The sequence below is a fragment of the Cupriavidus sp. CPT47-8839-RL05A genome, assembly GCF_058792255.1.
The window spans coordinates 1-112,769 of record NZ_JBYTEG010000015.1 but is presented as its reverse complement, the minus strand read 5'-3'; the positions used below and the strand labels follow the sequence as shown (position 1 = coordinate 112,769).

The following is a 112,769-nucleotide window of genomic DNA, read 5'->3' as shown; positions in this document are numbered from 1 at the left end:
TTCCGGCCGCGCCAGCAATGGTGCCGCCGGTGGCCAGTACGACGATGCGAGGCAATTGGGTCATGGAGCGTGCAAAGAAAGTGGAAAGGCAGGAATGCCGATTGTAACGGGCGCGCCCCGCCTCGCCGCGGCTCTCGCCGGTGATCCGCATTCCGTCCATGAGACACGCCCCAAAAATTCTGCTTGCGCTCAGGCCGATACTGTATAAAATCACAGCATACTGTTTAAACATACAGTGCCCGGCCAGACGGATGCAGGATAAAGGATCGACCGATCCTCTTACCCGAAACCCCGCGGCCCCGCACGGAACGGCGATCCCATGGCGACCCTGACACCCCGGCAGCAGCAGATTTTCGATCTGATCCGCAACACGATCCGCCGCACCGGCTTTCCGCCCACGCGCGCCGAAATCGCCGCAGAGTTTGGCTTCTCCTCGCCCAATGCCGCGGAAGAACACCTGAGGGCGCTGGCACGCAAGGGCGTGATCGAACTGACCCCGGGCGCTTCACGCGGCATCCGCCTGAAGGTGGCACGCAGCGATTCGGAAATGCCCGACCAGTTTTCGTTGCCGATGGCCGGCGTGATGCAGCTGACGCTGCCGCTGGTGGGCCGCGTTGCCGCCGGCAGCCCGATACTCGCCGCCGAGCATATCGACCGCCAGTACCAGGTCGACGCCTCGGTCTTCGACGAACGCCCCGATTACCTGCTGCGAGTGCGCGGCCTGAGCATGCGCGATGCCGGCATCCTCGACGGCGACCTGCTGGCCGTGCGCCGCGCCAGCGAAGCCGCCAACGGCAAGATCGTGGTGGCGCGCCTGGGTGATGACGTGACCGTCAAGCGCCTGCAGCGTCGCGGTGGCCATATCGAACTGATCGCAGAAAACCCGGACTTCACCAACATCATCGTGGAGCCTGGCGAGGAGTTCTCGCTGGAAGGCATCGCCGTCGGGCTGATCCGATCCTCCGGCTTCTAGCCGGGCACCGCAGGCCAACCGCCTGCGCGGGCCCACCCGCTTCCATTGCTTTGCAGACGCCGCCCGGCTTGCCGGGTGTTGACCCCGCTTTGCCTAAAAGAGGTGCCACCATGCCGCAAATCCACCAAGTCGCCGCCCGTCGCCCGGTCAAGCCTGTGCCGTTCCGCCAGAGCAAGGGCGTACGCGTCTACCAGGGTACGCAGCGCCGCACCATGGTCGGCAGCATGGCGGCGATCTGCCGCATGCTTGAACTCGAAACCGCCGAAAAGCTGGCCGCCTGAAATCTGCCGACTGTCTCCGAGCAGCTGCGGGCGCCGCCCTCAGCTACGCGGCGCACACGCCTTGGCTTCGGCTTCCAGCTCCGTCGGCGTCAGCTGCGGGAACCAAGTATCGCTCTTGCGCAGCTCCAGCGCCGTACCATCCTGCTTCGCCGTCAGCGAAATCAGATAGGCGTATTGGTATTCACCGCCAGACGTGGTCTGGCCGATGCGGATCTCGGTCTGGCTCTTCGCCGGATAGTTGACGACCGCGGCGTCATCGCCCAGATTGTTGCGCAGGCATTTCGCAACCTCACCCATCTTGGCGGGCGTGAACAAGCGCATCGGCGCACGCGCGCGAATGTCCTTTTCAGAAGTGCCGGTGGCACATCCTGCCACCATGGCTGCCATCGCTACGCCAACCGCTGCCGCTCGAACAGACATACCACCCCCGGGAAATGCAGAACGGCGCCCTCGCGAGGCGCCGTTCTGGGAAATGCTTTGGGGTGGCTGATGGGACTCGAACCCACGACAACAGGAATCTCAATCTTAGCCACCAAGCTAATAACGACGCGGGGTTCCGGGTAGTTCGTGGGAATACTGGAAGCCCGCATACGGCTCTAGGTCGGGGATTATATATCGAGTATTCCCACGGGCACACGGCTAATTTGTGTCGCATACCCCACCCGACAGAAATTACCTCTGGCTGCTTTCGCAGCGACCATACGAGTAGCTATACTGTATATCCATACAGTACTCATATATGCCCCGCCATGTCGCCCGAACCTGCAAACTGCCCCATCTGCGGCACTGCCGCCGAGCGCACTCGCGCCCCATCTCATGGCTACCTCTACCGTTGCCCAAGCTGCGGCACCTTCCGCATCACCAGCAGCGCCCTGGTGCGCAAGAAAGACATTCCGAGTTCCGCCCGGGAAAATGTCCGGCTGTTGCGGGCTTACGGCCACCAGCCTCAGATCGAGGTTTCTCGGGACGGCGTGCGCATCGTCCCCGGTCGGAGCTGAGCATGGGCAACAGCAAAAAACGCGCGGCAGGCTGCCATCTTCCGACCGCAACCGCCGAGCCGTTCCCGGCTCCCGGCGCAAACGGCATTCTCAGTCGAGTTCAGGGGCACTACATTGCCGCTGGCCTGCAGACGTTGCCTCGCGCCACGCACGACGGGCCAAGCCATCATGCGGTCCTGGTCGAGGCCGGGCACCTCGGCACCGTGCGACTTTTCATCGAGAAGAAGCTGGCCCGCCACAACCGACACAGCCACTACTACTGGTCGGCCTATCGGGCTGAGCCGGCTGAACGGCAATAGCGCAGCCAGGCAACTACACCCCCGGGAAGCTGGCTGCCGGTAGCGGCACTATATGCAGCATGCCAAAGATGTAGTTGGGCGCGGCCGATCAGGCTTGCTCGTTCATCCGACCGGACTCAGGATGCCTGACGGCCAACCGCTTTCACGCTCGGCGCCCCCTGGCGCCAATCTCAGGGCGTGACTCGAAGCCCACCTCAGTGCGGGCTCCTCTTGTCAGACGGCGCCTGATACCGGACGGCGAGTGGCATGCAGAAACTGGATCCAGCGACTTCAGGAGATGGTCATGCCAGGAAGAAACATACATGTCGTACGAGTCGAAGGTCTTCAATGGATAGTTGAAATTGAGGATGGGTCCACCGACCGTCAATTCTTCCCCTCCCGGGAGGCGGCCATTGATGCAGGTACAGCAATGGCTCGGCAGGAGAAGGCCGATTTGATCATCCATGGCCGTGACGGACTGATTCGCAGGCGAAAGTGCTTTGGCGACGCCGCATGCGGGAGGCGTGCCGTTGCCGGCCGGCTACCGCTTGCACCGACGCTGAGCTGAGTGGCAAGACCTGCCCGCGGAAACGGAGTCTCGCAGTCACTGAAATCAATCTCGTCTCGCCCCCCTGCGCCATGGATCATTAGAGCGGCATCGCGGTCCATTGCCAAATGAACGAGACGGATAGATTGCACGTGCGCGACTTGGATCATCGGTTTCTACGGCCCACTGCGATCCATCAGTCACTGGCACTTGGACAGTAGTGCTCGCCAAATCGTCAAGGTGAAGCGGCCGTAGCCAGCATGTGATTTACGCCAAGTGCATGCGAAATCTCTCGTTGCAATGCGACCCGCGCGACATTAAGGGGTGACGCTGTGGCCAGCCGGCAGCCGCCGGCTGCCTATGCGGCCGAGCGCGGTGACCGGAAAGCAAAACAGCGCCTGTATAAGGCGCTGTTTTGCAAGGATACTTTGGGGTGGCTGATGGGACTCGAACCCACGACGACAGGAATCACAATCCTGGACTCTACCAACTGAGCTACAGCCACCGTAGAGGTCATCAGCGCGTTACGTTGCTGATCGACGAAAACCAAGATTATACAAACAGTTTCCCGGGATGGCTAGTATCCCGCACAATTTTTTTGAGAGAAAAGCTCAGGTTCTGGACGGGCTCCACTTTGCCTCAAGCAGCACTGCCTGCTTGATGGCTTCGACGGCCTCCGCTTCGGTATCGAACTGCCCCAACAGGCGGCGCGACTTGCCGTTCAGCACGGCTTCCTGCAACGCCTTGCCAGCGGCTTCCGAAGTGCCGGGATGCCAGCAGTAGCGTGCCGTCCATTTGCCGTCCTGCAGTTGCTCGGCAACCCAGATCACCCTGAAGTCTTCATAGACAACGCCGAACGGCGCTTCGTTTTCCACGTTTTCTTTTTCCATGCTGCTCCCCCTGCCGGCATCGGTCCGCATGCCATGCCTTGTCTCGCCTGGGGCAATGCGAGGGATCGTATCACGGCCGCCGACCAGGGCGCCCGCCCGGCTGGCACCTTCGCGCCTGCCGCTGATTCGCTCGCGGAAATATGCTGTGCACAGCCCCTACCTCTGCAGGGTTCATGCCGCAAATGCGCGAAGCGATACTTGTGCCTGAGGGACATTGACCCCCCTCGACCTTCCCGTCAGGCGGCCCGCCCCATCGGGCCGCCTGCCTCTTTTTGGCCACCCTGCCTTCTCATTGTCGTGGCGCCAGCACCTGGCGAAGGAACCTCACGAGCATCTGAGAGCCCAATCGACGTCATCGACAAAATCGACACGTCTACGAACGGCAGGAAACGGGAATGCAAATCAAGTGTAGATGGCCTGCGCGGATTCTTGCGCTGACGGCATTGGCGGCCTTGCTCGGCGGATGCGCTGGCGGCGGGGTCGACGGCAGGGAATCGAGCATCACGACCTACGGCACGCTGGACGTAGGCATCAGTCATACGCGCTAGCCTGCTGGCGTGACCAATGGAACTCTTTACGAGGGCAACCGTCTAATCCCCTCGTCAGCGCATGCAAAGCGAGCGCGCAAAAAAAAGAGTCCGCAGCGCGGACTCTTAAATTTAGCGATCTCAAATGCCCTGAAGGCGGTTGCACTGTAACTGCCATCCCGGGAATGCACCATTCGGGTAAACGAAGAGCAACAAGCCTGGCGTAGCAACAAGAGAACGCCGACAAAAAAAAGCCCGCCGAAGCGGGCTAATAATCAGTTGAAGAAAGCCCTGTATTCGAGGGCAGGCACAGTGTATGAAAGTGCCCTGCCTCAGCGAATTAGGGGAATCCCTTTCCTGGCGCCGGTTTCCGGGCGATCAGGCATTGCAAGTGCGGCGCGCGGTACCCCCGTGCAGCCATGCACATTTTCACGATTCGGAGTTAGAGCGCGCCCTCGGCAGAGCGCGCGCAGCCCACGCTCGCTTACGCGGCCAGAGGCTCTTGTGCCTGCGGCTGCAAGTGCGCGCGCGCCTCTTCGAACAGTGCATCCACATCGGCTCGCGTGCGTGTCGCATTCATGCGCTTGGCATCCGACAGCACGCGGCGCCAGCCACGCCCGCCCGCGATGCCACGATGCAGGCCAAGCATGTGGCGCGTGACCGCGCCCATATAGCCACCCCGCTCCACCAGGTCGCCGATATAGCGCTGCATCGCCAGCTCGACATCGAGCCGCGACGGCGCCGGCGCACTCGCATCGCCATAGAAGCGCGCATCCATTTCGGCCAATACATAGGGCTGATGGTATGCCTCGCGACCGATCATCACGCCATCGACGTGCTCGAGGTGGGCCGCCATCTCGTCATAGCTGACGATGCCACCGTTGATCAGGATCTCCAGCTCAGGAAACTCCTGCTTCAGCTGGTACGCCACCTCATAGCGCAGCGGCGGAATCTCACGGTTTTCTTTCGGGCTCAGGCCCTTCAGGATCGCATTGCGCGCGTGGACGATAAACGTGCCGCAACCCGCCTCGGCCACCCGGCCGACGAAATCACGAACAAAATCGTAGTGCTCAATCTTGTCGATGCCGATGCGATGCTTGACGGTGACCGGGATATCCACCGCATCGCGCATCGCCTTGACGCAGTCGGCCACCAGTTGCGGCTCGGCCATCAGGCACGCGCCGAAGGCCCCGCGCTGCACGCGCTCGGACGGGCAGCCGCAGTTCAGGTTGACTTCCGCATAGCCCCATTGCTGGCCCAGCTTGGCCGCCATCGCAAGATCTGCCGGCTCGCTCCCGCCCAACTGCAGCGCGACCGGGTGTTCGGCCGCATCGAAATCCAGATGGCGCGGGACGTCGCCATGCAGCAGCGCGCCGGTGGTCACCATCTCGGTGTACAGCCAGGTGTGGCGGCTGAGCTGGCGGTGGAACATGCGGCAATGGCGGTCGGTCCAGTCCATCATCGGGGCCACGGACACCCGGCGCGGGCTTGCAGCAGCGATCTTCCCTTGATAATCAGTCATTTCACAACGATCCGCCTGGACCGATATTCCTACTATAGAAAAACTCAAAAACTGCCTCGTCAGCCTGCCGGGAAACGGCAAGTTCGCTGATGAGCGGAAGCGCTTGAGTTTACCATCGAGGGCAGATCGGGATCGATCGAAGCAACGCAGGTGCACTCGCGATGCTGAAACGCCCCCTTGGCATCATTCCGCGTGTACGGCTTAACTGGGGCTAGGTCAGCACGGCCATCCAATGTCACAAGAAATAGAAGACGTGCAGCACAGATAACATGCACATTCGGACTACGCTGATTGATTCCCGAAGCCCTCTGCGTGCAAATGGGAACGTGCGCGCCCGCCCCTGACAGGGGCCCCACACCACCGCGCGGCAGGATGATTTTCAACGCTGGGAAGTTACAAGCATCTTCAACAGAGCTGCCTGCATTCTCAGGCTCATCAACATCAAGGCCGGGCGATGGCCGGCTGTACGACAGCCTGGGGAACCCGGCGCATTGGGTTGCAGCCACGCCCGGGGACAAACGTGTTTGGCCGAGGCAATTTCACGATCCATGGCGGAAGCTACCCTGGCTCTGCAGGTTGCATCGACCTCACCAGTTCAATGAATTCCTTTGCCAAGGAGTTTTTGTACTATGCCAAAGACATGGAACTGGAAGTTCGCTATTAAGGCTGTCGGTTCCAGCATCCTCGGTCTCGTCGCCATGCTGATGCTGGTAGTGATATGGGGAGCCTGGACAGGCCCTGAGAACTATCCGTTCGGCGGCCAAGGACCATCTGCGGCGATGTTGGCATATCAATCACAGGCGAACTACCTGCTGTCGTGCTTCGCACTCCTGCTTGGTTGCTCACTTGCAATTTGGGCGTTGCTGGCAATGAACCGCAGCATTTGGCTGCGCTCGCTGGCCGGGATGCCGGTGCTTCTCCTCTGGGCATGGATGGCACTCGACGGTTCTCGACTCGACCTCTGACCGTTCGCTGACAGGAGCCGGGGCGGATGCGCACGCCTTCGTAACCTGACACGTCCCCCCAACCGCGGTTACAGGCTACCGCGTCGAGGTTCACAGCGCCCCGCCCCGGCAGTATCAGCGCGGCGCAGTCCGCTCGATCCAGCCTGCAAACGTCGTCAGAAATTTGCCGAGAAAGCCCTTGGTCGATTCGTTGGCGATCCCGCCCTGCTCATCAAGCAGCTTGTCGACCCCGCTGATATACGCCTCAGGCTGCTGCAGCATCGGGACATTGAGGAACACCATCGACTGGCGCAGGTGCTGGTTGGCACCGAAGCCACCGATGGCGCCGGGCGAAGCGCTGATGACGGCGCCAGGCTTGCCGTCCCAGACGCTGCTGCCATAGGGCCGCGAGCCCACGTCGATGGCGTTCTTCAGCGGCGCGGGCACGGAGCGGTTGTATTCCGGGGTCACGAACAACACGGCGTCGGCGCGGCGGACGCGGTCGCGGAACGTGGTCCAGGCCTGGGTAGGTTTGTCGTCCAGGTCCTGGTTGTACAGCTGCAGCTCGCCGATCTCGACAATCTCCAGCTTGAGTTGCTGCGGCGCCAGCGCGATCAGCGCCTTGGCCAGTTTGCGGTTGTATGACTCCTTGCGCAGGCTTCCCACCAGTACAACGACATCACGAGGATTACTCATTGCGGCTCCTTTGACTGTGTGGACGGAATGACGCGGACGGCGCACGCGGCCAGGGTTGGCCTGGCCGCGTGCGCCGGTCCAGCCGTCACTCTACCCCGAGTCGGCGCCGCCACGTCCTGCGCAGCGGATGTCAGGCAGTCTTGCCGAGCGACGCCAGCGGATGTTCCTCGGCGCGCCACGGGCTGTCGAAGAACGACAGCACCTTCTCGCGGCTGACATCATCAAGCCGCGCATGCTGCCAGCGCGGCTTGTGGTCCTTGTCGACAGCCAGTGCGCGGATGCCCTCGACACCGTCGCCGTTGCGGAACACGTAATGCATCATGTCCAGTTCCATGCGCAGTTCGTCTTCGAGCGACATGCTGCGCGCACGGCGGATCTGCTCCAGCGTCACGCACAGCATCAGCGGCGAGCGGCTGCGCAGCATGGCGGCGGTCTGCGCGGCCCAGTCGCCCGGGGCGTCGCTGACGGCGGCGAGGATGTCCGGCATGGTGTTGCCAGCGAACAGGCTGTCGATCTGTGCCGACAGCCCGGCCAGCGTGCTGTGCGCCGGCGCGCAGTCATCGCGGTGCGCAGCGGTAAAGCCTTCGATGTGCGCCAGCACGGCGTCGCCGCTGGCAAACTGCTGCGTGCGCAGCGAATCGACCAGCTCGGCCAGCCGGTTGCCCGGCAGATAGGCATCGGCCAGCCCGGCGTAGAGCGCGTCGGCGGCATGGATCACGGTGCCGGTCAGCCCCAGGTACTCGCCGATGCGGCCCGGCGTGCGCGCCAGGAACCATCCGCCGCCCACATCCGGGAACAGGCCGATATTGGTTTCCGGCATCGCCATCTTGGTGCGATCGGTGACCAGGCGCAGCCGCGCCCCTTGCGAGATGCCCATGCCGCCGCCCATCACCACGCCGTCCATCAGTGCGATATAGGGCTTGGCATAGCGGTGGATCAGGAAGTTCAGCGCGTATTCCTCGACAAAGAACTGGTCGAGCAGCGGGTTGCCTTCGTGCGCAGCCTTGTGGAAATAGCGGATATCGCCCCCGGCGCAGAAGGCCTTGCCGCCGGCACCGGCGACCACCACGGCCGCCACCTCGGGTGCGGCGGCCCAGGTCTGCAGCGCCTGGGTGATGGCGCGGATCATGTCGAGCGACAGGGCGTTGAGCGCCTGCGGGCGGTTCAGCGTCAGGTATCCGATGCCACCGCGGACCTCGGTCGTGACGAATTCAGTCATGTCGTACTCCTCCAATGCAACTCGCGATTTTACGCCAGTCGCATCGGCGAGCGCACCCCTGTGGGCAGCTTGCTGCGCATGTGCAGTCACTGCGCATGCGCCCGGCACCGTCAGGCCAGCCGGAACGTCGCCACCAGCGAGGTCAGGCGCTGCGCCTGGTCTTCGAGCGATGCCGCCGCGGCGGCCGCCTGCTCCACCAGCGCCGCATTCTGCTGCGTCATGCTGTCCATCTGCGACACCGCCACGTTGACCTGCTCGATGCCGTTGGACTGCTCGTCCGAGGCCGCGCTGATATCGCCGATGATGGCGCTGACACGCTGCACCGCGTCGACGATGTCCTGCATCGCCCGGCCGGCGTCATCGACCAGCTCCGAGCCCTCACGCACATTGGCCACCGAGGCGCCGATCAGCGCGCGGATCTCCTTCGATGCGCCGGCGCAGCGCTGCGCCAGGTCGCGCACATCGCCGGCCACCACGGCAAACCCCCGGCCGTGCTCGCCGGCACGCGCGGCTTCCACGGCCGCGTTCAGCGCCAGGATATTGGTCTGGAACGCAACCTTCTCGATCACGTCGATGATGTCGACGATCTTGCCCGAGCTGGCATCGATCGATTGCATGACGTTGACCACGCGCAGCACGGCCTCGCTGCCGCGCTCGGCCAGGGTCGCGGCATCCGTTGCGAGCCCGCGGGCCTCGCGCGCGCTGTCGGCATTCTGGCGCACGGTACTGGTCAGTTCCTCCATGCTGGAGGCGGTCTCTTCCAGCGAGGCCGCCTGCTGCTCGGTACGCTGCGACAGGTCGGCGTTGCCGCTGGCGATCTGCTTGCTGGCCGAGGCAATCGAGTCCGCGCCGCCACGCACGTCGCCCACCATGGCCACCAGGCTGGCCTGCATCCGGCCCAGCATGCCGAGCATGCGCGCGGTCTCGTTGCGCGCCGACTCATCGGCCAGCACCTCGCCGCCGGAAGCGGCGACGCTCAGGTCGCCACCCGCGATCTTCTCGAAACGCCCGATCGCAGTATCCAGCGGCTGCACGATCGAACGGCGCAGGCGCCATGCCACCACGGTGCTGAATGCCAGGCCCACTGCCAGCACGCATGCCGACAGCGCGAACAGGTTGCGATAGCGTTGCTGCGATGCCTCGTAGACCTGCTTGGCGCTGGCCACCTGCAGCTTGTTCAGTTCGGCATTGACGGCGGTGAAGGCGATGTCGAGCTGCGGGATGGTTTCGAGCACGGCCTTCATCACGCCATCGCGGTCGCCGGCATGCAGCGCAGTGATCATCGGCGCGACACCCTGCTTGAAGAGCGCATCGCGCTTGGCGGTGACATCCTCCACCGCCCTGGCTTCGTCAGCCGAGCGCGGCAAGGCGAGATATGCCTGCCAGGCCTTCTCTGAATCGCGCGCAAAGCCTTCCGCGGTCGCGGCGCGCGCCTTGGCATCGGCGGGGTCCGTGGCGAAGGTCGCCTGGTCCAGCAGTACGCGCACCAGCAGCTGGTTCGAACGCGCTTCGGCCAGGTTGACCGCGGCCGACAGCTGCTGCCCATAGATCTGGTGCGTCGCCTCGTTGCTGCGCGACATGCCGAGCCAACCCACTGCGCCGACAATCAACAACAACAAGTTTGTGACGATGGTGAGGAACCACAATCTGGCTCCGATGGTAGTGTTCTTGAACATGAAGGCTCCGGGGGAAGAGGAATCGGGGAAATCGGGAGCGCGAGCCGCGCCGCCGCCCTGTTCAACTACGGCACGCTGGCTGCGTCCTTTACCGGTATTCACCACCTTCACACGCGTGACAGAATTGCGTGGCAGTACAGCAATCCACCATGTGGCGGATGCGCCGCGAAACCCCGCGCGGCGCCGTTTGGAGGAACCCCTCGTGGCAATTCCGCGCGGAATATGCAAACTGGCGGCATGAACACTGAATCGCTCGATCCCGGACTGGTGCTGCTGGCCTTTGCGCCAGTGTTCCTGCTGACCATCGGCGCCGAGGCCTGGTACTGGGCCCGCCGCGACCCGACCGTCTACAGTCCGCGCGACACCGTATCCAACGCAGCGCTGGCGCTGATGCACCAGGCCTCGGATGCGTTCTTCCTCTGGCTGATGATCCGCACGGTCTATACCTGGTGCTACCAGCACGGCCTGCGCGCCATGCCCGAGACCCTGTGGTCATTCGCGCTGCTATTGCTGCTGCAGGACTTTCTCTATTACTGGTTCCACCGCGCCAGCCACCGCGTGCGCTGGCTGTGGGCTTCGCACGTGACGCACCATTCGTCGGAAGGCATGAATTTCTCGACGGCGTTCCGGCAGAGCCTGACGTATCCGCTCTCAGGCATGTGGCTGTTCTGGATTCCGCTGGCATGGATCGGCTTCACGCCAGACTGGGTGATCCTGGCGGTCGGCGTGAACCTGGCCTTCCAGTTCTTCGTGCATACGCGGCTGGGGCAACGCTGGCCGCTGATCGAGTCGCTACTGAATACGCCATCGGTCCATCGCGTCCACCATGCGAAGAACCCGCAGTACATCGACCGCAACTACGCCGGTGTGCTGACGACCTGGGATCGCCTGTTCGGCACCTTCGTCCCCGAGCATGAGGCCCCCGTGTACGGCATCACCCGCCAGGTGCGCACCCATAACCCGCTGACGCTGACCTTCCACGAATGGCGCGACATGTTCGCCGATACCTGGCGCGACCGCGACCTGCGCTACCTGTGGAAGCCGCCCGAGTGGCGCAGCCCGCGCGCACCGGCGCTGGAGGTCGTGCCTGGCACGCAACAGCCATCGCCTCCACAAGTTTCCGAAGGAACCAGACTGTTGAATTCTGCGCAGAAAATACGAAATTGACCGGCCGCCGGCACCGGCATTTACTTCCATCCGGTGCCCGTGCCGATGCAGCGCGTTGCTGCGCATCGTAGCGATCCTCGACAGGGGCAGGCAAAGCACCCGATGTGGAGATCGCGGCAATGGCGTGCGCATGGTCGAGATTCACCGCCGTAACGATGGGCGCGCTCGCGGTGGCTGCCGCCCAGTTGCTGCCCTGCCTACGCGCAGAAGGCCATCTCGGGTGACGGCATCACCCAGATCGACCTGCGGCAGCCGGCATCGTTCAGCACCTATACCGTCACCGGCGGCACGGCGCCCGGCACCACCGGCCTGCGCATTGTCAATGCCGGCGGCGCGGGCGCGCTGACCACGGCCAACGGCATAGTGGTGGTCGATACTGTCAACGCCGGCACCACCGCGCCCGCCGCGTTCGCGCTGGACGGCCGCGCCGTGGCCGGCGCTTACGAATACCGCCTGTTCCGCGGCGGCACGGACGGCAGCAATCCGCAGGCCTGGTACCTGCGTTCGGCAAAGCCGCCGCAACCGGCGTCACCGGGTCCCGGCCCCACGCCCTCGCCGCCCGAACCGCCTGCGCCACCTGCGCCGCCGCAGCCCCATACCGCCCTGAAGTCGCCGCCTACCTCGCCAACCAGCGGCTGGTCGGGCAGATGTTCGTGCATAGCCTGCATGACCGCGTCGGCGAGCCGCAATACGCCGAAGGCATGGCTGCCCGCAGCGTCCCTGACAGCGCCCGTGGCAGCATCCGTTCGGGCTGGCTGCGCGCGCTCGGCAATTGGGAAGGCAGCCGCAGCCGCGACGGCAATTTCAAGGTCGGCACTGAAGCATTCCTGCTGCAGGGCGGCGTCGAACTGGCGCGCTGGCGCGTGGCCACGGGCTCCGATCGCTTGCATGTGGGCGCAATGGGCAGCTACGACAACGCCGGCAGTGATGCCCACGCCGACGGCAATCCGGCGCGCGCCAAGGGCAGCGTGCAGGGTTGGAGCATCGGCGCCTACGGCACCTGGTACCAGAACGACGAGCACAAGCTCGGCGTCAATGCCGATATCGGCAAGCGCTGGAGCGGCTGGGCCAATGTGGCCGGCGCGTGGGGGGCGCAGAGTTTCTATCAGTACGCGCTGCGTGCCGGGGTGAAGTACGCATGGTAAGCAGGTGCCCCGTTGTCCCCCCGCCAACAAAAAACCGCGCTCACAGGCGCGGTTTCTTGTTGGCACAGCCAGCGCTTATGCGCCTTCGCGGGAAGCGCGCTTGCGCTCGTGCTCCTTCAGGTGGCGCTTGCGCAGGCGGATGCTCTTGGGCGTGAGTTCGACCAGCTCATCGTCGGCGATGAATTCCACCGCGTATTCGAGCGACATCTGGATCGGCGGCACCAGGCGCACGGCTTCGTCGGTACCCGAAGCACGCACGTTGGTCAGCTGCTTGCCCTTGATCGGGTTGACCACCAGGTCGTTGTCGCGGCTGTGGATGCCGATGATCATGCCTTCGTACAGCGCATCGCCCGGCTTGACGAACATGCGGCCGCGGTCCTGCAGCTTCCACAGCGCGTAGGCCACGGCGTCGCCATCGTCCTGCGAGATCAGCACGCCGTTGTGGCGCTCGCCCAGGCCGCCCTCGCGCACCGGTGCGTAGTCGTCGAAGATATGGCTGATCAGGCCGGTGCCGCGCGTCAGGGTCATGAACTCGCCCTGGAAACCGATCAGGCCACGGGCCGGGATGCGGTATTCCAGGCGGGTACGGCCCTTGCCGTCTGAAGCCATGTCGAGCAGTTCGCCCTTGCGGCGGCCCAGCTCTTCCATCACGCCGCCCTGGTGGCTGTCTTCGACGTCCACGGTCAGCAGTTCGTACGGCTCGCACTTGACGCCGTCGATTTCCTTGAACACCACGCGCGGACGCGACACGGCCAGCTCGTAGCCTTCGCGGCGCATGTTTTCCAGCAGGATGGTCAGGTGCAGTTCGCCGCGGCCAGACACTTCAAAGATGGTGTCGTCGCCGGTATCGGCCACGCGCAGCGCAACGTTGGACTTCAGTTCGCGGTCCAGGCGCTCGCGCAGCTGGCGGCTGGTCACGAACTTGCCTTCACGGCCGGCCAGTGGCGAGGTGTTGACGCAGAAGTTCATGGTCAGCGTCGGCTCGTCCACCTTCAGCATCGGCAGCGCGTCCTGGGCGTCCGGCGCGCACACGGTGCAGCCGATCCCCAGTTCTTCGATGCCGTTGATCAGCACGATGTCGCCGGCTTCGGCCTCGGACACGATCTCGCGCTCCAGGCCCTGGAACTTCAGCACCTGGTTGATGCGGCCCTTGATCGGGTTGCCTTCCGGGCCGAACTTGACCACCACGTCCTGCAGCGGACGGGCGCGGCCACGCGAAATGCGGCCCACGCCGATCTTGCCGACGTAGCTGGAGTAGTCCAGCGAGATGATCTGCAGCTGCAGCGGGCCGTCCCGATCGTCGTCACGCACCGGCACCTTGTCCAGCACGGTCTCGAACAGCGGCTTCATGTCGCCGTCGCGCACGTCTTCGGTCAGGCCGGCAAAGCCGTTCAGGCCCGAGGCGTAGATCACCGGGAAGTCCAGCTGCTCGTCGGTGGCGCCCAGCTTGTCGAACAGGTCGAAGGTCTGGTTGATGACCCAGTCCGGGCGCGCGCCCGGGCGGTCGATCTTGTTGACCACCACGATCGGCTTCAGGCCCAGCGCCAGCGCCTTGCGCGTGACGAAGCGGGTCTGGGGCATCGGGCCCTCGACTGCGTCGACCAGCAGCAGCACGCCGTCGACCATCGACAGCACGCGCTCAACTTCACCGCCGAAGTCGGCGTGGCCCGGGGTGTCGACGATATTGATATGGGTGCCGTTGTATTCGACAGCACAGTTCTTCGCGAGAATCGTGATCCCGCGTTCCTTTTCCAGGTCGTTCGAGTCCATCACCCGCTCGGCGACTTGCTGGTTGTCGCGGAAGGTGCCTGCCTGGCGCAGGAGCTGGTCGACCAGGGTGGTCTTGCCATGATCGACGTGGGCGATGATGGCGATATTTCGGATGGCGCGGGTCATTGCTGCGTCTCGCTTTGGAGAATCTGAGGTAACCCAATATTCTAGCATGTTGCAGCGCAAGACGCGTTGATCCGAACCGCCACTTACCGAATGAATATCATTGCGAAAAGTGGAATAACCAATTTCCGTTCTTGCTTATCATTAAACGTGAACATATATTTGCCTCAGCAAAGATTGCAAAGGCAAAGATGTCACGGCTCCCTTCCTCCGATCAACCAGCCGAATCCACGGCCGGCCAGTTCGATCCCACCCAGTACCAGATGTGCGACAGCGTCGGCTACCTGATGCAGCGCGCCAAGAACATGCTGGCGCACGGGGTCGAGCAGGAAGTCAGCAGCCTGGACATCACGCAGGCACAAGCCAGCTGCCTGATGATGCTGGCCACCGGCCGCGCCTCGACCGTCACCGACCTGGGCCGCGAACTGAATACCGACATGGGCTCGGTCACGCGCCTGCTCAGCCGCATGGAAAAACGCGGGCTGATCGAACGCCGGCGCCGCGACGCCGACCGCCGGGTGGTCGACCTGTCGGTCACGCCACAGGGCCAGGAACTGGTGGAACGGCTGCCCGCCATCTTCTGCAAGGTACTTGCCCACCACTTCCGCGGTTTTTCCGAGGATGAGATCCAACTGCTGCGCAGCATGCTGCGACGGATCATCGAAAACAACAGCGGGTAGCGGGCGTACCTGCCGGCTTCCGGCAAGCCAGAACGTCCGGTCAACCGGACCCCGCAACAGCCCGTAGAAGAAACAGCATGGCTCCGGCAACGGAGCGTCATCATGAAACCAGCTCTCTCCCCCCAAGTCTCCCAGCCAGCCCGTACAAGCGCGCTCGTGCGCCGCGCCGGCACACTGGCGCTGACCGCCGTGGCCGCGGCGGTGCTGGCCGGCTGCGCGGCCCTTGGCAATTCGCACAGCACGCAGACCGTGGCCGACCCGGCCACGATGGCCACGTCGCAGACCTTGCCCGACGAGCATGGCCAGTGGCCCTCGCAGGACTGGGTCGCGCAGTTCAAGGACCCCCAGCTGAGCGCCCTGGTCGATGAGGCGATCAAGGACAACCCGAGCCTGCAGGCCGCGTTCGCCCGCGTGGAAGCCTCGCGCGCCATGGCCGATGTCACCCGCAGCGCGCTCTATCCGCACCTGGAGTTCGAAGGCAGCCTGATCCGCCAGCGCTTCTCCGAGAAAGACCTGTTCGAAGGCACCCCGCTGGCGGGATCGTGGCAAAACCAGTCGCGCCTGCAGGTGGGCCTGTCCTATGACTTCGATTTCTGGGGCAAGAACCGCGATGCGCTTGAAGCCGCGCTCTCCGACGACCGCGCCGCCGAAGCGGAAAGCCAGGCCTCGCGCCTGATCCTGGCCACCTCGATCGCCCGCAACTACGCCCGCCTGGCGGCGCTGTATGCCCAGCACGACGTGGCCGAGCGCGCCATCGCCCAGCGCAGCGACCTGACCGAGCTGTCGCGCCAGCGCCTGGCCGCCGGCCTCGACACCCAGGTCGAGACCACGCAGGCGCGCGGCACGGTGGCTGCTTCGCGCACCGACCTGCAGCGCGTGGACGAGGAAATCGCCCTGGCGCGCAACCAGCTTGCAGCGCTGCTGGGCAAGGGCCCGGACCGTGGCCTGCAGATCCAGCGCCCGGTGCTGCTGGCGCAGGCCACGCCGACGCTGCCCGACAACCTGACCATCGGCCTGCTGGGCCGCCGGCCGGACCTGGTGGCGGCACGCTGGCGCGTGGAGGCGGCGTCCAAGGACATCAATGTCGCCAAGAAAGAGTTCCTGCCTGACGTCAGCCTGACCGCCTTTGCCGGCCTGGCCGCGCTGGATCCGTCCAACCTGCTGATGGGCGTCAGCCGCACCTTCGGCATCGGCCCGACCATCCGCCTGCCGATCTTCGAAGGCGGCAAGCTGCGCGCCAACCTGAAGGGCAAGTACGCCGGCTACGACATCGCCGTGGCCAACTACAACCAGGCCCTGGTCGATGCGCTGCGCGAGACCGCCGACACCATGACCAGCATCCGCAGCGTCGACAAGCAGATCCAGACCCAGCGCGAAGCGCTGGACCTGGCCGAGCACGCCTATGCGCTGGCCACCACCCGCTACAAGGCCGGCCTGGGCACGCAGCTGACCGTGCTGAACGCCGAAAGCAATGTGTTGCAGCAGCGCCGCCTGGCGACCGACCTGCAGGCGCGCCGGCTGGACCTGCAGATGGGCCTGATGAAGGCGCTCGGCGGCGGCTACGAGGAGCCTGCGGAAGGCCACGAGAGCGCGGGCCACGGACCGGCGCAGCAACAGCACAACACCCAGGCGGGCGCCCGCGGCTGATCCGCGCACCCAGTGATCGAAGACAAGATTATTCAGAAGACATCATGAGCAACAACCAGCAAGCGGCCGGCACCAACACCCCCCAGCACCCTGCCCAGCAAGCGCCAGCTACCACCAACAACAACGGCAAGCGCAAGCGCATGCTGCTGTCGCTGACCGCGGCAATTGTGGTCGCTGGCATCGGCTATGGCGTTTACTGGGGCATGTACGCCCGCCACTTTGAAAACACCGACGACGCCTATGTCGCCGGCAACGTGGTCCAGGTCACGCCGCTGGTGGGCGGCACCGTGGTGTCGATCTCCGCCGACGACACGCAACTGGTCACCGCCGGCCAGCCGCTGATCCAGCTTGACCGCGCCGATTCGCAGGTGGCGCTGGAACAGGCCGAGGCCCAGCTGGCACAGGCCGTGCGCGAAGTGCGCACGCTGTATGTCAACAACGGCTCGCTCGCCGCCAACGTGGCGCTGCGCGAAGCCGACGTGGCCAAGGCCCGCGACGACCTGCGCCGCCGCCAGGCCATCGCCGGCTCGGGCGCGGTCTCGAATGAAGAGATCTCGCACGCGCAGTCCGCGCTCAAGGGTGCGGAGTCGGCGCTGCTGGCCGCGCGCGAGCAGCTGGCGTCGAACAAGGTGCTGACCGACCAGACCACGGTGGAGAAGCACCCCAACGTGCAGCGCGCCGCCGCCAGCCTGCGCTCGGCCTACCTGTCGTTCGCGCGCTCGGCCATGCCGGCGCCGGTCACCGGCTATGTTGCCAAGCGCTCGGTGCAGGTCGGCCAGCGCGTGGCCGCCGGCGCGCCCCTGATGGCCGTGGTGCCGCTGGATCAGGTCTGGGTCGACGCCAATTTCAAGGAAGTGCAGATCACGCATATGCGCATCGGCCAGCCGGTGACGCTGGAAGCCGACGTGTACGGCTCCAAGGTGGAATACCAGGGCAAGGTCGCCGGCTTCTCGGCCGGCACCGGCTCGGCCTTCTCGCTGCTGCCGGCGCAGAACGCCACCGGCAACTGGATCAAGGTGGTACAGCGCCTGCCGGTGCGCATCGCGCTTGACCCGCAGCAGCTCAAGGACCACCCGCTGCGCGTGGGCCTGTCGATGACCGTCAAGGTCGACGTGCGCCGCGAGGAAGGCGCCGCCATGGCCGCCGCCGCGCCGGCCAAGCCGATGCAGACCGATGTCTACGACAAGGTTGCGCAGGACGCCGACCAGCTGATCGCGCGCATCATCGCCGCCAACAACGGCGGCCGCAGCACCGGCCTACCCTCGGCCAGCGCCGCCAACGCCAAGCCCGCCAACACCTGACCATGGCCATCTCCCCCTCCGCCGCGCAGTCCGGCGGCAGCCAGGCGCCGGCGCGGCCCGTCCGGCCGCTGGCGCAGCCGCAGCCGCAGCCGCTGACCGGCGGCAAGCTGGTGGTCGGCACCATCGCGCTGTCGCTGGCCACGTTCATGAACGTGCTGGACTCGTCGATCGCCAACGTATCGATCCCGGCGATTTCAGGCGACCTGGGCGTGGCGCCCAACCAGGGCACATGGGTCATCACCTCGTTTGCGGTGGCCAATGCGATCTCGGTGCCGCTGACCGGCTGGCTGACCACGCGCTTCGGCGCGGTGCGGCTGTTCATCACCTCGATCCTGCTGTTCGTGCTGGCATCGTGGCTGTGCGGCGTCGCGCCCAACCTCGAGACGCTGCTGGCCGCGCGGGTCCTGCAGGGCGCAGTGGCCGGGCCGATGATCCCGCTGTCGCAGTCGCTGCTGCTGTCGAGCTATCCGCCGCAGAAGAGCACCATGGCGCTGGCACTGTGGGGCATGACCACGCTGGTGGCGCCGATCATGGGCCCGCTGCTGGGCGGCTGGATCTCGGACAACATGACCTGGCCGTGGATCTTCTACATCAACGTGCCGGTGGGCATCGTCACGGCCTATGTCACCTGGGCCATCTACAAGGACCGCGAAACCCCGACCAAGGTGCTGCCAATCGACCGCATCGGCCTGGCGCTGCTGGTGATCTGGGTGGGCTCGATGCAGCTGATGCTCGACAAGGGCAAGGAACTGGACTGGTTCCACTCGACCGAGATCGTGGTGCTGACGCTGGTGGCGATTGTCGGCTTCCTGTTCTTCCTGATCTGGGAGAGCCATGAGAAGCACCCGATCGTCGATATCAGCCTGTTCAAGGGCCGCAACTTCAGCGCCGGCGTGGTGGCCATCTCCGTGGCATATGGGCTGTTCTTCGGCAACCTGGTGATCCTGCCGCTGTGGCTGCAGACAATTGTCGGCTATACGGCCACGGACGCGGGCATCGTGATGGCGCCGGTGGGGATCTTTGCGATCCTGCTGTCGCCGCTGATTGGCAAGAACCTGCCGAAAATGGATGCCCGCTGGGTGGCCACGGCCGCGTTCATCACCTTCGGCATCGTCAGCCTGATGCGCGCCGGCTTCACGACGCAGGTGGACACCCGCACGCTGATGATCCCGACCCTGATCCAGGGCGCGGCCATGGCAATGTTCTTCATCCCGTTGACCTCGATCATCCTGTCGGGCCAGCCGCCGGAAAGGATTCCGGCGGCGTCAGGACTGTCCAACTTCGTCCGGATCACGTTCGGGGCCATCGGCGCGTCGATCTCGACCACGCTCTGGGAAAACCGGACAGCGCTGCACCACGCGCAGCTGGTGGAACAGGTGAACCCGTACAACCCGGCCTACCACGACCAGCTCAACCACCTGATGCAGATGGGCATGAGCCAGGCCCAGGCGATCGGCGTGATCGAGCGCAATATCACCCAGCAGGCGGCCATGCTCGGCGCCAACGATATCTTCTGGATCTCGGGGATGCTGTTCTTCGTGCTGATCGGCTTTGTCTGGCTGACGCGGCCGGCCAAGGGCGGCGGCGGGTCGGCGGATGCGATGGCGGCGCACTGACCCCCACCTCGCCGGTTTTCAAGACTTGGCCCCTGACCGGGGCCATTTTTTTTGCTTCGCCGCCGGATTGCCGCGCCAGGAATGCCCCCCTTGTGTTCCTGTCCTTGTGCCTCTATTATTTGCAAACCGATTTACGGAACATTGGTTCCAAAAAACGGAACCTGAGCGGGTAAGAGAGATGTGGAGCGTGGAGCGGCGGAGTGAGCATTCTTGAAGGCGTGGAAAGCGTGCTGGACATGTTCGGACATCACCGGCACGAGATCACTTTTAACGATGTCCTGGACGAACTTGGCCTTGCCAAGAGTTCGGCCTCGCGCCTGCTCGCCCAGATGGTGCGCTACCGCCTGCTGGAACTGCAGCCGTCCACGCGGCGCTACCGCCCTGGCGCGCTGCTGATCCGCGCAGCGCAGGCTGCTGCGCAGGCGCATCCGTTCGACGAGCAATGCCGCGAGATCCTGGCCACGTTGTCCGATGCCACCGGCTTCACCGCCTACCTGTCGATGCTGGACGGCACCGACACCGTCGTGCTGCAACGCCTGAACGGCAGCAATCCGGTGCAGGTGCTGTCGCCGCCCGGCGCACGCCGGCCGGCATTCACCACGGCGATGGGCCGGGTACTGCTGTCGCGCCTGCCCGAGCCTGACTTCAACTCGCGCTATGGCGCCATCGGCACCCGCAAGCTGCCGGATGCACCCGCAGGCTGTCCCGCCACGGTTGCCGAGCTGCGCGAACGCGTGGCGACGGCCCGCGCCGAGCGCAGCGCCATCGCCGTGAATGAAGGCATGCCCGGCATCGGCGCCGTGGCCGCGACGCTGGCAGACCCGCTCTCAGGCGACGTGCGCGGACTGTGCCTGTCTTTCACCGCGATGCAGGTCAGCCAGGCCCAGGCCCAGGCGCTGCGCGCGACGCTGGTGCAGGCCGTGGCACCCGTGGGACAGCGCATCGGCGACCCACTGTGGCTCGACGCCGCCCCACTTATCTAGACTTCGCCGCAACGACTTATGGAACTCCTGTTACTCAGCAACTCCAGCAGCGACGCCGGCTACCTGGTACACGCCCAGGCGGCAATCCGGGACCTGGCCACCGGCCGCAAGACTGCCTGCTTCATCCCGTTCGCCGGCGTCACGCGCGACTGGGACACCTACGAGACGCTGGTCCGCGACGCTTTCGCGCCGGTCGGCATCGCGGTGCAATCGCTGCACCGGCTGGCCGAGCCGGCGGCAGCCGTGCGCGCCATCGAAGCGGCTGAACTGATCGTCGTTGGCGGCGGCAACACGTTCCGCTTGCTGCAATGCCTGCGCGAGCGTGGCCTGCTGGCGGCGATCTCGGCGCGGGTGCGATCCGGTGCCGCGCGCTATATCGGCTGGAGCGCCGGCGCCAACCTGGCCTGCCCGACCATCCGCACCACCAACGACATGCCGGTGGCCGACCCGGGCGGCCTGGACGCGCTGGCGCTGGTCCCCTTCCAGATCAACCCGCACTACTTCAACCTGGTCGTGCCCGGCTTCCGCGGCGAAACGCGCGACCAGCGCCTGGCCGAATTCACCGTGCTGCAGCCCGACATGCCGGTGCTGGGCCTGCCCGAGGGCAACTGGGTGCGGGTCTCGGACGATCGCCTCGAAATGGGCGGCGCCCATGCCGCGCGCTGGTTCAGGGGCGCGGACATTGCCGACGTGCAGCCCGGCGCGCTGTCGCTGCCGCGCTGAATTTGCCGGCCTGAGTGCCCAGCGTACAGAACCCACCCCAGCCCCAGGAAGTCAAGCAAGATGTCTATCAAGCAGGTTATTGAATCGATCGAGCTGCTGTCGGCAGCGAATGTCGACGGCGCAGCCGTCGCCTCACTGCTGCGCTCGCGCGGCCTGGACGATGTCACCGTCACGCGCGTGGAAGAGAACGGCCTCTACACCGATTTCCTCGCCTGCACGGTACCCGGACAGAACCCGGACGCGCCCGCACTTGGCGTGGTGGGCCGGCTGGGCGGCGTCGGCGCACGCCCGGCCGTGACGGGACTGGTGTCCGATGCCGACGGCGCCATCGTGGCCGTCGCCAGCGCGCTGAAGCTGGCCGACATGGCCGCCACCGGCGACGTGCTGGCCGGGCCGGTGCGCATCCACACCCATATCTGCCCGCATGCCGCCACGCGGCCGCATCATCCGGTGCCGATGATGAAATCGCCCTTTGCGATGCGCACGATGATGTCGCATGAGGTGCACCCGCGCATGGCGGCGATCCTGTCGGTCGACACCACGCGCGGCAACCGCTTCGTCAACCGCCGCGGCGTGGCGCTGACGCCGGTGGCCAAGGAAGGCTGGCTGCTGCGCCTGCCGGAGCGGATGCTGGACCTGATGGGATGGGTCAGCGGCGAACTGCCGATGGTGTTGCCATTGACCACCCAGGACATCACGCCGTATGAGAACGGCCTGTGGCATGTCAACTCGATCATGCAGCCGGCCATCGTGACCCCTGCCCCGGTGGTGGGCGTGGCGCTGACCGCGCAGACCACTGTGCCAGGCTGCGCAACCGGCGTCACCAACGCCTTCGACATCGACGTGGCGACGCGCTTCTGCATCGAGGTGGCGAAGCAGTTCGGCCAGGGCCAGTGCGACTTCTATGACACGGCCGAGTGGGCCGAACTGCAGCGCCGCTATGGCTCGCTGGCCCATCTGCAGACCGTAGGAACCGAGGCATGAACACGCCTGCCGCACGCCAGCCACGCGTGGCCTTCGTCACCATCGGGCAGGCGCCCAGGACAGATGTGGTCCCGCAGATGATTGCCGACCTGGGCCTGCCGGCCACGGTGGAAGAATTCGGCATCCTGGACGCGCTGGGCCCGCAAGACATTGCCGCGCTGGCGCCCGCGCCCGGCGAGTACCGCTTTGCCAGCCGGCTGCGTGACGGCACGCAGGCGGTGATGGGCAAGCCGGTGGCCGAGGCCATGCTGGCCCGGCTGATGACCTCGCTGGACGACGGCCGCTTCGACGCCTTGGTGCCACTGTGCACCGGCACCGCCCTGCCGCCGATGCGGACCCTGGTCATCGAACCGCAGCAGATAGTGGACCACCTGACCGTGGCGCTGGCGCAGGGCTCCAAGCGGCTCGGCATCGTGTTGCCGCTGGAAGCCCAGGTAAGCAGCTTCCACCTGATCCAGCCGGCGCCCTGCGAACTGCGCGTCACCCATGCCTCGCCTTATACCGACGCCAGCACCGATCGCTTCGCGCAGGCGGGCGAGACGCTGCGCGGCTGCGACCTGGTGGTGATGCACTGCATGGGCTACACCGAAGCCATGCGGGCCGAGGTGGCGCGCCATGCTGGCGCGCCGGTGCTGCTCTCCAACCGCATGGTGGCAAGGCTGCTGGGACAGGTACTGGCTGGTGCCGCGGCCTGAATCCAGGCACGAAGCGAATCCATTTTCGGGTAAGGGCAAGCCCGCTGACAGATTGCCCATGACACTGCTGGAGTGGAAGTAACAATGAAACAGGTGGCGAAGTGGATGGGGCCGCTGGCACGCGGCATGATGTGGGTGAGCCTGGGCGCGGCGGTGATCCCGGGCGCGCAGGCGCAGGAGTGGAAGCCGGCCAAGCCGGTGCGCCTGCTGGTGGGCTTTGCGCCCGGCGGCTCGGCTGATCTGCTGGCGCGCCTGGTGCAGGCGCCGCTGTCGGAAAGCCTGGGGGTTCCGGTGGTGGTGGAGAACGTGCCGGGTGCGGGTGGCAATATCGCCGCCGACAAGCTGGCCAAGGCCCCGGCCGACGGCTACACCATCGGCATGGGCGCCGCCGGCGCGATGGCGGTGACCCACGTGCTCAACCCCAAGGGCACGCCATACAAGGCGGATGATTTCACGCCCATCGCCATGCTGGCCACCCAGCCGAATGTTGTGATCGTCAATCCGGCCCTGCCGGTCAAGACCATGGCCGACTTCGTCGCCTACGTTAAAAAGACGCCGCAGGTCACCTACGGCACCGCCGGCGTCGGCACGTCGAATCACCTGATTGCCGAAACCATGCTGCACCGTCTTGGCATCGACATGGTCCATGCGCCGTACAAGGGTGCCACCCCGGTGATCACCGACCTGATGGGCGGGCATATCGCCATGACGGTCGACAACATCACCACCGCGGCGACGCTGGCCAAGACCGGCAAGGTCAAGGCGCTGGCAGTCACCGGCAGCAAGCGCTCGCCCCTGTTGCCGGAGGTGCCGACGCTTGCCGAGAGCGGCCTGAAGGACTTCAACATGCCGACCTGGCAAGGCATCTTCGGGCCGAGGGACCTGCCGAAGGCAATCGTGGTCCGCTACAACCAGGCGCTGGTCAAGGCCTTGGCGAACCCGGAAGTCAGGAAGAAGATGGCTGAATTCGGCTCCGAGCCCGTGGGCGATACACCGGAGCATTTCGCCGGGTTCCTCGCCCAGGATCGCAAGATGTGGGCCGATGTCATCAAGACGGCCAAGATCACGCTCGAGTAATTGCTGACGGGGCGGCCACTTGCGCCCCTCGCGCAATTTACAGCTTGACCAGCCGCTCCGGCCGCAACGCGCCTTCGCGCATGCGTGCCACGCCCAGCAGCCGGGCTGGTTCGCCGGCATAGACGCGCGCCAGCGCATCCTCGGCCAGCCCGGTGGCGGCCGGCAGGTCGCGCTGGGCGATGCGCTGGCCCTGCAGGAAGCGCGCTGCGGCGGCGTCATCCAGATGCACCGGTGCACACTTCTGCAGCAAGGCGTCCACAGGTGCGAGCATGGCCGGGCGCTGTGCATCGTCGTGCTGTTCGATCTGCTCCAGCGTCACCGCGCCGTCCAACGTCAGGTCGCCCACGGCGATCCGGCGCAGTCCGGTCAGGTGCGCGCCGCAGCCCAGCGCTTCGCCGATGTCCTCGGCCAGCGTGCGGATATAGGTGCCCTTGCTGCACGTCACCCGCATCGTGAACGACAGGGCATCGGGCAAGGCACAATCCAGCAGCGCAATCGAACGGATGGTGACGCGGCGCGCCGCGCGCTCCACGGTCTGGCCGGCGCGCGCGTATTCATACAGCGGGCGGCCGTCCTTCTTCAGCGCCGAATGCATCGGCGGCACCTGTTCGATCTCGCCGAGGAAGCTTGCCAGCGCCTGCTCCACCGCGGCGCGGTCGCAGGTGACCTCGCGCACGTCGAGCAACTCGCCTTCGGCGTCGCCCGTGCTCGAGCGCGCGCCCAGCCGCACCACGGCGTCATAGGTCTTGTCCGCTTCCAGCAGGTCTTGCGAAAACTTGGTGGCTTCGCCGAAGCACAGCGGCAGCAGCCCCGTGGCAAGCGGATCCAGCGTGCCGGTATGGCCGGCCTTGGCCGCGCGCAAGAGGCGCTTGGCGCGCACCAGCGCGTCGTTGGACGACAGGCCCAGCGGCTTGTCGAGCAGCAACACACCATGGACCTCGCGGCGCGGCAGGCGCGGCGGACGGTTGGCGTTGGAATCGGTCATCTGGAGAAAGCGGGAGGCGGGACGGCGATGCCGCGCGGATGGCGGCAACGTGAACGTAGTGGCCGCGAAACCCATGCCAGCGCGGCATGGGCGCCGGCTTCAGTCGTCTTTCGAACGCGTGGCGTTCGCTTCGTTGATCAGCTTGGACATCTCGATCGCATGTTCGACCGAGGTATCGTGGAAGAAGCGCAGCGTCGGCACGGTATGGATGTGCAGGCGCTTGTACAGCAGCGAGTGCAGGTAGCCGGCCTTTTCGTTCAGGATGGCTTCCGCCTCGGCGGCTTCGGCGCCCAGCACGGTGAAGTACACCTTGGCGTGCGCATAGTCGGGCGTCAGCGCGACCGACTGCAGCGTGACCAGGCCGAGGCGCGGGTCGCGCAGTTCGCGCTGGATCATCTCGGCCAGGTCCTTCTGGATCTGGTCGGAGATGCGGAGATTGCGGGAGGAGATGCTGCCTTTCTTGGCCATTCAATACAGTCTGGTCGAGATGACAACGGCAGGCCGAAGCCTGCCGTTGCTTGCGACGCCTTACAGCGTACGCGCCACCTCTGTGATTTCGTACACCTCGAGCTGGTCGCCTTCCTGAACATCATTGAAGTTCTTGATCGACAGACCGCACTCGAAGCCTTGCTTGACTTCCTTGACGTCGTCCTTGAAGCGCTTGAGCGAATCCAGCTCGCCGTCGTGGATGACCACGTTGTTGCGCAGCACGCGCACCAGCGAGTTGCGCTTGACCAGGCCGTCGGTGACCATACAGCCGGCCACCGCACCGATCTTCGGCACGCGGAACACCTGGCGCACCTCGACCTGGCCGATGGTGGTCTCGCGCTTCTCCGGCGCCAGCATGCCCGACATCGCCGCCTTGATCTCGTCTACCGCATCGTAAATGATGTTGTAGTAGCGGATATCGATGCCGTTGTGCTCGGCCAGCTTGCGCGCACCAGCGTCGGCACGCACGTTGAAGCCGATGATGACCGCCTTCGAAGCCGTCGCCAGGTTGACGTCGGATTCGGAGATGCCACCCACGCCGCCATGCACGATCTGCACGCGCACTTCGGCGGTCGACAGCTTCTGCAGCGACTGCACCAGCGCTTCCTGCGAACCCTGCACGTCGGCCTTGACGATCAACGGCAGCGTCTGCACTTCGCCTTCGGCCATCTGCTCGAGCATGTTCTCCAGCTTGGCGGCCTGTTGCTTGGCCAGCTTCACGTCGCGGAACTTGCCCTGGCGGAACAGCGCGATTTCACGTGCCTTGCGCTCGTCCGGCAGCACCAGCACTTCTTCACCGGCGGCAGGCACTTCCGACAGACCCTGGATTTCCACCGGGATCGACGGGCCTGCTTCCTTGGTCGGCTTGCCGTTCTCGTCCAGCATGGCACGCACGCGGCCGTAGGCGCTGCCAGCCAGGACCACATCGCCACGCTTGAGCGTGCCGCTGCTGACCAGGATGGTTGCGATCGGGCCCTTGCCCTTGTCCAGCTGGGCTTCCACCACCAGGCCCTTGGCCGGGGCATCCACCGGAGCGGTCAGTTCCAGCACTTCGGCTTGCAGGAGCACTTGCTCGAGCAGCTCTTCCACACCGGTACCCATCTTGGCGGAAACCGGCACGAACGGCGAATCGCCGCCGTATTCTTCCGGCACCACCTGCTCCGCCACCAGTTCCTGCTTGACGCGGTCCGGGTTGGCATCGGGCTTGTCGATCTTGTTGATCGCCACCACGATCGGCACACCGGCAGCCTTGGCATGCGCAATGGCTTCCTTGGTCTGCGGCATCACGCCGTCGTCGGCGGCCACCACCAGGATCACGATGTCGGTCGCCTTGGCACCGCGGGCACGCATGGCCGTGAAGGCCTCGTGACCCGGGGTATCCAGGAACGTGATCACGCCGCGGTCGGTTTCCACATGGTAGGCACCGATGTGCTGCGTAATCCCGCCAGCTTCGCCCGCAGCCACCTTGGTGCGGCGGATGTAGTCCAGCAGCGAGGTCTTGCCGTGGTCGACGTGACCCATCACGGTCACCACCGGCGGACGCGGCAGCAGTTCGGCATCGGTGTGTTCCTCACCGCCCACCACCAGCAGCGCTTCCGGATCGTCCAGCTTGGCGGCATACGCCTTGTGGCCCATTTCTTCCACCACGATCATGGCGGTTTCCTGGTCCAGCACCTGGTTGATGGTCACCATCTGGCCGAGCTTCATCATCTGCTTGATGACCTCGGATGCCTTGACGGCCATCTTGTGCGCCAGGTCGGCCACCGAGACGGTTTCCGGCACGTGCACTTCACGCACCACCGGCTCGGTCGGCGCCTGGAAGCTGCTGCGGCTGTCGTCATGCTGTTGCTGCCTGCCGCCGCGGCCACGCGGGCCACCGCGCCAGCCGCCCACGCCACCCGAGGTATCGCCGCGGGTCTTCAGGCCGCTGCCCTTCTTGCGGCTGCTGTCGTCCTGCCAGCCCGCCTTCACGACCTTGCCCTTCTTGTCGGCAGTTGCCGTGGTCGTGGTCGTGGTGGCCGGCTTCTTGTCGTCCTTCTTCGCTTCCGTGGTCGCACCGGCCGGCTTCACCGGCTTGTGCAGCGTACCGGTCTGCTCGGCCTTCTTCTCTTCGGCCTTGCGCTCGGACGGCGCCTTCAGCACGCGGGGCGGCGCGTTCAGCATCTGCTGGATCGCACGGGCCTCGGCTTCGGCAGCCTCGCGGCGCTTGCGCGCAGCGACTTCCTGCTCGGCGCGGGCCTTGTCGGCGGCAGCCTTGGCCTCGTCGGCAGCCTTCTGCGCCTCGGCGCGTTCGGCGGTGACGCGTGCCTTCTCGTCCTCTGCCTTCTTGCGCGAGGAATCCTCGTTGGCCTCGGTCACGGCGCGCGACGCGGCAGCCTCTTCCTCCGCCTTGCGGGCGGCGAGTTCGGCCTGGCGGCGCTGTTCAGCCTCCAGCGCTTCCTGGCGGGCGCGGCGCTCGGCTTCCTCGCGCTCGGCTGCCTCGCGGGCGGCCTTGGCTTCAGCTTCCTGGCGCGCCAGCAGTTCGGCCTGCTGGCGTTCTTCCTCGTCGCGGCGAGCTTCCTCGACAGCATCGACGACAGGCGCCTGGGCTTCGACCGCGTCGGCCTGGGCATCGGGCGCAGCTTCGTCGCGCTTGATCAGCACGCGCTTCTTGCGCACTTCCACCTGGACCGTGCGGGTCTTGCCAGTGCCATCCGACTGGCGGATCTCGGAGGTTTCGCGCTTGGTCAGTGTGATCTTCTTGCGGGAGCTGTCGTCGGCCTGGCCGTGCGAACGCTTCAGATAGTCCAGCAGCCTGGTCTTATCCGATTCCGTGATGATGTCTTCTGGCGTCGCTTTGCCCACCCCAGCCGCCTGCAATTGTTCCAGCAGGGCAGCTGCGCTGCGACTCAGTTCTGCGGCCAGTTGGGCAACTGTTGTGCTTGCCATTCAAACCCTTTCAATGCTTGGTTTCTACGTCGGGACAAATCGTTGCGGAAAGCGCGCCCGGGCCAGGTGTAGGCTGGCCCGGCCGTGTCCCTCAGTTGAACCAATGTTCCCGTGCTTTCATGATCAGCGACTTGGCTTCTTCCTCGCTGACACCGGTCATCTCGACCAGCTCGTCCACGGCCAGTTCGGCCAGGTCGTCACGCGTATGGATATCGCCTTCGGCCAGCTTGCCGATCAGTTCCGGGTTGAGGCCGTCGAGCGAGCGCAGGTCCTGCGACACCTCTTCCACCTTTTCTTCCCGGGCCAGTTCCATCGTCAGGAGCGCATCACGCGCGCGATTGCGCAGCTCGTTGACGGTGTCTTCGTCAAAGGCCTCGATCTCCATCATTTCACTGATGGGGACATAAGCCACTTCTTCCAGCGTGGAGAAGCCTTCCTCGATCAGGATGTCGGCAACTTCCTCATCCACGTCCAGCTTGGACATGAACAGCTTGCGCACGACATCGCTCTCTTCGGCCTGCTTCTGCGCCGACTCTTCCTGCGTCATGATGTTGATCTGCCAGCCGGTCAGCTCGGTCGCCAGGCGCACGTTCTGACCACTGCGGCCGATCGAGACGGCGAGGTTTTCCTCGTCGACCACCACGTCCATGCTGTGCTTTTCTTCATCCACCACGATCGACTGCACCTGTGCCGGTGCCAGCGCGCCGATCACGAACTGCGCCGGGTCTTCCGACCACAGCACGATGTCCACGGCCTCGCCGCCGATCTCGTTGCGCACCGCGGTGACGCGGGTACCGCGCACGCCGACGCAGGTGCCGATCGGGTCGATGCGCTTGTCATGCGCGACCACGGCGATCTTGGCGCGCACGCCCGGATCACGGGCAGCCGCCTTGATCTCCAGCAGGCCTTGTTCCATTTCCGGCACTTCGTTCTCGAAGAGCTTGATCAGGAACTCGGGCGCGGTACGCGACAGTTCAATCTGCGGGCCGCGCGCGGCGCGGTCCACATTCAGGATATACGCACGCACGCGGTCACCGGTGCGCAGGTTTTCCTTGGGGATGATCTGGTCGCGGGCCAGCAGCGCTTCCACGCGGCCGGATTCGACGATCAGGCCCTTCTTGTCGGCGCGCTTGACCGTGCCGGTCATGATCTTCTCGCCGCGATCCAGGTAGTCGTTCAGGATCTGCTCGCGCTCGGCGTCGCGGATGCGCTGCAGGATCACCTGCTTGGCAGCCTGCGCACCGATGCGGCCGAACTCGACCGACTCGATCTGCTGCTCGATAAAGTCACCCAGCTCGATGCTGGGGTTTTCATCGCGGGCTTCGAACAGCAGGATCTGCTTGTCCGGCTCTTGCAGGCCCAGCTCGTCGGGAACGACCAGCCAGCGGCGGAAGGTTTCATGCTCGCCCGACTCGCGATCGATCGCGACACGGATATCCACGTCTTCCTCGAAACGCTTCTTGGTGGCCGAGGCGAGCGCCGCCTCCAGGGCACCGAATACCACATCCTTGTCGACGTTCTTCTCACGCGCAAGCGCATCGACGAGCAACAGAACTTCGCGGCTCATTGCTTGTTCCCTTTTCTTTGATTTCCTTTGAAGTCGATCACCGGCACCAGGCGTGCCTTGTCGACATCGGATACGGCAAATTCCAGCAGCGCCGGGCCATCTTTGCCTTCGAACTCCAGGCCAATCATCTCCTCGCCCGCCGCGCCGGTGGGCTCGCGCAGGATGCCTGTGAAGTTCTTCTGTCCGTTGACGGGCAGGCGCAGCGTCACGCGCACCTCCTCGCCGGCAAAGCGGACATAGTCCGCCAGCTTCTTCAGCGGCCGGTCCAGTCCGGGCGACGAGACCTCGAGGCGTTCATAGTCGACGTTCTCGACCGTGAACACGTGGGTGAGCTGGCGGCTCACCTTTTCACAATCCTCGATGGCAATGCCGGTTTCAGGCTGATCGATATAGACACGCAGCAATCCGGCCGGGGCACGCTCGAGCTCGACCAGCTCATATCCCATGCCGCTTAGGGTGGTTTCGATCAAATCTGCCAGATGCACTGTTATCCCGAGTAATGGCCATCAACACCGTGGCAGGCAAACCCGCCGGTGCCGTCCGGGACGACCCTGCTGCAGCCCTGCCTGTCCGCCATCCCCCGCTCCAGCGGAGAGAACCGAAAAACGGGCGAACCAAAAAAAAATGGGCGCAATGCCCATCATTCGCCCATCCTCGACGAGGATGGCTTTTTGAATAGACTTGAATTATACGCGGATTATGTCGAAAAGGCAAAAGCCAGACATTTCCGCGCACCGAATCCGGCGCCGGCAGGCGTTCAGCCCGCCATGCGCCGCAATCAGCGCTTATCGGTTGCCGCCGCGGTTGCCACCACGGTTGCCGCCGCCACTGCCACTACCGCCGCGCGGGGAACGGTTGCCGCCCGGTTTCGACGCCTTCGGCATCACATTGCCGTTGGCTTCGCCGCCGCCGCGACGCGGCTTGCCCTGACCCTGGCCGCCCAGGCCACCCTGACCGCGCATGCCACCCATGCCGCCCATGCCGGCGCCACCACGCCCCTGGCGTGCGCCAGTGCCGCGCCCGCCGCCCAGGTTGGCCGCGTGCGAGGTCAGCAAGGTGGGCCCGTGGGTGATATAGCCCATCGAGGTCTTCATCGGGTCCGGCTGGCTGCTGCGGCCGCCGCTACCGCCCCGGGCGCCGCCCTGGTCGAAGCGCGGCAGGCCGTCCATGCCCGTGGGCATCGGCATGCCGGCAATCGCGGCTTCGGTGCGCTGCTTGCGCCCGCCTACCTTGGTGGCGCCCTTGGGAGCCTGCTCGCCCTTGCCGGGCACCTTCAGGCCGACACCGGCCATCAGCGCCTTGACGTCATTCGGCTCGACTTCCTGCCAGCGGCCGCGCTTGAGGCCACGCGGCAGCAGGAACTGGCCGTAGCGGGTGCGGATCAGGCGCGACACGGTCAGCCCGACCGCCTCGAACATGCGGCGCACTTCACGGTTGCGGCCTTCGGTCAGGGCCACGTGATACCACTGGTTGACGCCTTCGCCGCCGCCGTCGGCAATACGCAGGAAGTTGGCCTCGCCGTCATCGAGCTTGATGCCATGCAGCAGGCGCTGGCGGTCGGCCTCGGCCAGCTCGCCCAGCGTGCGCACCGCGTACTCGCGCTCCACGCCATAGCGCGGATGCATGAAACGGTTGGCAATGTCACCCGAGGTGGTGAAGATCAGCAGGCCTTCGGTATTGAAGTCCAGGCGGCCCACTGCGACCCACTTGCCGGCCTTGATGCGCGGCAGGCTGTCGAACACGGTCGGACGGCCTTCCGGATCGGACTGGCTGACGATCTCGCCGGCGGGCTTGTGGTACAGCAGCACGCGCGGCGGCTTGGTCGACACCTTGCGGTGGATCAGCTTGCCGTTCACGCGGACCTGGTCCGCCGGCAGGATGCGCTGGCCGATATGGGCCGGCAGGCCGTTGACCGAAACGCGGCCCTGCAGGATCAGTTCTTCCATCTCGCGGCGCGAGCCCAGCCCGCCCTCGGCCAGCACCTTGTGCAGCTTGGGCGCGTCGTCGTCGGCCGACAGCTCGCGCACCGGCTTGGCCTTGGTGCGCGGAATGACGGTGTCTTCGTTGTCGTACTGCTCGGAGATCACGAAGCGGAACAGGTCTTCGCTGCTCGCCGCGGTCTTGTCCCCGCCGCCCTGGCCCTTGCGGGGCGCCTGCGGCTTGCCGCCATCCTTGCGGCGGCCCTGCTGCCGCGCGCCGGTGCCCTGCGCCTCGCCCGGCGCTGCCGCCTTGCCCGAGCGCTGGACCGGCTTGCGCTTGCGGCCGGGCTGCTCGGGCTTGTCGGTGCCTTCGGCCCTGGCCGCGCGGTCCACCTTGTCTGCCTTGCTGGTGCCCTGGCCGCCCTGGCTACCCTGGCCGCCCTCGCCCTGCCCCGTCTTGCGCTTGCCGCGGCCACGCTGGCCAGCGCGCGCACCGCCCGCCGCCTGTGCGGCGCCCGCTTCACCGGCATCGGCCTGGCCGCCGGCGCCTTCGGCGCCCTCGCCGCGGTCCTGTGCCTGGCGGCGCGATGCGACCAGGTTCCTCAGCCCGCGGCGCAGCCCCTTGCGGCGGGGCGCGGCTTCGCTGCCCGATCCGGGTTCTGCGGCGCCGGTGTCGGCGGGTGCGCCCGCATTGCGGGTGTCTTGCTCAACGGAATCAGACAAGATATTCACTATCGGATGTTGCATGTTGTTCAGTTCGGCACGCGCTCGTCGTGCTCGCTCGGGTGCGGCGGGGTGCCGTTGTCCGGCAAATCGCCCCGCGCCCCGTCCGGATTGGGTGCGGCTGGTTCGGTGGAAGCGGCCTCGGCGGCATCGTCGGCTGCAGCTTGCAGCGGTTGCGCGTCAAAGCCATTGGCGCCTTGGTCGACCGGGCCGGTCGTCTCGGCTTCGTTTGCGACGGATGCTTCAGCCACATCCGCTGCGTGCGCGGCGGGGTCGGCAAAAGCCTCTTCGTCGGCGCTGGCCGCCTTGTTTGCAGCCAGGTCTTCAAAATTGATGGCCTGCTGTTCCAGCAGGGTTGCCTGCGCCTGCGCCTGGGCATCTTCCAGCGGCGGCAGCTCATCCAGCGTACGCAGACCAAGATCGTCCAGGAACGCCTTGGTGGTCGCATACAGCGCCGGCCTGCCCGGCACGTCGCGGTGTCCGATCACCTCGATCCAGCTGCGGTCCTCAAGCTTCTTGATGACTTCCGTGCTGACCGTCACGCCGCGGATTTCCTCGATATCGCCGCGGGTCACCGGCTGCCGGTAGGCAATGATCGCCAGTGTTTCCATCACCGCGCGCGAATATTTTGGCGGCTTTTCAGGATTCAGCCGATCCAGGTATTCACGCATTTCCGGCCGGCTCTGGAAGCGCCAGCCGCTGGCCAGCGCCACCAGTTCCACGCCGCGCGGCCGCCAGTCCTGGCGCAGTTCATCAAGCAGCACGCGGATGGTGTCTGCGCCGACGTCGTCGTCAAACAGCCGCCGCAGATCATTGACGCGCAACGGTTCCTGCGCGCAGATCAGCGCCGTCTCGAGGACGATCTTCGCCTCTTGGGTATTCATGTTGATGGTGTGCAGCCTGTCTTTGCACCTGCTCCCGGACGGATCCGGGGCACCGGAGATTTTGGATACAGCGGTGCGAAAGCCACCGCCATCTCATTGCGCAGCTAGCCGGATACCTGCTGCATCCAAGCCGTGCACTTCCCTATCTTTGCATCGAGTTGCCGGGCGTTCCGGCAGGAGATCGTTCGCATGCCGTTATGGGCCAGCCAGCGAACCTCTTGCGTAGCGCGTCCGCACATATCGGACGTCGCTGTCAGCGAACTGAAGGCCTCGGACGCAAGAAAAACGGGTATCGGGAGCAAGGCCGGCATCGCCAACACCGCAGTGCCAGCCGGACTTTTGAACCAGATCTTTTGAACCGGATGGACTGTGGGGACGGGACGGGCATCGAAAACCTTCCGCTTCCCCTGCCCTGAACTCGCCTTCTGGTATGAAGGCCGCCTGGCGCTGCTCGTCCGCTGCTTACCGCGGCTCACAAGACGCCGCGCGATACCGCAATGTTGGCGATTGTATGGCATTCCCGCCCCCGCCTGCAACCATCATCCGTTGCCCGCGCGGCGCCGGCGCCTCAGAACACCAGGCAGAATCCATGCTCGGCCAGCGAATGTGGCAACAGCACCGCTCGCGCAATGCCAAGACCGCCGAACGCCATCACCGCCAGGCCGGCACCCAGGCGCACGCCGGGACGGCGCGACAGCGTACGCAAATAGCCCGACAGGCCGGAGAGCACCAGCAGGTTAGGCAGTGTGCCGAGCCCGAACACGCCCATCACGAGTGCGCCGGACGCCGCATTTCCCGCCAGCAGCGCCAGCGTGAGCGCCCCATAGACCATGCCGCACGGCACCAGTCCCCACGCCAGGCCCACGCCATATCGCCGCGCCAGGCCGCCGCGTGCGCGCACAAACGACGGCATGCCGCGTGCCACGCCAGCCAGCCGGCGCGCCACCGTTGCGCCGGCACGCGCCGCCAGCCGCTCCAGCCAGTCGACGGTAAAAGTGTTGCCGCGCAGCAACCGCCAGCCCGACCATAGCAGCATGACGCTGCCTGCGCCGAACAGCCAGCGCTGCACCGGCAGATAGTCCTGCTTCCACGCCGAAGCACCGACCGCGCCCAGCGCGGCCCCAAGCAGCATATAGGTCGAGATCCGGCCCAGGTGCATTATCAGCAACTCGCCCAGCCAGGCGGCACGGCTGGGCACAAGACTGATCGTGGCCGCCGCCCCGCGGCGTTGCTCCACGGCCAGCGCCACGCCGCCGCACATGGCAGCGCAGTGGACCCCGCCCAGCAAAGCCAGCAGAAAAACGCTGATCAGTACGCCAAATGTCAATTCTCACTCCCTACCACATCACATCGCACGGTAAAATGTCCTTATCGCGCCCTCGCTGCCATTTCTAGCAGGTTCCAATTGCTCACCTCCATTCCCATTACCGAGATGTCACCCCGCTGCTCCACCTGTGCGATGGGGCAGCTGTGCCTTCCGGTCGGCATGTCGCAGCAAGACCTTGCCAAGATGGACACGCTGGTTCAGGAACGCATCCGTGTGCACAAGGGTGAAACCCTGTATCGCATGGGCGATCCGCTCACCGCGGTCTATGCCGTGCGCTTTGGCACGCTCAAGACCCACGTCACCACTGAAGACGGCCGCTCGCAGATTACCGGCTTCCACCTGCCCGGCGAAATTGTCGGTCTCGACGGGCTGGGCGAGATGCAGCATGCCTCCGATGCCGCCGCGCTGGAGGACACCGAAGTCTGCGTGGTCCGCATGAGCGAGTTGCAATCGCTGTCGGCAGACCTGCCGTCGCTGCAGCAGCAGTTCCTGCGCCTGATGGGCAAGGAAATCACGCATGACCAACTGATGCTGGTCACGCTGGGCTCGATGCGCGCCGAGGAACGCCTTGCCGCCTTCCTGATCAACCTCTCTGAGCGCCTGTCGGCGCGCGGCTATTCGGCGTCCGAGTTCGTGATGCGCATGAGCCGCGAAGAGATCGGCAGCTACCTGGGCCTGAAGCTCGAAACCGTCAGCCGCCTGTTCTCTCGCTTTGCCGAAGCCGGCCTGATCCAGATTCGCCAGCGCCACGTCAAGCTCGTGGACATCGACGGCATCAAGCAACTCTACAGCCGCTCCTGCTAAGCGGCCAAGGCGCTGTCATGGCCGCATCCGGCCATGACAGCGCAGGCCTCACGGCAGCCCGCTTACTCCAGTTCGTCGGTATCGCTGAGCCGCGTCGGCATGGTGTAGAGCGTCAGTCCGCTGGACAACGCGCAGAACACCCAGGCCATCAGGAAGCCGATGGTGTAGACCGATTCGCGGGACGCTTCGATCGGCTGGCCGAAGAAGTTCAGGTCACCGGGATCCACCACCGAAAACACCGTCGCGGTCGCAAACCCAGCCATCAGGAACGCCGGCCAGAGTACCCACATCAGCCAGCGCAACCTCATGGCTGCCTCACAGCGGCAGCCTTGGGCGGCGCGGCGTCGACCTTCTCGACCACCAGGCCATGGCGCGTTGCACCCTGCACCGGCATGTCCGGATGCGTGGATGCCAGCCAGATTGTCACGCCGCACGCCACCATCGCCACCAGCGGGCCGCTCATCAACAGCCACGGCCACGGCTCCTTCCACCACGGATTGCCTTGCTGACTCATCTTGCCCCCTTCATCTTGACGACTAGCTTCACAAATCGCGCGGCACGATGAAACTGGTGGATTGCCGGATTTCGGCATGCCCCCGCTCCGTGCCTTCGCTCGTCACTGTCACGTTGATCTTGTGCGTGCCCTGCGCCGCGGCCTCGATCGGCACGCGGATCCGGATCGGCAGCAACCGGTTGGACGTCGGCGCCAGCGATTCGGCCTGCTTGTCGTATTCCACCGTCAGGTTCTTCAATTCGTCGCTGTCGGCGCGCACGCTGATCTGCATCGGCGCTTCGGTGGTGTTGATCAGCTGCAGGCGATAGACATTCTCGATCCAGCGGCCTTCCACTTCACGGCCGAGCGCACCACGGTCGCGGATGATGTCGACCTTCAGCGGCGTGCGCAGCGCGATCGAAGCCATGAACCCGGCCAGCAGTGCCACCCAGATCACGGAATAGATAACGACGCGCGGGCGCAGCAGGCGCTTGCGCGATGCCGCCGCGGACAAGCCCTTGCGCATCGCGTTTTCCGAGGTGTACCGGATCAGGCCGCGCGGATATGCCATCTTGTCCATGACCTGGTCGCAGGCGTCGATGCAGGCGCCGCAGCCGATGCACTCGTACTGCAGGCCGTCGCGGATATCGATGCCCGTCGGGCACACCTGCACGCAGATGCTGCAGTTGACGCAGTCGCCAAGCCCCGCCTTGTGGTGGTCGGTCTTGCGCGACCGGCTGCCGCGCGGCTCGCCGCGGCCGACGTCGTAGGTCACGACATAGGTATCGCGATCCACCATCACGCTCTGGAAGCGCGCATACGGGCACATGTACTTGCACACCTGCTCGCGCATGAAGCCCGCATTGCCCCAGGTGGCGAACGCGTAGAACAGCATCCAGAACGACTGCCACGGCCCCAGCGACAGGCTGAGCACCTCGCCGCCCAGTTCGCGGATCGGTGCGAAATAGCCGATGAAGGTAAAGCCGGTCCAGAGCGCAATCAGCACCCACAGGAAGTGCTTGGTCGCCTTGAGACGGAACTTGCGCAGGCTCCACGGATCGCCGTCGAGCCGGATGCGGGCGATGCGGTCGCCTTCGACCCGCCGCTCGATCCACATGAAGATCTCGGTGTAGACCGTCTGCGGACAGGCATAGCCGCAGAACAGCCGCCCCGCGATCGCCGTGAACAGGAACAGCGCCAGCGCCGAGATGACCAGCAGCACCGCCAGGTAGATGACGTCCTGCGGCCACAGCACCAGCCCGAAGATGTAGAACTTGCGCTCGCCAAGGTCAAACAGCACGGCCTGGCGGTCATTCCATTGGAGCCAGGGCGTGCCGTAGTAGATCAGCTGGGTCAGGATCACCAGCCAGACCCGCCAGCTGGAGAAGGCGCCCGTCACCGAGCGCGGGTAGATCTTGCGGCGGACCTCGTAGAGCGTTTCGTCAGAGGTCTCGCCCGGCGCAGCGGCCGACCGTTGCAGGTCGGCCGCCCGGGCCATTTCTTCGGTCCCGGGTGCGTTCATGGGCATGCTCTCCCGCGAGCTGCCAGCGCCCGCTCACATGAGTCGTCGGTCATTGCCCGGCTCCGCCCCCAGTGTTGGACAAACCCCAGACATAGGCCGTCAGCATCCGGATGCGTTCAGGCGTCAGGATCTCCTCATGCGCGGGCATGTGGTTGTTGTGGCCCTTCAGGATGGCGTCGACGATGCTGCCTTCCGAGCTGCCATACAGCCAGACGTTGTCCGCCAGGTTGGGCGCGCCGAGCGCCTGGTTGCCCTTGCCGCCGGCGCCGTGGCATGCCACGCAGGTCGTCTTGAAGGCGCCCTCGCCACGCGACGCACGGATCGGGTCCGACGACAGGCCCGACAGCGAGCGCACGTATTGCGCCACGTCGCCCGCCTGCTTGGCGTCGATGGCCGCGGCAAACGGCGGCATCACGCCATTGCGGCCCTTGGTGATGGTCTGCTGGATGATGTCGGGTTCGCCACCATAGAGCCAGTCGCTGTCCGTCAGGTTCGGGAAGCCGCGGCTGCCGCGCGCGTCCGAGCCGTGGCATTGTGCGCAGTAGTTCAGGAACAGGCGCTGGCCGATCTCGCGCGCCTGCGGATCCGCCGCTACCTGCTTGACGTCCATCTTCAGGTACTTGGCGTAGATCTCGTTCTGCATTTTCTCCTGCGCCGCGCGGTGCGCGGCAAGTTCGCCCTGCGTGGAGAACTTCAGCACGCCGGCATACGAACCCAGTCCCGGGTACAGCACCAGGTAGGCCAGGCTGAAGATGCAGGCCAGCAGGAACATCCACATCCACCAGCGCGGCAACGGGTTGTTCAGCTCGCGCAGGTCACCGTCCCAGACATGGCCGGTGTCTTCAGTGCCGCCGGCGGTCTTGGCGACCTTGCGTTGCGAGAACAGCAGCCACACGCACCAGACGATGCCGATGAGCGCGATAGCGGCAATGTAATAACTCCAGAATTCGGAAATGAAATCGCTCATGGCTAGGTGTTCCGGCTCGATGTTGTCGTGGTTTCGTCAGGCAGCGCGAACGGCAGCATGGCGGATTCCCGGTTGGCGGCCTGCCGGCCGGCGGACCAGGCCCACCAGCAGATCCCCAGGAAGACGACCATCGACACGACGGTCGCAATGGCAGTGATCATGGCCATGGCTTACTCCTTGGGTGCCGCGGCCGCGGCGGAATCCACGCGGACGTTGCGGCGGTTGGTGCCCAGGCCTTGCAGGTAGGCAACCAGCGCATCTTCTTCGGTCTTGCCCTTGAGCTCGTCCGGTGCCTTGGCGATCTCGGCATCCGTGTACGGCACGCCCAGGCGCACCAGCGCGCGCATGCGGGCCTGGATGTCGTTGGTGGGCAGCTCGGCCCTTTCCAGCCACGGGTACGATGGCATCACCGATTCCGGCACCACGTCGCGCGGATTGCGCAGGTGGATGCGCTGCCAGTCATCCGAGTAGCGCCCGCCCACGCGCGCCAGGTCGGGACCGGTGCGCTTGGAGCCCCACAGGAACGGGTGGTCGTAGACCGACTCGCCCGCCGTGGAAAAGTGGCCGTAGCGCTCGGTCTCGGCCTGCAGCGTGCGGACCTGCTGCGAGTGGCAGCCGACGCAGCCTTCACGGATATAGATATCGCGGCCCATCAGCCGCAGCGGCGAATACGGGGTGATGCCCGGATCCGGCTCGGTGGTGGAGTGCTGGAAGAACAGCGGCACGATCTGGACCAGACCCGCAATGCTGACCACGAGGATCGTGCAGATGATCAGCCAGCCGATGTTCTTCTCCAGCGTTTCGTGGGAAAAGAAGCGTTGTTTGTCGGACATCTTTCTATCCTGGATTGATCAGTGGGCAGAGGCAGTGATGCTGGCCGGAATCGGCGCATCCACTGCGGGCTTGCCGACGATGGTCTTGAGCACGTTGTAGGCCATCAGCAGCATGCCGGACAGGAAGCACAGGCCACCCAGCAAGCGAATCAGGTAGAACGGGTACTTGGCCTTGACCGCTTCGACGAAGGCATAGGTCAGCGTGCCGTCAGGCTGCGTGGCGCGCCACATCAGGCCTTCCATCACCCCGGCGATCCACATCGAGGCGATATACAGCACCACGCCGATGGTCGCGATCCAGAAGTGCCATTCGATCATCCTGACGCTGTACATCTGCTTCTCGCCGAACAGACGCGGGATCAGGTAGTAGAGCGAGCCGATCGAGATCATCGCGACCCAGCCCAGCGCGCCCGAGTGCACGTGACCGATGGTCCAGTCCGTGTAGTGCGAGAGCGCGTTGACGGTCTTGATCGACATCATCGAGCCTTCGAACGTGGCCATGCCGTAGAACGACAGCGCCACCACCAGGAACTTCAGGATGGGGTCGGTGCGCAGCTTGTGCCAGGCCCCCGACAAGGTCATGATGCCGTTGATCATGCCGCCCCACGACGGCGCCAGCAGGATCAGCGAGAACACCATGCCCAGCGACTGTGCCCAGTCCGGCAGCGCGGTGTACTGCAGGTGGTGCGGGCCGGCCCACATGTAGGTGAAGTTCAGCGCCCAGAAGTGGACGATGGACAGGCGGTAGGAGTAGATCGGGCGCTCGGCCTGCTTGGGAATGAAGTAGTACATCATCCCCAGGAAGCTGGTGGTCAGGAAGAAGCCCACGGCATTATGGCCGTACCACCATTGGATCATCGCGTCCTGCACGCCGGCATAGGCCGAGTAGGACTTCCACAGCGACACCGGTATCTCGATGTTGTTGACGATGTGCAGCAGCGCGATGGTCAGGATGTAGGCGCCGAAGAACCAGTTGGCGACGTAGATATGCCGGGTCTTGCGCTTGACGATGGTGCCGAAGAACACGATCGCGTAGGCCACCCAGACCGCGGTGATCAGCAGGTCGATCGGCCATTCCAGTTCCGCGTATTCCTTGGAGCTGGTGATCCCCAGCGGCAGCGTGATGGCGGCGGCGACGATGACCAGCTGCCAGCCCCAGAACGTGAACGCGGCCAGCGGGCCGCAAAACAGGCGGGCCTGGCAGGTGCGCTGAACCACGTAGTACGAGGTCGCGAACAGCGCGCTGCCGCCGAAGGCGAAGATCACCGCATTGGTATGCAGCGGCCGCAGCCGGCCAAACGACAGCCAGGGTGTGTTGAAATTGAGTTCGGGCCAGATCAGCTGTGCTGCCAGCAGCACGCCGACGGCCATGCCGACGATCCCCCAGACTACCGTCATGACAGCGAACTGTCTTACGACGCCGTAATTGAAGGTGTCGACGCGTGAAGACGCGGCAGTGACATCCATTCAGACCCCCAAAGCTTAGAGAAAAGAAAAAACCTACTGACAGTGTGACTTTAGAAAAACCATGCTGCGTGTGCGTTGATCTTTATCAAGTCGCTCAGGGCATGCATGGAACCTGCGTGCTGGACCCCGGTCGGAGGGCGCGCCGCGCGGCAGGTTCATGGCTTGTCGTTGTCCAGCAGGATCGATTCGGCGGGCCGGTCCAGGTCGTCGTACTGCCCGGCATAGAGGGCCCACCACAGCGCGCCCGCGATGACCACGACAAGCACCAGGCTCATCGGCACCAGCAGGTAAAGCGTTTCCATCAGTCAGACTCCCTTGTGGCGCGGCTTGCCGGCGCGCAGCAGGCGCCAGGCATTGGCCACCACCAGCAACGACGACAGCGACATGCCGATGCCGGCCATCCAGGCCGTGACCAGCCCCGTCGCTGCGAGCGGGATGGCCACCACGTTGTAGAAGAAGGCCCAGCCCAGGTTCTGGCGCACCACCCGGCGCGTCCGGCGCGACACCGCCAATGCGGTGGCGATCTCGGCCACGCCGCCGTGCGTCAGCACCGCGTCCGCACCGGCCTGGGCCAGCGGCGCGCCGCTGCCGATGGCGATCGACACCTGGGCCTGCGCCAGCACCGGCGCATCGTTGATGCCATCGCCCACGGCCAGCACCACCGCCCCACCCTGCTGGAGCCGCGCGACGTAGTTGCGCTTGCCTTCCGGGGTGACCGCGCCGGCCACGCAGGCTATGCCGAAGTGCGATGCCCACCAGTGGACCGCTTCGGCGTGATCGCCCGATACCAGGTGGCAGCGCACGCCCAGTTCGCGCAGCCGCGTGAGCAACTGCGGCGTCTGCGTCCGCTCCACATCGGCCAGGACGAAGCGCGCCAGCGGACCCGCTGGCGCGCCCAGCCACACCACGGTGGCGCCAGGATGGTCCGCGTCGCTGCGCCAGGTGTCCGGTGCCTGGCCGCTGTCGGGCGCCAGCGCCGCGACAAAGTCGGCGCGGCCGAGCCGCAGGCGTTGGCCATCGACGATCGCCTCCAGGCCCTGGCCCGGGACGTTGCGCATGTCGGACACCTGGAGCGGCATGCCGGCGTTACCCTGCGCCGCGGCCACCAGCGCACGCGCGATCGGATGTTCGCCACCGCGCTCCATCGCGGCGGCCAGCGCCAGGCATCGGGTCCGATCGGCGTCAGCCAGCGGCTCGACCGCGGCCACGGCAAAGCGCCCTTCGGTCAGCGTGCCGGTCTTGTCGAGGACCACGTCGGTGACGCGCGCCAGCGTCTCCAGCGCGTGGCCGCGTGTCAGCAGCACGCCGCGGCGCGACAGCGCCGCACCGGCCGCGGCCAGTGCGGCCGGCGTTGCCAGTGACAAGGCGCACGGGCAACTGACCACCAGCACCGCAATCGTCACCAGCAAGGCGCGCGACGGATCGATCCAGAGGCCCCATACCAGCCCGGTCAGCGCCGCCAGCCCCAGCAGCGTCGCCACGAACCAGCCCGCGACGCGGTCGGCCAGCGTGGCCAGGCGCGGCTTTTCAGCCAGCGCGCGGTCCAGCACCGCGACGATCTCGGCCAGGCGGGTGCCGGCGCCGACGCGTGTGATCCGCAGTTCGAGCGGGCTTGCCGTATTGAAGCTGCCGGCCAGCACGGTCTCGCCGGCGGCGCGGCGCACCGGGCGGCTCTCGCCGGTCAGCATGGATTCGTCGAGCTCGCTCGCGCCCGCCACCACGGCGCCATCGGCGGGAACGATCTCGCCGGCCTTGACGCGGATCAGATCGCCCGCACGCAGGCGCGCGACCGGCACACGCTCGCCGGCCGCACCCGTCGCGACCAGCCGTTCGCAGGTGGCCGGCAGCTGGCGCGCCAGCATCTCGGCGCCGCTGCGCGAGGCCTGGCGCACGCGCAGTTCCAGGTAGCGGGCCAGCAGCAGGAAGGCGACGAACATCGTCACCGAATCGAAATACACCTCGCCCACTCCGCGCACCGTGGCCAGCGCGCTGGCGGCAAAGCCGGCGCCGATGCCGATCGCCACCGGCACGTCCATGCCCATGTGGCGCTGGCGCAGGCTGCGCCAGGCACCGGCAAAGATCGGCGAGGCGGCATAGAACACCACCGGCAGCGTCAGGGCGAAACTGGCCCAGCGCATCAGCTGGAGCTGGCCAGGGTCGATGGTGGCCTCGTGCGTGTAGATCGGCCACGCATACATCATGACCTGCATCATGCCGAGCATGGCCACCGCCATGCGCATCAGCAGCCCGCGGCGCGCGCGGCGGTCCTGCTGGTCGGTGCGCGAGACTTCGAACGGCCAGGCCATGTAGCCGATGCCGGCCAGCGCGGCCAGCAGCCCCGCCACCGTCTGGGCGCCGTCGCGCCAGCGCACCACCACGCGCCGCGTGGCGACATTAGCGACCGCGGACTCAACGCCCGGCTGGCGGCTCAGGTGCTGTTCGATCAGCCACGCGCAGGCGGCACAGCGGATGCTCTCGGGCGCCAGCGTGATCTCGGCGCGGCCGCTGTCCAGCGGGCGGACAAACTGGGCGCGCAGCTCAGGGGTGTCGTAGGCGGCCCAGATCGGTTCGGCCTCGCGCCGGGCGCCGTCGTCGATGGGACGGGCGAAGCGGGCTTCATCCCCGTACAGGTGGGCGAAGCCGGCCGCATGGAGGGTCTGCGCCAATGCCTGGCAACCGCCGCAGCAGAACACCCGGCGGCTGCCGTCCAGCTCGGCGGCAAGCGGCTCGGCGTCCGTGACGGGCAGGCCGCAATGGAAGCAGGCCAGCCGCGCACCGGCGCCGGACGCAGCCGGGCCCACGGCATCACGGAGCGCGGACGGCGGGTACGGTGCCAGCAAGCTGGTTGAAGGACTGGTGACTGGGGGCGACGACATGGGAACCTTTTTCTACCCGATGGAGGGTATATGCGGGTCCCCGAATCGACCTTGATATAGGTCAATGCGGCCCGGCAATCGTCGCGCCGGGCCGGAAAACAACGCTCAGGTGAGCGTGGTATCCATGGTGCGGCGCTCGGATTCCAGGTATTCGCGCGATTGCATCTCGATGATGCGCGATACGGTCCGATGGAACTCGTTGGCCATCTGGCCTTCGGTGTAGAGTTCGTCCGCGGGCACTTCCGCCGACATCAGCAACTTGACCTTGTGGTCGTAGAAGACATCGATCAGCCAGGTGAAGCGGCGTGCCTCGGACGACATGCGTGGCGTCATGCGCGGCACGTCGGACAGGATCACGGTGTGGAACTGGGACGCCAGCTCCAGGTAGTCGTTCTGTGAGCGCGGGCCGCCGCACAGCGTGGCAAAGTCGAACCACACCACGCCGTTGGCCTTGCGCAGCGCACGCAACTCGCGGTGCTCGATATGCAGCAGCGGCGACTCGTCGGCCACGCCGGCGATCGAGGTGAAGGCGTCGCGCAGCGCGGAACTGGCCTTGGCGCCGAGCGGCGTGTGGTACGCCTGCACCTGCTCCAGCGCGCGCTTGCGATAGTCGATGCCCGCGTCGACGTTGAGCACATCGAGCTTCTGCTGCAGCAGCGCGATGGCCGGCAGCACGCGGTCGCGGTGCAGGCCATCCGGATACAGCAGGTCCGGGCGGTAGTTGGAGGTCATAACGAACTGCACGCCGTTCTCGAACATCTGCTGCAGCAGCCGATGCAGGATCATCGCGTCGGCGACGTCGCTGACGTGGAATTCATCGAAGCAGATCAGCCGGAAGCGGCGCGCGATGCGTTTGGCCAGCTCATCCAGCGGATCGGGACGCCCGCGCAGCTCTTCGAGCTGGCGATGGACCTCGCGCATGAACTCATGGAAATGCAGCCGCGTCTTGCGCACCACCGGCACGCAGGTATAGAAGCTGTCCATCAGGAAGGACTTGCCGCGCCCCACCCCACCCCACAGGTAGACGCCCTTGGGCACGTCGGGACGGACCAGCAGCTTCTTCAGCGCATTATTGCGGCGGCTCTTGTAGGCCACCCATTCGTCGTAGCACTGCTGCAGCCGGGCCACGGCGCGCAATTGCGCTTCGTCGGACTGGTAGCCGCGCTCCTTCAGTTCCTTCTCGTAGTACTCGGTGACGTTCATGCTGACGGGTTCCTGCGGCACGGGCCGCAAGTGAAAACGGCGCGCCGCGGATGCGGCGCGCCGGTACTCAGGCAATGCGAAGCATGCGCCTTACATATTAAGCTGACGCTTGTCGACGGCCAGCGCGGCTTCGCGCATGACTTCCGACATCGACGGGTGCGGGTGGCAGACGCGGCCGATATCCTCGCTGGCGGCCTTGAACTCCATCGCCACCACGGCTTCGGCGATCAGGTCAGAGGCGTTGGCGGCAACGATGTGCACGCCCAGGATTTCATCGGTCTTGGCGTCGGCCAGCATCTTGACGAAGCCGTCGGCGTGGCCCATGCCCAGTGCACGGCCGTTGGCCATGAACGGGAACTGGCCGGCCTTGTACTCGCGGCCTTCGGCCTTGAGCTGGGCTTCGGTCTTGCCTACCCATGCAATTTCAGGGAAGGTGTAGATCACCCACGGAACGCAGTTGTAGTCGATGTGCGGCTTCTGGCCGGCGATGCGCTCGGCCACGGCCACGCCTTCGTCCTCGGCCTTGTGCGCCAGCATCGGGCCGCGCACCACGTCGCCGATGGCCCACAGGCCCGGCACCTTGGTGGCGCAGTGGTCGTCCACCTCGATGAAGCCGCGCTGGTCCGCGGCCAGGCCGACGGCGTCGAGGCCCAGGTTGTCGGTATTGGGCACGCGGCCCACCGACACGATCAGGCGATCGACCTCCAGGGTCTGCGCCTTGCCGTCCTTGTCGGTGTACTTGACGGTCACGCCGTTCTTGCCGGTCGTCACTTCGTTGACGTTCACGCCGAGGCTGAACTTCAGGCCCTGCTTGGTCAGCTGCTTCTGCGCTTCCTTGGCCACGCCTTCGTCGGCGGCGCCCAGGAACGCGGGCAGTGCTTCCAGCACGGTCACTTCGGAACCCAGGCGGCGCCACACCGAGCCCAGCTCCAGGCCGATCACGCCGGCGCCGATCACGCCCAGCTTCTTCGGCACTGCGGGGAACTTGAGCGCGCCCTCGTTATCGCTGACCAGGTCGTTGTCGACCTTGATGCCCGGCAGGTGGCGAGCCTTCGAACCGGTGGCGATGATGACCTGCTTGGCGGTCACGACTTCACCGGCAACGTCGACCTGGAAGCCTTCGGCGCTCTTGCCGACGAACTTGCCGTAGCCCTTGAGCAGCGTCACCTTGTTCTTGCGGAACAGGAACTCGATGCCCTTGGTCATCTTGCCGACGATGTCGTCCTTGCGCTTGAGCATCTTGGCCACGTCGACCTTGACGTCGCCCACGGTGATGCCGTGGTCGCCCAGGTGGTGCTGGACGTTCTCGAACTCTTCCGAGGAAGCCAGCAGCGCCTTGGAGGGGATGCAGCCCACGTTCAGGCAGGTGCCGCCCAGGCGGGCTTCGCCCTTGGGATCGTCATACGGGTTGCCTTCGCAGCAGGCCACGTTCAGGCCCAGCTGGCCGGCACGGATGGCGGCGATGTAGCCGCCGGGGCCGGCGCCGATCACCAGCACGTCGAATTGTTTGCTCATGGAAATTCCTTTGTGGGCGCCGGCGACAGCTTGTGCCGACGCGCCTTCATCACGGGGGAAGCGCGCCCCGCGCACGGCAGACGTGCGCGGGGGGACCGTTGATTACAGGTCCAGCAGCAGGCGGGCCGGATCTTCCAGCGCGTCCTTCATGGCCACCAGGCCCAGCACAGCTTCACGGCCGTCGATGATACGGTGGTCATACGACATCGCCAGGTAGTTCATCGGGCGGATCACGATCTGGCCGTCTTCCACCACCGGGCGGTCCTTGGTGGCGTGCACGCCCAGGATGGCCGATTGCGGCGGGTTGATGATCGGGGTCGACAGCATCGAGCCGAACACGCCGCCGTTGGAGATCGAGAAGGTACCGCCGGTCAGTTCTTCCAGCGACAGCTTGCCGTCACGGGCCTTGACGCCGAACTCGGCAATCTTCTTCTCGATGTCGGCCAGGCTCATCTGGTCGGCATTGCGCAGGATGGGCACCACCAGGCCGCGCGGCGAGCCCACGGCGATGCCGATGTCGAAGTAGCCGTGGTAGACGATGTCGTTGCCGTCGATCGAGGCATTGATCAGCGGGAACTTCTTCAGCGCGTGCACCGCGGCCTTGACGAAGAAGGACATGAATCCCAGCTTGACGCCGTGTTCCTTCTCGAAGCGGTCCTTGTACTTGTTGCGCAGGTCCATCACCGGCTTCATGTTCACTTCATTGAAGGTGGTGAGGATGGCGTTGGTCGATTGCGATTGCAGCAGGCGCTCGGCGATACGGGCGCGCAGGCGGCTCATCGGCACGCGCTCTTCCGGGCGGTCGCCCAGCGCGGCGAAGTCGACCGGGGCCGAAACCTGCTGCAGCGCCGGCTTGGCGGCAGCCGGAGCCGGAGCAGCCTTGGCGGCCGGGGCGGCCGGAGCAGCAGCAGCGGCCAGCGCGTCACCCTTGGTGATGCGGCCGTCCTTGCCGGTGCCTGCAACCTGGCCAGCCGACAGGCCGGCTTCTGCCATCAGCTTGGCAGCCGACGGCATCGCCACACCACCTGCGGCGGCAGCAGCGGCCGGTGCCGGGGCAGCGGCGGCTGCTGCCGGAGCGGCAGCAGCCGGTGCGGCGGCGCCAGCGGTGGCTTCGGTGTCGATCTTGGCGATGATCTCATCGGCCACGACGGTGTCGCCGTCGTTCTTGACGATAATCGACAGGACACCAGCCGACGGGGCCGGCACTTCCAGCACGACCTTGTCGGTTTCGATCTCGATCAGGATTTCGTCCTGTGCAACAGCCTCGCCCGGCTTCTTCTTCCAGTTGAGCATGGTCGCTTCGGCGACCGATTCGGAGAGCTGCGGAACCTTGACGTCAACGATAGCCATGGTTGTGAATTCCTCGTGTTATGCGTGTTGTCTTTATGCTGGCTATGCCACGGCGGCCGTCTGCGCGCGCCGCCGTGGCTGCCGCTTGATTACTTGGTCAGAACAAAGCCCTTGAGCTTGGCGAAGGCAGCATCCAGCAGCGCCTTCTGTTGCTCGTTGTGCTTTGCGTAGTAGCCCACTGCCGGCGAAGCCGAAGCGGGACGACCGGCATAACCGAGCTTCTGGCCATCCGTCATGTTTTCCATGATGTAGTGCTGCACGAAGAACCAGGCACCCTGGTTCTGCGGCTCGTCCTGGCACCACACGATTTCGGTGGCGTTCGGATACTTCTTGAGTTCTGCTGCCACGGCCTTGTGCGGGAACGGATACAGCTGTTCCAGGCGGATCACCGCCGTATCGTTGGCCTCGCGCTCCTTGCGCGTGTTGACCAGGTCGTAATAGACCTTGCCCGAGCACATGATGACGCGCTTGACCTTGCTGGCGTTGAGTTCTTCGTGGTCAGGGATGACCGTCTCGAAGTGGCCCTTGGCCAGGTCCGACAGCGGCGACACGGCGTCCTTGTTACGCAGCAGCGACTTCGGCGTCATGATCACCAGCGGCTTGCGGAACAGACGGATCATCTGACGGCGCAGCAGGTGGAAGATCTGGGCCGGCGTGGTCGGCTGGCAGACCTGCATGTTGTGGTCCGCGCAAAGCTGCAGGAAGCGCTCGATACGGGCCGAGCTGTGTTCCGGGCCCTGGCCTTCGTAGCCGTGCGGCAGCATCAGCGTCAGGCCGGAGGCACGGCCCCACTTCACTTCACCCGACGAGATGAACTGGTCGATCACCACCTGGGCGCCGTTGACGAAGTCGCCGAACTGGGCTTCCCAGATCACCAGCGCATTCGGTTCGGCGGCCGAGTAGCCGTATTCGAAGCCGAGCACGGCTTCTTCGGACAGCACCGAGTCGATCACCGTGAACGGTGCCTGGTTTTCCGACACGTTCTGCAGCGGCACGTAGCTGCCGGCATCCCAGCGCTCGCGGGCCTGGTCGTGCAGCACGGCGTGGCGGTGGGTGAAGGTGCCGCGGCCGGCGTCCTGGCCGGTGATACGCACCGGGTAGCCCGACGACACCAGCGAGGCGAAGGCCAGGTGCTCACCCATGCCCCAGTCCAGCGGCTGGTCGCCGCGGCCCATGTTGGCGCGGTCCTTGACCACCTTCTCCACCAGCGGGTGCAGCTTCAGGGTCTCAGGCGTGGTGGTGATGCGTTCGGCCAGGCGCTTGAGCTCGGTCACCGGCACGGCGGTGTCGGCGGCGTCGGTCCACTTGCGGTTCAGGAACGGCATCCAGTCCACGGCGAACTTGTTCTTGAAGTTCGACAGGACGGGGTCGGCGGTGTGCTTGCCGGCGTCCATCGCGGCGCGGTATTCCTTGACCTTCTCGTCGCCGAACTCGGCCGGGACCAGGTTCTGCGCGGCCAGCTTGTCGGCGTACAGCTTGCGCGTGCCGGGGTGCTGGGCGATCTTCTTGTACATCAGCGGCTGCGTGACCGCCGGGGTGTCCTGCTCGTTGTGGCCCAGCTTGCGGAAGCAGATGATGTCGACCACGACATCCTTCTTGAACTCCATGCGGAAGTCCACGGCCAGCTGCATGGCGTACACCACCGCTTCGGGATCGTCGCCGTTCACGTGCAGCACCGGGGCCTCGATCATCTTGACCACGTCCGTGCAGTACAGCGTCGAACGCGCGTCGCGCGGGTCGGAGGTGGTGAAGCCGATCTGGTTGTTGATGACGATGTGCATCGAGCCGCCCGTGCCGTAGCCGCGGGTCTGCGCGAGGTTCAGCGTCTCCATCACCACGCCCTGGCCGGCAAAGGCCGCGTCGCCGTGCACCTGCACCGGCAGCACTTCCTTGTGGCCGACTTCGCCGCGGCGTTCCTGGCGGGCCTTGGCCGAGCCTTCGACCACCGGGTTGACGATTTCCAGGTGCGACGGGTTGAACGCCAGCGACAGGTGGACCGGGCCGCCTTCGGTCGAGACATCGCTCGAGAAGCCCTTGTGGTACTTGACGTCACCGGCCGGCAGGTCGTCGACGTGCTTGCCTTCGAATTCGGCGAACAGGTCGGCCGGCATCTTGCCCAGCGTGTTGACCAGCACGTTCAGACGGCCGCGGTGGGCCATGCCGATCACGATTTCCTGCACGCCCTTGCTGCCGGCGTGCTGGATCAGCTCGTCCATGGCGGCGATGAAGCTTTCGCCGCCTTCCAGCGAGAAGCGCTTCTGGCCGACGTACTTGGTGTGGAGGAAGCGCTCCAGGCCTTCAGCCGCGGTCAGGCGGTCCAGGATGTGCTTCTTCTTTTCCAGCGTGAACACGGGCTTGGAACGCGTGGTTTCCAGGCGCTCCTGCCACCAGCGCTTCTGCGCCTGATCGCTCACGTACATGAATTCGAAACCGATGGTGCCGCAGTAGGTTTCGCGCAGGTTGTTGAGCAGCTCGCGCAGGCTCATCGACTCCTTGCCAAAGTAGGTATTGCTGGCATTGAAGACGATGTCGAGGTCTGCTTCGGAGAAGCCGTAGAACGCCGGGTCCAGGTCCGGCAGGGGCGGACGCTCCTGGCGCTTGAGCGGGTCCAGGTCGGCCCAGTGCGAACCGATGTTGCGGTAGGCGGCGATCAGCTGGGTGGCAGCGACGCGCTTGCGGCCCATGTCGGAATCGGCCGAGGCAACGATGGTCTTGATGGGGCCTTGCTTGGCGCGCTCGGCGAACGAGGCAACGATGGGGGCGTGGGGGATATCCCGGCCGTTCGAGCCGTCGACCGCAGGAACGTTCTGCATGGCGTCGAAATACGCGCGCCAATTGTCGGGAACCGAGGCGGGGTTCTGGAGGTAGGCCTCGTACAGTTCTTCGACATACGGGGCGTTACCGCCGAAGAGGTACGAGTTGCTCTGATACTGCTGCATCATGGGACGCTCACTATTCTCCGGGAATGCCGGAGTTCAGCGGGTTATTCAACCTTCCGCGACACGGCTTGACCGGTTAGCGGATCGCAAACAACTCTTGGGAGCCCAACTGAGGCGCCTACACAAACGGCACCGCTTGGGTGCCGCGTGTGATGGCTTCCTCACAAGGCCCGAAAGGGCAAGTTGTGCGGGGAAGGACCTAAAGTCTTCACGGCGGTAAGAATAGCATGAATTGCCTTTGATCAATGTGGACTTTTCGCGATACGAAACACCTACCCACGACAATTCGGTTCGCAATCAGCGAACTAGCAACACCCGCACAACAATTTGAATCAAGGCGCGATCTGGTCGACGGCGTCTGTGATCAGCCCGTCCAGGCCCCAGGCCAGCAACTGCGCCGCCCGCGCCGGATCGTTCACGGTATAGCAGAGGACCCGGAAACCGGCCGCGTGCGCGGCGGCGATCACGCCGGCATCCAGTTCGCGGTGGTTGGCATCCAGCGCCACGCAGCCCAGCCGGCGCAGCCGCTCCAGCCAGTCCGCGGGCAGCTGGTCGAGCAGCAGCGCGCGCGGCAGGTCTGGCGCGACGCGCGCCGCGGCGGCCAGCGCCTCCTCAGAAAACGATGACAGCAGCGGCGGCACCGCGGCACCCGCCCACAGCGACTGCGCGTCCAGCGCCACCGCCGCACCGGTGCGCGCCTCGGTGCCGGGCACTGGCTTGATCTCGATATTGACCATCAAGCTGTTGGCCCGGGTATAGCGTGCGATGGCCGCCAGCGTCGGCACGGGCTCGCCGGCGAAGGCGGGGCTGTGCCACGTGCCGGCGTCCAGCTGCGCGAGTTCGCCCAGTGTCAGCGCATCCACCCTGCCCTGGCCGCTGGTGGTGCGGTCCAGCGTGGCGTCGTGCATCAGCACCGGCTTGCCGTCGGCCGACAGCTTTACGTCGAACTCGAACATCCGGTAGCCAAAGCCGGCGCCGTGGCGAAGCGCTGCCAGCGTATTCTCCGGCGCCAGCTTGCCGGCGCCGCGGTGCGCGATATGGCTCGGGTACCGCCAGGCAGTGTCGGTTACGCTGGTCATGTCAGGCCTCGATGCGCTTGCCCGTATCGGGCGCAAAGAAATGCAGGTGCTCCGCCGACGACGTCACCGGCAGGCGGTCGCCGGCGCGCACGTGCGCATGGCTGTCCAGCCGCACCACCACCGCCTGTCCGCCGAGCGACCCATAGGCGAAGGAATCCGCGCCGAGGGCCTCGACCACGCGCACATCGACTTCGGCGATGGCCTCATGCGCGGCGCACGGCTCGATATGCTCCGGGCGCAGCCCCAGCAGTGCCTGCTCCGGCAGGTGCAGCCCCATCGGCAGGTGCCCCAGCGTGGCGTTGGCAGCCTCGCCCTCCTTCGCCACCACGCGCATCTGCGCGCCCGTGTCGCCGCCGGCGTTGCGCGCCACCGGGATCAGGTTCATCGGCGGCGAGCCGATAAAGCCGGCCACGAAGGTGCTGGCCGGACGCGAATAGACTTCCAGCGGCGTGCCGATCTGCTCGACGCGTCCGGCGTTGAGCACCATCATGCGGTCGGCCAGCGTCATCGCCTCGACCTGGTCGTGCGTGACGTACAGGCTGGTGGTGCCCAGGCGCCGGTGCAGCTCCTTCAGTTCCAGCCGCATCTGCACGCGCAGCTTGGCGTCCAGGTTGGACAGCGGCTCGTCGAACAGGAACACCGCCGGCTCGCGCACGATGGCGCGGCCCATGGCCACGCGCTGGCGCTGCCCGCCCGACAACTGGCGCGGCTTGCGGTCCAGCAGCGGCGCCAGCTCCAGGATGCCGGCGGCATGGTTCACCCGCTGCGCGATCTCGGCCTTGGCCATGCCGCGGATCTTCAGGCCGTAGGCCATGTTGTCGTACACGCTCATATGCGGATAGAGCGCGTAGTTCTGGAACACCATGGCGATGTCCCGCTCGGCCGGCTCCAGGTTATTGACGACTTTGTCGCCGATATGGATTTCTCCGCCGGTAATGGTTTCCAGCCCCGCCACCATGCGCAGCAGCGTGGACTTGCCGCAGCCCGAGGGGCCGACGATGACGATGAATTCGCCGTCGGCGATCTCCATGTCGATGCCGTGCACCACCTGGACGCTGCCGGCGTAGGTTTTCTGAACGTTGCGTAGCGACAGTTTTGCCATTGCTGTTGTCCTGCGCGTGGCTCGTGGCCACCGCGCCTTATTTTTCCGTTTCGACCAGGCCCTTGACGAACCACTTCTGCATCAGCACCACCACCACCGCCGGCGGGATCATCGCCAGCATCACGGTGGCCATCACCAGGTTCCAGTCGGTGGCCGCGTCACCCGAGCGCGAGATCATCTGCGTCACGCCCACCACCACCGGCGTCATCGACTTCTGCGTGGTGATCAGCAGCGGCCACAGGTACTGGTTCCAGCCGTAGATGAACTGGATCACGAAAAGCGCGGCGATGCTGGTGCGCGACAGCGGCAGCACCACGTCCCAGAAGAATCGCAGCGGCCCGGCGCCGTCGATGCGCGCGGCCTCGGCCAGTTCGTCCGGAATGGTCAGGAAGAACTGGCGGAACAGGAAGGTGGCGGTGGCCGACGCGATGATCGGGACCGTCAGGCCAAAGTAGCTGTCGAGCATGCCGAGGTCCGACACCACCTTGTAGGTCGGCAGAATGCGCACTTCGACCGGCAGCATCAGCGTGATGAAGATCAGCCAGAAGAAGGTCTTGCGCAGCGGGAACTTGAAATAGACGATGGCAAAGGCCGAGATGATCGAGATCGCGATCTTGCCCAGCGCAATGCCCAGCGCCATGATCAGGCTGTTCTTCATCATGGTCGAGACCGGCGATGCGGCCTCGCCCACGCCCTGGAACAGCACGGTGCGATAGTTCTCGATCAGGTGGCTGCCTGGGATCAGCGTCATCGGCGCGTCCAGCACCTCTTCGGCGGTCAGCGTGGACGCGACGAAGGTCAGGTACACCGGGAACACCACGATCACGATGCCCAGGATCAGCACCGCGTGGCTCAGGAAATCAAGGAAGGGGCGACGTTCTACCATGTGCTGTCTCCGTCAGTACTGGACCTTGCGTTCAACATAGCGGAACTGCACCACGGTCAGCGCGATCACGATCACCATCAGCACCACCGACTGCGCGGCCGAGCCCCCGATGTCCATGCCGCGGAAGCCATCATGGAAGACCTTGTAGACCAGCGTGTTGGTCGAATTGAACGGGCCGCCGTGGGTGACCGCGTCGATGATCGCGAAGGTATCGAAGAACGCGTAGACCACGTTGATCACCATCAGGAAGAAGGTGGTCGGCGACAGTAGCGGGAACATGATCGACCAGAAGCGGCGCCATGGGCCGGCGCCGTCGATCGCGGCGGCCTCGATCAGCGAGCGCGGGATGCTCTGCAGACCCGCCAGGAAGAACAGGAAGTTGTAGCTGATCTGCTTCCAGGCGGCGGCCAGCACCACCAGCAGCAATGCCTGGTCGCCATTGAGCAGGAAGTTCCATTCCACGCCGAGCTTGCGCAGCGCATAGGACACCACGCCCAGCGTCGGGTTGAACATGAACATCCACAGCACGCCGGCCACGGCCGGCGCCACCGCATACGGCCAGATCAGCAGCGTCTTGTAGCCGACGGCGCCGCGGATGATGCGGTCGGCAAAATAGGCCAGCAGCAGCGCGGTAGTCAGGCCCACCACGGTCACGCCCACCGCAAAGATGGCGGTGGTCTGGAACGACTCCACGTACAGCGGGTCGTTCCACAGCATGCGGAAGTTGTCCAGGCCGACAAACTCCAGGTTGATGCCGAAGGCATCCTGCTGCAGCATCGACTGGTACAGCGCCTGCCCGGCGGGCAGGAAAAAGAAGATCAGCGTGATCGCGATCTGCGGCAAGACCAGCAGATACGGCAGCCACGGCGAACGGAAAACGACGCGTTTTTCCATGAACGGATTCCGGCGAATGCCGCGGGTCGCGGCATCGGACTAGGTACGGATGCGGACAGTCCCGATCGGTCCGAAGGGGCCGTCCACAATGCAAGCGGGCGGAGGTTTCGCCACCGCCCGCTTGTCACATCAGCTTGCTGGCTATGCCGGCTTACTCGCGGGCAGTCTTCTGGAAGCGCTCCAGCAGATCATTGCCGCGGGCCACGGCCGAGTCCAGCGCCGCCTTGGGCTCCTTCTTGCCGGCCCAGACGGCTTCCAGTTCCTCGTCCACCACGGTGCGGATCTGCACCATGTTGCCCAGGCGCACGCCGCGCGACTTGTCGGTGGTCTTGACCACCATCTGCTGCACCGACACATCGGCACCCGGGTTCTTGTCGTAGTAGCCCGATTTCTTCGTCATCTCGTAGGCGGCCATCGTCACCGGCAGGTAGCCGGTGGCCTGGTGCCAGTCAGACTGGATCTCGGGGCGCGACAGGAAATTGAAGAACTTGGCCACGCCCTTGTACTCGTCGGGCTTCTTGCCGCCCATCACCCACAGCGAAGCGCCGCCGATGATGGTGTTCTGCGGGGCGCCCTGCACCTCCGGGTAGTGCGGCAGCTGTGCCACCGCGAACGCGAACTTGGCGTTCTTGCGGATATTGGCCAGCGATGCCGACGAGCCGGTGAACATCGCGCACTCGCCGTTGTAGAACTTGGCCTGCGACTCGGCCTTGCGCCCGCCGTAGCTGAAATAGCCCTTCTTCACCATGTCCTGCAGGTTGGTGATGTGCTTGACGTGCAGCGGGCTGTTGAAGACCAGGCGCGTGTCGGTGCCGCCGAAGCCGTTGTTCTTGGTCGCATACAGCGTGTTGTGCCAGGCCGAGAAGCTCTCCAGGTGGACCCAGCCCTGCCAGTCGGTGGTGTAGGCGCAGTTGGTGCCCGAGGCCTTGAGCTTGGCCGAGTACTGCATCACCTCGGGCCAGGTCTTGGGCGGTTTTTCCGGATCCAGGCCGGCCTTCTTGAAGGCGTCCTTGTTGTAGTAGAACACCGTGGTCGAGCTGTTGAACGGGAACGACAGCATCTCGCCCTTGGACGAGGTGTAGTAGCCCGCCACCGCCGGGATATAGGCCTTCTGGTCGAACTTCTCGCCGGCGTCCTTCATCACCGCCGACACCGGCTTGATCGCGCCCTTGGCGCTCATCATGGTGGCGGTGCCCACTTCAAACACCTGCAGGATGGCGGGCGAGCCGCCGGCGCGGAAGGCCGCAATGCCCGCGGCCATGGTTTCGTCGTAGTTGCCCTTGTTGACCGGCACCACCTTGTATTCGGACTGGCTGGCGTTGAACTTGTTGGCGATCTCGTTCACCTTGTCGTTCAGGGCCCCCTGCATGGCGTGCCACCACTGGATTTCAACGGCGGCGTGGGCGCTGCCGGCCCCGGTCAGGGCTGCCAGCGCTGCGAGTTTGAGCACGGTACGGGAAAAGGACATCGGTGGCTCTCCTTTGGTCTGTCTGTTCCGGCGAAAATCCGACAGTATGTGATTTTTTTGTGACAGCGGCATGTTACGCCTGTCGCACCTGCGCTAGCAAATCAGCAGATTCACCAGTATGGCCAGTACGATGCCTTTTGCAGTGCAATAAGGGAAATTGCCGCCAGATCCGCGGTTACAATGGCCCGCCATGCAATCCCTGAATAAGCTCTCTAATTCCGTGCTGCAGCGCGTGCGCGGCGTGCTGACCGACATCGACGGCACCCTGACCACCGACGGGCGGCTGCCGGCCTCGACCTACCTGGCGCTCGACGGGTTGCGCCGCGCGGGCCTGCACGTGATCCCGGTCACCGGGCGCTGCATCGCCTGGGCCGAGATCCTGACCCGGCTGTGGCCGGTCGACGCCATCATCGGCGAGAACGGTGCGTTCTACTCGCACCTGCACAACGGCCGCCTGCAGACCCGCTTCCTGGACGATGCCGCCACACGCGCGCGCAACCTGGCGCGCATCGAAGCGCTGGGCCAGCACATCGTGCGCGAAGTGCCGGGCTGCGCGCTGGCCTCGGACCAGGCCTGGCATGCCGCCGACCTGGCCATCGACCATGCCGAGGACGTCGCGCCGTTGCCTGCAGACGCCGTGGCCCGCATCGCCGCCATCATGCGCGAGGCCGGCATGACCGCCACGGTCAGCTCGATCCATGTCAACGGCTGGTTCGGCCTGCACGACAAGCTGTCGATGAGCAGGCTGTGCGTGGCCGAACTGCTGGGCGAAGACGTGGACGCGCGCCGCGACGAATGGCTGTTTATCGGCGATTCGGCCAACGATGCCAGCATGTTCGCCCACTTTCCGCTGTCGGTTGGCGTGGCCAATGTGCGCGACATCCTGCCGCAGCTGCCGGTGCCGCCGGCCTATATCACCGCAGCGGCCGGTGGCGAGGGCTTTGCCGAGATGGCGCAGCGGCTGGTCGAAGCGCACGGCTGAATACCCCACGCATAACAAAAAAACCGGCCGGGAAAGTCCCGGCCGGTTTTTCTTGTCACCCGCCCTGCCCTGGCTCAGTCGAACCCAAGCTCCTGCAGCTTGCGCGTGATGGTATTGCGCCCGATCCCGAGCCGGGTCGCCGCCTCGACGCGGCGCCCGCGCGTGACACCCAGCGCGGCCTCCAGCACCGCCTTCTCGAAGCGGCGCGTCAGCACATCCATGACCTCCGGCTGGCCGGCTTCGAGCATTGCCCGTGCCTCGCCGGCGAGCAGGCTTTCCCAGCCGGCCGGGGCCAGGGCCGGGACCACCGTCGCCACGGACGCGGGCCGGACTGCGGTGGCCGTGTCGGCCTCTGCCACCGGCGTCGCATACCCGCCGTAGTCGGCCAGGTCAGGCGCGCTTTCATACTCGGGCGCACGCGCTTCGGCAACGCGCTCGGGCCGCGGCGCATTGACCGGCTCGCTGGTGCCGGCTTCCAGCATCTCGCGTGGCAGGTCCTTGACCTCGATGGTCTGGGCCGGAGCCATCACGGTCAGCCAGTTGCACAGGTTCTCCAGCTGGCGCACGTTGCCGGGGAACGGCAGCGTGCTGACATAGGCCAGCGCTTCGTCGGACATGCGCTTGGGCTCGACGCCCAGTTCCTTGGCGCTCTTCTGCAGGAAATGACGCGCCAGCAGCGTGATGTCCTCCGGGCGTTCGCGCAGCGGCGGCAGGCGCAGCCGGATCACGTTCAGGCGGTGGAACAAGTCCTCGCGGAACAGCCCTTCCTTGACGCGCAGCTCCAGGTTCTGGTGGGTGGCGGCAATCACGCGCACATTGGCGCGCAAGGGGTTGTGGCCGCCGACACGATAGAAGTTGCCATCGGACAGCACGCGCAGCAGGCGCGTCTGCAGGTCGAACGGCATGTCGCCGATTTCGTCGAGGAACAGCGTGCCGCCCTCGGCCTGCTCGAAGCGGCCGCGCCGCATGGTCTGCGCACCGGTGAAGGCGCCGCGCTCATGGCCGAACAGTTCGGATTCGAGCAGGTCCTTGGGGATGGCTGCGGTATTGAGCGCGATAAAGGGCCCGTTGGCGCGCGGGCTGTGCTTGTGCAGCGCGCGTGCGACCAGCTCCTTGCCGGTGCCGGACTCGCCGGTGATCATCACCGTCACGTTGGACTGCGAGAGCCGGCCGATGGCACGGAACACGTCCTGCATCGCCGGCGCCTGGCCGAGGATCTCGGGCGCATCGACGAGGCGGTCGTCCAGCTCTTCCTCACGCAGGCTTTCTTCGAGCGCGCGGCGGATCAGCTCGACCGCCTTGTCGACATCGAAGGGCTTGGCCAGGTATTCGAAGGCGCCGCCCTGGAACGCGGCCACGGCGCTGTCCAGGTCCGAGTAGGCCGTCATCACGATGACCGGCAGGCCCGGATGCCGGGCCTTGATGGCCTGCAGCAGGTCCAGGCCCGATCCGCCGGGCATGCGGATATCCGATATCAGCACCTGGGGCTGGTCTTCTTCCAGCGCGGCCAGCGCATCCCGCACATTGGTGAAGCTGCGCGAGAGCAGGCTTTCACGGGCCAGGGCCTTTTCCAGGACCCAGCGGATTGATTGATCGTCGTCGACTATCCAGATCGGCTTCATGTGCGTCGCTTGTCTGCTCGGTGTCATTTGGTCTTCCGCATGCCCGGCCACGGCGGATGCACCATCGCTCGCGGACGCCGGCAAAAGCTAGTGCAGCGGCAGCAGGATGCGGAAGTCGGTACAGCCCGGCCTGCTCTCGCATTCGATCAAGCCCTCGTGCTGCTGCACGAAGGTTTGAGCGAGTGTGAGACCGAGTCCGCTGCCGCCATCCCTGCCCGATACCAGCGGATAGAAGATGCGTTCGCGGATGTCTTCGGGAATTCCCGGGCCGTTGTCGATGACATGCAAGTCCAATGCCAGCTTGAACAAGCGCTTGGCAATCGTGACCTGGCGCGCCACGCGCGTGCGCAGCACGATCTGCGCATCGCCGCGCGCCATGCGGTCGGCCAGCGCCTGCGCGGCGTTGTGCACGATGTTGAGCACGGCCTGGATCAGTTGCTCCATGTCGCCCTGCAGCTCGGGCAGGCTGGCGTCGTAGTCGCGCACGATCTCCAGCCCGTTGGGAAACTCCGCCAGCACCACCGAGCGCACGCGCTCCAGCACTTCATGGATATTCAGGCTGGACACGATATGCGGATGCCGGTGCGGCTCCAGCAGCCGGTCCACCAGCGTCTGCAGCCGGTCCGATTCCTTGATGATGACCTGCGTGTATTCGCGCAGCGAGCGCTCCGGCAGCTCGAACTCCAGCAGCTGCGCCGCGCCGCGGATGCCGCCCAGCGGGTTCTTGATCTCGTGGGCCAGGTTGCGGATCAGTTCCTTGTTGGCCGAGGTCAGGTCCAGGATGCGCTCTTCGCGTTCGCTGCGCACCTTCTGTTCGTTGGGCAGGATTTCCACCACCACGGTGTCGCCCACCGCTTCCAGCGCAGAGATCACCACGTGCACATGGGCCGGCTCCTGCAGCGGCGGGTGCAGGATCAGGTCCTGCCGGCGCACGTCGAACTGCCGCGTGACCACGGTGTCGATCATGCTGTGCAGCTCGTCGGAACGCCCGAACAGGTCAGGCAGCGTCAGCTCCACCATGCCCTTGCGCGACACGCCGAAGGTGGCTTCAGCCGCCGGGTTCGCAAAGACCACGCGCAGCCCCGGCTGCTGCACCAGCAGCACCGGGTTGGCCACTACGTCCAGGCCTGCATGGAACGCCACGGCGCCCATGGTCAGCACCTGGGCGCTGCCTTCGGCCGGCGCCGCGTCAGCCGCCGGCGATTCGCCACGGGCGCCGTCGGCACCGCCGGCCTTGCGCGACACTCCGCGAATCAGGCGACGCATAAGACTAGTCCTTCAAATTGCCAAGCTCGCGCCGCAGCGACGCCGCATTGGCCTCGCTGCGGGCGATGTCGTCGCGCAGCGCTGCGGTGCGGTCGAGGTATTTCTGATAGTTGCGCTCATTGCCCTGGCGCTCCGGCTGGCCGTTGTTGTACTCGGCGCGCAGCGCCTGCAGCTTGGCCTCTTCGGCCTGCAGCTCCTGCGCGAGCACCGCGCGGCGCTCGCCGTCGCGGCTCTTTTGCGTGGCGCTGTCCACGCGCGGGAAGCTGGTGCCTCCAGCCGCCGCGCCGGCGGTGCTGCCAGCGCCCTTGGCCGGCGCAGCGATGCGTCCGCCCGGAACCGTCACCACCTCCGGCAGTTTCAGCTTCTTGCAGCCCTTGCCGGCGTTGCCATTGCGATACTCGGGCACGCCATTGGGCCCGGTGCAGACATAGACGTCCGAGGACTGCGCGGCAGACTGCCCGGCCCATGCGCCCAGCGTCAGCGCCACGGCACTCACCAGAACAGGGAATCCGAGACGAAATTGGTGCAGAGAGCGGGGCAAGGTCAGGGTCCGGCAGGCCGTGCGTGAAGAGGCGTCCATGAACATGGCGTTAGGTTTGAACGGGGTGGGAACACGATTCCCCATTCTAGCGAGCAAAGCAAAAAGGGACAGCCGAAGCCGCCCCTTTCTGGTGCAACTGTTGCCCGGTCACAACCTGTGTCATTCCCGGGCAAGGGCCGCTTACAGCGAGTAGTACATTTCGAACTCGACCGGGTGCGTGGTCATGCGGAAACGCGTGACTTCTTCCATCTTCAGTTCGATGTAGGCATCGATCATCGAGTTCGAGAACACGCCGCCGCGGGTCAGGAACTCGCGGTCGTTGTCCAGGTACTCCAGCGCCTGGTCCAGGCTCGAGCACACGGTCGGGATCTTTGCATCCTCTTCCGGCGGCAGGTCGTACAGGTTCTTGTCGGCAGCTTCGCCCGGGTGGATCTTGTTCATCACGCCGTCCAGGCCGGCCATCAGCAGCGCCGAGAAGCCCAGGTACGGGTTCATCAGCGGATCCGGGAAGCGGGTCTCGATGCGGCGGCCCTTCGGGTTGGCCACGTACGGGATGCGGATCGAAGCCGAGCGGTTGCGGGCCGAGTAGGCCAGCTTCACCGGAGCTTCGAAGCCCGGCACCAGGCGCTTGTACGAGTTCGTGCCCGGGTTGGTGATGGCGTTCAGGGCGCGGGCGTGCTTGATGATGCCGCCGATGTAGTACAGCGCGAATTCCGACAGGCCGGCGTAGCCGTTGCCCGCGAACAGGTTCTGGCCGTCCTTCCACACGGACTGGTGCACGTGCATGCCCGAACCGTTGTCGCCGACGATCGGCTTCGGCATGAAGGTGGCGGTCTTGCCGTAGGTGTGGGCGACGTTCTGGATCACGTACTTCTGCATCTGGGTCCAGTCGGCGCGCTGCACCAGCGTGCTGAAACGGGTGCCGATTTCGTTCTGGCCCTGGCCAGCCACTTCGTGGTGGTGGACTTCAACGGGGATGCCCAGCGATTCCAGGATCAGGCACATTTCCGAACGCATGTCCTGGAAGGTGTCGATCGGGGCGACCGGGAAGTAGCCGCCCTTCTTGCCCGGACGGTGGCCGCTGTTGCCGTGTTCGAATTCCTTGGCCGACGACCACGGGGCTTCTTCGGAGTGGATCTTCACGAAGCAGCCTTGCATGTCGACGTTCCAGGTCACGCCGTCGAAGATGAAGAACTCGGGCTCCGGGCCAAAGAAGGCGGTGTCGCCCAGGCCGGTGCTCTTCAGGTAGGCTTCGGCGCGCTTGGCGATGGAACGCGGGTCGCGGTCATAGCCCTTGCCGTCCGACGGCTCGACCACGTCGCAGGACAGCACCAGCGTCGGTTCTTCGTAGAACGGGTCGATGTGGGCGGTGTTCGAATCCGGCATCAGCAGCATGTCCGAAGCTTCGATACCCTTCCAGCCGGCGATCGACGAACCGTCGAAGGCGTGGCCGCTTTCGAACTTGTCTTCATCGAAGTGCGACACGGGCACGGACACGTGTTGCTCCTTGCCTTTGGTATCGGTGAAACGGAAATCGACGAACTTGACGTCGTTTTCCTTCACCAGCTTCATCACGTCTGCAACGCTGTGGGCCATGCCAATCTCCTGGATATTCGGCGGAAGTCTGAGAAAGCCAATTCTTGGGCCTGTCGTCACCGGCGCCGATGCATGCTCTGCCGCGCCGTCCCGACCAGCCACGAAAGGACGAGGAATGTTAGCAGAAAGCGTGCCATGCAAACGCCCCACCGCCACCGGCAGCCCGAAAAATGTGCAACGTCGGCGAACCGCGCACCGCGGCGGCGTAAGGAAAGCAGCGGCTCCACTGCCGAGTGGCGCACCGGTTACACGCATTCCGACGTAGCGCCCCCTAATGAAACACCACAATGGTGCATCCAGCAAGGTACCGCACTGAAGCAGTGCATTTGCACCAAAAATAGTCATCAGACGCCCCGGCAGCCGGCAATGAGGTTTCGAATCGGCCCGGCGCTATAGAATAGTGTGTTGCGGCTTTGCCGCCCCCAATTCCATTCCTCAAATTTGTCACGCAGATGACCACCCGAGACGATCTCCTCCAGGCCGCCCGCCAGCGCCAACAACAGAACCAGCTCCCGTATTTCGGCGCGCTGTCGCCGCAGGAAGCCTTTGCGCTGCTGCAGAACGATCCTTCCGCCGTGCTGGTCGATGTGCGCACCCAGGCCGAGCTGGACTGGGTCGGCGGCGTTGACGTGCCGGACGCGCAGTTCGCCCATGTCGAATGGATGTCCTATCCGGGCGGTGCGCAGAATGCCCGCTTCGTCGAAGAGCTGAGGGCACGCGTGCCGGCCGACGTGCCGGTGCTGTTCCTGTGCCGCAGCGCGGCGCGCTCCAAGCACGCCGCGCGCGTGGCCACCGAAGCCGGCTACCACTTCGCCATGGATGTGCTGGAAGGCTTCGAGGGCAACCGCGACGACCACCACCACCGCAAGACTGTTGAAGGCTGGTGCGTGCGCGGACTGCCGTGGCACGGCGCCTGATCGCGGTCGGGCCAGGATGAGAGAAGGGGCAGCCAAGGCTGCCCCTTCTTCTTTTTGCGACCCGTGCCGCCTTAAGCCTGCGCCGCTTCGCGCGGCGGCTGCTCCACGGTCTCGAACCCCATCGCCTGCACGCCTGCGAGCAGCATCGCATAGGCCGGCGCCAGCAGGTCGGCCGGGCCCTTGACCCCCAGGTCGATATGGCGGCGCGCGAAGCGGTCGCCGCGCTGCACGTCGCCGACCGACGGCAGGCTGAACACACGGATGCCCGGATGCGCCGCTTCGACCGTCTCCATCAGCGGCGTCAGCGTGGACTCTGGCGCCTCGAACACGTAGAAGGCCCGCTCCTGCTGCTGCACCTGGTGGAACAGGTGCGCATAGTCGTGGTCCAGCACCCATTCCATCATCGGCCATGCCATCACCGGGAAACCCGGCATGAAGTGGTGGTGACCGACCGAAAAGCCCGGGATGCGGTTGTAGCTGTTGGGGATGATGCGCGCGCCCTCGGGGAACTCACCCATTTTGAAGCGGTGCTGGTTTTCCGGCTGGTTCAGGTCGGCTTTGACCGGGTCGCCGCCGGCGGTCTCGGCAATACGCAGCGCAATCAGCTCGCGCGCGTCGGGATGCAGCACCAGCGGCACGCCCAGCGCGGCGGCCGCGCACTGGCGGGTGTGATCGTCCGGCGTGGCGCCGATGCCGCCGGTGCAGAACACCACGTCCGGGCCGGCCAGCGTGCGCCGCAGCGTGGCGGTGATGCGGGCGCGGTCATCGCCGACGTATTCGGCCCAGTCCAGCGCCAGGCCGCGCGCGCCCAGCAGTTCGATGGTGCGGCGCAGATGCTTGTCTTCACGCCGCCCCGACAGGATCTCGTCGCCAATGACGATCAGGCCAAAACCCATATTGCCCTCGCTTCAGGAGTTTTCGATGCGGCGCACGTCGCTCGGCGCCAGGTCGATGACGTCGCCGTCAAGCGCCGGCTGGTCCGGCTGAGGCACCGGCGGCTGGGCCGGCACCGCCGCGCGCTCGGCCCGCAACTGCGCCAGAGCGCGCAGGCAGAAGTGGCCGAACCACAGCGCCGAGAAAATAAAGATCAGCACATACAGCCACAGCGTGCCGGCCAGCACGAACGGAAACAGGAAGATCACCGCCGCCGACGACACCCACAGCAGCGTCGGCGCCGAGCCCAGCAGCCCCACCGCCACCCCGATCACCAGCAGCGGCGTGCGGTGGCGGCGCACCAGCGTCTTGCGCTCTTCGGCGCTGGCGTGGTCGGCGAGCGCGTCATACGTCATCACGCGGTAGGTCAGCCAGCCCCACAGCACCGGCGGGATCAGCGCAAAGAACGGCGGGATCAGCCATAGCGGCAGCGTCACCAGCACCAGCACCAGGAACACCAGCGTGCTGCCCAGCGCCTGGAGCACGCTGCCCAGGATGCTGCCGCCATGGGCCTTGGCCAGGTCCGGGTAGCTGCGCTCCAGGTGGCGCACCACCGCCGGCACCGAGAACACGCCGATAAACATCAGCATCGAGGCAATCACCAGCGGGATCGCCAGCGCCGCCACGAACAGCGGCGCCACGATGGTGCGCATCGATTGCAGGCCGAACCAGTCGAGCGCACTGTAGATCCAGCTGGTCAGGATGGAGGTTTCCAGGAAGCTGCGCGTGGCGCCCATGATGGGGTCCCAGCCCCACCAGAGCAGACCGCCCCACAGCAGCGTGGCCAGGACGAAAGGCAGCACGGTCAGCATCAGCATGCGGGGATGCAGCTGGCTGACCAGCGCGCGGCCAAACGAGCGGAAGATATCGTTCATGCAGTCGAAGGCAAACAGGAGGAAAGGCGCCGGGCGCGGCAGAAGTCCGACTGGGCCGGACCGGCGGCAACCCGGAACACTAGCATACGCCGCTTGCCGCCGCGGCGCGCCGTGTTGCGCCGCGGGTGGAGGACTGCCTCCAGACCCGCCGTTTCAGCGCAGCCGCAGCAGCCGCTTGATGCCGTACCACTGGTGCGCCAGGAAGCCCGCGCCGTAGTCGTGGCCCTTGCCCAGCGGCGGCGGCAGCTGGTCGCGGATGCCGGTCGGATGGTAGGTCTCGGTGAAGACCGCGGTGCCGAGCAGCATGTCCCACCACGGGAAGATCACGCCGTAGTTGCAGCCGCCCAGCTTGGCCGGTGCGCCGTCGGCCTCATGGCCGATGCCCACGGCGTGGTGGGTGCGGTGAAAGCGCGGCGAGATCAGCAGCCGCTCGCCGATGGCGCCGAAGTGCAGCCGCACGTTGGCATGCTGCAGGCTCTGCAGCAACTGCGACAACGCCACCAGCAGCACGTACTGCGACGGCTCCACGCCCACGCCCAGCGCCACCAGCGCGAACACCAGATCGCGCAGCATGTCGTCCAGCAGGTGGTTGCGGTTGTCGCTCCACAGCGTCATCTGGCGCTGGCTGTGGTGCACCGCATGCAGATGCCACCACCAGCGGAACGAATGCGACAGCCGGTGGTACCAGTAGTCGAGGAAGTCGAACAGCAGCAGGTAGACAAAGAAGCTGACCAGCGGCACCGAGGTCACGCCCGGCCACCAGTCTTCCACATTGATGCGGTGCCAGCCCATCAGCCGCAGGTCGCCTTCCAGGGCGTCGGTCAGCGGCGCGAGCAGGAAGAACATGGCCAGCCGGAACAGCCCGAGCCGGTGGATCACCGTGTAGAAGATATCGGTGCGGATGCCGGCGCGGTCGGATACCGGCTCGACCGGGCGCCATTTCTCCAGCGGCCCCAGGATCAATGCCATCACCACGATCTGCACCAGGCCCACCAGCAGCCACTCGGTGCCGGTGAAGGCTTCCTCGGCATAGCGGCCAAACCCGAGGTCGTAGACCACGGGCAGCACCACGTCCTGGAACAGCGTGCCCTCGACCTGGCCGATCCAGCCGTTCAGCGTCTCCCACATCAGCGCCTGCCCTCCTTTTGCCCGACTGGCTGCGGCCTGGCGATCCAGTCGCGGTAGGCCGGGTGCTCGCGCAGCGTCGCGAAACAGAATCCCTTGCGCTCAAGGCCGGCGAGCAGCGGCTCCAGCACGCCGGGCGCCCACGGATCCTTGCGCGACCAGATGCCCAGGTGCGCCATGGTGATATCGCCGTCGCGCAGGTTGGCCAGCGCGCGTTCCAGCAGTGCCGCGTTGGGATAGCGGTCGGACGACAGCTCGTCGCCCAGGAACCCGGCCGGCGCCCAGCCGACGTGGCGGAAGCCGCACTGCTCGGCCCATTGCACCGTCTGCGGCGCGGTGCGCCCGCCCGGAGCGCGCCACAGCGGCACCATGGCGGCGCCGGTCATGCCGTGGAAGGCGTCGGCGCTGCGCCGCAGCTCCTGGCAGAATCCGGCCGCATCCATGGCCATGTCCTTGCCCGCCTGCGCGCCGAACTGCGGCCGCATGGTCACATGCCCGGCGCGCACGCTGCGCAGGTAGACATGGTCGAAGGTATGCGTGCCAAAGGCGTGGCCGTCGGCCACCAGCGACTTCCAGTACGGCGCCCAGGATGGGTCCAGCGAACTGTCCTGGCGCACGGTCGGCTCATTGGCCAGGAAGAACGTGGCGCGGATATGGTGGCGGCGCAGCGTATCGGCGATCAGCTGCGCCTGGCTCATGCTGCCTGTGTCGAAGGTCAGGTAAAGCGTGCCGGCCGGGCACGCCTTGGCGGCAGGCTTGGGCGCGTCAGCCGCCTGCAGCGCAGATGGCAGGCCGCAGGCAAGCGCCAGCGCAGCCAGCAGCCTGCCCAGCCGTCCGGATCGCGATGCCCTGGTGTCATCCATGGTCCCTGCCCTGCCCGGTCAATACAGCGGCGCGCGCGTGCGGAAATAGATGCCGTGCGGCGAGCGCCCGACGCGCACGGTCTTGACCAGCTTGCGGCTGGCCACGTCGACCAGGCCGACCGAGCGCGCCCAGCGGAAGGTGACCCACAGCGTCTTGCCGTCGGCGGTCAGCTCCATGTCGTCCGGGCCCGGCGGCAGGCCGGTGATGTCGCCGACCTTGGTCAGCGTCTGCTGGTCGATGATGCTGATGCTGCTCGTGACCCGGTTGCTGAGGAACAGGTGGCGCTTGTCGCCGACCGCGCGGAAGTTGTGCGCGCCCTTGCCGGTCTGGATCTGCTTGACCACCGTGCGCGTGCGCCAGTCGATCACGGCCACGTAATCAGCCCCGGTCATGCCGACCAGCAGGTATTTCTGGTCCGGCGTGACCCAGATGCCCGCCGGCGCCGAGCCGGTTTCCATGCGCCACATCACGTTCTGCGTGACCAGGTCGATAGCCGCCACCTCATTGGAGTCCTGCAGCGTGATGAAGGCGATGCGGCTGTCGGCGGTAAAGGCGATATGGCTGGGGGTCTTGGCCAGCGGGAACTGCTTGGCCAGCTTCAGCGCCTTGCCGTCCCAGCGGTAGAGGTCGACACGGTCGAGCCGGTTGCCGGTGGCGACAAACCACTTCTGGTCCGGCGAGAAGCCGATCTGGTACGGGTCGTCGACATTGGGCACGCGCTGCTGGACCTTGCCCGAGACCGGGTCCAGGAACACCAGGTCGTTGCCGACCGCGTTGGCAACGATCAGCGACTTGTCGTCCGGCGTTGCGATCAGGTGGTGCGGTTCCTTGCCGATCGGGAAGGTCTCCAGCACCTTCTGCGTATCCTTGTCGATCAGCGTGACGGTTGCATCACCTGAATTCAGTATCACCACCACTTCTGCCGATGCCGGTGCGGCCAGCAGGCCCAGCGCCAGGGCGCCCACCGTGAAACCACCAGCTACAACACGACGCAATGCGAACCGCAGCGCAAACATAAGACCCGCCAGAAGAAGACTGAACCGGCGATTCTAACGGTTGAGCACGAAAATCCGCTGACGCCGCGGCCGATCCCGATCAAGATTTTGGCAGATTGTTGCGCCGGAGCGACCATTTGCGGTTCGCCCCGGCATTGCGCCCCGCGCCGGCGCTCAGCGCTGCATCGATTCCCACACTTTCTGCAGCCGCTTGACCGACATCGGCACCGGTGTGCGCAGCTCCTGGGCGAACAGCGCGATGCGCAGCTCCTCCAGCATCCAGCGGAATTCCTCCAGCCGCGCGTCCTCGCCGCCGCGGCCCTGGGTGCGCAGCTGCTTTTCGGCCCGCTGCCACTGCTGCACCAGCGGCGCCATCTCCTGCGTGCGCTGGGTGTCGCGCGCCGGGTCGCCCTTGAGCTTGTCCACGCGCATGGCGATGCCCTTCAGGTAGCGCGGGAAATGGACCAGCTGCGTGTACGGGGTCTCGCCGACAAAGCGCTTGCCCATCAGCCGCCCGAGCTGCGCTTCCATGTCCGCATGAGGCCCGGCGAACGGCTTGGCCTGCAGCAGCTTGCGCGGCAGCCCGGCGTATTCGGCCAGGATGGTCCCCACCAGCCGCGCGATCTCCTGCGCCAGCAGCGACAGCCGGGTGCGGCCCTCGTCCTTGCGCGCATTGAACTCGGCCTCGTTGCGCGGCAGCGGCGCCTGCATGCAGGCACGCTCCAGCGCCAGCATCACGATCTGTTCGCGCAGCATCTCCTGCGTGCCCAGCGTCATGTACTGCATCGCCATCTGCTGCAGGCCCGGGATGTTCTTCTCGATGAACTTGACCTGCTCGCGCAGCTGCAGCGCAAACAGCCGGCGCAAGCCCAGGTGGTGGACGCGGGCGGCTTCCTGCGGGTCGTCGAAGACTTCCACGTCGCAGTGCGTGCAGCGGTCGACCAGCGCGGGGTAGCCGAACAGGGTCTGGCTGCCCTTGCGGATCTCCAGCAGCTCGGGCAGCTCACCGAAGCTCCACCCGGTCAGGCCCTCGTACTTGCCGGGCTCGGCCGCGGCCAGCGGCGCCGCCTGCTCCGGGGACTGGGTTGCCGCCTGTGCCGCGGCTTGCGCGGCCACCCGCTGGAACGACTGCTGCGCCTGCCCGCCCAGCTCGGCACGCAACTGGGCCAGGTTGCGGCCCATCTCAAGCTGGCGGCCGTGCTCGTCGACCACCTTGAAGTTCATCGTATGGTGCGCGGGCAGCGTTTCCAGCTTGAAGTCGGCGCGCTTGACCATGGTGCCGGTCTGCTCGCGGATATCGGCGATCAGCATGTCCAGCAGCTCGCCCTCGCCAAGCGGCTGGCGCGCGACAAAGCCCGCGGCATATTCCGGCAGCGGCACGCAGTGGCGGCGCAGCTTCTGCGGCAGCGACTTGAGCAGCAGGTGCACCTTCTCCTTGATCATGCCCGGCACCAGCCAGTCGGCGCGCTCCTGGCGCACCTGGTTGAGTGCGTACAGCGGCACGGTCAGGGTCACGCCGTCGCGGTGGCTGCCTGGCTCGAAGTGGTAGGTCAGTCCCATGTCCACCCCGGCCACGTTCATGGCCTTGGGGAACAGGTCGGTGGTGATGCCGGCCGCCTCGTGCCGCATCAGCTCGTCGCGGTTCAGGTACAGCAGCTTGCGGTCCTTGCCGCTGTCTGCCTGGTACCACTGCTCGAAGCTGGCCTGCTGGCAGATGTCGGCGGGAATCGCGCGATCGTAGAAGGCGTAGATCAGTTCGTCGTCGACCAGCACGTCCTGGCGGCGAGACTTGTGCTCCAGGTTCTCGATCTCGCGCACCAGGCGCTGGTTGTGCGCATAGAACGGCAGGCGCGTGTCGAACTCGCCCTCGACCAGTGCACGGCGGATAAAGATCTCGCGCGCTTCCTGCCGGTTCATCGGGCCGTAGTGCACGCGCCGGTGCTGGTAGACCACCAGCCCGTACAGCGTGGCGCGCTCCAGCGCCAGCACCTGGCCCGCCTTCTTTTCCCAGTGCGGATCGCTCCAGCTGACCTTGAGCAGGTGACGGCCCACCTGCTCCAGCCATTCCGGCTCGATGCGCGCCAGCGTGCGCGCGAACAGCCGGCTGGTCTCGACCAGCTCGGCCGCGACAATCCAGCGCCCGACCTTGCGCGCGATCAGCGAGCCCGGCCACAGGTGGAACTTGATGCCGCGCGCGCCCAGGTATTCGCGGCCCTTGCCGTCGCCATCCTCGATGCGGCAGCCGACATTGCCCAGCAGGCCGGTCAGCAGCGCCTTGTGCACCTGCTCATAGGTGGGCTCGCTGTCGTTCAGGCGCCAGCCCTGCTCGGTCACCGTGGTCAGCAGTTGCGAATGCACGTCGCGCCACTCGCGCAGCCGCAGGTGCGACAGGAAGTGGGCGCGGCACTGGTCCTGCAGCTGGCGGTTGGACTTCTTGTGCGCGACCGCGTCCTCGAACCACTTCCACAGCTTGACCCAGCCCAGGAACTCGGACTTCTCGTCCATGAACTTGCGGTGGGCCTGGTCGGCGGCTTCCTGCGCCTCCTGCGGGCGGTCGCGCGGGTCCTGCACCGACAGCGCGCTGGCAATGACCAGCACCTCGCGCAGGCAGTGATGCTCGCGCGCGGCCAGGATCATGCGCGCTACGCGCGGGTCCAGCGGCAGCTTGGCCAGCTGGCGCCCGGTGCCGGTAAGCTGGTTGGCGTCGTCGACCGCGCCCAGTTCCTGCAGCAGCTGGTAGCCGTCGGCAACGGCGCGGCCCAGCGGCGGCTCGATAAACGGGAACGACTCGATCTCGGTCAGCCGCAGTGCCTTCATGCGCAGGATCACCGCGGCCAGCGACGAGCGCAGGATCTCTGGGTCGGTAAAGCGCGCCCGGCCGGCGAAATCGGACTCCTCATACAGCCGGATGCACACGCCGTTGGCAACCCGGCCGCAACGGCCGGCGCGCTGGTTGGCAGCGGCCTGCGAGATCGACTCGACCTGCAATTGCTCGACCTTGTTGCGGTACGAGTAGCGCTTGACCCGCGCCAGCCCGGTATCGACCACGTAGCGGATGCCCGGCACCGTCAGCGAGGTTTCGGCGACGTTGGTCGCCAGCACGATGCGCCGCGCGTTGGACGGCTTGAACACCCGCTCCTGCTCCTGCACCGACAGCCGCGCAAACAGCGGCAGGATCTCGGTATGCGGCGGGTGATGCTTGCGCAGCGCCTCGGCGGCTTCGCGGATCTCGCGCTCGCCGGGCAGGAACACCAGCACATCGCCGGGGCCGACGCGGCACAGCTCGTCGACCGCCTCGACAATGCCATCGTACAGGTCGCGCTCGCGCGCCTGCGGGCTGCGCGGCGCGCCCGCGGGCACGGCCTCGGTGATCGGGCGGTAGCGCACTTCCACCGGGTACAGGCGGCCGCTGACCTCGATCACCGGCGCCGGCTTGTCGCCCGAGGCGAAATGCTGGGCAAAGCGCTGGGCATCGATGGTGGCCGAGGTGATGATCACCTTCAGGTCCGGGCGCTTCGGCAGGATCTGGCGCAGGTAGCCGATCAGGAAGTCGATGTTCAGGCTGCGCTCGTGCGCCTCATCGATGATCAGCGTGTCGTAGGCGCGCAGCAGCGGATCGTTCTGAGTCTCGGCCAGCAGGATGCCGTCGGTCATCAGCTTGACCGACGCCCCCGACGACATGGTGTCGTTGAAACGCACCTGGTAGCCCACGTGCTCGCCCAGCGGCGTGCCGATCTCCTGCGCAATGCGCTTGGCGGTCGAGGTGGCGGCGATGCGCCGCGGCTGGGTGTGGCCGATCAGCCCCCCACCCTCGCGCCCCGGGCCGCGCCCGATCGACAGGCAGATCTTGGGCAGCTGGGTGGTCTTGCCCGAGCCGGTCTCGCCCGAGACGATCACCACCTGGTTGGCCAGCAGCGCCGCGGCGATCTCGTCGCGGCGGCCGGAGACCGGCAGGGCCTCCGGGAAGGTGATGGGCGGCAGCGGGTTGACCGGCCTTGGCGCACGCGGCGCACGCGCCTCGCGGGGACCGCGTGGCGGGCGCTGCCCGGCTTCACCGGCCGGCCGGGCAGCGGCTGGCTGCGCACGGACGTCCGGCTTCCTGGCCGGGCCTGGGGCCGGCCGGGGCTGAGTTGGGGAGGCTGGCTGAGCGGCACCGGCGCGCTGGCGCGGCGCGGCGGGTGGTTTAGGCTTGACGGGGCGTTGTTCTGACATTGGCCGGGATTATAATCCGCGGGATGAACGCCAGAACCGACGCGCCGCAGACGGCGCCTGCCTCCTCACCCGCCGCCCCCGTGCCGGCGGAGCCGCCCGCGGCTGAACTCCCCGCGCCTGCCCCGGCCTCTCCCGTGCCCGCCACCCCGGCGCCCACGGCGGCCGAGCCCGAGCGCAGCGGCCCCGACCACCAGCAGTTCGTCGACTGGCTGCGCATGGTGGCGCCGTATATCCATGCCTTCCGCGGCAAGACCTTTGTGATCGCCTTCGCCGGCGAACTGGTCAAGTCGGGCGTGCTCAATGCGCTGGTCAACGACGTCGCCCTGCTGCACGCCATGGGCATGCAGATCGTGCTGGTGCATGGCTCGCGCCCGCAGGTGGAAGAACAGCTGGCGCTGCGCCATGTCGAGTCACAGTTCGTCGATGGCGTGCGCGTCACCGACAACGCCGCGCTCGAATGCGCCAAGGAAGCCGCCGGCGAATTGCGCCTGGACATCGAGGCCGCCTTCAGCCAGGGCCTGCCCAATACGCCGATGGCCGGCGCCCAGCTGTCGGTGATCTCCGGCAACTTCGTGACTGCCCGCCCGGTCGGCATCGTCAATGGCACCGACTACCAGCACACCGGCCTGGTGCGCAAGATCGACGCCGAGTCCGTGCGCATGTCGCTGTCGCACGGCAAGGTGGTGCTGCTGTCGCCGCTGGGCTTCTCGCCCACCGGCCAGGCCTTCAACCTGTCGATGGAAGACGTGGCCAGCGCCACCGCGACGGCGCTCAAGGCCGACAAGCTGATCTTCATCACCGAGGTGCCGGGCGTGCCCGACCCGGTCGGCAAGATGATGCAGGAAATGTCGCTGCGCACGGCGGTGGAGCGCCTGCAGAACAACCACCTGCCGCCGGACGTGGCCAACTACCTGCAGCACCTGGTCAAGGCGCTCAAGGGCGGCGTGCCGCGTGCGCACCTGATCCCCTATTCGCTCGACGGCGCGGTGCTGCTGGAACTGTTCCTGCACGACGGCGTCGGCACCATGCTGTCAGACACCGACCTGGAAAGCCTGCGCGAAGCCACGCTCGACGATGTCGGCGGCATCGTCCAGCTGATCGCCCCGCTGGAGCAGGATGGCACGCTGGTGCCGCGCGGACGCCACCTGATCGAGCGCGATATCTCCAACTTCTCGGTGATCGAGCACGATGGCGTCCTGTTCGGCTGCGCGGCGCTCTACGACTACCCGCGCGAGAACATGGGCGAGATGGCCTGCCTGACGGTATCGCAGGAAGCCCAGGGCACCGGCGACGGCGAGCGCCTGCTCAAGCGCATCGAGCGCCGCGCCCGCGCGCTCGGCCTGGAGAAGCTGTTCGTGCTCACCACCCGGACCGAACACTGGTTCCTGAAGCGCGGTTTCGTCCACGCCAACGTCGACGACCTGCCCGAGGACAAGCGCAAGCTCTACAACTGGCAGCGCAAGTCCATGGTGCTGATGAAAAAGCTCTGAAGCCGTAGGGGCAATCGCCGCAGCGCCGCGGCCCGGTGCCCCGCTTGGCTACAATAGCGCCAGCGCCGAAGCTCTAACGAACATACCAAGGAGTCCCCATGGCCCGCATGGTCCAATGCATCAAGCTGAACAAGGAAGCCGAAGGCCTCGACTTCCCGCCGCTGCCCGGCGAACTGGGCAAGAAGATCTGGCAAAGCGTGTCGAAGGAAGCCTGGGCTGGCTGGCTCAAGCACCAGACCATGCTGATCAACGAAAACCGCCTGAACATGGCCGATGCGCGCGCGCGCCAGTACCTGCTCAAGCAGACCGAGAAGTACTTCTTCGGCGAAGGCGCCGACCAGGCCCAGGGCTACGTGCCGCCGCAGTCCTGAACCGGGACCGGCCAATGACAAAAGGGGTGCCTCAGGCACCCCTTTTTGCTTGGCCGCGGACGGCTTTGCTCAGTAGTCAGTGCGCTGCACGCCGTCGCCGGTGCCCAGCAGCAACACATCCGCGCCGCGCAGCGCGAACAGGCCCACCGTGACCACGCCCGGCACCTGGTTGACGGCCTGTTCCAGGCCGCGCGGATCGTCGATCTTCAGGCCGACCACGTCCAGGATCACATTGCCGTTGTCGGTCTTGTAGATGCCGCCTTCCTTGGCCATGCGCAGGCGCGGCTGGCCACCCAGGGCCTGCAGCTTGCGCGCCACCGCGGCACGTGCCATCGGAATCACCTCGACCGGCAGCGGGAAGGTGCCCATGGTCTGGACCAGCTTGCTGCCGTCGGCGATGCAGACAAAGCGCTTCGCGACCGAAGCCACGATCTTCTCGCGCGTGAGCGCCCCGCCGCCGCCCTTGATCATGGCGCCGCTGGCGTCGACCTCGTCGGCGCCGTCGACATACACCGGGATCTCGTCGACTTCGTTCAGGTCCAGCACCTTGAAGCCGTGCTGCTGCAGGCGGCGCGTGGAGGCCTCGGAGCTCGACACCGCACCGGCGAAGCGCTCCTTGAATGCCGCCACGGCGTCAATGAAGAGATTGGCGGTGGAGCCAGTGCCCACCCCGAGCACGGCCCCTTCGGGCACTTCCTGCTTCACGTAGTCGGCGGCAGCTTGCGCGACCAGCGTCTTGAGTTCATCCTGAGTCATGACAACAGCCAGATTGCGTTGGGGGAAACGCGTAGTGTAGCGGATTGCGGCGGCAGGTCACGCGGGCGACGGTACAATGGACCGGACCGGGTGCCGTACGCGCACCCCTGATGCCCGCGACCGATTTTGCAGACGCTCAAGCAGACGACCAAGCGACCATGAACCAGCTCGAACAACTCAGGCAATTCACCACGGTAGTGGCCGATACCGGCGACTTCCAGCTGATGAAGCAGTACACCCCGCAGGACGCGACCACCAATCCGTCGCTGATCCTGAAGGCCGTGCAAAAGCCCGAATACCGGCACCTGCTGGAGAAGGCGGTACAGGACCACCACGGCAACGGCGGCGTCGATGCGGTGATGGACGAAGTGCTGATCGCCTTCGGCTGCGAGATCCTGGCGATCGTGCCGGGCCGCGTCTCGACCGAAGTCGATGCGCGCCTGTCCTTCGACACCGAGGCCAGCGTGGCCAAGGCGCGCCACCTGATCCAGCTGTACGAGCAGCGCGGCATTGCGCGCGAGCGCGTGCTGATCAAGATTGCCTCCACCTGGGAAGGCATCCGCGCGGCCGAGATCCTGCAGCGCGATGGCATCCGCTGCAACATGACGCTGCTGTTCTCGCTGGTGCAGGCGGTGGCGTGCGCCGAGGCCGGCGCGCAGCTGATCTCGCCCTTCGTCGGCCGCATCTTCGACTGGTACAAGAAGCAGGCCGGCGAGCAATGGGACGCGGCCGCCAATGGCGGCGACAACGACCCCGGCGTGCGCTCGGTGCGCCAGATCTACGACTACTACAAGAAGTTCGGCTACCCGACCGAGGTGATGGGCGCCAGCTTCCGCAGCACCGCGCAGATCCTGTCGCTGGCCGGCTGCGACCTGCTCACCATCAGCCCCGAGCTGCTCGAGCAGCTGGCCGCCGGCCAGGGCCCGGTGGCGCACAAGCTGTCAGTGGACCAGGCCCAGGCCGCCAATATCGCCCGCATCGCGGCCGACGAGCCGGCCTTCCGCTGGCAGTTGAATGAGGATGCGATGGCGACCGAGAAGCTGGCCGAAGGCATCCGCCTGTTTGCGGCGGATGCGGTCAAGCTGGAGAAGCTGATCGGCGAGATTGCGAAGTAAGGATGGTCCGGGCGGCAACGCCCGGATCCAGGCTCAGCCGGCCGAGGGTGCCGGCTGCGGCCACAGCAATGGCAGACATGCCCCCGCCGCGACGGACAGCACGATATCCGCGGTCTGGTCCAGCGCCGACGGCTGCGGATTGACCACGATCACCGGCGCGCCATGCTCGCGCGCCAGGCCCGGCAGCCCCGCCGCCGGATAGACCAGCCCCGAGGTGCCGACCACCAGGCACAGGTCGCAGTTCTGCGCCGCATGCTCGGCGCGGTAGCGCGCCACGCGCGGCAGGTCCTCACCGAACCACACCACGCCCGGACGCATCAGCGCGCCGCACAGGTTGCAGCGCGGCGGCATGCCGGGCAGCGCGGTCGCCTCGTTGCAGCGTCCGCACCCGTCCAGCCATTTGTTGGCGAACAGGTTCCCATGCAGTTCGATCACGCCTGCGCTGCCGGCGCGCTGGTGCAGGCCGTCCACATTCTGCGTGACCAGCGTGAACGGTTTCTGCGCAGCCAGCGCGACCAGCGCATGGTGCGCCGGGTTGGGATGCACGGCTGCGACCAGCTCGCGCCGGTGCAGGTACCACTCCCAGACCAGCGCGGGCTGGCGGCGGTAGGCGTCCTCGCTGGCCAGCTCTTCCGGGTCGAACTGTTCCCACAGCCCCGTCATCGCGTCGCGGAAGGTCGGCACGCCGGATTCGGCGGAAATGCCGGCGCCGGTCAGCACGAGGATGTTGCCGGCGGCCGCGATCAGCCGGCGTGCTTCCTCAAGCCCCGGCATGTCAAGGAGACCGGAATCAGCGGCCATGGACTTATCGCGGCAGGCGCCGCTGGCGCACGGCTTCGTACAGGCATACGCCGCTGGCGACCGAGACGTTCAGGCTTTCCACGCCACCCGCCATCGGGATGCCGACCAGCTCGTCGCAGGTCTCGCGCGTCAGGCGGCGCATGCCCTCGCCTTCGGCGCCCATCACGATCGCGGTCGGGCCCTTGAAGTCGATGTCATACAGCGACTTTTCGGTGCCGTCGGCGGTGCCGATGACCCAGATGCCGCGTTCCTGCAGCTCACGCAGGGTGCGGGCCAGGTTGGTGACGGTGATATAGGGCACGGTCTCGGCGGCGCCGCTGGCGACCTTGGCCACGGTGGCATTGAGGCCGACGCTGCGGTCCTTGGGGGCGATCACGGCATGCGCGCCGGCGCCGTCGGCCACGCGCAGGCAGGCGCCCAGGTTGTGGGGGTCGGTGACGCCGTCCAGCACCAGCAGCAGCGGCGTGCCTTCGATGCCGTCGAGCAGTTCATCCAGGTTCAGCGCCAGCGCCACGTCTTCGGCACGTGCCACCACGCCCTGGTGGCGGTCGGTGCCGGCCATGCCGCGCAGGCGCTCGGCATCGACCGGATGCAGGCGCACGCCCAGGCTTTCGGCCAGGCGCACGAAGTCCTGCATGCGCCGGTCGCGGCGCGCGGATTCGATATAGACATCGGTCACGCCCTTGGCATCTTGGCGCAGGCGTGCGGTGACGGCGTGAAAGCCGATCAGGAGTTTGTTTTTAGCCATGGCGCGATTGTACTCGCCCTCACGCCCCCGGCAGCCGGCCGGGGGCGCGAGTCGGCGGCATGGCGGCCGCCGCAGGCTTCAGCGCTTGCGCGGGGTGCGCGGGCTCTTGGCCGGCGTCTTGCCCGCCGGCTTGGCCTGGTGCGACTTGGAGGCCGGCTTGCGCGGCTTCTCCAGGTGCGAGGGCTTGGGCTTGGCCGCGCGCTTGGCCGGCTTGCCGCCGGTCTTCACGTGCGGCCTGAGCGGCGTGATCACCGCCTCGAACACCGGCTGCTCCTCGATCACGCGGTCCAGCGTCTCGTCGAACGACTCTTCCGGCTTGGACGAGCCGCCCAGCAGCGCCGCCAGCTGGCGGCCCTTCTTGCGCGCCGGCACCGCATGGGCGGCGGGCACCCGCGGCTGGGTCTCGGTGCCCCCCGCGCGGGCGCGCAGGGTTTTCGCCGACGGCTCCTGCACCAGGCGGAAGTCGATCTTGCGCGCATCCAGGTCCACGCGCGACACCTGCACGCGCACGCGGTCGGTCAGGCGGTAGCGGATGCCGGTGCGCTCGCCGCGCAGTTCGTTGCGGGCCTCGTCGTACTGGAAGTAGTCGCTGCCCAGCTCGGTCACGTGGACCAGGCCTTCCACGTACAGCTCGTCGAGCTGCACGAAGATGCCGAACGAGGTCACGGCGCTGACGGTGCCGGCGTAGTCGCTGCCCAGCTTGTCGCGCATGAAGTAGCACTTGAGCCAGGCCTCGACATCGCGCGAAGCCTCGTCCGCGCGGCGCTCATTGGCCGAGCAGTGCAGGCCGAGCTCGTCCCAGATGGCCTCGTTGCGCCTGGCGCGCGCCGCGGTCAGTTCCGCCTTCTGCTCGGCGTCCTTGGCCTGCAGCCGGCGCGCCTTGGGCGAGATCGCGGTATTCAGCTCGGTCCCGTGCGCAAACGCCGGCTGGTACTTGGTATGTGCCAGCACCGCCTTGATCGCGCGGTGCACCAGCAAGTCGGGGTAGCGGCGGATCGGGCTGGTGAAGTGCGCGTAGGCCTCGTACGACAGGCCGAAGTGGCCGATATTGTCCGGGCTGTACACCGCCTGCTGCATCGAGCGCAGCAGCATGGTCTGCAGCATCGGCGCGTCGGGACGGGACTTGATCTTGTCCATCACCTCGGCGTAGTCCGATGCCTGCGGCTTGTCGCCCCCGCCCAGCGACAGGCCGGCGGTGCGCAGGAAGTCGCGCAGGTTCTTCAGCTTCTCTTCGCTGGGGCCCGCGTGGATGCGGTACAGCGCCGGGTGCTTGAAGCGTTCGAGGAAGTCGGCCGCGCAGACGTTGGCGGTCAGCATGCACTCCTCGATCAGCCGGTGCGCATCGTTGCGCGTGCGCGGCAGGATCTGCTCGATCTTGCCCTGCGCGTTGCAGACGATATAGGTCTCGGTGGTGTCGAAGTCGATCGCGCCGCGCGCGCGCCGTGCCTTGAGCAGGACCTGGAACAGCTCATACAGGTTCTGCAGGTGCGGCACCAGCTCGCCGCGCTTGTGCGCCTCGGGGCCCTTGGTGTTGGACAGCACCGACCAGACCTCGTTGTAGGTCAGGCGCGCGGTCGAATGCATCACGGCCGGGTAGAACTGGTAGCCCTTGAGCTCGCCCTTGGCGGTGATCACGGCATCGCACACCATGCACAGCCGGTCCACGTGCGGATTGAGCGAGCACAACCCGTTGGACAGCTTCTCCGGCAGCATCGGGATCACGCGGCGCGGGAAGTAGACCGAAGTGGCCCGGTCCAGGGCATCCGCATCCAGCGGCGTGCCGGGGCGCACATAGTGCGACACGTCGGCGATCGCCACGATCAGGCGCCAGCCCTTGGCGCGGCCGATCTTGACCGGCTCGCAATAGACCGCGTCGTCGAAGTCGCGTGCGTCTTCGCCGTCGATGGTCACCAGCGGGATGTCGCGCAGGTCGATGCGGTGGTCCAGGTCGGCCTGGCGCACCTCGTCGGGCAGCGCGGAGGCTTCCTGGGCTGCGGCCGGAGAGAACGCATGCGGCACGCCGTACTTGCGCACGGCGATCTCGATCTCCATGCCGGGATCGTCGATTTCGCCCAGCACCTCCACCACGCGGCCCACCGGCTGCACGTAGCGGTCGGGGAATTCGATCAGCTCGACGCTGACCACCTGCCCCACCCGTGCCTTGCCCTGCGCCTTGGGCGGGATCAGGATGTCCTGGCTGATGCGCTTGTCTTCAGGCGCCACCACCAGCACGCCGCCTTCACTGAGCAGACGGCCGATGACAAAACGGTTGGCGCGCTCGATGATCTCGACGATCTGCCCTTCGGGGCGCCCGCGCCGGTCGTAGCCCACCACGCGCACCTGCGCGCGGTCGTTGTGCATGGCCTTCTGCAGCTCGCGCTCGGGCAAGAAGATGTCGTCTTCACCGTCGTCGCGGATCAGGAAGCCGAAGCCGTCGCGGTGGCCCTGCACCCGGCCGGTGACGAAGTTCGGCTGATGGGCCAGCTCATAGCGGCCCTTGCGATTCAGCTCGATCTGGCCGTCGCGCTCCATGGCCGCCAGGCGCTTCTGGAAACCGTCATGCTCTTTGCGCGTGACGGAGAGGGCCTTGGCAATATCGCCGGCCGACTGGGGGGATCCCGACGTTCTCAGCACGCCCAGGATTTCTTCCCGGCTGGGGATCGGATAGTTGTTCTGATTCAATTTTTTCTGGAAACTATTTGACAAAATTCTCGCGCTCTCTATAATGAGCGCTTCGGTTGTTTCGACACCTGCCCAGGTGGCGGAATTGGTAGACGCACTAGGTTCAGGTCCTAGCGGTGGCAACACTGTGGAGGTTCGAGTCCTCTCCTGGGCACCAAGTTACCGGAAAACCCGCAGCGCTTTCGAGCCCTGCGGGTTTTTTGTTTTTGACGCCTGTTTCGCGCATCAGATCCGGCAACTTGCACTCCTTGCTTGGCGGCCATGCCGCGATGTCATACCTGCGAGCGTACGGGTTTTTTCCCGTCCGTGAAACCGCGCACCGTACCCCGCGCGGCAGCCGAACCACAACGGTACGGCAATGTCGAGGAGTGTAACAGCTTCAGTGGCGATTCCGGCATTCCACCGGCCATTGGCTGCCACTTCGGCGTATTACCTCCTTCCCTCCCGGTACTCCGCCCTCCTTGCGCTCCTGTCCGTGCTTGACATGCCCGACCATGTGTAACTATCATGGTTTCACATTGCACCTGACATCCCGAGCACAAGCGTTGAGCACAAGCAGCCGGTTCGCCGTGGCGGTCCACATCCTTACCCTGCTCGCCGGTTCGGCCGAGCCGGTGCCCTCGTCGCTGATCGCCGGCAGCGTGGGCACCAACCCGGCGCTGATCCGGCGGCTGATCGGTCAACTGGCTGAAGCCGGCCTGGTGGCGACCACCATGGGCAGCACCGGCGGCGCCACGCTGGCGCGCCCGGCTGCGTCAATCACGCTGCTCGACGTGTTCCGCGTGGTGGAAACCACCGCGCTGATCACGCTGCACCAGAGCGCGCCCAACCCGGCCTGCCCGGTCGGGCGCGAGATCACCGGTGCGCTGCGCAAGGTCGCGGACCGTGCGCAGGCGGCCATGGACGATACCCTTGCCGGCATCACCATCGCCAGCATGCTCGCCGATGTCGAAGGCAACAGCCAGCGCCGCAAGCGCTGAATTTTTTTGCCCCGATATGTAACCACAATGGTTTCATATCAACCTGACCGAAAGAAGGAGTGACCATGAAGATCGCAATCATCGGCGCCACCGGCCGTGTTGGCACGCGCCTGACCGACGAAGCCCTGCGCCGCGGCCACCAGGTGACCGCCATTGCGCGCCAGGCCAGCAAACTGCCCGCACGCGACGGCGTGACCACCGCGGACGTGGACGGCGCCGACGTCGCCGCACTGGCTGCCGCCCTGGCCGGCAACGACGTGGTCATCAGCAGCGCGCGCTTTGCGCAGCTGAACGCGCAGCAGGTGACCTCGGCCGTGCGCCAGGCTGGCGTGCCGCGCCTGCTGGTGGTGGGTGGTGCCGGCAGCCTCTATGTCGCGCCGGGGGTGCAATTGGTCGACACCCCGAACTTCCCCGATGCCTACAAGCCCGAAGCCCTCGCAGGCCGCGACTTCCTCAACGCGCTGCGTAGCGAACAGCAGATCGACTGGACCTTCCTGTCGCCGTCGGCACTGTTCGAGCCGGGCGAGCGTACCGGCAAGTTCCGCGTTGGCGAGGAAAACCTGCTGAGCGACGCAGCAGGCAAGAGCTGGATCTCGATGGAAGACTATGCCATCGCGATGCTCGATGAGATCGAAAAGCCGGCGCATTCGCGCCAGCGTTTCACGGTCGGCTATTAAGCCGGCCGCCGGGGGCCGCCCGTAGCGACAGGCCCCGGCACAAGCGCATCAGGCCTGCGCGGCGTCGTCCTGGCTGGCGCGCTTGCCGCGCTTGAGCCAGGCGGCCAGGTTGTGCGGGCGCAGCGTGTCGTACTCTTCGAACGGCTGGTGGATCCACGGGTTCGACGGCAGGAAGGTCACGTGGTAGTCCGGCTCGACCTTCGAGCACGCCTTGTACCACAGCACGGCCGAACGCACCTCGGTTACGGCCGGATAGCGTTCCTTCAGGTGGCGGCCCACGCGTTCCAGCGTGATGCCAGAATCCACCAGGTCGTCGACCAGCAGCACCCTGCCCGTCAGTTCGCCGCGGGTCATGGTGATGTACTGCGCGATGTCCAGGTTGCCCTGCTGCGTGCCCGCGGCCTCGCGGTAGCTGCTGGTGGCCAGGATGGCCAGCGGCACGTCGAAGATGCGCGACATCTGGTCGCCCACGCGCAGCCCGCCGCGCGCCAGGCACAGGATCTTGTCGAACTTCCAGCCCGACTCATGCACGTTCAGCGACAGGCGTGCGATCAGGCGATGGTATTCGTCCCAGGAGACCCACAGGTTCTCGTCATCGTTCGTTGGCAGGTTCATCGTTTTACTCTTTGTATCGTCGGGTCGGTTGACCGATATGGCTCGGCCCGCTTGCGCGGGCCGATTTATTTCTGGCGGGCCGCAGCGCTCGTGGCGCCGCAGCCTGGTGGTGGGCTGCTGCCGGGTCAGGCCTTGTACGGATGACGCAGCAGGATGGTCTCGTCGCGGTCCGGGCCGGTCGAGATCATGTCGATCGGAATCCCGACCACTTCTTCCACGCGCTTCAGGTAGACGCGGGCCTGCTCGGGCAGCGCGTCCCACGTCTTCACGCCGAAGGTCGACTCGTTCCAGCCGGGGAATTCCTCGTAGACCGGCACGCAGCGAGCCACGGCATCAGAGCCGCGCGGCAGGATGTCGACGGTCTTGCCGTCGAGCTCGTAGCCCACGCACAGCTTGATGGTTTCCAGGCCATCGAGCACGTCCAGCTTGGTCATGCACAGGCCCGACACGCCGTTGATCTGCACCGAGCGCTTGAGCGCGGCGGCATCCAGCCAGCCGGTGCGGCGCGGACGGCCGGTGACCGAACCGAATTCCTTGCCGACGTTGGCCAGGCGCACGCCGACCGGGTCCTGGCGCGACGGGTTGTCGTTGTCGTACAGCTCGCTCGGGAACGGGCCCGCGCCCACGCGCGTGCAGTAGGCCTTGGTGATGCCCAGGATGTAGTTCAGGCGGCCCGGGCCGACGCCGGCGCCCGCTGCGGCAGCACCGGCCACGCAGTTGCTCGAGGTCACGAACGGATAGGTGCCGTGGTCCACGTCCAGCAGCGTGCCTTGCGCGCCTTCGAACATCAGGTTGCCGCCGGCGGCATTGACCGCATACAGCTCGGCCGACACGTCGGCCACCATCGGCGCCAGGCGCGGCGCGTAGGCCAACGCTTCGTCCAGGGTCTGCTGGAAGTCCACGGCTTCGGCGCCCAGGTACTGGGTCAGCATGAAGTTGTGATAGTCCAGGTTCTCGCGCAGGCGTTCGGCGAACTGCTGCGGATCGAACAGGTCCTGCACGCGCAGCGCGCGGCGGGCCACCTTGTCTTCATAGGCCGGGCCGATGCCGCGGCCGGTGGTGCCGATCTTGGCGGCGCCACGACGCGCTTCGCGCGCCTTGTCGATGGCAACGTGGTACGGCAGGATCAGCGTGGCGGCCTCGGAAATGCGCAGGCGGCTCTGCACCTGCAGGCCGGCGCCTTCGAGTTCTTCGATTTCACGGAACAAAGCTTCGGGCGACAGCACCACACCGTTGCCGATGTAGCAGACCGTGCCGTCACGCATGATCCCGGACGGGATCAGGCGGAGAATGGTCTTCTTGCCACCGATGATCAGCGTGTGGCCAGCGTTGTGGCCACCCTGGAACCGCACCACGCCCTTTGCCTGGTCGGTAAGCCAATCGACGATTTTTCCTTTGCCTTCGTCACCCCATTGGGTGCCGATCACGACGACATTGCGTCCCTGGCCTACTGCGGATGCGGACATATTGCTTTGGTCAATAGGTTAAAAACGTATTCTACTCTTGTTGCCGGGCGATTCTCGATTTTTGGGCACGCCCGGCGCCCAAGCGTCAGCGCGGCACCACGGCCCAGCCGGCATCCTGGCGCACCAGCTGCCGGTCGCAGTTGAATTCATCGAGCTCGTGGGTATGGCCGGGCAGCGACTGGATCACGATCTCGCCGGCCGCGCGCAGCGCGGAAATCGCGGCCCGGAGTGCCGGATCCGCATCCCAGGGCGCAAAAATCGCCTGGGCGCGCACTTCCACAGGCGACAGCGCAGCCACTTCTCGCAGATCCAGCGAGAATCCCGTGGCCGGGCGCGCCCGGCCGAAGGCTTCGCCCACCTTGTCGTAACGGCCGCCACGCGCCACGTAATTGGGCAGGCCGGCAACATAGGCCGCGAACATCACGCCACTGTGATAGTGGTAACCGCGCAAATCCGACAGGTCGATATTCACGCTGGCACCGCGCACCTGCACCGCCAGTGCCGCCAGTTCATCCAGCGCGCGGCCGATGGCCGGGCTGGCCGGCAGCGTCGCGCGCGCGCGCTCGATCACGTCCACGCCGCCGTACAGCGTCGGCAGCGCCAGCAGCGCATCGCGCTCGGTCTGCGGCATGCCCACGGTCAGTTCGCGCAGGGCCGGCACATCCTTGGTTTCCAGCGCGGCAAAGAGCGCGTCCTCGATCTTGCGGATCGACGGTAGGCCCGCCAGCAGCGCTTCCAGAATGCCGGCATGGCACATGTCGATGCGGACATCGGACAGCCCCGCCGCCTGCAGCGCGGCCAGCATCAGGTCCTGGATCTCGACGTCGGCTTCCAGGCCGGCATGGCCATAGATCTCGGCGCCGATCTGGATCGGCTCGCGCGTGGCGTGGAAGCCCGCCGGGCGCGCATGCAGCACGTTGCCCGCGTAGCACAGGCGGGTCACGCCCGGGCGGTTCAGCAGGTGCGCGTCGATGCGCGCCACCTGCGGCGTGATATCGGCACGCAGGCCCATGGTGCGGCCCGACAACTGGTCCACCAGCTTGAGCGTGCGCAGGTCCAGGTCATGGCCGGTGCCGGTCAGCAGCGACTCCAGGTATTCCAGCATCGGCGGCATCACCAGCTCATAGCCGTAGGTGCGGAACAGGTCCAGCATGCGGCGGCGCAGTTCTTCGATCTTGCGCGCTTCCGACGGCAGCACGTCGGCAATGTTTTCTGGCAGCAGCCAATGGTTGGACATAGTGAATCTCTTCTCAGTCAATCTCTTCTCAGTCATTCTGACCACCTCGCGAGGCAATGCCCCCAAGGCACCGGTCCTTGACCAGAAACGTCATCGCAGGCGCCACGCGCCCGCGCCATCACTCGGCGAGGATGGCTCCAGCCGGACAAAACCCCGGCAAGCCGGGGTTTCGTCAATTCGCCACACGGACAAGCGACGGTGCTAGCGCTTGCCTCCGGATCCGCCCGAGGCGGCCGCGGCGGCACCGCCGCTGGAACGCATGTAGCGGAAGAACTCGGAGTTGGGCTCAAGCACCAGCACGTCGCGCTTGTCGCGGAAGGTGTTGCGGTAAGCCTCCATGCTGCGCCAGAACTGCGCGAACTGCGGATCGCGGCCAAACGCGTCGGCATAGATCTGCGAGGCCTTGGCATCGCCCTGGCCCTTGATCACCTGGGCGTCGCGGTAAGCCTCGGCCAGCACCACTTCGCGCTGGCGGTCGGCATCGGCGCGGATCTTCTCGCCCTCGGCGGCGCCGGTGGAGCGCAGCTCGTTGGCCACGCGCTTGCGCTCGGCCTCCATGCGGCGGTACACCGACTCGCTGATCGCGGGCAGCAGGTCAACGCGCTTGAGGCGCACGTCCAGGATCTCGACGCCGACCGACTTGGCATATTCAGCCATGCCGTTGCGGATGGCCTGCATCACCTGCTCGCGCTCGCCGGCGACCACGTCGGCCACGGTGCGCTTGCCGAACTCCTCGCGCGCCACCGAGTCGATGCGCTGGGTCATGCGGTCCTGCGCGCCGCGCAGGTTGCCGCCGAAGGCGACGAAGAACTTGCGCGGATCGGTGATGCGCCACTTGACGAACCAGTCCACCACCATGCTCTTCTTCTCGGCGGTCAGGAAACGCTCGTTGGCGGCGACGTCGATGGTCTGCAGGCGGCGGTCCATGAACACCACGTTCTGGAACGGCGGCGGCAGCTTGAAGTGCAGGCCGGGCTCGCGCACCACCTGCTTGATCTGGCCGAAGGCGAACACCACGGCGTACTGGCGCTGGTCGACCACGAACAGCATGGACGAAACCACGGCCAGCAGGATGAAAAAGCCAATCGCGAAGGAAATCAGTCGGTTCATGACGGTCTCCTCAGCGCGAGTCGCGGTCGCGGTTGCGCAGCGCTTCGCGCGAACGGGCGTCCGTCGATGCATCCGGCGCGGACGCCGGCGGGCTGGCCGCACCCGGTTGGCCCGGCTGCGGCGCAGCGCGGCCGTCGGCCTGTGCCATCAGCTTGTCCAGCGGCAGGTAGAGAAGATTGTTGCCCTGGCGCGCGTCCACCAGCACCTTGGTCGAATTGGTGTAGATCTGCTGCATGGTTTCCAGATAGATGCGGTCGCGCGTCACCTGCGGCGCCTTGGCGTATTCGGTCTGCACCGAACGGAAGCGCGAGGCATCGCCCTCGGCCTGCGCCACCACGCGCGAGCGGTAGGCTTCGGACTCTTCCTTCAGGCGCGCCGCGGTACCCTTGGCGCGCGGGAGGATGTCATTGGCATAGGCCTGGCCTTCGCTGATCGCGCGCTCGCGGTCCTGGCTGGCCTTGTTGACGTCGTCGAACGCGGCCTGCACCTGCTCGGGCGGCTGCACGCTCTGCACGTTCACGGACAGCACGCGGATGCCGGTCTTGTACGCCGTCAGGATGGCCTGGATCGACTTGGCCAGTTGCTGCGCGATCTGTTCGCGGCTCTCGTACAGCACCGCGTCCATCTTGTTGCGGCCGACGATCTCGCGCACCGAGGTCTCGGCGGCCTGCGTCACCAGCTCTTCATCGCCACCGCGGTCGGTCTTGTTGAAGAACAGGAATTCGCCGGCGTCCTGGATCACGTACTGCACCGTAAAGCGCACGTCGATGATGTTCTCGTCCTGCGTCAGCATCGACGAGTCCTTCAGGTTGCTGTCCTTGATCGAGGTGGAGCGCCCCACCTCGACCGAACGCACGGCCGACAGGTTGACGATCTCGGCCGACTGGACCGGCCAGGGCATGCGCCAGTTGATGCCGGGGCCAGTGGAGTACTTGAACTTGCCGAACTGCAGGATCACCGCGGTCTGGCCTTCCTGAACCATGAAGAAGCCGCTGGCCAGCCAGATGCCGACCACGGCCGCCACGATCACGCCAGCGCCCACCCCCGAGCCCTTGCCCGGCGTGCGCGGACCGCCAAAGCCCTGATTGTTGCCGCCGCCGTTGTCCTTGCGGCCGAGCAGGCCGTTCAGGCGGCGGTTGAAGTCGCGCCACAGTTCGTCCAGGTCGGGCGGGCCGCCGTCCTGCTGCGGGCGCTGGTTCTGCTGGCGGTTGTCGTCGCGACCGTCCTTCTTGTCGTCGTCGTCCTGACCGTTGCGACCCCAGCGCGGATCGTTCAGCGAGAAGATGGCGCGCAGGCGCTGCCAGCCCGCGCGCAGCGCGAAGCGGCCGCCTGGTGTCAGGCTCGAATCAGCATTCCGGGGAAACTGGGGCATGAAGTGCACGGGTCCGGGGAAGTTTGTAACAGGGGGATTCTAGCAGTCATCCGAGCCACTTTTGGCCAATTCGCGCAATCCCGGCAGCAATCGCACCGGGATTGGGCAGAACGGCCGGAGCACTGGCGGCGAACTGACGGCAACTTGACAGGCTACAGCCTGCCCGAATCCCCCGCGTCGGCGTCGTCGCTGCTGTCAGCCACGCCGCCCTCATCTGCACTGCCATCATCGCCGGCATCGGCGTACTGGGGCACGTCGGCCAGGCGCGGGTCATAGGGTTGCGGCTCGGGCGGGCGGCTGGCCAGCCATTGCGCCACCTCGACCACGGCCTCGCGCAGCGTATCCAGGCCCATGCCCTCGCGCGCGCTCAGGAACACGCGGGTGGGGATGCCGTCCTCGTCGCGCTCCAGGCGCGGGCCCTGCTCCAACAACTCGGGCGCGGCATCGATCTTGTTCATCACCACGATCTGCGGGATGTCCAGCGCGTTGATTTCCGCCAGCACGCGGTTGACCTGCTCGATCTGCTCGTGGCGCACCGGGCTCGATGCATCCACCACATGCAGCAGCAGGTCGGCATGCACGGTCTCGTCCAGCGTGGCGCGGAACGCCGCCACCAGTTGCGTGGGCAGGTCGCGGATAAAGCCGACCGTGTCGGACAGCACCACGTTGCCCAGCCCGTCCAGGAACAGCCGGCGCGAGGTGGTGTCGAGCGTGGCGAACAGCTGGTCGGCCGCATAGGCGCCAGCCTTGGTCAGCGCATTGAACAGCGTCGACTTGCCCGCGTTGGTATAGCCCACCAGCGAAATGCTGAGCGTGTCATTGCGCGCGCGCGCGCGCCGCTGCGTGCTGTGCTGGCGCTGCAGCCGCGACAGATCGGACTTGAGCCGCTTGGCGCGCTCGTCCAGCATGCGCCGGTCCAGCTCGAGCTGGCGCTCGCCGGGGCCGCCGCGCATGCCGATGCCGCCCTTCTGCCGCTCCAGGTGGCTCCACGCGCGGACCAGCCGCGACGCGCGGTACTGGACCTGCGCCAGCTCCACCTGCACCTTGCCCACGTGGCTCTGCGCGCGCTGCCCGAAGATGTCCAGGATCAGCCCGGTGCGGTCGATCACGTGGCGGTTCAGGAAGCGTTCCAGGTTGCGCTGCTGCGCCGGGCTCAGGGCGTGGTTGAACACGACCACGTCGGCATCCAGGGCGTCGGCGGCCTCCTTCAGCTCCTCGGCCTTGCCCGAGCCGATGAACAGCGCCGGATCCGGCCGCGAGCGGCGGCCCGTCAACGTATGCACCGGCAGCGAGCCTGCGGTAGAGGTCAGCAGCGCCAGTTCGCTGAGGCTTTCCTGGAAGTCATGCTTGCCGAAGTCGACGCCGACCAGAATGGCGCGCGAAGGGGCGGTATTGGAAGTGGCTCTGGGGTCCAAGGGAGGGCGCGTAAGCGCAGGGAAAAACGGGTTCAGGGGGAAGGCGGGCGGATGTCGGACACTGTCCCGGCCCCTGCCGGGACAGGCCGCCGCATGATGCGGAACGTGGCGGCAGCGGTGGCGGCATTGGCAACCGCCGGGCCGCGCGGCACCGGGCGCGATGGCGCACCGGCGCCGGGCATCAGTGCGGCGCCGCGGGGCGCCCGCACGATGCCCGCAAGGAGATCAGGCCTCGGCGGCGTCATCCACGCGGAAATTGACCGCGCGCGCAGGAACGACAGTGGAAATCGCATGCTTGTAGACCATCTGCGTCACGGTGTTGCGCAGCAGGACGACATACTGGTCGAACGATTCGATATTGCCTTGCAGCTTGATGCCATTGACGAGGTAGATGGAAACCGGCACGTGCTCTTTGCGCAGCGCGTTCAGGAACGGGTCTTGTAGCAGTTGCCCTTTGTTGCTCATGGCACACTCCAAATTTATAGGTTTAGTGGTGAATGATGGGGATGGAAATCCCCGGTTCAAGTCAGTCGGCGCAAAAACGCGCCAGAAAAAAGATCAAAAACGGTACCAAGTCGGCGTCAATGCACAGGGAACCCCCTGCTACCGCAAATTTAGCCGCAGTTCCAAACGAACGCAAACGAAAACTTGCCCCGCCAGGAATCCGATTCCGGACTCAATCCTTCGAGTCCGCGTACGGATTTTTGTTCGTACGAAATTCGATGCGAAGAGGGGTGCCCTTGAGCTTGAATGCCGTACGGAAACGATTTTCCAGGTAGCGCCGGTAGGTTTCCGCAACGCCCGAGAGCGCATTGCCGTGGATCACGATAATGGGCGGATTCGAGCCGCCCTGGTGCGCGTAGCGCAGCTTGGGCCGCGACGCGCCGACCCGCTTGGGCTGCTGGAATTCCACCGCTTCCTGCAGCACACGCGTGAGCTGCGGCGTCGGCAGCTTGACCATGGCCGCGGCGAACGCATCATCGACCGAACGCATCAGCGCGCCAATGCCGGTACGCTCGCGCGCCGAGACAAAATGGAAATTCGCGAAGTTCAGGAATTGCAGCTTGCGTTCCAGGTCATGCTTGATGCGGTCGCGGGTATGGCCGTCCAGCCCATCCCATTTATTGACGCCCACCACCAGCGCGCGGCCCGACTCCACGATAAAGCCGGCGATATGCGCGTCCTGGTCGGAAATATCCTGTTGCGCATCGAGCAGCAGGATCACCACGTTGGCATCGGCGATCGACTGCAGGGTCTTGACCACCGAGAACTTCTCGATCGCCTCGAACACCTTGCCGCGCCGGCGCAATCCGGCCGTGTCGATCAGCGTGTAGGGCTTGCCGCCGCGCTCGAACTCCACGTAGATGGCATCCCGGGTGGTGCCGGGCATGTCGAACGCAATCACGCGCTCTTCACCGATCAGCGTGTTGACCAGCGTGGATTTCCCCACATTGGGGCGCCCGACGATGGCGATCTTGACGCCCTTGCCTTCGTCCGGAATCTCTTCGCCCAGCTCGGGGCGCTCCTGGACCGCGAGTTCGATGGCCTCGTCGACCAGTTCGCTCACGCCGTCGCCGTGGGCAGCGGAGATCGCGTACGGATCGCCCATGCCCAGCTCATAGAAATCGGCCGCCACCGAGGTGTACTTCATGCCCTCGGCCTTGTTGACCGCCAGCATGATGCGCCGGCCGGTCTTGCGCAGGTAGTCGGCGATGGCGCGATCCTGCGGCGCCAGGCCCAGGCGGCCGTCGACGATGAAGATCACCACGTCGGCCTCGACCACGGCCTGCTTGGTCTGCTTGGCCATCTCGGCGACGATGCCTTCCTTGACCACCGGCTCAAAGCCGCCGGTATCGATGGCGATGAACGGACGTTCGCCGATGCGCCCTTCCCCGTAATGGCGGTCGCGCGTCAGGCCCGGCAGGTCGGCGACAAGGGCGTCGCGCGATCGGGTCATGCGGTTGAATAGCGTCGACTTGCCCACATTGGGGCGGCCGACAAGTGCGATAACTGGTTTCATGCAATAAACGGAAACGGGGGCCGGCACGCCGCCCCCCGGTAACTCCGGAGTCAATGGATCCGACGGCACGCCGCGCCACCTAGGGCGCGGTCTGCCGCTTGTCCTGTCGGGCGCGGTGCCGGGTCAACGGACCCGCTGCAATTGCCGCGCTAAGGATCATGCTACCGGATTCGGCGCTAGCCGTACCGACAGGTGTACGGCAGCGCGCATTGGATTCCTGTCAGCCAGGCTGGAAACCGTAGACGTCGCCGTCGCGGGTCTGGATTACCAGGGTCTGCCCCGCCACCACGGGCGCGGCGGTGATGGCACTGCCATCGGTCTTCATGCGTGCGATGACCTGGCCGTCTTCGCGCGACAGGAAGTGTACATAACCTTCAAAGTCGCCCATAACCACCGAGCGGCCCAGGGCCAGCGGCGCGCCCAGGCGGCGATTGCGCAGGTCGTTGTTCTTCCAGCGCTCGTTGCCGTTCTGGCGGTCGAACGCATGCACGACCGACTGCTCGTCGCTGGCGTAAATTGCATTGTCATCCTGCGCCGGGCCGCTCGGCGACGAGAAATCCTTGCCCCACTGCGGCTGCCCGCTGGCCAGCTCCAGGCAGGCCACCCGGCCCTGGAAGGTAGTGGCGCAGACCTGGCGCCCGCTCACCATCGGCAGGCCGGTGACGTCGTTCAGGCGCTCGATCTCCGACACGCCCTTCGGGTACGAGACCGCACTCTCCCAGCGCAGCACGCCGTTGCCCGGCGTCAGCACGCCCAGCTTGCCGCCGGGGAAGCCCATCACGATGCCGTCGCCGGCAAACACCATCCCCATCGCCGCGCGCAGGTTCAGCGGCGTCTGCGAACGCTGGTAGATCCAGCGGCGCTCGCCGGTCTCGGCGTCCAGGCCGAATACGCGCGTGTCGGTGGTGCGCACCACCACCAGGCCGTTGCCGACCAGCGGCGCCGACAGCACCTCGCCGTTGACCTGCTTCTTCCAGATCTGCTTGCCGCTGGCGTCAAAGGCATAGATGGCGCCCTTCTCGCCGGCGACCGCCGTCACCGAGCCATCGCTGCCCGGGCCCGAGGTCAGGTCCAGGTCGGCCTTGGCCTTCCACAGCACGCGTCCGCTGGCGCCTTCCAGCGCCATCACGTTGCCGTTGTTGGACGAGACGTAGACGTTGTTGCCCGCCGCGGCCGGCTGCATCGAATAGGGGCCGCTCTTGCCCACGTCGGCCTTCCAGGCCTGGCGCACCGACAGCGTGCCCGAGATCGGCTTGAGCTCGGCGGGCGGGTGCTTGTTTTCCTTGCTGAACAGCGAGCAGCCGCCCAGTGTGGCCAGGCAGGCAACCGCCACCAGCGCACGGGTCATGGCGCGGGCGGGCTGGCGATGTACGGCACGGGAAAGCACTGACGTCATAGGGTTACGGTCCTGTTTATACGATCCGCTGGATATGCGGTGTTTGCATGCGTTCGGGAGCGGCCGGATCAGGCCGTGCCCAGCGCATCAAGCTTGAACTGGATGATCTGGCGCATCGCCGGCTCATCCTGGCCCAGCTTGTCCAGCGCCTTGCGATAGGCCGTGCGCGCATCGTCGCGCTTGTCCTGTGCGGCGAGCAGGTCGCCGCGGCGGTCGGCATACAGCGCCACGAACGCTGCCGGCGGTTCATCCTTGAGCAGCGCCAGGCCCTTGTCGTAGGCCTTCTCGTCGAGCAGCACGCCGGCCAGGCGCACGCGCGCCAGGTGCGAATACTCCTGGTCGCCATGGTCGATGGCCCATTGCAGCTGGCTCTTGGCCGCGGCGAGGTCGCCCGCATCGTACAGCACGCGGCCCGCGACCAGCGCGCTCATCTGGCCATAGGCGGTGCGGCCGTACTTGTCTTCCAGGTCGGTCGCGGCGCGCTTGATGCGCTCGATGTCACGCGCCTCGGCGGCCTTGAGCACCTGCTCGTACAGCACCGCGGCCTCGCCCGCCTGCTTGCGTTCCCAGTACTTCCAGCCGTTCCAGCCGGCGAACGCCAGCAGCGCGACGATCAGCACCCAGGTCAGCGCATTGCCGTACTGGCGCCACCAGGCCTTCAGATTCTCAAGCTGTTCCTGTTCTTCTAGATCGTAAGCCATGTCGAGGCAATCACCTGCGTTGGGTTAGGTACTCGTGTACTGGGGTTTTCCGGCTGGCCGGCGCGCGATTTATTCGCTGGCGCCGACCATGGCGTCGATCAGGTAATCGACCAGTCCCTCGGCCGGCACGGTGGCCTGTTGTCCACCGCCTTCGGCCTGCTCGCGCTGGCGAAGTTCCTTGACCTGGACCACGCCGGCAGCCACTTCGTCGTCGCCAATGATAACGGCATAGGCCGCGCCGCTTGTGTCGGCACGCTTCATCTGCGACTTGAAGCTGCCGCCCTTGCCGTCGGGGCTGGCGTGCAGCACCACGTCCAGGCCCGCGTCGCGCAGCCGTTCCGCGGCGATCATCGCCTGCTGCGCGGCGGCTTCGCCCTGGTGCACCAGGTAGACGTCGCAGCCCGCCGCGTCGGGCACCACGCCCTCTTCGCGGATCAGCTCGATGATGCGCTCGATGCCCATGGCCCAGCCGCAGGCCGGCGCCGGCTTGCCGCCCATCTGCGCGATCAGCGGGTCATAGCGCCCGCCGCCGGCGATGGTGCCCTGCGCGCCCAGCTTGTCGGTGATCCACTCGAACACCGTCAGGTTGTAGTAGTCGAGGCCACGCACCAGGCGCGGGTTGATCTTGAACGGGATGTTGTTGGCCTTGAGCAGGCGCTGCACGCCCTCGAAGTGCGCCAGCGACTCCTCGCCGAGGAAGTCGATCAGCTTGGGCGCGTTGGCCGCCATCTCCTGCAGCGCCGGGTTCTTGGTGTCCAGCACGCGGAGCGGGTTGGTGTACAGGCGGCGCTTGCTGTCGTCGTCCAGGATGTCCTGGAAGCCTTCCAGGTACTTGATCAGCTGTTCGCGGTGCGCGGCGCGTTCATGGGCCTGCCCCAGCGAATTGAGCTCCAGGCGCACGCCAACCAGGCCCAGGTCGTCCCACAGGCGCTGGCACATCAGGATGATTTCGGCATCCACGTCCGGGCCGGCAAAGCCCAGCGCCTCGGCGCCGAGCTGGTGGAACTGGCGGTAGCGGCCGCGCTGCGGACGCTCGTGGCGGAACATCGGGCCGGTGTACCACAGGCGCTTGGGGCCGTCGTACAGCAGGTTGTGCTCGATGGTGGCGCGCACGGCCGCGGCGGTGCCTTCGGGGCGCAGCGTCAGCTGCTCGCCGTTGAGCGAATCGGTGAAGGAGTACATCTCCTTCTCGACGATGTCGGTGACCTCGCCGATGCCGCGCACGAACAGCTGCGTATGCTCGACGATCGGCGTGCGGATCTGCTGGTAGCCGTAGGCACGCAGCATGGCGCGTGCGGCATTCTCGAAATGCTCCCACAGCGGCGCGTCCGCCGGCAGCATGTCGTTCATGCCCTTCACGCCCTGCAGGGCCTTGGCGGGGCGCACCTTCGGTTCGGTCTTGGCACCGCCTGCGGCGGCCACGTTCTCGGATTGCGTCATTCTGTTCTTGTCAGGCTGCTGGCACCCGGCCGGTCCGGCTCAGGCTGCCACTTCTTTGTCGGCCCGCGCAGCGCCCGGGCCGTAATGCGTGCGAACGTATTCATCTACGATCGCCTGGAATTCTTCTGCAATGCGCTCGCCGCGCAGCGTCTTCACCTTGACGCCGTCGACGAACACCGGCGCCGCCGGCGATTCACCCGAGCCCGGCAGCGAGATGCCGATATTGGCGTGCTTGCTCTCGCCCGGGCCGTTGACGATGCAGCCCATCACGGCCACATCCATTTCCTCGACGCCCGGGTAGACGGTCTTCCATTGCGGCATCTGCTCGCGCAGATAGGCCTGGATGCTTGCCGCCAGCTCCTGGAAGACGGTGCTGGTGGTGCGGCCACAGCCCGGGCACGCAATCACCATCGGGGTGAAGTTGCGCATGCCCATGGTCTGCAGGATCTCCTGCCCCACGTACACCTCTTTCTCGCGCGGCGCGCCGGGTTCAGGCGTCAGCGAGATGCGGATGGTGTCGCCGATACCTTCCTGCAGCAGCACCGACAGCGCCGCGGTCGACGCCACGATGCCCTTGCTGCCCATGCCGGCCTCGGTCAGCCCGAGGTGCAGCGCGTAGTCGCAGCGGCGTGCCAGCTCGCGGTACACCGCGACCAGTTCCTGCACCTGCGACACCTTGCACGACAGGATGATCTGGTCGCCCGGCAGGCCGATTTCCTCGGCCTTCTTGGCCGAGTCGATGGCCGAGGTGATCAGCGCCTCGATCATCACGCTCTGCGCCGGCCACGGCTCGGCGCGCCCGGCGTTCTCGTCCATGATCCGTGCCAGCAGGTCCTGGTCCAGGCTGCCCCAGTTCACGCCGATGCGCACCGGCTTGTTGTAGCGGCACGCCATCTCGATCATCTGCGCGAACTGCGTGTCGCGCTTGGCGCCCTGGCCGACGTTGCCGGGGTTGATCCGGTACTTGGACAGCGCCTCGGCACAGGCCGGATAGTCCTGCAGCAGCTTGTGGCCGTTGTAGTGGAAGTCGCCCACCAGCGGCACGTTCACGCCCATGCGGTCGAGCTGCTCGCGGATCGACGGCACCGCGGCGGCGGCCTCGGGCGTGTTCACCGTGATGCGCACGATCTCCGAGCCCGCACGCGCCAGTTCCTTGACCTGGATGGCCGTGCCGATGGCATCGACCGTATCCGTGTTGGTCATCGACTGCACGCGCACCGGCGCACTGCCGCCAATGGTCACCACATTGTCGCCCCACGCAACGCGCGCCTGGCGCGTCTGGCGGCGCGGCAGCGGACCGGGCAGGACCGGGAGACAGAGCTGTTGGTTCATAGCGTTACCACCTTGCAAAGACGCACCGCGCGCCCGCGTCAGGGCAGCGTCAGGCGCGCCACGTTGTTGCGGTTGGCTGCCTTCAGGTCGACCGGCGTGCCATTGCGCGTCAACGACTCGACGCCCTTGACGTTGCCGATCACCACCTTGTACGGGGCCGTGCCGCCACCGGCCACGGTCTGGCCGGCCTTGGCGGTACCGCCCATGACGATCTTGCCGCTATTGTCCCGGATCTCATACCAGGTATCGCCGGCAAAGCGGATCTGCAGTTCGCCCTCGCCTGCTGGCGCAGCCGGTGCCGCGGCAGCTGCAGGCGCGGAAGCGGCTGCGGGTGCCGTCGCGGCCACGGGAGCTGCGGCGGCACTGGCCGGAGCGGTTTCGGCAGACGGCGCCGGCGAATCGCTGGCGGCCATGACCGGCGGCAGCGCCGCCGTCACGGTGCCAGCTTCCGTGCTCTGGATCACGGCAGGCGCTTCAGCCGTTACGGTCTCGGCAGCGCTGCTGCGCGCATCGATCCATGCGCGGATATGGTCAAGGCCGAACCAGCCGCCCGCGGCCACCAGCACGGCCACCAGCGCCAGCCAGACCCAGCGGCCGCCGTTGCCGCCCGAGCGGAAGCGGTTGCGGTCGTCGAAGGCCGCATTGATGCCACCCTCGCGCTGCCGGGCAATTTCCGCCACCTGCGCCACCGGGCGCGGCTGGAAGCGTGCCAGCAGCGGGTCGATGTCGACGTGCAGCATGCGCGCATAGGCACGCATCACGCCCTTGGCGAAGGTCACGTCGGGCAGTGCCTGCAGGTTGCCGGCCTCGATCGCGCGCAGCTTGCCTGCAGCCACCTTCAGGCGCGCGCTGACGTCTTCCACCGACATGCGCTGCGCCTCGCGCTCGCGCGCCAGCGCTGCGCCGATCTCGCGTGCGGCAGCTTCGCGTTCTCCTTCGTGCGCGCCCCCGCCGACTTGTTGCGTCGGTACGGCCTGGCCTGCGGCGCGGTCGTGCTCACTCATCCCATGCTCCTTGTTCGTAGGCGGTCAACTCACGCGAGTCGGGGAAGCGGCTGCGCAGTTGCGCCCCAAGCGCATCCTGCGTGCGGCTGTCGCCCTGACGGTGGGCAATGCGCGCTCCCAGCCAGAGGGATTGCGCATTGACAAATTGGCTGTTGTTGACGCGCTGGACATATTGCCGGGCCTGCGCGAAATCGCCGCGCCGGTAGAAGACCAGCGCAAGGTTGGTGTTGGCCACCGGGTTGTTGCGGTCGTAGCCGAGCGCGGCCTTCAGGTTCTTTTCCGCTTCGGCGCTGTGGCCCTGGCGCAGCTCGCACGCGCCCAGGCTGATCAGCGGCTTGGCGGGGCCGCCTGCGGACGGCGCCGACATCGCGCGCTGCAGCATCGGCACGGCCTCGCCGTAGCGCCCTTCCTGGCACAGGAACCAGCCGTAGTTGTTGAGCAGGTCGCCGTCGTTGGCACGCATCGACACCGCCGTGCGGAAGCTGTCATCGGCCAGCGTCCGCTCATTCATGTTCATGTAGATCAGCGCGCGCACATGGTAGGCGTCGGCGAGCGCCGGATCGATGGCAATGGCCTGCTTGATCTCGTCAAGGGCGACCGCGTTCTGGCCCGCCTCCAGGTAGTTGGTGGCAAGCTGCAGCCGGATGCCGGCGCGGCGCCTTGCATCGGTCTGGTCGGAAGCGGTCTGGGGATCCTGCGCCGGCGCATGCGGCAGCTGGCAGCCGGACAACATCAGCAGCCCCAGCAGGGCCGCAGCGAGCAGACGGATCATGCAGGGCGAACCTCCCGAGGCTGGCCGGAAGCAGCGACCGGCACCAGTGGCGTGATCTTGCCGAACTTGCCGCGCTCGGCCAGGCGCGTGCGGTCCTTCACTTCCCCGGCCAGCTGGCCGCAGGCGGCGTCGATATCGTCGCCGCGGGTCTTGCGGATGGTGGTCACGATGCCTGCGTCCATCAGCACCTGCGCAAAGCGCCGGATCTGATCGTTGTTGGAACGCTTCAGGCCCGATTCGGGGAAAGGATTGAACGGGATCAGGTTGAACTTGCACGGCACGTCGGCCACAAGCTTCAGCAGTTCCCGCGCATGCTCGACACCGTCGTTGACGCCGTCCAGCATGCAGTATTCGAAAGTAATGAAATCGCGCGGCGCGAATTCCAGGTAGCGGCGGCATGCCGCCATCAGTTCGGCCAGCGGGTACTTCTTGTTCAGCGGCACCAGCACGTCGCGCAGGGCGTCGTTGGACGCGTGCAGCGACACGGCGAGAGCCACCGGGAGATCCTTGGACAGCCGGTCCATCATCGGCACCACGCCGGAGGTGGACAGCGTCACGCGGCGGCGCGACAGGCCGTAGGCGTTGTCGTCGAGCATCAGGCGCATGGCCGGCACGACAGCATCGTAGTTCAGCAGCGGCTCGCCCATGCCCATCATCACCACGTTGGAGATGACGCGGTCGTCCTTGGGGCCGCGGCCCAGTTGTTCGCGCATGGCGAACTCCGCCATCCACAGCTGGCCGATGATTTCACCGGTGCTGAGGTTGCGCGAAAAGCCTTGCTTGCCGGTGGAGCAGAAGCGGCAGTTGACGGCGCACCCCGCCTGCGAGGAAACGCACAGCGTGCCGCGCGTTTCCTCGGGGATGTAGACCGTTTCCACCGCGTTGCCCTGGCCCACGTCGAGCAGCCACTTGCGCGTGCCGTCGGCCGACAGGTGGTCGGTGATGGCGGCAGGCGCGCGGATCTCGGCCCGCGTCGCGAGCTTTTCGCGCAGCGACTTGGCGAGATCCGACATGGCGTCGAAGCGGCTGGCACCGTAGTGGTGGATCCAGCGTTGCAGTTGCCGCGCACGGAACGGCTTCTCGCCGAGCTCGCCGCAATAAGCGGTGAGCGCGTCCGCGTCGAGGTCGAGCAGGTTGACGAGAGCGTTCATGACGGCAAACTCAGCTTCGGTGTCAGTCTAGTCCTGGCAGCAGCGCCGGACAATCAGCGGCTGTAGACGTTCATGCCCGGGAAGAAGAACGACACTTCCACGGCAGCCGTTTCAGCGGCGTCCGAGCCGTGCACGGCGTTGGCGTCGATGCTGTCGGCGAAATCGGCGCGGATGGTGCCCTTCTCGGCCTTCTTCGGGTCGGTGGCGCCCATCAGGTCACGGTTCTTGGCGATGGCGTTCTCGCCTTCCAGGGCCTGGATCATGACCGGGCCGGAAACCATGAAATCCACCAGGTCCTTGAAGAACGGACGCTCCTTGTGGACAGCGTAGAACTGCTCGGCTTCGCCGCGCGACAGGTGCACCATCTTGGCAGCAACGATCTTCAGGCCGGCGGCCTCGAAACGGGCGTAGATCTGGCCAATGACGTTCTTGGCCACGGCATCCGGCTTGATAATCGACAGGGTGCGTTCGATCGCCATGAAAAACTCCGAAAAATGAAGGGGTTACAAATGGATTAAACGTGCGATTCTAGCACGAAGACTATGACCCTTTCGAGGGTCTTCCCTGCTCTCGCGTGTGTCGGGCCGCCCTTGCCGCACAACCGGACGCCAAGCATGCCAATGAACACATTACAACCTTGTCATGCCAGGAACACGCCGCCCCGGCTAACATCCAATGTGAGCGGCACCGAACGGCGCAAAGCAATGCAAGAGGTGACTCATGAGTTACCCCGCCCTTGCAATTCCACCTCCCAGGTGCCACATTGACGATGGTTCCGTCCGGGTTCCATACGAATCTTCGCATCCGAAGCCTCGCAGCCCGGCGCCTCACCGTTTTGAGACAGGAGTCACCATGGATAACAAGCTGAACACCTACGGTTTCGGCAACAGTGCGTCGACCGTCACTGACGTCGTCGTTCGCAACCGGGTCTTGCGCAACACTTACTGGCTGCTGGCCCTCTCGATGATCCCCACCGTGCTCGGTGCGTGGATCGGCGTGGCCACAGGCTTCAGCTTCATGGCGGGCAACCCCTTCCTGTCGCTGATCCTGTTCCTGGGCATCGCGTTCGGGTTCTTCTACGGTATCGAGAAGACCAAGAACAGCAGCATGGGCGTGGTCCTGTTGCTGGCCTTCACGTTCTTCATGGGGCTGATGCTGTCGCGGCTGATCGGCGTGACGCTGCAGTTCTCCAACGGGCCGGCGCTGATCATGTATGCCTTTGGCGGCACGGCGGCGGTATTCGGCGCAATGGCGACCATCGCCACGGTCAGCAAGCGTGATTTCTCCGGCCTGGGCAAGTTCCTGTTCGTCGGCGTGATCCTGCTGATCCTGGCCAGCGTCGCCAATATCTGGCTGCAGCTGCCCTCGCTGATGATCACGGTGTCGGTGATCGCCATCGGTATCTTCTCGGCGTACATCCTGTTCGATGTGCAGCGCGTGGTGAATGGCGGCGAGACCAACTACATCACCGCCACGCTGGCAATCTACCTGGACGTGTACAACGTCTTCGTCAACCTGCTGGCGCTGCTGGGCATCTTCGGCGGCAGCCGCGAGTGACGGCAACCTCCCCTGCAGCATGAAAAAACCGGCCTGATGGCCGGTTTTTTCTTTGGTGCGACTTGCGCGATCAGCCGCGATCGAACACCGCGATCGACTCCACGTGCGAGGTGTGCGGGAACATGTTGACCACGCCCGCGCCGGCGAGCCGGTAGCCCGCCTCGTGCACCAGCAGGCCGGCGTCGCGCGCCAGCGTGGCTGGGCTGCACGATACGTAGACGATGCGCTGCGGCAGCACGTCGCTACCCTGCTGCGCCAGTTCGCCCAGCGCCTTGCATACCGCCAGCGCGCCTTCGCGCGGCGGATCGACCAGCCAGCGGTCGAAGCGGCCCAGCGCGGCAATGTCCTCGGCCGTGACCTCGAACAGGTTGCGGCAGGCAAACTCGGTCCTGGCCGCCAGCCCGTTGTATTCGGCGTTGGCCAGCGCTCGCGTGGTCAGCGCCTCGCTGCCTTCGATGCCCATCACCGACTTGCCCTGCGTGGCCAGCGGCAGCGTGAAGTTGCCGATGCCGCAGAACAGGTCGAGCAGGCGGTCCTGCGGCTGCGCGTCCAGCAAACGCAGCGCGCGGCCGATCAGCACGCGGTTGATCTGGTGGTTCACCTGGGTGAAATCGGTCGGCTTGAACGGCATGCGGATGCCGAATTCCGGCAGCGTATAGGCCAGCTCGGCATCGGCCGGATAGAACGGATAAACCGTATCCGGGCCCTTGGGCTGCAGCCAGAACTGCACCTTGTGCTGGTCGGCGAAGGCGCGCAGCAGGTCCTTGTCGGCATCGGTCAGCGGCTCCAGGATGCGCAGCACCAGCGCGGTGACTTCCTGCCCCACGGCCAGCTCGATCTGCGGCATGCGGTCGCGGATCGACAGGCCGCCAACCAGCTCGCGCAGCGGCACCAGCATGGCCGACACATGCGGCGGCAGGATCTCGCAACGGGTCATGTCGGCCACATAGCTGCTCTTGCGCTCATGGAAGCCAACCAGCACCCCACCCTTCTTGGCCACATGGCGCACAGTCAGCCGCGCGCGGTAGCGATAACCCCAGTCCGGCCCGGCGATGGGGCGGAACACCACATCGGGCTTCACCTTGGACAGGTGCCACAGGTTGTCTTCCAGCACGCGCTGCTTGATTGCCAGCTGGGCGCGCGAATCGAGATGCTGCATCGAGCACCCGCCGCAGACCCCGAAATGCTGGCAGCCGGGCTTCACGCGCATCACCGATTCCTGCCGGACCTCGACCAGGTGGGCCTGCTCGTAGCTGGGCTTGCGGCGAAAGCTGCGGTAGCTGACGGTCTCGCCGGGCAGCGCGCCTTCGACGAAGATCACCTTGCCGGGCGTGCCGTCCTCATTCACCAGGCGGCCAACGCCGCGGGCCTCCATGTCGAGGCTGTCGATCGACACCACGGGATCGGCCGCGGGGGCGCCAGCGTCGGCGCGGACACGGGACTCTTTTGCGACGGGAGCAGCACCTTGAGCGGCAACAGCGGCCGGGGCTGCCGGCGTTTCTTGTGGGGAGGACACGGCTTGGGACACCAGACGAAACCTGACGTATTGTTTTGTGAAAGCGGGATTGTATGCCAGACCGGGCCGGCACCGGCGGCTGCTTCCCGGCGACGTGACGGAGACGGCAAATGGAACTGATTTCCTGGAATATCCAATGGGGTCGCGGCGCCGACGGGCATGTCGACCTGGGCCGCCAGGTCGACACCCTGCGCGGCATTGCCGATGCCGACGTCATCTGCCTGCAGGAGGTCACCCGCGGCTTCGGCGAACTGCGCGGCAGCCCGGGGGAAGACCAGGTGGCGGAGTTGACCGCCCTGCTGCCCGGCTACCACCTGCTCTACGCGCCTGGTGTCGACCGGCGCACCGCCACCGGAGGGCGCAAGCAATTCGGCAACCTGATCGCCACGCGCCTGCCGGTGCGCGAAGTCTTCCACCACGCCCTGCCCTGGCCGGCGGACCCGCAGGTGGCGTCGATGCCGCGCGTGGCGCTGGAAGCCACGGTCGAAGTCGGCACCCGGCGGCTGCGCGTGATCTGCACGCACCTGGAGTATTACTCATCACACCAGCGCGCCGCGCAAGCCGAAGCCTTGCGCACCTGGCACGCCGAAGCCTGCGACCATGCGCGCCGCCCCGGCCGCAGCGAGAAATGGCCGGGTCCGTTCACGCCGGAGCCGCGCCCGGCCGAGGCTGTCCTGTGCGGCGACTTCAACAGCAAGCCTGACGATATTGCCTACCGCCGTGTGCTCGAGCCCTTTGACGACGCCACGCCGCCCTGGCGCGATGCCTGGCTGCACACACACCCAGGCCAGCCGCATGCGCCGACCTGCGCCCTGTATGACAAGGAGCAATGGCCGGAGGCGCCGTTCGCCTGCGATTTCATGTTCGTGACGGAGAATCTCGCCGGGCGGATCCGGCGCTGCGAGGTCGATGCCGATACGGCCAACTCGGACCACCAGCCGATCCTGCTGTCGCTGGATCTGTGAATTCGTGTCGGCGGCGCGTCGCCGCCGTGCTCAGTCTAGGTCTTCGGCTTCGGGCGTGAGGCGCTGCAGCCTGAATGCCTGCAGGTATTCCATCCACTGCTCGCCGGGCAGCTCGGCCAATGACTCCTGGACGAACTCCATCTCGACGTCGAACTCGCGCGGCGACATGCCGCCGCGCATCAGCTGGAAGCGGCAGTACATCAGGTAGGTGTTGACGACGTCGGTCTCGCAATAGGCGCGGATCTCGTCGAGCTGGCCGGCCTGGAACGCCTGCCAGACCTTGCTGCCGTCCATCCCCATCTTGCCCGGGAAGCCGCACAGCTTGGCCAGGTCATCCAGCGGCGCGCTGGCGCGGGGCTGGTACATGGCCAGCAGGTCCATCAGGTCCAGGTGCCGCATGTGGTAGCGGCTGATGTAGTTGTTCCACTTGAAGTCGCGGCTGTCGTCGTCGCGGCCCTCTCCCATCTCCCAGTAACGCGGCGCGGTGACGCCGTTGACCAGGCCGCGATAATGCAGCACCGGCAGGTCGAAGCCGCCGCCGTTCCATGAAACCAGTTGCGGGCTGTAGCGCGCGATCAGTTCATAGAACTTCTGGATCAGCGTGGCCTCGCCGTCTTCCGGCGTGCCCAGTGAGCCGACGTGGAACACCGCCGAGCCGTCGCGGTGCGTGCGGCGCAGCACGCAGGAAATCGCGGCGATGCGCTGCAGGTAGTGCGGGAGAAAATCGCTGCCGGTCTTTTCGCGGCGGGCGGCAAACGCATGCTCGGCGACTTCGGCGTCGCTCATCGCATCGGGATGGTCATGCAAACGGCGCAGGCCGGCAACATCGGGAATGGTCTCGATGTCGAATACCAGCACAGGGGTCATAGAACAGCGTCCTTCCTGACACCTTGCGAAGCGAAATGCCGCTTGAGCTTGACCAGCGCCTCCTGCTGGATCTGGCGCACGCGCTCGCGCGTGAGGCCCATTTCCTCGGCCAGCTCTTCCAGCGTGGCGGGCTCGATATGGTTGAGGCCGAAGCGGCGCTCCACCACATAGCGATGCTTTTCCGACAGGCGCGCCAGCCAGAGCTTCATCAGCCCTTCCAGCTCGCGGTGCGCCACCTCCTGGTCGGGGGCGGCGTTGTGCTCGTCGGAGAGGAAATCCAGGAGGCTCGAGCCGGGATCGAGATCGAACGGCGTATCGAGCGAGGTGGTATGTTCGTTGAGTGCCAGGACGTCCTGCACTTCGTCCGGCGTCTTGCCCAGCAGGTGGGCGATGTCTTCAAGGCTGGCGTCGCGCCCGTCGGTGCCGCCCTTCTCCAGATGGCGCTTGGCGCGCAGCACCTGGTTGAGTTCGCGGATCACGTGGACCGGCAGGCGGACCGTGCGCGCCTGGTTCATGATGGCGCGCTCGATGCTCTGGCGGATCCACCAGGTCGCGTACGTCGAGAAGCGGAAACCGCGCGACGGATCGAATTTTTCAATCGCGTGCATCAGGCCCAGGTTGCCTTCCTCGATCAGGTCGAGCAGCGGCACGCCACGATTGAGGTAGCCCTTGGCGATGCTGACCACCAGCCGCAGGTTGCGCTCGATCATGACCTGGCGTGCGGCAAAGTCGCCGTCCTTGGCCAGCGTGGAAAAATGCAGTTCTTCCGGGGCCGACAGGAGCGGCTTGATGCTGATGCGGTTCAGGTAGTGCTGGACGGTGTCCGCAGCCAGCTCGGTATGCAGCACGGTGCGGAAATCATCATGCTCGGGGGCGGCACTGTCGGTGCCATTTTCCGCGCTCTCTTCTTCCTCGTCTTCCGACTCGTCCTCATCGTCGTCGCGCACGATGCGCTCACTGTCGTCGGCAAGCAGGTCGGCCTCGCGCAGGCCCACCGAAGTGGACGTGGCGATGGGCTCGTCGGTCACGGGAATCAGTTCGGCGGCGAGATCAGGCTCGAAGCCTTCAGCATCGGCGCGCGCGTCGGGATGTGCCACACCAGCCTTCACTTCCGGCTGCTTGGGACGGCGAGCCCTGCTTACGGTTCCGGAGGAGACAGTTTTCTGGCGTGGCATGAACCCTCACTGTGGCGGCAGGTACCGCATCGGATCAACCGGTTTTCCGTTCTTGCGGACTTCGAAGTGAAGCTTTACCCGGTCGGTATCGCTGTTGCCCATCTCCGCAATCTTCTGGCCTTTTCGGACCGCGGATTGCTCAGCCACGAGCACCTTGTCGTTGTGCCCGTAAGCAGTAAGAAATGTCTCGTTGTGTTTGATGATGACAAGATTCCCGTAGCCGCGCAAGGGGCCAACGTGAATCACCCGACCATCGTCCGCAGCCAGCACCGCATCGCCCTTCTTGCCCGCAATATCGATGCCTTTATTACCCTTGTCGTCGAATTTCCCGACCGTCTGGCCGGTTGCCGGCCAGGCCAGCTTCATCGAGCCATCGGCGACCGGCGCCGCGGCCGCGGCGGGCGCGGCGGGCGTTGCCGCAGGCGCCGAAGCGGCCGCAGCCGGCGGCACCGGCGTGGCGGCCGGGCGGGCCTGGTCGATCGGCTGCGCCTGCACCGTGCCCGGCGCCACTGGCATGGTGGCCACGCCGGGCGCAGTGTTGACGTCGGCACCCGGCGGCACGATGCGCAGCAGCTGGCCGACCTCGATCTGGTTCACATTGGTCAGGTTGTTCCACGTTGCCACATCGCGATACGACTGGCCGTTCTCCAGCGCGATACGGTAAAGAGTATCGCCTCGCTTGACCCGATAGTATCCGGGGGGCGCCGGTTCCAGCGTCGCGGCCGTGGTACCGGAAGTGGAGGTACGGTCAACCACGGGTGCCGGCATCGGCGAATTGGCGCAGGCGGCCAGCAGGGCCGTCAGCGCCGAGGCCGCAAAAAGTTGTCCGGCGCGTGCGAAATATTGCGATTTCACGATGTTGTGCATAGTTCGACTCAGATGGTGCCCGATTTTAAGGGCACAAAGAAAACGGCTTCAAGCGCGGTTCTGTGAAAGCGATGGCGGTTGCGCCGCTCGATCAGCAACAGCTGCTGCGTGACGGTCTGGCCCGGCACGCCCGCCGGCGGCATCACCGCCACCGGGGCGATCAGGCGCCCGCCGATGGCCAGCTGCTCCAGCAGCGCCTCGGGCACCTCCATGCCGGCCGCGGCCAGGATGATGGCCGAAAACGGCGCCGCCTGGGGCAGCCCCAGCATGCCGTCACCGTAGTGCAGGCGCAGGTTGGGCACGCGCAGCGGCCGCAGGTTGGCCTTGGCCTGCTCGTGCAGCGGGCGGATGCGCTCGATCGAGAAGACTTCGCGCGCGACCTGGCTCAGCACCGCGGCCTGGTAGCCGCAGCCGGTGCCGATCTCGAGCACGCGCTCCAGCGGCGCGTCGGCGGCCAGGCCCTCGCGCAGCAGCTCGATCATGCGCGCCACCACCGACGGCTTGGAAATGGTCTGCTGGTGGCCGATCGGCAGCGCGGCGTCCTCATACGCCTGCGATGCCAGCCCCGGCTCGACGAACAGGTGGCGCGGCACGGTGGCAATGGCCGACAGCACGCGCTCGTCGCGGATGCCCGCGGCACGCAGCCGCGCCGCCAGCGCCACGCGCGCGCGCGCCGAGGCCATGCCGCCACCGCCCGCGGTGGCCGCCGAGGCGCGTTGCTCGACCGCGCTTGCAGGCACCGGCGCGGGCGCCGGTGCGGCGGTGCGCGGCAGGCGCGGCTTGGCCGGCTTGGCTGGCGCGGGTGTGGGCGCGGCCGGCCGCGGCGTGCCCACGGCAGGCATGCCGGCGGTGCGGGCCGGTGCGGGCTTGCGCTCGACTACCGCATCGAGCGGCAGCGGAAACTTGCTGCGAGGGGGCGTGGTGCTCATCGGGGGCGCGACACTGCGGATCGGTGGCCTACTTCAACCACTGGTCGAGCGCGTCGAGCTGCCCGCGGTGCGTCAGGTCGAGCTGCAACGGCGTGAGCGAGACATAGCCCGCCGCAGCTGCATGGAAATCGGTACCCTCGCTGGCATCGCGCGCATCGCCCGCCGGGCCGATCCAGTAGTTGGTGTCGCCGCGCGGATTGACCTGCGTGATCACCGGCTGCGACGGATGGCGCTTGCCCAGGCGCGTGGCGCGGTAGCCCTTGATATGTTCGAACGGCAGGTTCGGGATATTGACGTTGAGCAGGAACGGCTCGGCCGGCGGCGTGCCGATGATGCGCTCCACCACGGTGCGCGCAACGCGTGCCGCGGCGTCCAGGTGCTCCCAGCCCTTGTCCACCTGCGAGAAGGCGACCGACGGAATGCCCAGCAGGTAGCCCTCGATGGCGGCGGCGACGGTGCCGGAGTACAGCACGTCTTCGCCCATGTTCTGTCCCTGGTTGATGCCGGACACCACCAGGTCGGGTTTCTCTTCCAGCAGGCCCGTCAGCGCGATATGCACGCAGTCGGTCGGCGTTCCGTTGACGAAGCGAAAACCTTTTTGCACGCCTTCGCGCGCTTCGTAGATCGACAGCGGCCGCTGCAGGGTCAGGGAGTTGGAGGCACCGCTATGGTTCTGCTCCGGCGCGATGACCGTGATCCGGCCCAGCGGCGCGAGCGCGGCATGCAAAACGGCCAGTCCCGGCGCGAGATAACCGTCGTCGTTGGCGAGAAGGATATGCATGGCGCGATTGTACCTGAGCGCGCGCGCGCAAGCGGCCCGTGCGCCGCCCTGAAAGCACGTTTCTGGCGCTGTATGCAGGCCGCAAATAACCACCTCCATAGCTTGGACATGGAACAGAACGACCGTGCTATTTCTACGCTACACTTGCCCTGCCCGCCCGCATAAGCTTGACTGGCGTGAAATGCCACCAACATCACCGGAGACAAGATGAAAGCCGTACTGTGCAAAGCCTGGGGCCCGCCCGATTCGCTGACCATCGAAACCCTGCCCGACCTGGTACCGGCCAAGGGCGAAGTGGTCATCGACGTCAAGGCGGCCGCCGTCAACTTCCCGGATGTGCTCATCATCCAGAACAAATACCAGGCCAAGCCTGCCCTGCCGTTCAGCCCGGGCTCGGAGCTGGCCGGCGTGGTCAATGCGGTCGGCGAAGGCGTCACCCACGTCAAGCCCGGCGACAAGGTGATCGCCTACCTGGGCAACGGCGCGTTCGCCAGCCAGGCCAAGGCGCCGGCGGCGTCGGTGGTGCCGATGCCGCCCGGCATCGATTTCGAGACCGCGGCGGCGTTCACGCTGACCTACGGCACCTCGCACCACGCGGTCATCGACCGGGGCGAGCTGAAGGCCGGCCAGACCATGCTGGTGCTGGGCGCGGCCGGCGGCGTGGGCCTGGCGGCGATCGAGATCGGCAAGGCCATTGGCGCGCGCGTGATCGCCGCCGCCTCGACCGACGAGAAGCTGGCGGTGTGCAAGGAACACGGCGCCGACGCGCTGATCAACTACAGCACCGAGGACCTGCGCGAACGCATCAAGGCGCTGACCGACGGCAAGGGTCCGGACGTGATCTACGACCCGGTGGGCGGCATCTATGCCGAACCGGCCTTCCGTTCGATCGGCTGGCGTGGCCGCTACCTGGTGGTGGGTTTTGCCAACGGCGAGATCCCCAAGCTGCCGCTGAACCTGGCGCTGCTCAAGGGCGCCTCGCTGGTGGGCGTGTTCTGGGGCGACTTCGTGCGGCGCGAGCCCAAGGCCAACCAGGCCAATATGGCGCAGATGCTGGGCTGGATGAAGGAAGGCAAGATCCGCCCGCATATCTCGGCGCGCTATCCGCTGGAGCAGGCTCCGCAGGCGCTCAAGGACATGGAAGCGCGCAAGGTCACCGGCAAGATCGTGATCGTGCCCTGAGCGGCACGCACGCCGGCGGCGCGCCCTGCCCGCCGGTAAAAGAAGGACGCAAGGCGTGCGGCTACGCCCTGCGCCCGGCTGAGGCAACGCGCCTCAAGCTGCCAGCCGCCCTCGATGGCGCACACCCATGCGCCAGGCGGCGGGCAGTTCCCAACAGGCCGATGAGGCCATTCCGGCCATTCAGGCCGCCCCTTCCTCAGAAGCGGTGCTGCAGGCCGGCCATGACGCCGGTCTGGTTGTTGGCGAACCCGATCAGGTCGCGCGAGACGCTGACGTTCTGCCCGTTGCGCGCATCGGCATAGCCCACCGACAGGTAGGCCAGCGTGCGCTTGGACAGCGCGTACTGGCCGCGCAGTGAGAACAGGATCGGGTCGGCGTTGTTGCCGCCCTTGATGTTCTGCTTGTAGACCGCGCCGTACAGCGTGAAGGCCGGCGTGAAGTCATAGCTGGCGCCGCCCCAGTACATGTCGCTGCGGTCCGTCGCCGCGCCGGTGGTGAAGGTGCGCTTGTAGTTGCGGTAGCCGGCAAACAGCTTCAGGCCGCCGAAGTCATAGCTGGCGCCGGCATGGATGCCCTGGATGTAGTCGGTGCTGTCGGCCGGCGTGGTGCTGCTGCCGGCGCCGTTCTGGCGGTCCCAGGTGGCGGCCGCGGCAAACTTGCCGGCGCTGTAGCCCACCCCCAGCGCGTATTTGGAGGAGCTCTTGAAGTCCCCCGCCACTTCGCCCATGGCCACGGTCGCGCCCAGCTTCAGGCCGCCGAAGCTGCCGTCGTAGCGGACCGCGTTCGAGGCGCGCGAGAACAGGCCGTCCTTGCGGCCGCCGGTGGCGGTCGACGAGGTGGCCCACGAATAGGCCGGCGCGTAGCCCATCGGGTCGAACGGCAGCATGAAGTCGTAGGTCGTGGTGAAGGTGCGGCCCAGCACCACCTGGCCGTAGCGGCTTGCCAGGCCCACCGTGGCACGGCGGTCGAACAGCGTGTTGTCGGTGTCCAGCCTGCCGGTATCGATGGCAATGCCGCTTTCCAGGGCGAAGATCGCCTTCAGGCCGCCGCCCAGGTCCTCGCTGCCGCGGATGCCCCAGCGCGAGGTGTTCTTGCCGCCCGAGGTCAGCTTGACCGCCGAGCCGTCCGGGCCCGCGTGGCTGACAAATTCGATGCCGGCGTCCACTAGGCCATACATGGTCACGCTCGATTGGGCGGATGCCGACCCGGCCGCAGCCAGACCCATCGCTGCGAATGCCATTGCCGTACGCTTCATGCTATCTCCTTGCTTGTGCTTGTTGTGTGAATCGTTAGCCGGCCGGATGGTAGGGGACGCGCACTTTCAGTTCGCTTTCGGAATGCGGGCTTTTCGCGGGCACGGCGCCGCTGCGGGATTGGGGGTTTCCCCTAGCTTCTAAGCCGGCGCACTTCCCTGTATCTGTCTGGCCTCGGCCGTTCCGGCCGGTTTTCCGTATTGCCGCCTGACTGCCCTGCCCCATGCGTATCCTGCTTGCCGAAGACAATGTGATGCTGGCCAATTCCCTGAGCCAGGCCCTGGGCCAGGCCGGCTTCACGGTCGACTGCATGCACGACGGCCGCAGCGCCGACAACCTGCTCAGCACGCAGGACTACGCACTGCTGATCCTGGACCTGAGCCTGCCCGGACTGGATGGCCTGGAAGTGCTGCGCCGCCTGCGCCAGCGCCGCAACCCGCTGCCGGTGCTGATCCTGACCGCGCACGGCTCGGTCGAAGACCGCGTGCGCGGCCTGGACCTGGGCGCCGACGACTACCTGGCCAAGCCCTTCGACCTGTCCGAACTGGAAGCGCGCGCCCGCGCGCTGATCCGCCGTGCCCACGGGCATGAGAGCACGCAGATCGCCTGCGGCCCGCTGCACTACGACAGCGTCAGCCGTGCGGTCCTGCTGCACGGCGAGCTGCTGCCGCTGACCGGGCGCGAACGCGCCGTGCTGGAGGTGCTGCTGCTGCGCGATGGGCGCGCGGTGAACAAGGCGGCGCTGTCGGAGAAGATCTTCGGCATCGACGAATCGGTCAACCCGGATGCGATCGAGATCTACGTGCACCGGCTGCGCAAGAAGCTCGACGGCAGCGGCGTGGCCATCGTCACACTGCGCGGGCTGGGCTACCTGCTCGAAGCGCGGCCGGCGGCATGAGGCTCCCACGACAGGCGCCCAGCCTGCGCCTGCAGCTGTCGCTATGGCTGCTGTTGCCGCTGATGGCCCTGCTCGCCTTCGATGCGTGGCTGACCTATGAGCGCGCCATGTCGGCCGCGCATATCGCTTTCGACCGCACGCTGGAGGCGTCGCTGCGCGCAATGCGCGAAGGCATCCGCCTGCGCGAGGGGCGGCTCCAGGTCGACGTGCCAAACCTGGCGCTGGAACTCTTCGACGACCAGGCCGGCCCGCGCATCTTCTACCGCATCCGCGACGAGGACGGCGCCACCGTGACCGGCTACGACGACCTGCCGATGCCGGCCGAGGCGCCGCTGCGGCTGTACCGCACCGAGTTCTACGACACTGTCTTCCGCGAGCACCCGGTGCGCATGGCGGCCCAGGCGCTGCCGGTGCACGACGTGGGCTCGGCGCGCACGCGCCTGGTGTGGGTGCTGGTGGGCGAAACCATCGAGCCGCGCCAGCTGCTGGCGCGCGACATCCTGATCGGCTCGCTGCTGCAGGAGCTGATGCTGGTGACGCTGGCGCTGGGCATCGTCTGGCTCGGCGTGCGGCGCGGGCTGCGGCCGCTGAACCGGCTCTCCGACACAGTGGCACGGCGCGGCACGCAGCTCGACCCGATCGAGCAGAAGGACCTGCCCGCCGAGATGAAGCCGCTGGTGCAGGCGCTGAACCAGTACATGGACCGGCTCCACGGCATGGTGCAGGCGCGCAAGCGCTTCTTTGCCGATGCCGCGCACCAGCTCAAGACGCCGCTGGCGATCATCCAGGCGCAGTCCGAGCTGGCGCTGCGCGAGCGCGACGGCGAACGCGTGCGCGAGCATATGCGGCTGCTGCACGGCACCGTGCGCCATGCCTCCAAGGGTGTGCAGCAGCTGCTGTCGCTGTCGCGGCTGGAGCCTGATGCGGGCTACATGCCCACGCTCAGGCCGCTGCGGCTCGATGCGCTGGCGCAAGGCGTGGCACTGGACTGGGCGCCGGTGGCGCGTGGCAGCGAGGTCGACCTGGGCTTCGAGCAGTTAGGGCCGGTGGAGGTCTCCGGGCAGGCCGAGCTGCTGCAGGAGCTGACGGGCAACCTGATCGACAACGCGATCCGCTATGCGGGGCGTGGTGCGGTGGTCACGGTGCGCGTGGCGCTGCACGGCGGCGTGCCGCGGCTGCAGGTGATCGACAACGGCCCCGGCATTGCGCCGGCAGAGCGCGATGCGGTGTTCCGGCGCTTCTATCGCGGCGAGAGCGGACAGTCCGTGGAAGGGACCGGGCTGGGGCTGTCGATCGTGCGCGAGATCGCGCGGCTGCATGGTGCAGCGGTCGAGCTTGCGGATACGCCCGGAGGCGGGCTGACGGTGTCGGTAAACTTCAGCGCTGCCGACCACAAACCCGAGATTTGCTCTTGACCGCTTGGGTGCTCCCTCTCCCGCAATGAACTGACCCCCAGAAGTTGGAGACAACTTTTTGGGGTTTTTACATGGCAAAGTACACCGAGCAGTTCAAGCTGCA

General features: G+C 66.2%; 99 protein-coding genes, 2 tRNA genes and 1 pseudogene (1 of these 102 running past the window's edge). 30 read left to right on the top strand and 72 right to left on the bottom strand.

Going from position 1 to position 112,769, the window contains the following annotated elements:
- On the bottom strand, positions 1–64 hold the 5' end (the start) of the coding sequence (locus AC3WVS_RS19370; RefSeq protein WP_492319940.1) for an asparaginase. It extends 929 nt beyond the left edge of the window; the window shows 64 of its 993 coding nt (coding positions 1–64); its start codon is at positions 62–64; the stop codon falls past the left edge of the window.
- A 255-nt stretch (positions 65–319) separates the two neighbouring features.
- On the opposite strand from AC3WVS_RS19370, the gene lexA reads away from it, so the two are divergent.
- Complete coding sequence (lexA, locus tag AC3WVS_RS19365; protein ID WP_013957143.1) at positions 320–973, top strand: transcriptional repressor LexA; 654 nt, start codon at positions 320–322, stop codon at positions 971–973.
- A gap of 110 nt (positions 974–1,083) precedes the next feature.
- On the top strand, positions 1,084–1,254 hold the full coding sequence (locus AC3WVS_RS19360) for a hypothetical protein (protein ID WP_010809510.1): 171 nt from the start codon (positions 1,084–1,086) through the stop codon (positions 1,252–1,254).
- A 39-nt stretch (positions 1,255–1,293) separates the two neighbouring features.
- Here the strand turns inward: AC3WVS_RS19360 and AC3WVS_RS19355 are convergent, their stop codons facing one another.
- Positions 1,294–1,641, bottom strand: a complete 348-nt coding sequence (locus AC3WVS_RS19355) for a hypothetical protein (RefSeq protein ID WP_492319939.1) — start codon at positions 1,639–1,641, stop codon at positions 1,294–1,296.
- Positions 1,642–2,254: 613 nt separating this feature from the next.
- Between AC3WVS_RS19355 and AC3WVS_RS19350 the strand changes: the two genes are divergently transcribed.
- Together AC3WVS_RS19350 and AC3WVS_RS19345 are read left to right on the top strand one after the other, a co-directional pair.
- Positions 2,255–2,551: a hypothetical protein gene (locus AC3WVS_RS19350; protein ID WP_492319938.1), complete on the top strand. Its 297-nt coding sequence runs from the start codon at positions 2,255–2,257 to the stop codon at positions 2,549–2,551.
- Positions 2,552–2,828: 277 nt separating this feature from the next.
- The gene (locus tag AC3WVS_RS19345; protein WP_492319993.1) at positions 2,829–3,098 is read left to right on the top strand and encodes a DUF2188 domain-containing protein; all 270 of its coding nucleotides are present in this window, start codon (positions 2,829–2,831) and stop codon (positions 3,096–3,098) included.
- Positions 3,099–3,506: 408 nt separating this feature from the next.
- Here the strand turns inward: AC3WVS_RS19345 and AC3WVS_RS19340 are convergent.
- The 3 genes from AC3WVS_RS19340 to dusA form a co-directional block, all read right to left on the bottom strand.
- Positions 3,507–3,582, bottom strand: a tRNA-His gene (locus AC3WVS_RS19340).
- 106 nt (positions 3,583–3,688) lie between these two features.
- Positions 3,689–3,967: a hypothetical protein gene (locus AC3WVS_RS19335; RefSeq protein WP_492319992.1), complete on the bottom strand. Its 279-nt coding sequence runs from the start codon at positions 3,965–3,967 to the stop codon at positions 3,689–3,691.
- A gap of 1,011 nt (positions 3,968–4,978) precedes the next feature.
- Positions 4,979–6,016, bottom strand: a complete 1,038-nt coding sequence (gene dusA / locus AC3WVS_RS19330; protein WP_492319937.1) for a tRNA dihydrouridine(20/20a) synthase DusA — start codon at positions 6,014–6,016, stop codon at positions 4,979–4,981.
- Between the two features lie 629 nt (positions 6,017–6,645).
- On the opposite strand from dusA, the gene AC3WVS_RS19325 reads away from it, so the two are divergent.
- Positions 6,646–6,981 (top strand): hypothetical protein, encoded by a 336-nt coding sequence (locus AC3WVS_RS19325; RefSeq protein ID WP_492319936.1) that lies wholly within the window; start codon positions 6,646–6,648, stop codon positions 6,979–6,981.
- Positions 6,982–7,095: 114 nt separating this feature from the next.
- On the opposite strand, the gene AC3WVS_RS19320 is transcribed toward AC3WVS_RS19325, so the two are convergent.
- From AC3WVS_RS19320 to AC3WVS_RS19310, 3 genes are all read right to left on the bottom strand, one after another.
- Positions 7,096–7,656 (bottom strand): NADPH-dependent FMN reductase, encoded by a 561-nt coding sequence (locus AC3WVS_RS19320; protein ID WP_492319935.1) that lies wholly within the window; start codon positions 7,654–7,656, stop codon positions 7,096–7,098.
- Positions 7,657–7,786: 130 nt separating this feature from the next.
- Positions 7,787–8,875, bottom strand: a complete 1,089-nt coding sequence (locus AC3WVS_RS19315) for an enoyl-CoA hydratase/isomerase family protein (RefSeq protein ID WP_492319934.1) — start codon at positions 8,873–8,875, stop codon at positions 7,787–7,789.
- 110 nt (positions 8,876–8,985) lie between these two features.
- Complete coding sequence (locus AC3WVS_RS19310; protein WP_492319933.1) at positions 8,986–10,551, bottom strand: methyl-accepting chemotaxis protein; 1,566 nt, start codon at positions 10,549–10,551, stop codon at positions 8,986–8,988.
- A gap of 237 nt (positions 10,552–10,788) precedes the next feature.
- On the opposite strand from AC3WVS_RS19310, the gene AC3WVS_RS19305 reads away from it, so the two are divergent.
- Together AC3WVS_RS19305 and AC3WVS_RS19300 are read left to right on the top strand one after the other, a co-directional pair.
- A complete protein-coding gene (locus AC3WVS_RS19305) occupies positions 10,789–11,718 on the top strand; it encodes a sterol desaturase family protein (protein WP_492319932.1) in 930 nt (309 codons plus the stop codon).
- A gap of 174 nt (positions 11,719–11,892) precedes the next feature.
- A pseudogene (locus AC3WVS_RS19300) lies at positions 11,893–12,863 on the top strand (autotransporter outer membrane beta-barrel domain-containing protein).
- A 75-nt stretch (positions 12,864–12,938) separates the two neighbouring features.
- Here the strand turns inward: AC3WVS_RS19300 and typA are convergent.
- On the bottom strand, positions 12,939–14,759 hold the full coding sequence (gene typA / locus AC3WVS_RS19295) for a translational GTPase TypA (protein ID WP_492319931.1): 1,821 nt from the start codon (positions 14,757–14,759) through the stop codon (positions 12,939–12,941).
- Positions 14,760–14,947: 188 nt separating this feature from the next.
- Here typA and AC3WVS_RS19290 point away from each other — a divergent pair, with 188 nt between their 5' ends.
- The 9 genes from AC3WVS_RS19290 to AC3WVS_RS19250 all read left to right on the top strand — a co-directional run bounded on the left by AC3WVS_RS19290 (position 14,948) and on the right by AC3WVS_RS19250 (position 24,462).
- Positions 14,948–15,436, top strand: a complete 489-nt coding sequence (locus AC3WVS_RS19290) for a MarR family winged helix-turn-helix transcriptional regulator (protein ID WP_492319930.1) — start codon at positions 14,948–14,950, stop codon at positions 15,434–15,436.
- Between the two features lie 102 nt (positions 15,437–15,538).
- Complete coding sequence (locus AC3WVS_RS19285; RefSeq protein ID WP_492319929.1) at positions 15,539–17,083, top strand: efflux transporter outer membrane subunit; 1,545 nt, start codon at positions 15,539–15,541, stop codon at positions 17,081–17,083.
- Between the two features lie 44 nt (positions 17,084–17,127).
- Positions 17,128–18,384: an HlyD family secretion protein gene (locus AC3WVS_RS19280; RefSeq protein ID WP_492319928.1), complete on the top strand. Its 1,257-nt coding sequence runs from the start codon at positions 17,128–17,130 to the stop codon at positions 18,382–18,384.
- Positions 18,385–18,386: 2 nt separating this feature from the next.
- Entirely contained in the window at positions 18,387–20,000 is a 1,614-nt protein-coding gene (locus AC3WVS_RS19275) for a DHA2 family efflux MFS transporter permease subunit (RefSeq protein WP_492319927.1), read from the top strand.
- A 200-nt stretch (positions 20,001–20,200) separates the two neighbouring features.
- Positions 20,201–20,983, top strand: a complete 783-nt coding sequence (locus tag AC3WVS_RS19270; RefSeq protein ID WP_492319926.1) for an IclR family transcriptional regulator — start codon at positions 20,201–20,203, stop codon at positions 20,981–20,983.
- Positions 20,984–21,001: 18 nt separating this feature from the next.
- Positions 21,002–21,706 (top strand): dipeptidase PepE, encoded by a 705-nt coding sequence (gene pepE / locus AC3WVS_RS19265; protein ID WP_492319925.1) that lies wholly within the window; start codon positions 21,002–21,004, stop codon positions 21,704–21,706.
- A 60-nt stretch (positions 21,707–21,766) separates the two neighbouring features.
- Positions 21,767–22,690, top strand: a complete 924-nt coding sequence (locus AC3WVS_RS19260) for a DUF1177 domain-containing protein (protein ID WP_492319924.1) — start codon at positions 21,767–21,769, stop codon at positions 22,688–22,690.
- A complete protein-coding gene (locus tag AC3WVS_RS19255; protein WP_492319923.1) occupies positions 22,687–23,385 on the top strand; it encodes an AroM family protein in 699 nt (232 codons plus the stop codon). Before AC3WVS_RS19260 ends, AC3WVS_RS19255 begins: the two co-directional genes overlap by 4 nt.
- 84 nt (positions 23,386–23,469) lie before the next feature.
- On the top strand, positions 23,470–24,462 hold the full coding sequence (locus AC3WVS_RS19250; RefSeq protein ID WP_492319922.1) for a Bug family tripartite tricarboxylate transporter substrate binding protein: 993 nt from the start codon (positions 23,470–23,472) through the stop codon (positions 24,460–24,462).
- Between the two features lie 37 nt (positions 24,463–24,499).
- On the opposite strand, the gene truB is transcribed toward AC3WVS_RS19250, so the two are convergent.
- The 8 genes from truB to AC3WVS_RS19210 all read right to left on the bottom strand — a co-directional run bounded on the left by truB (position 24,500) and on the right by AC3WVS_RS19210 (position 35,284).
- Entirely contained in the window at positions 24,500–25,447 is a 948-nt protein-coding gene (gene truB, locus AC3WVS_RS19245; protein WP_492319921.1) for a tRNA pseudouridine(55) synthase TruB, read from the bottom strand.
- 99 nt (positions 25,448–25,546) lie between these two features.
- On the bottom strand, positions 25,547–25,915 hold the full coding sequence (gene rbfA, locus AC3WVS_RS19240; protein WP_010809484.1) for a 30S ribosome-binding factor RbfA: 369 nt from the start codon (positions 25,913–25,915) through the stop codon (positions 25,547–25,549).
- Between the two features lie 60 nt (positions 25,916–25,975).
- Positions 25,976–28,864: a translation initiation factor IF-2 gene (gene infB, locus AC3WVS_RS19235; RefSeq protein WP_492319920.1), complete on the bottom strand. Its 2,889-nt coding sequence runs from the start codon at positions 28,862–28,864 to the stop codon at positions 25,976–25,978.
- Positions 28,865–28,955: 91 nt separating this feature from the next.
- A complete protein-coding gene (nusA, locus tag AC3WVS_RS19230) occupies positions 28,956–30,431 on the bottom strand; it encodes a transcription termination factor NusA (RefSeq protein WP_010809482.1) in 1,476 nt (491 codons plus the stop codon).
- Positions 30,428–30,916 (bottom strand): ribosome maturation factor RimP, encoded by a 489-nt coding sequence (gene rimP / locus AC3WVS_RS19225; protein ID WP_492319919.1) that lies wholly within the window; start codon positions 30,914–30,916, stop codon positions 30,428–30,430. Before rimP ends, nusA begins: the two co-directional genes overlap by 4 nt.
- A gap of 300 nt (positions 30,917–31,216) precedes the next feature.
- Entirely contained in the window at positions 31,217–33,097 is a 1,881-nt protein-coding gene (rluB, locus tag AC3WVS_RS19220; protein WP_492319918.1) for a 23S rRNA pseudouridine(2605) synthase RluB, read from the bottom strand.
- A gap of 5 nt (positions 33,098–33,102) precedes the next feature.
- The gene (gene scpB, locus AC3WVS_RS19215; protein WP_492319917.1) at positions 33,103–33,957 is read right to left on the bottom strand and encodes an SMC-Scp complex subunit ScpB; all 855 of its coding nucleotides are present in this window, start codon (positions 33,955–33,957) and stop codon (positions 33,103–33,105) included.
- Positions 33,958–34,525: 568 nt separating this feature from the next.
- Positions 34,526–35,284 (bottom strand): sulfite exporter TauE/SafE family protein, encoded by a 759-nt coding sequence (locus AC3WVS_RS19210; protein WP_492319916.1) that lies wholly within the window; start codon positions 35,282–35,284, stop codon positions 34,526–34,528.
- 78 nt (positions 35,285–35,362) lie between these two features.
- On the opposite strand from AC3WVS_RS19210, the gene fnr reads away from it, so the two are divergent.
- The gene (fnr, locus tag AC3WVS_RS19205) at positions 35,363–36,088 is read left to right on the top strand and encodes a fumarate/nitrate reduction transcriptional regulator Fnr (protein ID WP_010809477.1); all 726 of its coding nucleotides are present in this window, start codon (positions 35,363–35,365) and stop codon (positions 36,086–36,088) included.
- 62 nt (positions 36,089–36,150) lie between these two features.
- Here the strand turns inward: fnr and AC3WVS_RS19200 are convergent, their stop codons facing one another.
- From AC3WVS_RS19200 to ugpB, 18 genes are all read right to left on the bottom strand, one after another.
- The gene (locus AC3WVS_RS19200; RefSeq protein WP_013957176.1) at positions 36,151–36,396 is read right to left on the bottom strand and encodes a hypothetical protein; all 246 of its coding nucleotides are present in this window, start codon (positions 36,394–36,396) and stop codon (positions 36,151–36,153) included.
- Complete coding sequence (locus tag AC3WVS_RS19195; protein ID WP_492319915.1) at positions 36,393–36,602, bottom strand: hypothetical protein; 210 nt, start codon at positions 36,600–36,602, stop codon at positions 36,393–36,395. Before AC3WVS_RS19195 ends, AC3WVS_RS19200 begins: the two co-directional genes overlap by 4 nt.
- Positions 36,603–36,630: 28 nt before the next feature.
- Positions 36,631–38,103 (bottom strand): cytochrome c oxidase accessory protein CcoG, encoded by a 1,473-nt coding sequence (ccoG, locus tag AC3WVS_RS19190; protein WP_492319914.1) that lies wholly within the window; start codon positions 38,101–38,103, stop codon positions 36,631–36,633.
- A gap of 49 nt (positions 38,104–38,152) precedes the next feature.
- Positions 38,153–39,070 (bottom strand): cytochrome-c oxidase, cbb3-type subunit III, encoded by a 918-nt coding sequence (gene ccoP, locus AC3WVS_RS19185; protein WP_492319913.1) that lies wholly within the window; start codon positions 39,068–39,070, stop codon positions 38,153–38,155.
- 2 nt (positions 39,071–39,072) lie between these two features.
- Positions 39,073–39,237: a cbb3-type cytochrome oxidase subunit 3 gene (locus tag AC3WVS_RS19180; RefSeq protein ID WP_010809472.1), complete on the bottom strand. Its 165-nt coding sequence runs from the start codon at positions 39,235–39,237 to the stop codon at positions 39,073–39,075.
- Positions 39,238–39,240: 3 nt separating this feature from the next.
- Positions 39,241–39,903, bottom strand: a complete 663-nt coding sequence (ccoO, locus tag AC3WVS_RS19175) for a cytochrome-c oxidase, cbb3-type subunit II (protein WP_492319912.1) — start codon at positions 39,901–39,903, stop codon at positions 39,241–39,243.
- Between the two features lie 18 nt (positions 39,904–39,921).
- A complete protein-coding gene (gene ccoN / locus AC3WVS_RS19170) occupies positions 39,922–41,370 on the bottom strand; it encodes a cytochrome-c oxidase, cbb3-type subunit I (protein ID WP_492319911.1) in 1,449 nt (482 codons plus the stop codon).
- Positions 41,371–41,525: 155 nt separating this feature from the next.
- Positions 41,526–41,672, bottom strand: a complete 147-nt coding sequence (ccoS, locus tag AC3WVS_RS19165; protein ID WP_492319910.1) for a cbb3-type cytochrome oxidase assembly protein CcoS — start codon at positions 41,670–41,672, stop codon at positions 41,526–41,528.
- A 3-nt stretch (positions 41,673–41,675) separates the two neighbouring features.
- Positions 41,676–44,246, bottom strand: coding sequence for a heavy metal translocating P-type ATPase (locus tag AC3WVS_RS19160; protein WP_492319909.1), 2,571 nt, complete (start codon positions 44,244–44,246; stop codon positions 41,676–41,678).
- A 105-nt stretch (positions 44,247–44,351) separates the two neighbouring features.
- Entirely contained in the window at positions 44,352–45,449 is a 1,098-nt protein-coding gene (gene zapE / locus AC3WVS_RS19155; RefSeq protein ID WP_013957184.1) for a cell division protein ZapE, read from the bottom strand.
- A 90-nt stretch (positions 45,450–45,539) separates the two neighbouring features.
- The gene (gene lpdA, locus AC3WVS_RS19150; RefSeq protein ID WP_492319908.1) at positions 45,540–46,964 is read right to left on the bottom strand and encodes a dihydrolipoyl dehydrogenase; all 1,425 of its coding nucleotides are present in this window, start codon (positions 46,962–46,964) and stop codon (positions 45,540–45,542) included.
- A gap of 102 nt (positions 46,965–47,066) precedes the next feature.
- Positions 47,067–48,314, bottom strand: coding sequence for a 2-oxoglutarate dehydrogenase complex dihydrolipoyllysine-residue succinyltransferase (odhB, locus tag AC3WVS_RS19145; protein WP_492319907.1), 1,248 nt, complete (start codon positions 48,312–48,314; stop codon positions 47,067–47,069).
- Between the two features lie 89 nt (positions 48,315–48,403).
- Complete coding sequence (locus tag AC3WVS_RS19140; RefSeq protein ID WP_492319906.1) at positions 48,404–51,256, bottom strand: 2-oxoglutarate dehydrogenase E1 component; 2,853 nt, start codon at positions 51,254–51,256, stop codon at positions 48,404–48,406.
- Between the two features lie 329 nt (positions 51,257–51,585).
- Entirely contained in the window at positions 51,586–52,332 is a 747-nt protein-coding gene (gene ugpQ, locus AC3WVS_RS19135) for a glycerophosphodiester phosphodiesterase (RefSeq protein ID WP_492319905.1), read from the bottom strand.
- A 1-nt stretch (position 52,333) separates the two neighbouring features.
- Complete coding sequence (locus tag AC3WVS_RS19130; protein WP_010809462.1) at positions 52,334–53,434, bottom strand: sn-glycerol-3-phosphate import ATP-binding protein UgpC; 1,101 nt, start codon at positions 53,432–53,434, stop codon at positions 52,334–52,336.
- A gap of 37 nt (positions 53,435–53,471) precedes the next feature.
- Positions 53,472–54,320, bottom strand: coding sequence for a sn-glycerol-3-phosphate ABC transporter permease UgpE (ugpE, locus tag AC3WVS_RS19125; protein ID WP_010809461.1), 849 nt, complete (start codon positions 54,318–54,320; stop codon positions 53,472–53,474).
- A gap of 12 nt (positions 54,321–54,332) precedes the next feature.
- Positions 54,333–55,214 carry a sn-glycerol-3-phosphate ABC transporter permease UgpA gene (gene ugpA, locus AC3WVS_RS19120; protein ID WP_010809460.1) on the bottom strand — a complete coding sequence of 294 codons (882 nt, stop codon included), beginning with the start codon at positions 55,212–55,214 and terminating at the stop codon, positions 54,333–54,335.
- A 151-nt stretch (positions 55,215–55,365) separates the two neighbouring features.
- Complete coding sequence (gene ugpB, locus AC3WVS_RS19115) at positions 55,366–56,682, bottom strand: sn-glycerol-3-phosphate ABC transporter substrate-binding protein UgpB (RefSeq protein ID WP_492319904.1); 1,317 nt, start codon at positions 56,680–56,682, stop codon at positions 55,366–55,368.
- Between the two features lie 190 nt (positions 56,683–56,872).
- Here ugpB and AC3WVS_RS19110 point away from each other — a divergent pair, with 190 nt between their 5' ends.
- Positions 56,873–57,664 carry an HAD-IIB family hydrolase gene (locus AC3WVS_RS19110; RefSeq protein ID WP_492319903.1) on the top strand — a complete coding sequence of 264 codons (792 nt, stop codon included), beginning with the start codon at positions 56,873–56,875 and terminating at the stop codon, positions 57,662–57,664.
- A 74-nt stretch (positions 57,665–57,738) separates the two neighbouring features.
- Here AC3WVS_RS19110 and ntrC read toward each other — a convergent pair whose 3' ends face one another.
- From ntrC to AC3WVS_RS19090, 4 genes are all read right to left on the bottom strand, one after another.
- Positions 57,739–59,286, bottom strand: coding sequence for a nitrogen regulation protein NR(I) (ntrC, locus tag AC3WVS_RS19105; RefSeq protein WP_492319902.1), 1,548 nt, complete (start codon positions 59,284–59,286; stop codon positions 57,739–57,741).
- An 87-nt stretch (positions 59,287–59,373) separates the two neighbouring features.
- Entirely contained in the window at positions 59,374–60,552 is a 1,179-nt protein-coding gene (gene glnL / locus AC3WVS_RS19100; RefSeq protein WP_492319901.1) for a nitrogen regulation protein NR(II), read from the bottom strand.
- Between the two features lie 4 nt (positions 60,553–60,556).
- Positions 60,557–61,132, bottom strand: coding sequence for a DUF4124 domain-containing protein (locus tag AC3WVS_RS19095; protein WP_492319991.1), 576 nt, complete (start codon positions 61,130–61,132; stop codon positions 60,557–60,559).
- 141 nt (positions 61,133–61,273) lie between these two features.
- A complete protein-coding gene (locus AC3WVS_RS19090; protein WP_010809454.1) occupies positions 61,274–62,689 on the bottom strand; it encodes a 3-hydroxylaminophenol mutase in 1,416 nt (471 codons plus the stop codon).
- Positions 62,690–63,141: 452 nt separating this feature from the next.
- Here AC3WVS_RS19090 and AC3WVS_RS19085 point away from each other — a divergent pair, with 452 nt between their 5' ends.
- Positions 63,142–63,606: a rhodanese-like domain-containing protein gene (locus AC3WVS_RS19085; protein WP_010809453.1), complete on the top strand. Its 465-nt coding sequence runs from the start codon at positions 63,142–63,144 to the stop codon at positions 63,604–63,606.
- Between the two features lie 71 nt (positions 63,607–63,677).
- Here AC3WVS_RS19085 and AC3WVS_RS19080 read toward each other — a convergent pair whose 3' ends face one another.
- The 6 genes from AC3WVS_RS19080 to hrpA form a co-directional block, all read right to left on the bottom strand.
- Positions 63,678–64,502: a competence/damage-inducible protein A gene (locus AC3WVS_RS19080; protein WP_492319900.1), complete on the bottom strand. Its 825-nt coding sequence runs from the start codon at positions 64,500–64,502 to the stop codon at positions 63,678–63,680.
- A gap of 12 nt (positions 64,503–64,514) precedes the next feature.
- Positions 64,515–65,414, bottom strand: coding sequence for an EI24 domain-containing protein (locus AC3WVS_RS19075; protein WP_492319899.1), 900 nt, complete (start codon positions 65,412–65,414; stop codon positions 64,515–64,517).
- Between the two features lie 153 nt (positions 65,415–65,567).
- Positions 65,568–66,542 carry a sterol desaturase family protein gene (locus AC3WVS_RS19070; RefSeq protein ID WP_011615615.1) on the bottom strand — a complete coding sequence of 325 codons (975 nt, stop codon included), beginning with the start codon at positions 66,540–66,542 and terminating at the stop codon, positions 65,568–65,570.
- Positions 66,542–67,402: a polysaccharide deacetylase family protein gene (locus AC3WVS_RS19065; protein WP_492319898.1), complete on the bottom strand. Its 861-nt coding sequence runs from the start codon at positions 67,400–67,402 to the stop codon at positions 66,542–66,544. Before AC3WVS_RS19065 ends, AC3WVS_RS19070 begins: the two co-directional genes overlap by 1 nt.
- Before the next feature lie 18 nt (positions 67,403–67,420).
- Positions 67,421–68,419: a YVTN family beta-propeller repeat protein gene (locus tag AC3WVS_RS19060; protein ID WP_492319897.1), complete on the bottom strand. Its 999-nt coding sequence runs from the start codon at positions 68,417–68,419 to the stop codon at positions 67,421–67,423.
- A 153-nt stretch (positions 68,420–68,572) separates the two neighbouring features.
- Positions 68,573–72,610 (bottom strand): ATP-dependent RNA helicase HrpA, encoded by a 4,038-nt coding sequence (gene hrpA / locus AC3WVS_RS19055; protein WP_492319896.1) that lies wholly within the window; start codon positions 72,608–72,610, stop codon positions 68,573–68,575.
- A 23-nt stretch (positions 72,611–72,633) separates the two neighbouring features.
- Between hrpA and argA the strand changes: the two genes are divergently transcribed.
- Together argA and AC3WVS_RS19045 are read left to right on the top strand one after the other, a co-directional pair.
- A complete protein-coding gene (gene argA / locus AC3WVS_RS19050) occupies positions 72,634–74,100 on the top strand; it encodes an amino-acid N-acetyltransferase (RefSeq protein WP_492319895.1) in 1,467 nt (488 codons plus the stop codon).
- Positions 74,101–74,198: 98 nt separating this feature from the next.
- The gene (locus tag AC3WVS_RS19045) at positions 74,199–74,471 is read left to right on the top strand and encodes an oxidative damage protection protein (protein WP_010809445.1); all 273 of its coding nucleotides are present in this window, start codon (positions 74,199–74,201) and stop codon (positions 74,469–74,471) included.
- Between the two features lie 69 nt (positions 74,472–74,540).
- Here the strand turns inward: AC3WVS_RS19045 and rpiA are convergent, their stop codons facing one another.
- The gene (gene rpiA, locus AC3WVS_RS19040) at positions 74,541–75,227 is read right to left on the bottom strand and encodes a ribose-5-phosphate isomerase RpiA (RefSeq protein ID WP_492319894.1); all 687 of its coding nucleotides are present in this window, start codon (positions 75,225–75,227) and stop codon (positions 74,541–74,543) included.
- A gap of 158 nt (positions 75,228–75,385) precedes the next feature.
- Here rpiA and tal point away from each other — a divergent pair, with 158 nt between their 5' ends.
- Positions 75,386–76,342 (top strand): transaldolase, encoded by a 957-nt coding sequence (gene tal / locus AC3WVS_RS19035; protein ID WP_492319893.1) that lies wholly within the window; start codon positions 75,386–75,388, stop codon positions 76,340–76,342.
- A 33-nt stretch (positions 76,343–76,375) separates the two neighbouring features.
- Here the strand turns inward: tal and AC3WVS_RS19030 are convergent, their stop codons facing one another.
- The 3 genes from AC3WVS_RS19030 to rnr form a co-directional block, all read right to left on the bottom strand.
- Positions 76,376–77,143, bottom strand: a complete 768-nt coding sequence (locus tag AC3WVS_RS19030; RefSeq protein ID WP_492319892.1) for an SIR2 family NAD-dependent protein deacylase — start codon at positions 77,141–77,143, stop codon at positions 76,376–76,378.
- A gap of 4 nt (positions 77,144–77,147) precedes the next feature.
- Positions 77,148–77,891: a 23S rRNA (guanosine(2251)-2'-O)-methyltransferase RlmB gene (gene rlmB / locus AC3WVS_RS19025; RefSeq protein WP_010809441.1), complete on the bottom strand. Its 744-nt coding sequence runs from the start codon at positions 77,889–77,891 to the stop codon at positions 77,148–77,150.
- A 78-nt stretch (positions 77,892–77,969) separates the two neighbouring features.
- A complete protein-coding gene (gene rnr, locus AC3WVS_RS19020) occupies positions 77,970–80,573 on the bottom strand; it encodes a ribonuclease R (protein ID WP_492319891.1) in 2,604 nt (867 codons plus the stop codon).
- A gap of 70 nt (positions 80,574–80,643) precedes the next feature.
- Between rnr and AC3WVS_RS19015 the strand changes: the two genes are divergently transcribed.
- The 3 genes from AC3WVS_RS19015 (at position 80,644) to AC3WVS_RS19005 (ending at position 82,230) form a co-directional block, all read left to right on the top strand.
- Positions 80,644–80,730, top strand: a tRNA-Leu gene (locus AC3WVS_RS19015).
- Between the two features lie 388 nt (positions 80,731–81,118).
- The gene (locus tag AC3WVS_RS19010) at positions 81,119–81,553 is read left to right on the top strand and encodes an Rrf2 family transcriptional regulator (protein WP_492319890.1); all 435 of its coding nucleotides are present in this window, start codon (positions 81,119–81,121) and stop codon (positions 81,551–81,553) included.
- 65 nt (positions 81,554–81,618) lie between these two features.
- Positions 81,619–82,230 (top strand): NAD(P)-dependent oxidoreductase, encoded by a 612-nt coding sequence (locus AC3WVS_RS19005; RefSeq protein ID WP_492319889.1) that lies wholly within the window; start codon positions 81,619–81,621, stop codon positions 82,228–82,230.
- A 48-nt stretch (positions 82,231–82,278) separates the two neighbouring features.
- On the opposite strand, the gene AC3WVS_RS19000 is transcribed toward AC3WVS_RS19005, so the two are convergent.
- The 16 genes from AC3WVS_RS19000 to ndk form a co-directional block, all read right to left on the bottom strand.
- Complete coding sequence (locus AC3WVS_RS19000; RefSeq protein WP_492319888.1) at positions 82,279–82,845, bottom strand: phosphoribosyltransferase; 567 nt, start codon at positions 82,843–82,845, stop codon at positions 82,279–82,281.
- Positions 82,846–82,970: 125 nt separating this feature from the next.
- The gene (locus tag AC3WVS_RS18995; RefSeq protein WP_492319887.1) at positions 82,971–84,311 is read right to left on the bottom strand and encodes an adenylosuccinate synthase; all 1,341 of its coding nucleotides are present in this window, start codon (positions 84,309–84,311) and stop codon (positions 82,971–82,973) included.
- Between the two features lie 85 nt (positions 84,312–84,396).
- Positions 84,397–85,548, bottom strand: a complete 1,152-nt coding sequence (locus AC3WVS_RS18990) for an ATP phosphoribosyltransferase regulatory subunit (RefSeq protein ID WP_492319886.1) — start codon at positions 85,546–85,548, stop codon at positions 84,397–84,399.
- A 201-nt stretch (positions 85,549–85,749) separates the two neighbouring features.
- A complete protein-coding gene (gene hflC / locus AC3WVS_RS18985; protein ID WP_010809434.1) occupies positions 85,750–86,658 on the bottom strand; it encodes a protease modulator HflC in 909 nt (302 codons plus the stop codon).
- A 10-nt stretch (positions 86,659–86,668) separates the two neighbouring features.
- Positions 86,669–88,030 carry an FtsH protease activity modulator HflK gene (gene hflK / locus AC3WVS_RS18980; protein ID WP_010809433.1) on the bottom strand — a complete coding sequence of 454 codons (1,362 nt, stop codon included), beginning with the start codon at positions 88,028–88,030 and terminating at the stop codon, positions 86,669–86,671.
- 152 nt (positions 88,031–88,182) lie between these two features.
- On the bottom strand, positions 88,183–89,445 hold the full coding sequence (hflX, locus tag AC3WVS_RS18975) for a GTPase HflX (RefSeq protein ID WP_492319885.1): 1,263 nt from the start codon (positions 89,443–89,445) through the stop codon (positions 88,183–88,185).
- Positions 89,446–89,670: 225 nt separating this feature from the next.
- Positions 89,671–89,910, bottom strand: a complete 240-nt coding sequence (gene hfq / locus AC3WVS_RS18970; protein WP_010809431.1) for an RNA chaperone Hfq — start codon at positions 89,908–89,910, stop codon at positions 89,671–89,673.
- A 211-nt stretch (positions 89,911–90,121) separates the two neighbouring features.
- Entirely contained in the window at positions 90,122–91,465 is a 1,344-nt protein-coding gene (gene der / locus AC3WVS_RS18965; RefSeq protein ID WP_492319884.1) for a ribosome biogenesis GTPase Der, read from the bottom strand.
- A gap of 220 nt (positions 91,466–91,685) precedes the next feature.
- On the bottom strand, positions 91,686–92,861 hold the full coding sequence (bamB, locus tag AC3WVS_RS18960) for an outer membrane protein assembly factor BamB (protein ID WP_492319883.1): 1,176 nt from the start codon (positions 92,859–92,861) through the stop codon (positions 91,686–91,688).
- 68 nt (positions 92,862–92,929) lie between these two features.
- Positions 92,930–93,562: a tetratricopeptide repeat protein gene (locus AC3WVS_RS18955; protein ID WP_439670731.1), complete on the bottom strand. Its 633-nt coding sequence runs from the start codon at positions 93,560–93,562 to the stop codon at positions 92,930–92,932.
- Positions 93,563–93,631: 69 nt separating this feature from the next.
- The gene (gene hisS, locus AC3WVS_RS18950; RefSeq protein WP_010809427.1) at positions 93,632–95,002 is read right to left on the bottom strand and encodes a histidine--tRNA ligase; all 1,371 of its coding nucleotides are present in this window, start codon (positions 95,000–95,002) and stop codon (positions 93,632–93,634) included.
- A gap of 39 nt (positions 95,003–95,041) precedes the next feature.
- Positions 95,042–96,334, bottom strand: a complete 1,293-nt coding sequence (gene ispG / locus AC3WVS_RS18945; RefSeq protein ID WP_492319882.1) for a flavodoxin-dependent (E)-4-hydroxy-3-methylbut-2-enyl-diphosphate synthase — start codon at positions 96,332–96,334, stop codon at positions 95,042–95,044.
- A 38-nt stretch (positions 96,335–96,372) separates the two neighbouring features.
- Complete coding sequence (locus AC3WVS_RS18940) at positions 96,373–97,338, bottom strand: RodZ domain-containing protein (RefSeq protein ID WP_492319881.1); 966 nt, start codon at positions 97,336–97,338, stop codon at positions 96,373–96,375.
- Positions 97,331–98,110: a type IV pilus biogenesis/stability protein PilW gene (gene pilW / locus AC3WVS_RS18935; RefSeq protein ID WP_492319880.1), complete on the bottom strand. Its 780-nt coding sequence runs from the start codon at positions 98,108–98,110 to the stop codon at positions 97,331–97,333. The genes AC3WVS_RS18940 and pilW overlap by 8 nt, the downstream gene beginning before the upstream one ends.
- The gene (rlmN, locus tag AC3WVS_RS18930) at positions 98,107–99,261 is read right to left on the bottom strand and encodes a dual-specificity RNA methyltransferase RlmN (RefSeq protein WP_010809423.1); all 1,155 of its coding nucleotides are present in this window, start codon (positions 99,259–99,261) and stop codon (positions 98,107–98,109) included. Before rlmN ends, pilW begins: the two co-directional genes overlap by 4 nt.
- A gap of 53 nt (positions 99,262–99,314) precedes the next feature.
- Positions 99,315–99,740: a nucleoside-diphosphate kinase gene (gene ndk / locus AC3WVS_RS18925; RefSeq protein ID WP_010809422.1), complete on the bottom strand. Its 426-nt coding sequence runs from the start codon at positions 99,738–99,740 to the stop codon at positions 99,315–99,317.
- Between the two features lie 373 nt (positions 99,741–100,113).
- Here ndk and AC3WVS_RS18920 point away from each other — a divergent pair, with 373 nt between their 5' ends.
- A complete protein-coding gene (locus AC3WVS_RS18920) occupies positions 100,114–100,818 on the top strand; it encodes a Bax inhibitor-1/YccA family protein (RefSeq protein ID WP_010809421.1) in 705 nt (234 codons plus the stop codon).
- 70 nt (positions 100,819–100,888) lie between these two features.
- On the opposite strand, the gene rlmD is transcribed toward AC3WVS_RS18920, so the two are convergent.
- On the bottom strand, positions 100,889–102,193 hold the full coding sequence (gene rlmD, locus AC3WVS_RS18915) for a 23S rRNA (uracil(1939)-C(5))-methyltransferase RlmD (protein ID WP_492319990.1): 1,305 nt from the start codon (positions 102,191–102,193) through the stop codon (positions 100,889–100,891).
- A gap of 251 nt (positions 102,194–102,444) precedes the next feature.
- On the opposite strand from rlmD, the gene AC3WVS_RS18910 reads away from it, so the two are divergent.
- The gene (locus AC3WVS_RS18910) at positions 102,445–103,299 is read left to right on the top strand and encodes an endonuclease/exonuclease/phosphatase family protein (protein WP_492319879.1); all 855 of its coding nucleotides are present in this window, start codon (positions 102,445–102,447) and stop codon (positions 103,297–103,299) included.
- 30 nt (positions 103,300–103,329) lie between these two features.
- Here AC3WVS_RS18910 and AC3WVS_RS18905 read toward each other — a convergent pair whose 3' ends face one another.
- Genes AC3WVS_RS18905 through surE form a run of 5 tightly spaced genes read right to left on the bottom strand, consistent with a single transcriptional unit; the run spans position 103,330 to position 107,918 of the window.
- Complete coding sequence (locus AC3WVS_RS18905) at positions 103,330–104,166, bottom strand: 3'-5' exonuclease (protein WP_492319878.1); 837 nt, start codon at positions 104,164–104,166, stop codon at positions 103,330–103,332.
- Positions 104,163–105,341: an RNA polymerase sigma factor RpoS gene (rpoS, locus tag AC3WVS_RS18900; protein WP_011615628.1), complete on the bottom strand. Its 1,179-nt coding sequence runs from the start codon at positions 105,339–105,341 to the stop codon at positions 104,163–104,165. Before rpoS ends, AC3WVS_RS18905 begins: the two co-directional genes overlap by 4 nt.
- Before the next feature lie 6 nt (positions 105,342–105,347).
- Positions 105,348–106,208, bottom strand: a complete 861-nt coding sequence (locus AC3WVS_RS18895) for a peptidoglycan DD-metalloendopeptidase family protein (protein WP_010809416.1) — start codon at positions 106,206–106,208, stop codon at positions 105,348–105,350.
- A gap of 8 nt (positions 106,209–106,216) precedes the next feature.
- Positions 106,217–107,137 (bottom strand): protein-L-isoaspartate(D-aspartate) O-methyltransferase, encoded by a 921-nt coding sequence (locus AC3WVS_RS18890; protein ID WP_492319877.1) that lies wholly within the window; start codon positions 107,135–107,137, stop codon positions 106,217–106,219.
- A gap of 28 nt (positions 107,138–107,165) precedes the next feature.
- Positions 107,166–107,918: a 5'/3'-nucleotidase SurE gene (gene surE / locus AC3WVS_RS18885; RefSeq protein WP_010814245.1), complete on the bottom strand. Its 753-nt coding sequence runs from the start codon at positions 107,916–107,918 to the stop codon at positions 107,166–107,168.
- Between the two features lie 207 nt (positions 107,919–108,125).
- Between surE and AC3WVS_RS18880 the strand changes: the two genes are divergently transcribed.
- Entirely contained in the window at positions 108,126–109,100 is a 975-nt protein-coding gene (locus AC3WVS_RS18880; protein WP_010814246.1) for an NADPH:quinone oxidoreductase family protein, read from the top strand.
- A 196-nt stretch (positions 109,101–109,296) separates the two neighbouring features.
- Here the strand turns inward: AC3WVS_RS18880 and AC3WVS_RS18875 are convergent, their stop codons facing one another.
- Entirely contained in the window at positions 109,297–110,355 is a 1,059-nt protein-coding gene (locus tag AC3WVS_RS18875) for a porin (protein WP_492319876.1), read from the bottom strand.
- 221 nt (positions 110,356–110,576) lie between these two features.
- Between AC3WVS_RS18875 and AC3WVS_RS18870 the strand changes: the two genes are divergently transcribed.
- Complete coding sequence (locus AC3WVS_RS18870) at positions 110,577–111,251, top strand: response regulator (protein ID WP_492319875.1); 675 nt, start codon at positions 110,577–110,579, stop codon at positions 111,249–111,251.
- Positions 111,248–112,666 carry a sensor histidine kinase gene (locus tag AC3WVS_RS18865; RefSeq protein WP_492319874.1) on the top strand — a complete coding sequence of 473 codons (1,419 nt, stop codon included), beginning with the start codon at positions 111,248–111,250 and terminating at the stop codon, positions 112,664–112,666. Before AC3WVS_RS18870 ends, AC3WVS_RS18865 begins: the two co-directional genes overlap by 4 nt.
- Positions 112,667–112,769: the final 103 nt, after the last annotated feature.

Excerpts from the sequence above, each read along its gene's own strand:
- lexA (WP_013957143.1), top strand. The coding sequence starts at position 320 with ATGGCGACCCTGACACCCCGGCAGCAGCAGATTTTCGATCTGATCCGC.
- AC3WVS_RS19360 (WP_010809510.1), top strand. The coding sequence starts at position 1,084 with ATGCCGCAAATCCACCAAGTCGCCGCCCGTCGCCCGGTCAAGCCTGTG.
- AC3WVS_RS19355 (WP_492319939.1), bottom strand. The coding sequence starts at position 1,641 with ATGGCAGCCATGGTGGCAGGATGTGCCACCGGCACTTCTGAAAAGGAC.
- AC3WVS_RS19350 (WP_492319938.1), top strand. The coding sequence starts at position 2,255 with ATGGGCAACAGCAAAAAACGCGCGGCAGGCTGCCATCTTCCGACCGCA.
- AC3WVS_RS19345 (WP_492319993.1), top strand. The coding sequence starts at position 2,829 with ATGGTCATGCCAGGAAGAAACATACATGTCGTACGAGTCGAAGGTCTT.
- AC3WVS_RS19335 (WP_492319992.1), bottom strand. The coding sequence starts at position 3,967 with ATGGAAAAAGAAAACGTGGAAAACGAAGCGCCGTTCGGCGTTGTCTAT.
- dusA (WP_492319937.1), bottom strand. The coding sequence starts at position 6,016 with ATGACTGATTATCAAGGGAAGATCGCTGCTGCAAGCCCGCGCCGGGTG.
- AC3WVS_RS19325 (WP_492319936.1), top strand. The coding sequence starts at position 6,646 with ATGCCAAAGACATGGAACTGGAAGTTCGCTATTAAGGCTGTCGGTTCC.
- AC3WVS_RS19320 (WP_492319935.1), bottom strand. The coding sequence starts at position 7,656 with ATGAGTAATCCTCGTGATGTCGTTGTACTGGTGGGAAGCCTGCGCAAG.
- AC3WVS_RS19315 (WP_492319934.1), bottom strand. The coding sequence starts at position 8,875 with ATGACTGAATTCGTCACGACCGAGGTCCGCGGTGGCATCGGATACCTG.
- AC3WVS_RS19310 (WP_492319933.1), bottom strand. The coding sequence starts at position 10,551 with ATGTTCAAGAACACTACCATCGGAGCCAGATTGTGGTTCCTCACCATC.
- AC3WVS_RS19305 (WP_492319932.1), top strand. The coding sequence starts at position 10,789 with ATGAACACTGAATCGCTCGATCCCGGACTGGTGCTGCTGGCCTTTGCG.
- typA (WP_492319931.1), bottom strand. The coding sequence starts at position 14,759 with ATGACCCGCGCCATCCGAAATATCGCCATCATCGCCCACGTCGATCAT.
- AC3WVS_RS19290 (WP_492319930.1), top strand. The coding sequence starts at position 14,948 with ATGTCACGGCTCCCTTCCTCCGATCAACCAGCCGAATCCACGGCCGGC.
- AC3WVS_RS19285 (WP_492319929.1), top strand. The coding sequence starts at position 15,539 with ATGAAACCAGCTCTCTCCCCCCAAGTCTCCCAGCCAGCCCGTACAAGC.
- AC3WVS_RS19280 (WP_492319928.1), top strand. The coding sequence starts at position 17,128 with ATGAGCAACAACCAGCAAGCGGCCGGCACCAACACCCCCCAGCACCCT.
- AC3WVS_RS19275 (WP_492319927.1), top strand. The coding sequence starts at position 18,387 with ATGGCCATCTCCCCCTCCGCCGCGCAGTCCGGCGGCAGCCAGGCGCCG.
- pepE (WP_492319925.1), top strand. The coding sequence starts at position 21,002 with ATGGAACTCCTGTTACTCAGCAACTCCAGCAGCGACGCCGGCTACCTG.
- AC3WVS_RS19260 (WP_492319924.1), top strand. The coding sequence starts at position 21,767 with ATGTCTATCAAGCAGGTTATTGAATCGATCGAGCTGCTGTCGGCAGCG.
- AC3WVS_RS19255 (WP_492319923.1), top strand. The coding sequence starts at position 22,687 with ATGAACACGCCTGCCGCACGCCAGCCACGCGTGGCCTTCGTCACCATC.
- AC3WVS_RS19250 (WP_492319922.1), top strand. The coding sequence starts at position 23,470 with ATGAAACAGGTGGCGAAGTGGATGGGGCCGCTGGCACGCGGCATGATG.
- truB (WP_492319921.1), bottom strand. The coding sequence starts at position 25,447 with ATGACCGATTCCAACGCCAACCGTCCGCCGCGCCTGCCGCGCCGCGAG.
- rbfA (WP_010809484.1), bottom strand. The coding sequence starts at position 25,915 with ATGGCCAAGAAAGGCAGCATCTCCTCCCGCAATCTCCGCATCTCCGAC.
- infB (WP_492319920.1), bottom strand. The coding sequence starts at position 28,864 with ATGGCAAGCACAACAGTTGCCCAACTGGCCGCAGAACTGAGTCGCAGC.
- nusA (WP_010809482.1), bottom strand. The coding sequence starts at position 30,431 with ATGAGCCGCGAAGTTCTGTTGCTCGTCGATGCGCTTGCGCGTGAGAAG.
- rluB (WP_492319918.1), bottom strand. The coding sequence starts at position 33,097 with ATGCAACATCCGATAGTGAATATCTTGTCTGATTCCGTTGAGCAAGAC.
- scpB (WP_492319917.1), bottom strand. The coding sequence starts at position 33,957 with ATGAATACCCAAGAGGCGAAGATCGTCCTCGAGACGGCGCTGATCTGC.
- AC3WVS_RS19200 (WP_013957176.1), bottom strand. The coding sequence starts at position 36,396 with ATGAGGTTGCGCTGGCTGATGTGGGTACTCTGGCCGGCGTTCCTGATG.
- AC3WVS_RS19195 (WP_492319915.1), bottom strand. The coding sequence starts at position 36,602 with ATGAGTCAGCAAGGCAATCCGTGGTGGAAGGAGCCGTGGCCGTGGCTG.
- ccoG (WP_492319914.1), bottom strand. The coding sequence starts at position 38,103 with ATGAACGCACCCGGGACCGAAGAAATGGCCCGGGCGGCCGACCTGCAA.
- ccoP (WP_492319913.1), bottom strand. The coding sequence starts at position 39,070 with ATGAGCGATTTCATTTCCGAATTCTGGAGTTATTACATTGCCGCTATC.
- AC3WVS_RS19180 (WP_010809472.1), bottom strand. The coding sequence starts at position 39,237 with ATGGCCATGATCACTGCCATTGCGACCGTCGTGTCGATGGTCGTCTTC.
- ccoO (WP_492319912.1), bottom strand. The coding sequence starts at position 39,903 with ATGTCCGACAAACAACGCTTCTTTTCCCACGAAACGCTGGAGAAGAAC.
- ccoN (WP_492319911.1), bottom strand. The coding sequence starts at position 41,370 with ATGGATGTCACTGCCGCGTCTTCACGCGTCGACACCTTCAATTACGGC.
- ccoS (WP_492319910.1), bottom strand. The coding sequence starts at position 41,672 with ATGGAAACGCTTTACCTGCTGGTGCCGATGAGCCTGGTGCTTGTCGTG.
- AC3WVS_RS19160 (WP_492319909.1), bottom strand. The coding sequence starts at position 44,246 with ATGTCGTCGCCCCCAGTCACCAGTCCTTCAACCAGCTTGCTGGCACCG.
- zapE (WP_013957184.1), bottom strand. The coding sequence starts at position 45,449 with ATGAACGTCACCGAGTACTACGAGAAGGAACTGAAGGAGCGCGGCTAC.
- lpdA (WP_492319908.1), bottom strand. The coding sequence starts at position 46,964 with ATGAGCAAACAATTCGACGTGCTGGTGATCGGCGCCGGCCCCGGCGGC.
- odhB (WP_492319907.1), bottom strand. The coding sequence starts at position 48,314 with ATGGCTATCGTTGACGTCAAGGTTCCGCAGCTCTCCGAATCGGTCGCC.
- AC3WVS_RS19140 (WP_492319906.1), bottom strand. The coding sequence starts at position 51,256 with ATGATGCAGCAGTATCAGAGCAACTCGTACCTCTTCGGCGGTAACGCC.
- ugpQ (WP_492319905.1), bottom strand. The coding sequence starts at position 52,332 with ATGACCAGCGTAACCGACACTGCCTGGCGGTACCCGAGCCATATCGCG.
- AC3WVS_RS19130 (WP_010809462.1), bottom strand. The coding sequence starts at position 53,434 with ATGGCAAAACTGTCGCTACGCAACGTTCAGAAAACCTACGCCGGCAGC.
- ugpE (WP_010809461.1), bottom strand. The coding sequence starts at position 54,320 with ATGGTAGAACGTCGCCCCTTCCTTGATTTCCTGAGCCACGCGGTGCTG.
- ugpA (WP_010809460.1), bottom strand. The coding sequence starts at position 55,214 with ATGGAAAAACGCGTCGTTTTCCGTTCGCCGTGGCTGCCGTATCTGCTG.
- ugpB (WP_492319904.1), bottom strand. The coding sequence starts at position 56,682 with ATGTCCTTTTCCCGTACCGTGCTCAAACTCGCAGCGCTGGCAGCCCTG.
- AC3WVS_RS19110 (WP_492319903.1), top strand. The coding sequence starts at position 56,873 with ATGCAATCCCTGAATAAGCTCTCTAATTCCGTGCTGCAGCGCGTGCGC.
- ntrC (WP_492319902.1), bottom strand. The coding sequence starts at position 59,286 with ATGAAGCCGATCTGGATAGTCGACGACGATCAATCAATCCGCTGGGTC.
- glnL (WP_492319901.1), bottom strand. The coding sequence starts at position 60,552 with ATGCGTCGCCTGATTCGCGGAGTGTCGCGCAAGGCCGGCGGTGCCGAC.
- AC3WVS_RS19095 (WP_492319991.1), bottom strand. The coding sequence starts at position 61,132 with ATGGACGCCTCTTCACGCACGGCCTGCCGGACCCTGACCTTGCCCCGC.
- AC3WVS_RS19090 (WP_010809454.1), bottom strand. The coding sequence starts at position 62,689 with ATGGCCCACAGCGTTGCAGACGTGATGAAGCTGGTGAAGGAAAACGAC.
- AC3WVS_RS19085 (WP_010809453.1), top strand. The coding sequence starts at position 63,142 with ATGACCACCCGAGACGATCTCCTCCAGGCCGCCCGCCAGCGCCAACAA.
- AC3WVS_RS19080 (WP_492319900.1), bottom strand. The coding sequence starts at position 64,502 with ATGGGTTTTGGCCTGATCGTCATTGGCGACGAGATCCTGTCGGGGCGG.
- AC3WVS_RS19075 (WP_492319899.1), bottom strand. The coding sequence starts at position 65,414 with ATGAACGATATCTTCCGCTCGTTTGGCCGCGCGCTGGTCAGCCAGCTG.
- AC3WVS_RS19070 (WP_011615615.1), bottom strand. The coding sequence starts at position 66,542 with ATGTGGGAGACGCTGAACGGCTGGATCGGCCAGGTCGAGGGCACGCTG.
- AC3WVS_RS19065 (WP_492319898.1), bottom strand. The coding sequence starts at position 67,402 with ATGGATGACACCAGGGCATCGCGATCCGGACGGCTGGGCAGGCTGCTG.
- AC3WVS_RS19060 (WP_492319897.1), bottom strand. The coding sequence starts at position 68,419 with ATGTTTGCGCTGCGGTTCGCATTGCGTCGTGTTGTAGCTGGTGGTTTC.
- hrpA (WP_492319896.1), bottom strand. The coding sequence starts at position 72,610 with ATGTCAGAACAACGCCCCGTCAAGCCTAAACCACCCGCCGCGCCGCGC.
- argA (WP_492319895.1), top strand. The coding sequence starts at position 72,634 with ATGAACGCCAGAACCGACGCGCCGCAGACGGCGCCTGCCTCCTCACCC.
- AC3WVS_RS19045 (WP_010809445.1), top strand. The coding sequence starts at position 74,199 with ATGGCCCGCATGGTCCAATGCATCAAGCTGAACAAGGAAGCCGAAGGC.
- rpiA (WP_492319894.1), bottom strand. The coding sequence starts at position 75,227 with ATGACTCAGGATGAACTCAAGACGCTGGTCGCGCAAGCTGCCGCCGAC.
- tal (WP_492319893.1), top strand. The coding sequence starts at position 75,386 with ATGAACCAGCTCGAACAACTCAGGCAATTCACCACGGTAGTGGCCGAT.
- AC3WVS_RS19030 (WP_492319892.1), bottom strand. The coding sequence starts at position 77,143 with ATGGCCGCTGATTCCGGTCTCCTTGACATGCCGGGGCTTGAGGAAGCA.
- rlmB (WP_010809441.1), bottom strand. The coding sequence starts at position 77,891 with ATGGCTAAAAACAAACTCCTGATCGGCTTTCACGCCGTCACCGCACGC.
- AC3WVS_RS19005 (WP_492319889.1), top strand. The coding sequence starts at position 81,619 with ATGAAGATCGCAATCATCGGCGCCACCGGCCGTGTTGGCACGCGCCTG.
- AC3WVS_RS19000 (WP_492319888.1), bottom strand. The coding sequence starts at position 82,845 with ATGAACCTGCCAACGAACGATGACGAGAACCTGTGGGTCTCCTGGGAC.
- AC3WVS_RS18995 (WP_492319887.1), bottom strand. The coding sequence starts at position 84,311 with ATGTCCGCATCCGCAGTAGGCCAGGGACGCAATGTCGTCGTGATCGGC.
- AC3WVS_RS18990 (WP_492319886.1), bottom strand. The coding sequence starts at position 85,548 with ATGTCCAACCATTGGCTGCTGCCAGAAAACATTGCCGACGTGCTGCCG.
- hflC (WP_010809434.1), bottom strand. The coding sequence starts at position 86,658 with ATGAACCGACTGATTTCCTTCGCGATTGGCTTTTTCATCCTGCTGGCC.
- hflK (WP_010809433.1), bottom strand. The coding sequence starts at position 88,030 with ATGCCCCAGTTTCCCCGGAATGCTGATTCGAGCCTGACACCAGGCGGC.
- hfq (WP_010809431.1), bottom strand. The coding sequence starts at position 89,910 with ATGAGCAACAAAGGGCAACTGCTACAAGACCCGTTCCTGAACGCGCTG.
- der (WP_492319884.1), bottom strand. The coding sequence starts at position 91,465 with ATGAAACCAGTTATCGCACTTGTCGGCCGCCCCAATGTGGGCAAGTCG.
- bamB (WP_492319883.1), bottom strand. The coding sequence starts at position 92,861 with ATGACGTCAGTGCTTTCCCGTGCCGTACATCGCCAGCCCGCCCGCGCC.
- AC3WVS_RS18955 (WP_439670731.1), bottom strand. The coding sequence starts at position 93,562 with ATGGCTTACGATCTAGAAGAACAGGAACAGCTTGAGAATCTGAAGGCC.
- hisS (WP_010809427.1), bottom strand. The coding sequence starts at position 95,002 with ATGACGCAATCCGAGAACGTGGCCGCCGCAGGCGGTGCCAAGACCGAA.
- ispG (WP_492319882.1), bottom strand. The coding sequence starts at position 96,334 with ATGAACCAACAGCTCTGTCTCCCGGTCCTGCCCGGTCCGCTGCCGCGC.
- AC3WVS_RS18940 (WP_492319881.1), bottom strand. The coding sequence starts at position 97,338 with ATGAGTGAGCACGACCGCGCCGCAGGCCAGGCCGTACCGACGCAACAA.
- pilW (WP_492319880.1), bottom strand. The coding sequence starts at position 98,110 with ATGATCCGTCTGCTCGCTGCGGCCCTGCTGGGGCTGCTGATGTTGTCC.
- rlmN (WP_010809423.1), bottom strand. The coding sequence starts at position 99,261 with ATGAACGCTCTCGTCAACCTGCTCGACCTCGACGCGGACGCGCTCACC.
- ndk (WP_010809422.1), bottom strand. The coding sequence starts at position 99,740 with ATGGCGATCGAACGCACCCTGTCGATTATCAAGCCGGATGCCGTGGCC.
- AC3WVS_RS18920 (WP_010809421.1), top strand. The coding sequence starts at position 100,114 with ATGGATAACAAGCTGAACACCTACGGTTTCGGCAACAGTGCGTCGACC.
- rlmD (WP_492319990.1), bottom strand. The coding sequence starts at position 102,193 with ATGGAGGCCCGCGGCGTTGGCCGCCTGGTGAATGAGGACGGCACGCCC.
- AC3WVS_RS18910 (WP_492319879.1), top strand. The coding sequence starts at position 102,445 with ATGGAACTGATTTCCTGGAATATCCAATGGGGTCGCGGCGCCGACGGG.
- AC3WVS_RS18905 (WP_492319878.1), bottom strand. The coding sequence starts at position 104,166 with ATGACCCCTGTGCTGGTATTCGACATCGAGACCATTCCCGATGTTGCC.
- rpoS (WP_011615628.1), bottom strand. The coding sequence starts at position 105,341 with ATGCCACGCCAGAAAACTGTCTCCTCCGGAACCGTAAGCAGGGCTCGC.
- AC3WVS_RS18895 (WP_010809416.1), bottom strand. The coding sequence starts at position 106,208 with ATGCACAACATCGTGAAATCGCAATATTTCGCACGCGCCGGACAACTT.
- AC3WVS_RS18890 (WP_492319877.1), bottom strand. The coding sequence starts at position 107,137 with ATGAGCACCACGCCCCCTCGCAGCAAGTTTCCGCTGCCGCTCGATGCG.
- surE (WP_010814245.1), bottom strand. The coding sequence starts at position 107,918 with ATGCATATCCTTCTCGCCAACGACGACGGTTATCTCGCGCCGGGACTG.
- AC3WVS_RS18880 (WP_010814246.1), top strand. The coding sequence starts at position 108,126 with ATGAAAGCCGTACTGTGCAAAGCCTGGGGCCCGCCCGATTCGCTGACC.
- AC3WVS_RS18875 (WP_492319876.1), bottom strand. The coding sequence starts at position 110,355 with ATGAAGCGTACGGCAATGGCATTCGCAGCGATGGGTCTGGCTGCGGCC.
- AC3WVS_RS18870 (WP_492319875.1), top strand. The coding sequence starts at position 110,577 with ATGCGTATCCTGCTTGCCGAAGACAATGTGATGCTGGCCAATTCCCTG.
- AC3WVS_RS18865 (WP_492319874.1), top strand. The coding sequence starts at position 111,248 with ATGAGGCTCCCACGACAGGCGCCCAGCCTGCGCCTGCAGCTGTCGCTA.